The sequence below is a fragment of the Sorangium sp. So ce281 genome, assembly GCF_051527395.1.
Classification (GTDB): Bacteria; Myxococcota_A; Polyangia; order Polyangiales; family Polyangiaceae; genus Sorangium; species Sorangium cellulosum_B.
Genome location: NZ_CP150322.1, coordinates 10,818,219 through 10,933,561, shown reverse-complemented (window position 1 = coordinate 10,933,561; position 115,343 = coordinate 10,818,219). Strand labels below are relative to the sequence as shown.

Sequence of the window (115,343 nt, the reverse complement as noted above, 5' to 3'; positions counted from 1 at the left end):
TCCCTGAACATCGCCCACGCCGCCTCGGCGTCCCGGCGCAGGATGCCCGGCGGCGCCACGTCGAGGATCACCTTCGGCACCCGCAGCATGTCCACCCCGTGCCCCGTCGCGGGCGCGTCGAGCAGGACCACGTCGAAGCGGTTCGAGCCGTCCGGGAGCAGCTCCGTCGTGTGGAACCACGCCTTGCCGAGCATCGCCCACTCGAACAGCCCGGGCACCGCGCGGAAGAAGGTGCGCGTGTACTTGTTGTCGAAGACGAGATCGGCCGCGGCGCGCATCTTCAGGACCATCTCGCCGTACTCCCGGAGGGCCCTGTCCGGCGAGATGTTCACCGCCGACACGCGCTCGGCGACCTGGATGACCTCCGGGCCGATCGGCTTCGAGCCGAGGATGGCGGAGAGCCGCTCCTTCGTGTGGCACATCGCGACGAGGACGCGCTTGCCGCGGGCGGCGAAGGCGAGGGCGAGGGCCCCGGAGATCGTCGTCTTCCCGACGCCTCCCTTGCCGGTCACGAACAGGAAGCGCCGGCGCTCGAGCTCCGGCAGGTCATGGTCGAGCCCGCCCGCTTCTGAGGCTTGATGGACGCTGATCATTCCTCGCCAGCGGAGTTACGCGCAAGCTCAGGCGAAGGCAACCCGGATCAAGGAAACGGGCTCTGCTATGCATCGCTCATGCGCATCACCGAGCGACACCTTGAACCGCTGAACCGACGCTTCCAGGGCGCGTCACCCGTCGAGCTGCTTCGCTTCGTCCGCGAGTCCTTCGGCCCGCGCGCGGCCATCATGAGCAGCATGCAGCGCGCCGGGACCGCGCTGTGCCACATGGCCGACCGCGCCGGGCTCTCCTTCGACGTGGTCTTCGTCGACACCGGCGTGCTCCACGCCGAGACGCTCGCCACGCGCGACGAGCTCGCGCGGACCCACCCGAACCTGCGCGTCGTCACGCTCTCGCCCGAGCGCAGCTTCATGCAGCAGACGCGCGACGAAGGGCTGCTCTACCTCTCGAAGGAGGGCCAGGAGCGCTGCTGCGACCTCCGCAAATCGGCCCCGCTCAGCGCCATCCGGGGCCGCTACGACGCGCTCGTCGCGGCGCTGCGGCGGGGCGAGGGCGGCGCCCGCGCCAAGGTCGCGCCGTTCGGCCTCGACCCCGCGAACAACACGCTCCGCGTCCACCCCTTCGCGTCGCTGACCGGCGAGGAGCTCGACGCGTACTTCGCCGCGCACGAGGACGCGCTCGAGAACCCGCTGCACGCGATGGGCTTCCGCACCATCGGCTGCTTCCCCTGCACGACCCCGGTCCTGCCCGACGAGCCCGACCGCGCCGGGCGCTGGCGCCACCTGGCGAGCGTCGAGTACTGCGGGATCAACCCCGTGGACCGGGGAGACACCGACGGCGGCGTCGATCTCGACGACCGGTACGAGCGCCTGTTCGCCGCGTGACCGCCCGACGACCTGCGCGAGCACGCCGACGCGGCGTGGCACCTCGACGCGGCGTGACGATCGCCTGCGAACACCGGTTCGCGGCAGCTCGATCTTGACTCAAACGGCATGCAGGGAGATTTGCCCCGCATGCCGGCGAGCTACTTCGACGTAGACGGCACCCTGGTCACGACGAACCTCGTGCACCCGACGGTGTTCTACATGCTGAACCAGCCGACGCCGATGCACAGCCTGGCGAAGCTCGGCCGCGCGATCGTGAAGGCGCCGTGGATGGCGATGGCGGAGCTGCAGGATCGGCGCCTCTTCAACGAGCTGCTCTTCAGCTCGTTCGAGGGCGTCTCCGAGGATCGCCTCGTGGCGCTCGCGGAGGAGGCGTTCGCGAAGGTGCTCAAGCCGGCGATCTACGCGAAGGCGCGGGACCTCGTGAAGTGCAGCCTCGACAAGGGGCACGACGTCGTCCTCGTCTCCGGCGCGCTGGATTTCCTGATGCAGCTGCTCGCCGATCACCTCGGCGCGACGGGCATCATCGCGAACCGCCTCGAGGTGAAGGATCGGTTCGCGACGGGCAAGCTCCTGCGCCCGGTGGTGGCCGGGCCCGAGAAGGCGCGGCTCATCCGCGAGCACGCCCACGCCCACGGGCACGACCTCGACGAGTGCTTCGCGTACTCGGACAGCTACTCGGACGTCCCGATGCTCTCGGTCGTCGGCTACCCGGCGGCGGTGAACCCGGACCGCAAGCTCAAGATGCTGGCGCAGGCGTACCACTGGCCGATCCTCCACCTCGCCGCATGACCCCTGCCTCCCCGCCGGCGGCGGGAGGCCACCACCAGCCCAACACGTCGCACCCCCTGCTCTGAAGGTCCCATGAGCCATCCTTGCGTCGTCACGCTAGACAGCCGCAGCGCCCCCCGGGTGCTCTTCTCAGGCGACCAGCTGGTCGAGGTCGACCTGCCCACCGGCACCCGGGTGCTCTACGCGAAGCCGCCCATCGAGCCGCTGAAGGACGTCGACGCCGCGATCCGCTACGCGATCAACCACCCGTACAACTCGGAGCCGCTCTACGCGAAGCTCCGCCCGGGGATGAAGGTCACGATCGCGGTGGACGACATCTCGCTGCCGCTGCCGCAGATGAAGCGCCCCGACATCCGCGAGCGGGTGCTCACGATCGTGCTCGACCTGCTCGCCGACTACGGCGTCGACGACGTGGAGATCATCATCGCCACGAGCGTCCACCGGCGGATGAAGGACTGGGAGGTCCGCCACATCGTCGGCGACCGGATCTTCAACGCCTACTGGCCGAAGCGGCTCTACAACCACGACGCCGAGAACGCCGCCAACATGAAGTACGTCGGCACGACCGACGTCGGCGAGGAGGTCGAGCTCAACAAGCGCGCGGTCGACAGCGACCTCGTGATCTACGTGAACCTCAACCTCGTGCCGATGGACGGCGGGCACAAGTCGGTCGCCGTCGGGCTGTGCGGGTACCGGAGCCTGCGCGCGCACCACAACCCGCGGGTGATGCGCGACTGCTACTCGTACATGGATCCGAAGAGCTCCGCGCTGCACACGAGCGTCGAGCGCATGGGCCGGCTGGCCAACAAGAAGCTCAACGTCTTCACGATCGAGACGACGATCAACAACCGCATGTTCGATCGCCCGCTCGAGTTCCTCGCGAAGAACGAGGACGACCTGAGCGCGGGCGAGAAGAGCGCGCTGCGCGCCCTCCGCTTCACGCTGTCCAAGGTGCCGCAGCCCGCGCGCCAGGCGATCTTCCAGCGCGTCCCCTCGCCGTTCGGGGTGACCGGGGTGTTCGCCGGCGAGACCGAGGCCGTCCACGAGCACACGCTGAAGCGCAGCTTCGACCAGTACCTCGTCCCGGTGACGGGCCAGGCCGACATCCTGATCACGGGCATCCCGTACATCAGCCCGTACAACGTGAACTCGTTCCTGAACCCGCTGCTCGTGCAGGTGATGGCGAACGGCTACCTGTTCAACCTCTACCGCGGCGCGCCGATGCTCAAGAAGGGGGGGACGATGATCATCCTCCACCCCTGCACCGACCTGTTCGACAACGAGCACCACGCCCCGTACATCGAGTTCGTGCACCGGCTCCTGCCGGAGACGCGGGACGCGATGGAGCTGCACAAGCGGTACGAGAAGAAGTTCTCCGAGAACCCCGCGTACATCGAGATGTACCGCTTCGGGCACGCGTACCACCCGACCCACCCGTTCTTCATGTGGTACTGGGGCGAGGCGGGGCGGCAGCACATCGGCCGGATGATCGTGGTCGGCGCCGACAACGAGTACATCCCGCAGCTGCTCGGCTGGGAGACGGCGCGCACGATGGACGAGGCGCTGCGGATGGCGAAGCAGTCGGCCCCGCCCGCGCCGGAGATCCTGGCCCTGCACACCCCGCCGATCTTCATGGCCGACGTGACGGCCTAGCGCGCCCGCGGGGCGTGCCGCGCGACCGCTTCGAGGCGTGGTGCGACGCGATGGACGTGCGCACGCTCAAGACGCGGCCGACGCGCTGGGCTCCCTAGAACAAGGCCTTTATAAGGGCTGCTTCCTCATCGGCGCCCTGAGCTCGGCGAGCACGCGCTCGCGGACGAGCGGCAGCGGCGGCGAGCCGTGCGAGAGGAGCGCGTCGTGGAAGCGGCGCAGCGAGAACGCCGGGCCGAGGGCCGCCTTCGCCTCCTCGCGGAGCTTCAGGATCTGGAGCTTGCCGAGCGTGTAGGCGAAGTAGCCGGGGTCGAACGTCGCGCGCACCGCCTGCTCCCGCGCCGTCGCGCGGTCCTGGAAGCAGTCGTCGACGAAGCGGCGCTCGGCCTCGTCGAGGCTCATGCCCTCCGCGTGCACCCCGAGCGAGACGACCACCCGGCAGTTGCGCAGCAGCGCGTCCGCGAGCTGGCCGAGGCGATTCTGCAGGTCCTCCTTGCCGAACCCCTGCTCGATCATCATCTGCTCGACGTAGTGGGCCCAGCCCTCCACGAACGAGTAGCTCCCGAACATCTTCTGCGCCTCCGTCGGCGCCCGGCTCTCCCACAGGCCCTGGACGAAGTGCCCCGGGTAGACCTCGTGCACGGTCGTCGAGAGCAGCGTGCCCCGCGGCATCACGTACTCCTCCTGCTCCTTCCGGGGCCACGAGGGGTCCGGCTTCGTGATGTAGTAGAACGCCTCGAGCCCCTTGCGCTCGAACGGCCCCGGCGCGTCGAGGAAGGCGGCGTTCCAGCGCATGTAGGGCGGCGTCTCCTTCACGATCGCCCGCTCGTCGGACGGCAGGCTCACGATCTCCCTGTCGACGATGAACCTGCGCGCCGACTCCATCATCCGCGTCGCCTCGGCGAGGAGCTGCTCCGCCTTCGGCCGGGAGGTCCTCACCTTCCTGGCGAGCTCCTGGTACGCCGCCTTGTTCGCCGCGAGGTCGTCCTCGCCCATCTTCTTGAACTCGGCGAGCGGCATCGAGAGCCCCTCCTGCGCGAGGAGGAGCTTCCGGTACCGCGCCTCCCCGAGCACATGGCTCGCGTCGCCCTTCGGCAGCTCGACCTTCGCGAGGTGCTCGGCGAGCGCCTCCGCCGCGCCGGCGAGCGCGGCGTTCGTCTTCTCGAAATCGGCCTGGAACGCGGGGTCGCCCACGCCCTTGAGCAGCTTGACGACGTCGCCGCGCAGGTACTCCGCGTAGCCGCGGAAGATCTTCACGGCGACCTCGAGCACCGGCTTCGGCATCGGGCTCACGAGGTTCTCGAGGACGCGCGGCGCCTGGGCCAGCGCCGCCTTCTCGTGCTCGAGGAGGCGCCGCGCGCGCTCGGGCAGCGGCGCGTACGCGCGATCGAGGTAGTGGTTCACGCCGAACAGATCGCCGTAGAACTGCGGCCGCCGGCGCCACTCCTCGAGGTCCCTCCCGCTGAAGATCTTGAGGTCGATCTGCTGGAGGAGCAGCGCGCGGTCGAGCGCCTCGTCCGGGGAGAGCGCCGCGGCGTCGACGGCGGCGAGCGCAGCGCGGTCGCGCTCGAGGCGCGCGAGCCGCCGCTCCATCGCCGCGGCACCGTAATCGGCGACCTTGCCGTCCTGCTCGTGCAGCCCGCGCGAGCGCGCGAAGGCGGGCTCGTCCGCGACCCATTCGCGCAGGATCCGATCGCGCAGCGCGGTGAACGGCTCGCGCGGCGCCTCCGCCGGCCGCGCGGGCTCGGCGCTCGCCACGACCTGAGGGGGCGCCGCGGCCCGAGGGGGCGCCGCGCCGAGAGAAGGAGTCGGCGCCGAGGCGCTCCCGCCGCAGGCGGCGAGCGGCGCGAGCGCCGCGAGCGCCGCGAGCCGGCGCCAGCGCGAGCGGACAGGTGCGGGTGCGGCCATGACGGGGCGAGCCTGTCAAACCGGCCCGCGCAGGTCAACGCCGCAGGTCAGTCGCGGAGCGCGCGATCGATGATCGTGTCCACGTGCGAGAGCGCGTGGTCGAGGTCGAAGCAGCGCGCGATTTCGTCCGGGGCGAGCAGCGCCGCGACGTCGACGTCGGCGGCGAGGTTGTCGCGGAAGCGACCCTCGCCCGCGATCGCGCGCATCGCGCAGCGCTGCACCAGCTCGTAGGCCGCCTGCCGCGGCCTGCCCTTCTGGACGAGCGCCAGGAGCACCGCTTCGCTGAAGAAGAGCTCGCCCGTGCTGTCGAGGTTCTGGCGCAGCCTCTCGGGGTAGACGACGAGCCCCTCGACGAGCCCGGCGGCGCGGTCGAGCATGAACCCGAGCGTCGAGGTCGCGTCGGGCGCGATCATCCGCTCGACCGACGAGTGCGAGATGTCGCGCTCGTGCCACAGCGGCACGTTCTCGAGCGCCGGGATCACGGCCGCGCGCACGACGCGCGCGAGGCCGCACAGGTTCTCGCTGAGGATGGGGTTGCGCTTGTGGGGCATCGCGCTCGATCCCTTCTGGCCCACGGTGAAGCGCTCCTCCGCCTCGCGGACCTCGGTGCGCTGCCAGTGCCGCACGTTGGTCGCGAGCCGCTCGATGCCCGCCGCGATGAGCGAGAGCGCGGTGAAGAGCTCGGCGTGGCGGTCGCGCGCGACGACCTGCGTCGAGACCGTCTCGGGGCGCAGGCCCAGGGCGGCGAGCGCCCGCTCCTCGATGCGCGGCGACAGGTGCGCGTACGTCCCGACCGCGCCGGCGATCTTCCCGACCGCGATCGCCTGGCGCGCCGCGAGCAGGCGCACTCTGCCGCGCTTCATCTCCGCGAGGTGGCCGGCGAGCGCCAGGCCGAACGTGATCGGCTCGGCGGCGATGCCGTGGCTCCTGCCGATCATCGGGGTGCGCCGGTGCTCGTCCGCGCGCCGCGCGAGCGCGCTGCAGAGCTTGTCGAGCCGCGCCGAGAGCAGGTCCGTCGCGCGGACGAGCAGCAGCGCGAGGCTCGTGTCGAGCACGTCGCTCGAGGTCATCCCCCGGTGCAGCCACCGCGCGCCCTCGCCCGCGAGCTCCTCGACGTGCGTCAGGAAGGCGATGACGTCGTGCTTGACCGTGCGCTCGATCGCCTCGATCCGCGCGGGATCGAGCGTCAGCTGCTTCGCGCGGATCCCCTTCGCGATGCCGGCGGGCACGAGCCCTTCGGCCTCCATCGCCTCGCAAGCGGCGAGCTCCACCTCGAGCCAGGTCGAGAATCGGGTGGCGGGCGACCAGAGCTCTTCGAATTCAGCGGGAGTGTAGCGGGGGATCATGGGCGGGACGCTGCGAAGGTCTGGAGGGTGCGTCAAGGATGGAGTGGTCCAGGGAGGTCCAGGCGCGCGGGGGCCGGCTCGCGCTGCTCGCCTGCGCGCGCCACGCCGCGCCGCGCGCCCCGCGCCGTCGGGCGGGGCGCTTGCGGACGCGCGGCGCGCGGCAAACGTTGGCGCGATGTCAACCCAAGCGCCGGCGCCTGCGCGCGCCGATCAGGGCAGGTCGTCCGCCCGCACGCCCCACGCGGCGGGCGACGCGCCGCCAGAGACGCTGCCCGCGGGGGCGAGCGAGGCGAGCGCCGTCAGTCAGGCGCCGCTCCCCCCGCGGGCCGAGCCTGGGCGCCGCGAGCCAGCGGGGCGCGCCGGCGGCGCGGCCGCCGCTGCCAGCGCGCCGGCTGTCGTGAACGAGCCGGCGCCCGCGAGCGAGGCCCGCGCGAGCGTGCGCGGGGCTCGCCGGGTGCAGCCGTACATCGTGGTGGTCGCGATGGACCTGTCCGAGCCGGGCGGGCGGGCGTGGCGCTTCGCCTTCGATCTGGCGGCGCTCCGCGGCGAGACGGAGATCCACGCGGTGGTCATCGGCCCGCGGCAGGTCGCCCCGGCAGTGCGCGACGTGACGACGCCGGGCGCGTCGTCGCCGCCGTCGCTCCGCGTGCTCCAGCACCGGTTCGCGGACGGCCAGGCCCGGCTGATGGCGATGCACTTCCGCACGGGCCGGCCGGACCGGGCCATCGTCGCGCTCGCCCGGGAGCTGAGCGCCGATCTCATCGTCGTGGCCACGCACCCGCAGTCGCCCCTGCAGCGGCTCTTCGGCGGCTCGACGGCCGATCGGATCGCGCGGAACGCGCCGTGCCCGGTCGTCGTCGTGCGCCCCAAGGAGGACGATGACGCCGACGCGGCCAACTACGACCCCAGGCTGCGCTGACGCGGAGGCGCGCGGCGGACCACCGCCCGCTCGATCTTCGCGCTCGGTGCCGCTCGGGCGCGGGCCGCCGCGCGCTCGATGCCGCGCGGGCTACCGCGCGCTCGATGGCCGCGCGTCGGCCTTCGCCGCCGGGTCGAGCCTGTCCGGCGCGCTGACGCCCTCGGCCTTGCCCCCTTCCCGCGTGTCCGCGTAGCCCCACGCGACGCCGGCCGCGTCGACGAGGAGGTTGTTCGCGTCGCCGATCGGCATCGGGTCCATCGCGAGGACGTGCCCTCGCCGCGCGAGGTCGTCGAGGGCGGCCTGCGGCGGAGGTGTCAGCCGCTCGACGCGCACGCGATCCGGCATCCACTGGTGGTGGACGCGCGCGTGGCGGACCGCCTCGTCGATGGTCATCCCGTGATCGATCAGGTTGCGGAGGACCTGCGCGACGGTGTTCGGGATCGTGTCGCCCCCGGGAGATCCGAGGACGAGCGCGACCTTGTCGTCGCGGCTCACGAGGGTGGGCGTCATCGAGCTCGCCATGCGTTTGCCCGGCGCCACCGCGTTGATCCCCGTCTCGGAGAACGCGCCCATCGCGTTGGCGAGCAGGATGCCCGTGCCGGGGATCACGATCCTCGCGCCGAAGCTCGCCGACAGGGTGGTCGTGCACGAGACCGCGTTGCCCTGCGCGTCGATCACCGAGAAGTGCGTCGTCTGCGGGGACTCCTGCGCGACGGCGCCCAGAGGCGCCGCGATGTCGCCCGCCGGCGTGGCCCGCTCCGGATCGACGGGCGGCCTGCGGCGCATCAGGTAGGCCCCGTCGAGCAGCTGCGCGAGCAGCTGCGCCGTCTCGGGCGCGACGAAATCGGGGTCGGCGCTCACCTTGCGCCGATCGGCGTACGCCCGCTTCGCCGCCTCGACGAACAGGTGCAGCGACAGCCCCGAGTCGACGGGCGCCTCGTGCGCCTTGAGCCGCTCGAGCGTGAGCATCATCTCCGCGAGCGCGACGCCGCCCATCGAGGGGGGCGGCATCGTGTCGACGGTGAAGCCGCGGTACGAGAACCGGAGGGGCGCGCGCCACTTCGCCTGGTAGGCGCGCAGGTCGCTCTCGCTGATGTGGCCGCCGCGCTCGCGCATCGCGCCGGCGATCTGCCGGGCGATGGCGCCCTCGTAGAACGCGCGCGGCCCCTCCGCGGCGAGCGTCTCGAGGGTGCGGGCGAGATCGAGCTGCCGCACCAGCTCGCCCTGGGCGACCGGCGCCTTGCCCCGCCCCCAGATGGCGCTCGCGGCCCGATCGGCCTTCAGCCGCGGCCACGCCCAGCGCAGCGTCAGCGCCTGCCGCGCGCCGAGGCGGTGCCCCTTGCGCGCGAGGGAGATCGCCGGGGCCAGGAGCTCGGCGAACGGGCGGGTGCCGAACCGCTCGTGGGCCAGGGCGAGGCCGGCGACCGAGCCCGGGACGCCGGCGGACGCATAGCCGTGCGCCCCGGCGCGCACCATCGCCATGTTCGACGCGGTGGTCACCGACGCGGGCGCGGCCTCGCGGAAGTCGAGCGCCTGCGTCTCGCCGTTCGCGAGGCGGACCAGCATGAAGCCGCCGCCGCCGATGTTGCCCGCGCTCGGGTGGGTCACCGCCAGCGCGAACGCCACGGCGACCGCGGCGTCGACCGCGTTGCCGCCGCGCCGCAGCACGTCCGCGCCCGCGCGCGTCGCGTGCTCCTCGACCGAGGTCACGAGCCCGGCGTCGCCGCGCACCGCCCGCGGGCCGCCCGAGGCGAGCGCGATCGGCGGCACCGGCGGCGTCGGCTCCGGCGCCGCGGCGTCGGCCGTGGGCGCCGCCGCGGCGCTCGCGGCCTGCGGCGCGGCGCTCGCGCTGGCGACGGCCGGCGCGGCGTCGGCCGCGAGCGCCGCGGGCGCCGCCGGGTGCGGCGCGGGCGGCGTGCGGGCCTCGCAGCCTGCGAGCAGCGCGAGGGCGAGCGCCCAGCGCGGCATCGAACGACGGAGCAGGGTCATCAGGGTGCGCGCGAATCTACTACGGTGCCGGAGGGAGCCGGGCCGGGCCGCGCGGGGCGACCCGGCCTGGGGGATTCGTTCAGGACGCGAGAACGCGCTGCGGCGCGCGCCGGAGCCGCCTCCGGCGCGCGCCGTCAGGAACGCCGGGCCGCGCTCAGGACCGCTTGCGGCGGCGCGCGGCGGCCACGCCCACGCCGGCGACGAGCGCCGCGAGCCCCGTGCCCGCGAACGGCGCGGAGGAGGACCCCGGCGCGGCGGCGCAGGAGACGCTGGCCTCGGCCTCCGCCTCGGCGTGGAATTCGACCTCGACGCCCTGCGAGAGCAGCCAGTTCTTGCACTCCTCCATGCTGCCGACAATGTCGACATACTGCCCGTTGCAGAACAGCGCGCCATCCGGCGTGGTGCACTGCACCTCGCACCCACCCCGGAGGTCGGACGTGCATTTGAAGTTGCAGTCGAAGTTCGCGTCGACCTTGCACTCCCCCTCGCAGCTCGCCTCGCACTTCGCCTCGCACGAGGCGCTCGGCGGCGTCGCCTCGCAGCTCACGCTGCACTCGCCCTCGCAGCTCGACGAGCACGACGCCTCGCAGTCCGCCCGCGCGCCGGCATCGCTGCCCGCTTTCGCCTCGCACCTCGCCTCGCAATTCCCCGTGCAGCTCGCCTTGCAGCTCCCCTTGCAGTCCAGGCTCCCCGGGTCGGCGGTGCACTCCCCTTCGCATGCCGCCTGGCACTGGCCCGTACACGACGCCTGCACGCCGCCAGTGCACCGCCCGGAGCACTCCGCCTCGAAACGGACGGGCTCGCAATAGCCTTCACAGCCGCCCTCCGTTCGAATCTCACACTCGCCGGCCGCCGCGAGCTGGAGGTTTCCACATGGATTGGGCTGGGCTGATGCGGAGGAAGCGATCAGCACAGGAACCGCAAAAGTAAACGCACTCACAAAAAGCTGAGCAATGGTCCGTCGCATGCCAATTCTCCTGGGTTCAGAGCGCGGGATCCGCGTGTGGTCTCCGCAGGTGTTGCAATCGGACGACCAGCGCCACCCTTTGAAGCATTTCCCAAGACAAAAGTCTCGCTGGTCGTGACCGCTCGGCCACAGCGTATCTCCGAGTTCACGGTCCCATGATGCACCACGCCACACGAAGGGCATGTCCGAGCAGGTGAGGATACCTGCGACGTGGTGATCAGCGGCTCACAGTGTCGGCGATTTGCCCTGTTCCGTAGCGCGCCACCACGCCCTTGCGGGCTCTGCCGGGCGTCGGCTGGCTAAGGAAGTCCCCGCCGACCGCCCAGAAGGCCCCTTGCCCGTCGGCCCAGACGGCGTGGAGATCGGCGTAGGGCTCCTCGGTGAACTCGTCGATCCAGGCCCCGTCGACGAGGCGCTGCTTGAGCCCTCCATACCCGACGATCGCGACCTCCCCCGGGCGGCCGCAGGCGACGCCGTTCACGTCGTTCGTGAGCGCTATCTCGAGCCTGTGCCACGACGCGCCGTCCGAGCGGAGCACGTCTCTCCCGCCGACCGCGTATACCTCTTCACGGCTGCAGCCGGCGGCCGTGAACAGGGTGCCCTGCGCGATCGGCGGATCGGACTGCACTTCCCAGGTCGAGCCCGAGCGGTGCCAGATCACGCCGAACTCGCCCACGGCGTAGAGATCCTCGGAAGATTCGCCCCACACCTTGTAGAGCGCCCGGCCGGTCGCCGCCGGCAGCGGCTCTCGCGACCATGTGCTGCCGTCCCAGCGGAGGACGATGTCCTTCTCCGCGTCCGCGCCGCTGCCGGGCATGCCGCCGACCGCCCAGGCATCGTCGGGTGAGAACGCGATCACGCCCCACAGCGTCGCCTCCGTCCCCGTCGCGTGCTCGGTGAACGCCGCGCCGTCCCACCGCGCGGCGCGACCGCGCTCGCCGACCATCCAGACGTCCTGCGGACCGGAGCCGGCCACCCACCAGAAGGTCGTCTCCCCGCCCGCCGGGAGCTCGCGCCACCTCGCCCCGTCGTAGTGCAGCGCGAGCGCCTCCCGGCCCGTGTTGCCGAGCGGCCCCCCGACGGCGAACACGTCGTCGGGCGCCGTCCCCCAGATCGAGAGGACCGCGCGGTCGAGATCGCCCTCGTCGAGCAGCACGCGCCACGCCGGCGGCTCCTGCTCGGGCGGCCTCGAAGGATCGCCGGGGCATCCGGCGAGGGCGGCCGCGCCGAGCGCCGCCAGAGCCATGGAGTGAGAGCAGGTGCGCATGGGATGAAAGACCCGCCTGGAGAGGTCCTGCCGGCGCGCCGCCATGGAGGGGCTCAGTTGCAGAACACGTCGGTCTGCTTCGGATAGTAATAGACGAAGATGTTGCAGTGCTCGTTCTTCTCGACGATCGGCCCGAACGTGTAGCAGCAATCGAGCGACTCTTCGGCGGTCCCGTTCTTGGACAGGTCGTACTCGTCGAGGCCCTTGCACCCGACGGACGGGTCCGGCTGCTGCCACTCGAAGGTGCATCCGTACCAGACGCCGCCGTTCGTCGGGAGCTCCCTGTCGAGCTCCGGCGAGATGAGCATCGGCGGGTCGTCCCACGCGTTCGATGTGTAGAAGCGATCCGAGGCCGGAGGCGTGCCGATGGTCTTGCCGTCCCATGCATACATATCGAATTGCGTGCCTCGGCTGTGGAAATGGCCGTTGGCGCCGATGATCCTCACGGGAGAGGGGCTGTTGATCTGGCACGAGCCCTCGAACGTGGGCGTCGGGTTCGACTGACAGACACGGATGGACTGCTTGCTCGCGAAGACGGTGCCCATCTCGGCCTTGACCTCGGCGTCGGGCAGCGCCCAGAAGTTCACCCGGACGCGGCCGACCGCCTCGGGGGTCTTCTGCGACGTCGCGTTCACGTAATGCGTCTGCAGCATCAGCCACTCGTCGGGCGCGAGGACGTTCGCGACGCCCTCGGGGAACTCCCAGTCGACCTGGCCGTCCTGCTGCGAGTTCGCGATGAGCGGCCAGTCGGCCCAGTTGGGGCTCTTGAAGCACTCCCCGACCCCGTTCTGGTTCTTCTGGATGCGCCCGCCCTCCGGCCCCAGCCCCTTCACGGTCTTCACGCGGAAGATGTTCATGTGGTGCGAGCCGTCGCGCTGCGCGATCTGCACGCGGTGGAGGTTCACGGGCGCGGTCGGGTCCATCTCGTTCGACGCGGCGAGCTCGCTGACCTTGAAGAAGTAGCAGTCCTGCTGCTCGACCCCCGCCGGCACCTCGGTCTCCTCGGTCTGCATCTGGAAGCCCTGGCCGACCGGCGGCACGTCGAGCAGCGACTCGTCGACCGGCGGGGGCGTCACGCCCCCTCCCCCGCCCCCGTCAACGCAGGCCACGATCCCCACCACGACAGGAAGCAAACCAAGCGTCAGGCGTCGAACAGCCATAGTCCCTCCAGGCAATCGCGTAGCGATGAGAAGAGATATACACGGCTGCGCAATTTCAGGGCGTTCGTGTCACGCGGCGGGCAGGGTTCCGTCGGGCGCCGGGGCGCCGTGGCCGAGCGCTGGCCGGTGCTGCTAGGATGTGGGAGAGGTTCAACCATGGCGGCGCCCAAGAAATGCGGTCCACACACCGAGCTCGCCTCGAACGAGGCGACACGCATCACCCGGTGCGGGTGTGGCACCGTCCACGTGACACTCATCGGCCCTGGCGTGACGTTTCGCATGCCAGCGGACGCGTTCCGGGGCGTCGCCTCCGGGCTCAAGGCAGCGGCCGAGCGGCTTGACGACGACCCCCGTTTCGGCGCGACCTCCATCAATTAGCTTGCGCGCTCGCAGCGGAGCGGCCTACCAGTGGCGTCGCCGCTGAGATCTCTCTCCTCGGATGGCCGATGGTCGAAAGAGGGCGCCTCTCGTGTACGACGACGACGCGGAGCACTGGGTCGGCAAGACGTTCGCCGGGACGTGGTGGATCGAGCGCGTGCTCGGCACCGGCGGCATGGGGAGCGTGCTGCTCGGGCGCGCGGCGGACGGCTCTCAGGTCGCGCTCAAGGTGCTGCACCCGGAGCTCAACGCGATCGCGGAGGTGCGGAAGCGCTTCCTGCGCGAGGGGTTCATCGGCAACACGCTCGGCGGGGCGGACGCGGTGCCCGGCGTGGTGCGCGTGCTCGGCTCCGGCGAGACGCAGGAGGGCCTCGCCTACCTGACGATGGAGGCGCTCCAGGGCGAGACGCTCTTCGATCGGATGGCGCGCACCGGGACGATGCCGGCCGGCGAGGTGCTCGCGCTCGCCGACCAGGTGCTCGAGACGCTCTCGATCGCGCACGCGCGCGGCGTCGTGCACCGCGATCTCAAGCCCGAGAACATCCACCTCGGCAACGACGGGCGCGTGCGCATGCTCGACTTCGGCATCGCGCGCGTCGTCGACGGGCTCACCGGCCTGCCCGAGAAGACCGCGACCAAGACGGGCATGATCATGGGCACGGCGACGTACATGGCGCCGGAGCAAGCGACGGGGCTCATCCACGACATCGACGGGCGCACCGACCTCTTCGGGCTCGGGGCGACGATGTTCCGGCTGCTCTCGGGCCGATCGGTGCACGGCGAGGTGACGGAGGCCATGGAGGTCATCGCCGCCGCGACCGAGGCCGCGCCGCCGCTCGCCTCGGTCGCGCCCGGGATCTCGCCCTCCGTCGCCGCCGTGGTCGATCGCTCGCTCGCGTTCATCAAGTTCCATCGCTACCCGAACGCCGAGACCATGCGCGCGGACGTCCGCGCTGTACGCGCAGGCGCGCTGCCTCCCTATGCGCAGGCCGTCATCGAGGGGCGGATCCGCGCCGGCCAGCCGAGCTCTCAGCCGGCGCCTCCGCTGCATGCCGGCGGCTCGCCGAGCGCGCGCCCGCAGCCGACCGTGGTGGAGCCGGCCGCGGCCCCTCGCCATTCGCACTCGATGAGCCGGCCGGAGCGAACGCTCGACGACAACCCGTCAGCGCCGTCGCGCGCTGGCGCGTCGCTCTCGCAGCTGTCGACGGGGAAGCTGCTCCTGCTCGTCGGCGGCGCCTCGCTCGTCACGGGCGTCATCGTGGCCGTGATCGTCGTCCTGCTGGTGTTCAGCCGCTGACGGGCCGCGAGCGCGCCGCCAGGGGCGCGCTCGTCATGTGTGAGGGGATCGTCGGTGGAAGGCGCCGGCGGGGCCGCTGGGCCCCGCCGCGGTCACTCGCGCTCGTCGAGCGGCGTGTAGTCGACGGCGTTCTCGCCGGTGTAGATCTGCCGCGGACGGCCGATCTTGCCGGTCGGGTCGTCGTTCATCTCCTTCCAGTGGGCGATCCAGCCGGGGAGGCGCCCGAGCGCGAACATGACGGTGAACATGTTCGTGGGGAAGCCGAGCGCGCGGTAGATGATGCCGCTGTAGAAGTCGACGTTCGGATAGAGCCTCCGCTCGACGAAGTACGGATCCTTCAGCGCGGTCTCCTCGAGGCGCTGCGCGATGTCGAGCAGCGGATCCTTGATGCCGAGCTTCGCCAGGATCTTGTCGGCGGCCGCCTTGATGAGGACGGCGCGCGGATCGTAGTTCTTGTACACGCGGTGGCCGAAGCCCATCAGGCGGAAGTTCGAGGTCTTGTCCTTCGCGAGCTTGACGAACTTCGAGACGTCGCCGCCGTCCGCGCGGATCGCCTCGAGCATCGTCACGACCTCCTGGTTCGCGCCGCCGTGGAGCGGGCCCCAGAGCGCGCAGATGCCAGCGGCGACCGAGGCGAAGAGGTTCGCCTTCGAGCTCCCGACGAGGCGCACCGTCGACGTCGAGCAGTTCTGCTCGTGATCGGCGTGCAGGATCAGGAGCAGGTTCAGCACCTTCACGATGTCCTCGTCGATCTCGTACGGCTCCGCCGGGACCGAGAACATCATGTTCAGGAAGTTCGCACAGTACGAGAGCGAGTTGTGCGGGTAGACGAACGGCTGGCCGATCGACTTCTTGTACGAGAACGCCGCGATCGTGCGCACCTTGGAGAGCAGCCTCGCGATGGTGATGTCGAGGTGCTCGGTGTTCTTCACGTCGATCGCTTCCGGGTAGTAGCTCGACAGGGAGAGCACCATCGCAGACAGGATCGCCATGGGGTGCGCCGTCGACGGGTAGCCGTCGAAGAAGCGCTTCATGTCCTCGTGGATCAGCGAGTGCCGGGTGAGCAGCGTGGAGAACCGGGACAGCTCGCTCTTGCTCGGCAGCTTGCCGTAGATCAGGAGGTACGAGGTCTCCACGAAGGTCGACTTCTCGCCGAGCTGCTCGATCGGGATGCCGCGGTAGCGGAGGACGCCCTTCTCCCCATCGAGGAACGTGATGGAGCTCGTGGTCGAGGCCGTATTGACGAAGGCCGGGTCGATGCAAACGTACCCGGTCTTCGAACGAAGGGACGCGACGTCGATCGCCTTCTCCCCTTCGGTGCCCGTGATCACAGGCAACTCGATCGTCTGCTCCCCACCGTTCTTCTTCAGCGTTAACTTCGCGGTCTCCTGCACGCCTCCTCCTTCCGCCGCAGCGCGGCGTAAGCTATCACGGGCCGAGGGAAGAATGCTTCCCCGAGAAAATGAGGTGATGCACTTGAGCGAGCCGGTCGTGCGGGGGGAGCTGGCCCACCACCCGGAGGCGCCTCGGTTTGCGGCCGAGGTGCGGCGAGTCCACGGGCGTTACGCCGACGAGGTTGTCGCTCGCTACCGGCTCTGCCCGTTCATGCGCGACGCCGCAACCGGATTCGGACGCTTTTACGTCCTGCTCGATCGCGAGCCCGCCCTGGAGACGGCGCTGGCGGTCATGGAGGAGGCCGACTCCGCGGTGGTGCACCTGGTTTTCCCGTGCATCCATACCCCGTCGCCCCAGTTCGAGCGCTTCGCGTCGCGCCTGGGTGAACAGCTGCGGCGGCGCTTGAGCCCCGCGCCGGTGCTGGCCGCGTTCCACCCCGAGATGGCAGGGGATGAGACGAACTCGCACCGGCTCGTCGGTCTCCTCCGACACGCGCCAGATCCGTTTGTACAAACGATTCCAGAGGGGCTGAACCATACTGGGACCGTCCTCGCGGGGGCAGGCGTCGAGCCTGCGGTCGACCCCGCCGAGGACAATTACCGGCGCCTTGAAGGGGCAGGGATCGCCGCAGTCAAGATGAGGCTCGCGGAGATCATGGCTGATCGGGACTCGAGTTATGCGCCCTTCCTCGCGCAGCTCGGGCTCACCCGCCCCGGCCCGCGCTTCAGCCCGCTCCCAACACGGTAACGCACGGGCGAAGAGCGCAAATGAAACACCTGCGAAACGCGCGCGAAACACGTGTTGCGCGTGGTGCGCGTGGTGCGCGTGGTGACGGCCCTTCGGCTCAATCCGCAGGCGAGCGGCGCGGCGCCGGGTCCGACCCGCCGGAGCCGGCGCCGGCCTTGGCCTCGCGCTGCGCCATCAACGGCATCAGGTACGGGAAGCCGGCCGCCATCGTATCGAGGTGAGGATCGATCTGGGCGGCCAGCCAGAAGAGGAGCACGCAGGCGCGCTCGACATAGAACCAGTCCTCCGGGTACTCGAACGACCGCATCAGCTCCTGGAGCTCACCGCGCTCCAGCTCGGGGTCCGCGAGCCGCTCCAGCTGCTCGGGGCGGGCGCGCATCAGCGCCGCCGGCGTGCGATCCCGGATCTTGAGCAGCTTCGCGAAGTAGGTCTTCACCGTCCTCTCGAGGAGCGCGTCGTTGCCGCCGGGCGCGACGAAGCCCATCTTCCGGAAGCCGCGCACGACCGCCGCGTCGTCCTGCGCGAAGATGCCCTTCAGGATGTCGAGCAGCCCGTCGATGAGCTCGTCCCGCGCCTCGCAGCTCGCGCCGAAGTCGAGGACGACGAGCCGAAAGCCGCCGCCCTCCTCCGCGCGCCGCGCGGCGACAAGGAAGTTCCCCGGGTGCGGATCGGCGTGGAAGAAGCGATCCGCGAAGAGCATCTTGTAGAAGGCCTGCACGAGCCTGAGCGCCACGTCCGAGGGCTCGATGCCCGCGCTCCGGAGCGCGTCGAGGCGGGTGATCTTGATTCCTTCCATGAAGGTCATCGTGAGCACGTCGCGCGTCGTGAGCTCGTGGATGACCTCCGGGAACGCGATGCCCGCGTCCCCCTCGAAGTTCTGCGCCATCCGCTCCATGCACGCGGCCTCGTGCAGGTAGTCGGTCTCCCGGCGGAGCAGATCGACCAGCGACTCGTGCACCCGCTCGATGTGCCCCACCGGGACGAACCGCTTGTAGACGAGGATCGCGAGGCGCAGGACGCGCAGGTCGACGGCGATGATCCCGCGGATGCCGGGATAGAGGAACTTGACCGCGACCTTGCGGCCGTCGCGGAGGCGCGCGACGTGGACCTGCCCCAGCGACGCGGCCGCGAGCGGCGCGCGCTCGATCGACGCGAACAGCTCGCCCGCGGAGCGGCCGAAGCTCGCGCGCAGCGCGGCCTCGAGAGCGCTGAACGGGTGCGGCGGCACCTGGTCCTGGAGCTGCTCGAGCTCCTTGCCGTAAGCACGAGGCAAGAAGCCGCCCATGATGGACAGCACCTGGCCGAGCTTGATGAAGACGCCCCGCAGCTGGAGCATGGCGCGCAGCAGGCGCCGGGCGTTGTTCTGATCGACGCGGGCGCGGCGCGCGACGAGCCAGCGAGGCGGCTCACCCGCGGGCGAGCCGCGCCCGAGGCGCCTCGTGAACACCCGCGCGAGCCCCAGCTGAATGAGGTAGCTCGTCAGGATGACCGAGAACGCGAGCAGCGCGCGGAAGAGTCGGACAGCGAGCGTCATGTGCGGCAAAGCGGCCGCACCATGCTACCGCAGGGGCCGCGCGGGGCCAGCGGTGCGCGCCCTCGCCCTCCGGCGATGGGTGAATCCGGGCGAGGGGGCCGCCGCGGGCCTCCGCCGCGCAGCGCAGCCCTCCGGCGAGCCGGGCAGGCTCAGGAGAGCGAGTCCTTGATCGCCTTGATGGGGCGGGCGCGGACCGACTTGCTGGCCGGCTTGGCCGCGAACGTCATCGGCTGCTTCGTGAAGGGGTTGATCCCCTCGCGCGCCTTGGTCGCGGGCTTCTTGACGACGCGGAACTTCGCGAAGCCGGGCATCGTGAAGATGCCGTTCTTCTTGAGCTCCTTGTACGCGATGTCGGTCAGCGACTCGAGGATCGCCTTGACCTGCTTGCGGGAGATCTCGTTCTCGTTGGCCTCGACCACCGCGTTGATCAGCGCGCTCTTGCTGAGCGACGTGCTCTTCTTCCCATCCGCCTTCTTGGCCGCCATGTTCATTCCTCCTGAGGTTTGTGCCCTCTTGCGGGCCAAAGGAACCACAACGGCCGCCGCAGATCCAGTGTCGAATCGTCGATCGGAGCTACAAAAGAAGGGGTTTCATGCCCCGGGGGGCGCGCCGCTCCGCCGGAGGGACGGCCGGGGGGCCCTGGGGCGGGCCGTCAAATCCGCGGGAAAACAGCTCAAATCGACCCGTCTTCGGGCCTCGCGCGCCCGCCGCGAGGGAGGTCGCATGCCGGGCGCTCGACGTAGGAGATCACCCGAACCCCTTCCGTTGAAGGCGATCCCGGTCGCCTGGGCGGCCCTAGCGGCGGCTCGCCGCCGAGCCCGCGCCCCACTTCCTCTTGGCGGAGAGGCCGAGGATCGTCAGCGACTGGGGCGCCTGCGCGAACTCGATGACGTCGCCGAAGCCGACGCTGACCGAGTGGATCGGGCCGTCGAAGAAGAGCTTCGCGTCGTGCGTCTTGCTGCGCACGACGAGCGAGGCGCCCGGCTGGATCAGGGCGTGACGGAGGCGGTACTCCTCGCCGTGGGGGGTGTAGGGCTCGCGGACGACGAGCTGGAGCCGCTTCGACGTGAGCGGCAGGACGCGCCCGCCCGCGGAGCGCTGCGCGGCCGTTGACCCGGCCGCAGGACCGATCCAGAAGCCGCTCGACTTCTGCTCCTCCTCGGCCCGGCCGAGCCGGAGCACGTAACGCGACGTGGCCGCGGGGGAGACGTGGCAGAAGAGCGCGTCGTTCAGGACGCGCGCCGTGGCGAGCTTGTCGTTCACCGTGACCTGCATGCGGGTGAGCACGGTGCTGCGGAGCGAGCCGCTCAGCGCCCCCGCGATCGCGTCCGCCGCGTCGCGGCTCGTCGCGCCGCAGAAGAAGCCGACGGAGTGCCCCGGCGCGCTGTTGATGCCGAGGATCGGCACGTCGCCGACGTTGTGGGACGCGCTGAGGAGCGTCCCGTCGCCGCCGACCGTGATCACGAGGTCGAGCTCGCTCGCGTCGAAGGACTGCGCCGCGCTGGCGACGACATCGATCTGGACCCCGAGGTCGTCGAGCGCCGCCTCGACCTCGCGCACGGTCTGCTCGTGCGCCTCGTGCGACGCCTTGAGGCGCGCGACGGCGGAGTCGCCGGCCTCGATGAGCCGCGTGATGCGCGGGTCCTTCCGCTCCTCGCGGTAAATCTTCCAGGCGGAGCGCTTCACGACGAGCGCGACGCGGGGCGGACGCCGTGGCGCGGGCGCGGGGGATCGTTCCGCCATCAGAGCTCCGCGAGGCGCCGGAGCGCCACCTCCGTCTTCGCGTCCTCGATCACGCCGCGCCGGGTGAGCTCGAGCGCCTCGTCGAGCGGGACCGCCGCGATGGCCGCGAACCGCTCGAGGGGAGAGCCGTCCTCGAGCGGCGTCCCCTGGCGAGCCGGGTCGACCTCGACATGAAAGAAGAAATGCCGCTCGCCCACCATGCCCGGCGCCGGGAACGTCGACGGGCCGAGCGGGCGGAGGTCCGACGGAGGCACGTCGAAGCCGACCTCCTCGAGCAGCTCGCGCGCGGCGGAGCGCTGCAGGCCCTCCGGGCTGCGCTCGTCGAGCTCGACGAGCCCGGCAGGCAGCTCCCAGATCGCGCCGAGCGTCGGCGCCTCCGGGATGGGCCACGCCTCGGGCGGGCGGGTCGCGGCCGGAGGCCGCAGCGCCGAGCGGAGGAAGACGCGACGGCGCCCGTCCGCGCCGCGGTAGTGCGGGGCGATCACCACCGCGTCGAGGCGCGCGCGATCGACGCTGTCGTAGGTGAACGGGTCGCTCAGCGACCCGTCCGGGAACTCGACGCGGAACACCTGGCGTCGCACGTTGAGGAAACCAGGGCCGTCCAGCGAGGGGATCGTCCGGACCAGCTTGAGCGCGAGCTTCGGGAAGGGAGGTAGCCGCATGCGTCGAGGCGCAAAGCATAGCGCCAAACGGCCGCGGATCGCGATGTGCCTCGTCCACGCGCTCGCCGCGCGCTCGGGGCGGCCTCGGGCTCAGCGGAGCACGAGGACCCAGACGTCGTAGAGCGCGTGGGTCCAGACGGCCGGCGCGAAGCCGCGGAAGACGTAGATCGCCGTGAGAACGAGCCCGCACACCATGCGGAACACGAAGGAGGGGAGGTTCCAGGGGTCGCCGAGCGACCCGACATAGTGCCAGCCGGAGAAGACGGCGGCGGCCACGACCGCCCAGCCGGCCATCAGCACCACCCCCTGGACCCCCCTGCCGAAGAAGAACTTGATCCCGAGCGCGCCCAGCCCGTAGAGGCCGGCGCGGAAGGCGATCTCCTCGTAGAAGCCCGCGCCGAGCGACATCACGACCCCGGTGAAGATGTCGTTCGACGCGGCGGGCGGGCCGAGCCGGAGGGAGCCGACCACATAGGCGCCGGCGAAGCGCATCAGGATGGCGTAGAGCGCGCCCTCGACGGCGAGCAGCGCGAAGCGCCTCGTCTGGAGGGCGTGGCCGCGGCCGAGGATGGAAAGGACGAGGACGAACGCGGCGCCGACGGCGACGGTGAGGCCCGCGTAGAGCGGGAGGCTGTGCTTGGCCAGCGCGCGGAGCTCGGCGGTGACCGGATCCGCCGCGTTGCGGATGGGGAGGAAGGCGACGCCGAGGTGATACAGGACGAAGATCGGCATCGTCAGCGCGAGATCGGTCAGCGCATCGCTCTTCGCGGTGGGCTTGCCGCCGGCAGGGGCCGCCCCCGGCCGGGCGAGCTCCGGTCCGGCGCCGAGCATCAGGACGGCCTCAGGCGGTACACGATCACCAGCACCTCCGCCGACCACATGACGACGTTCAGCACGAAGGGCGTGTCCCGGAGGATCTCCTGGGTGGGGCTCTCCGACCTCGCGCTGCCGGCCACGAGCTGGAGAAACCGGATCCCGCCGAAGAGCGGGTGGATCGCCGTGAGCCAGAGGTACGGGTTCTGGAAGAACCGCTGCGTGTCGTGGTCGAGCGTGTACGCCAGGTAGGTGGCGAAGGTGGCGAGGCCCGTCACGGCGAGCGCCGCGGTCAGGGCGGAAGCCGAGTAGCCGTCGAGCGCCGCGCGCTGCTTCGAGGCGTTGACCGAGGCGAGCTCGTGGCGGCGCTTGCCGAAGCCGAGGAAGAGCGCGAGCAGCGCGGTGCAGGCGATCATGAAGCCGGAGAGCGGCGTCCTCGTCGCGAAGCCGCCCGCGAGCACGCGCAGCACGAAGAAGATCGCGATGCAGCCGACGTCGAGGTAGGCGATCTTCTTGAGCCGGAACGAGTAGGCGACGTTGAGGACGTAGTAGCTGGCGGCGACGACCGCGAAGAGCGGCGGGCCGAGCAGGCTCGCGCCGAGCGCGATGACCGCGAGGCCGACCGCCATGGCCTTGGCGACCGGGATCGGCACGCGGCCCGAGGCGATCGGCCGGAAGCGCTTGACCGGGTGGACCCGATCGGCCTCGACGTCGACGATGTCGTTCAGGATGTAGACGGCGCCGGCGAGCAGGCAGAAGATCGCGAAGGCCCCGATCGCGCTCATGATGATCGAGGGGTGGGTCAGGTGCTTGGCGAACACCACGGGGGCGAGGACGAAGAGGTTCTTCACCCACTGGTGGGGCCGCATCGCGCGGATCATCCCGCGCACACGCCAGAGCAGCGTCCCCCTTGGCGAGTCGGGCAACAGGGGCGGCTGCGCTATCAAGCCGCCCGAGGGGGGCCCGCTCTCCGGCGGGCGGGAGCTCGGCACGGCGGCGCTCCGCGGCGGCGACGACGGAGGCTTGCCGGCGGGGACGGAGCTCGCCGACGCGGGCGAGCCGCCCTGCTCGGCAGGCGCCGGCGCGCCCGCATCGGGGCGAGCCTCGGCGCCGGGCGCCTCCTGATCAGGGAAGCCTGCGGCACTGTTGCGAAAAAAGGGCCCCGAGGCGGTCACGGCGCGCGGAGCATACTCGGGCGCCCTGGTCCCGGCCATTCCGCGGCAAGTTAAAAGCACAGCGGGCGCTGGCGCCCGAAGCCGACGAAACCGACGAAACCGACGACACCGAGCGCCAGCGGCATCGCCGAAGCCCCTCAGACCACGAACCGGGAAGAACGTGGCGCAGCGCACCCGGTCCGGCGGCCTCGCGGTGAGGTCGCGAATCTGGCTTCGCACCCGTCAGCCCGGCTCGTGGAACGCAAAATGCGCATCCCCGCAGGCGCGCCGTGACCTCGTGCTACCATCGCCCCCGATGACATCAGCGCTCTCGGTCGCGCGTGAAGCTTCGCCTCTTCTCCTGAAGCTTCGCTCTGCCGTGGAGCAGGCCCTCGAAGGGAAGCCAGAGGCGGTCGAGCTGGCGCTCATCGCGCTGCTCGCCCGGGGCCATGTCCTCATCGAGGACGTCCCCGGCGTCGGCAAGACGACGCTGGCCCGAGCGCTGGCCAAGGCCGTGGGGGGCGAGCTCCGTCGCGTTCAGTTCACCAGCGATCTCCTGCCGAGCGACGTCCTCGGGGTCAGCGTCTTCGACCAGCGGCTCGGGCAGTTCGTCTTCCGGCAGGGGCCGATCTTCGCGAACGTGCTGCTCGCCGACGAGATCAACCGGGCGAGCCCCCGGACCCAGTCGGCGCTGCTCGAGGCGATGAACGAGGGGCAGGTGTCCATCGAGGGGACGGCGACGCCGCTGCCGTACCCCTTCTTCGTGCTCGCGACCCAGAACCCGCAGGATTTCGCCGGCACGTTCCCGCTGCCGGAGTCGCAGCTCGACCGGTTCATGGTGCGGATCCGGATCGGGTACCCGCCGCCGCAGGTGGAGATGCGGCTGCTCCTCCAGGGCGGCGAGCCCGACCGGGCGCGGAACGTGCCGCAGATCATCGATCCGGCCCAGCTCGTCGCCCTGCAGCGCGAGGTCGATCGCGTCGAGCTCGACTCGTCGCTCGCGACCTACCTGCAGGCGGTGCTCACGGCCACGCGGTCGAGCCCGACCCTCTCGCTGGGCGCATCGCCGCGCGCCGGCATGAACCTGGCGCGCGCGGCCCGGGGGCGCGCGGTCCTCCACGGGCGCTCGTACTGTATCGCGGACGACATCCACAACCTTGCGGTGGCCGTGCTGGCGCACCGGGTCCGGCTCTCGGCCCACGCGGAGGGCTACATGCCGACCCGCGACGAGTGCGAGGCGGCGGTGCGCGACCTCGTGGCGCGGGTGCCGGTCCCCCTCTGAGGGGTGGGCGATGGGCGCAGAGGACAGGGAGCGGGGATCTCTCAGCGGCAGCTCCCGCGGCGCCGAGCGCGCCGGCGCAGCGGCGCGGAGCGCCGCCCGGCCGAGCAAGCCGAGGCGCGACAGGCCGCTGGTCGAGCAGCGCCCGCTGCTGCCCCCGCGCGGGGACAGGGCGTCGTTGTGGACGAAAGTCCTGCTCTTCCTGAGGCCGCCCCGGAAGCTCAAGTTCACCCGGGAAGGAAAGTACTACCTCGGGATCACGCTGGGCGTCGGCTTCGCGGCGATCAACACGGGCAACAACCTCCTCTACCTGCTGCTCGGGATGCTGCTGTCGCTGATCGTCGTCTCCGGCGTGATGAGCGACCTGTCGCTGCAGCACCTCACGGTGACCCGGCGGCTCCCGGCCCGCGCCCAGGTGGGCCGGGCTCACCTCGTCGAGATCGAGGTCTACAACCACAAGAAGCGCGTGCCGTCGTACGCGATCGAGGTCGAGGACCTGCGCGCCGGCCAGCCGGCCGACAAGCGCTGCTTCTTCCTGAAGATCAGCCCCTCCAGCGCGCAGGTGGCCGCGTACCGGCGGACGCCGGCGAGGCGCGGCCGCGACCGGCACACCGGGTTCCGCATCGCGACCCGCTTTCCCTTCGGGCTGTTCGAGAAATCGAGGGAGGTCGAGGCCGAGGGCGACCTCATCATCTACCCCGCGGTCGATCCGGTCCGGCTCCCCGTCGAGGACGCGGGCCGGCGCGAGGGCGGCGCGAGCCTCAGCGGGCGCGGGGGCGGCGACGAGACCTTCGGCCTCCGGCCGATGCGCGAGGGGGACGATCCGCGCGACATCTACTGGAAGAAGAGCACGATGCGCGATCAGCTGGTGCTGCGCGAGCGCACCCGCGAGACGCGGCCGGACGTGCAGATCGTCGTCGACACGGTGCGCCCCGCCGGGGAGGGCGACGCGTTCGCGCCGACCTTCGAGCGCAGGATCCGCGAGGCGGCGTCGCGCGCCGTCGCCCACATCAAGCGCGGTGACGCCGTGGTCGTCGCGACGACGCTGGGCGAGCGGGTGCGCGGCGATCGCAACATCGGCTCCGACGCGATCCTCCGCTTCCTGGCGCTGCTCGATGCGGTCGACGACGGCCGTGCGCCCGAGCGCGGCGCCCGCGCGCCGCTGCGCCAGGGATCGAGCCCGAGCCCGAGCAGCGGTGAGCGCCGCGCCGGCGCGGCGAGGAGCGCGTCGTGAGGTTCGGGATGGTGCACCGGGTCATGACCGACGCGCTCGCGGCGCTCGGCGTGATCGCCCTCGTCGCGAGCGGGCAGTTCAACCGCTACGTGAGCTGGGCGATCCTCATCTGCCTCGGGCTCGCGCTCGTCGTGCGCGAGTCGTGGCAGCGGCACCCGGCGCTGCGCCACCTCGACACGGGCATCCTGCTGGCCGTCATCGCCGTCCAGGTGGTCCGCATCGTCGCCACCGACGCGAGCGTGCTCGACGTGCTCGTGGAGTTCGCCGCCGCGCTGCAGATCATCCGGCTCGCGACGCGAAAAGGGGCGGCGCACGACCAGCAGGTCATCGTGCTCGCGCTGCTGCACCTCATCGCCGGGACCGTCCTCGGCGGCGGCATCGGCTACGGGCTGTGCTTCCTGGGGGTGCTCGTCGTCGCGCCGGGCGCGCTCGTGCTCAGCCACCTGCGGCGCGAGGTCGAGGGCAACTACCGGCAGGGGGCGCGCGACCGGACGGGGCTGCCCGTGGACGTGCCGCGCATCCTGCGCTCGAGGCGGGTCGTCGGGCGCTCGTTCCTGGCCGTCACCTGCCTGCTCTCGGTCCCGATCTTCGCCTTCACGGCGCTCCTGTTCGTGATCTTCCCGCGCGTCGGGCTCTCGCTGCTCCTGCTCAACCGCGGCCACACCGGGCGGATGATCGGCTTCTCCGGCAAGGTCGACCTCGGCGCGGTCGGCGTGCTGCGCAGCGACCCCAAGCTGGCGATGCGGGTCGAGATCCCCGAGCTCCCGGAGCCGCCGCCCCCGCGCCTCACCATGCACCTGCGCGGCACCGCGCTCGACGCGTACGACGGCCGCACCTGGACCCAGAGCGAGACGTTCAAGCGCCCCTCGGAGAGCGACGGGGGGCTCGTGCCGCTCGAGCGGTACCCGGACCCGGCGGTCGACCCGGTGATGCGCATCGATCTCGAGCCGATCGATCCGCCGGTGATCTTCCTCCCGCCGAACGCGACGGGGCTCCGGCTCAAGCACCGCGGGCAGCTCGGGATCGACGCAGGCACGATGGCCCACCGCGGGCCGGAGGGGGAGCTCAGGTACCAGCCCACGGACGATCGCGGGCTGGTCTACGACGTCTTCCTGTCGCGGAAGCGGGCGCCGACCTTCCAGCGCCTCCCGGGCGCCGAGCGGCGGCGCTACCTGGCGCTCCCGAGGGATCTGCCGTCGCGCGTCGTCGATCTCGCGCACCGGTGGACGCAAGGCGTGGATCGCCCGGCCGATCGGGCGCGGACGATCCAGGAGCACCTGCGCACGGAGTACCGGTACGACCTTGCGTCGCCGTCGGGCGCGGACCCGCAGCCGCTCGATCATTTCCTGTTCGAGTCGAAGCGCGGGCACTGCGAGTTCTACTCGACCGCGATGGCCATCCTGCTGCGCGCGGTGGACGTCCCGACGCGCAACGTGACCGGCTTCGTCGGCGGCACCTACAACCGCTTCGGCCGGTTCTATGCGGTGCGCCAGGGCGACGCCCACTCGTGGGTCGAGGTGTACCTCGACGGCGAGGGGTGGATGACGTTCGACCCGACGCCGCCGGCCGACGCGGCGCCGAAGAGCGAGCTGGTCGGGGCCTGGGCGTACCTCCGCGATTTCATCGAGGCGTCGAGCCAGCGCTGGGACAGGCACGTCGTCGGCTACGACCTGAACCAGCAGGTGGGCCTGCTCCAGACGCTGACGTCGCGCTACCGGAGGAGGTCCGGATCGAGCGGCGACCTCGCGCTGGCGCGCCCGCCGATCCTCGCCGTCGCCGCCGTCGCGCTCGCGCTGGGCGGCGGCGTGCTCTACTGGCGCTTCCGCCGCACGCGCCGCGGGCGCGAGGAGCGCCGCGCGGACGCCGGGCGCACGCCGAGCGCGATCCTGGCGACGGCGCTCTACGAGAGCCTGGAGGCCGCCATGCTCGTCCAGGGCGTGCCGCGCCCGCCCAGCCTGCCGCCGCTGCGCCACGCCGAGGCGCTGGAGCTCGCGGAGCACCCGCTGGCGCGCGAGATCCTGACGCTCACGCAGGTCTACCTGCGCGCCCGCTTCGGCGGGGAGACGCTCACGGAGGACGACAGCCGCGACTTCGAGCGGCGGGTCAAGGCGCTGCGCGGGGCGGACCGGCGGGCGCACGCCGCGGGCGAGAGCGGGCTCGCCGCGTCGACCTGATCGCGGCCGGGGAGCCGCGTCGGGTAGTGGTCAAATTTGAACATGAAGGCGGGAAGGCGGGAAGAAAACCTTAATATCTTCCCGCCTTCCCGCCTTCATGTGGACTCTCTGGCAAAGTTGACCACTACCCCGCGCGGACCGCATCAACGGCGGCGCAAAGGTCGCTTCGCGATGAACGCCTGACGGATGCCGGCGACGGCGCGGCGGCTCGGGCCGCCGGAGATGAACGGATCCTGGGGCGCGAGCTCGCCCAGCCGGTCGAGGAACGACTGCGCCACGACGCGCTCGCCGAGCAGGCTGACGACGTCCGACTGGCTTCGCATCGTGGACGCGAGGACGGCCGCCGTCGACGTGTCCGGCACCGCGGCGATCGAGAGCGACTCCAGCACGCGCCGGAGCGGCACGATCGACTGCGCCGTCGCCAGCTTGCGATCCGAGGCGCCGAGCGGCTGCGGGGCGTACTCGAGCCAGATGCCGGCGACGTTCAGGTGGCTGAGCAGCTTCTTCGACCAGCGCGGATCGAGCTCCACGTGGAGCGGCCGGACGTCGGCCAGCGTGGAGAGGGCGAACTCGCCGGGCTCGCCCGCGAGCGCGAAGTCGCGCAGGAGCGGCGCGAGCTTGCGCTCGTCGGCGAGCAGGCTCGCGGCGACGTGGCCGCGATCGAGCAGCGGGATCGGGACCACGAGGACGTCCGGCCGCTCGCCGCGCGTGATGCGCGCCGCCCACACCCGCCACGTGATCGCCGGGGATCGCACGAGGATCGCGGACCCGGGATCGAGGCGCCCGTACGCCTCGTCCGTCCAGACCTCGGCGGCGGTCTGCTCGCTCCGATCGGCGGCGAAGCCTGCCTCCTCGCTCGTCAGCGCGACCAGCGTCAGCTGGAAGACGACGAGCAGCGCCGCCCCGCTCCGCGAGAACGGCACGCGCGTGTGGAGCAGCGCCCGCACCGCGGCGTGCGCCCCGAGCGCCGAGCCGACGGCGATCGCCGCGACAGCGAGCGAGCGCAGGGGGGTGAGCGGATCCGCGGAGAGCACGCCGGCGGCCCGCGCGGGCAGGAGGGTGTCGAGCGCGAGCAGGACGAGGAAGGGCGCGACGAGCCACCGCGCGCGCGGGCGCAGGAGCGAGAGCGAGAGCCCGGCCGCGGCGATGAGCAGGGAGACGACGCCGATCTCGCGGCTCCACGCGGCGAGCGCCGTGGTGCGGGCGCTCGCGACGTCGAGGGCGGCGAGGCTGCCGGCCGTGAGCGCGCGGCCGATGTCGGCCCAGGCGCGCGGCGCGATCGGCCTGAGCACGAGCGGCGCGAGCAGGAGCGCGGCCGTGAGCGCCCCCGCGCCGGCGGCGGCGCCCAGCAAGCGCCGGGGCGGGCCGCCGGCCGAGGCCTCGGCGGGGCGATCGCCCGCGCGCTGGGCGCCGCCGCGCGCGAGGAACATCGCGTACGACGCCGCGAGAGCGGCGAGGCCGGCGGGGGGGCTCTCGGCGAACGTGGCCCCGAGGAGCGCGCCGAGCGCGATCCATGCGCGCCCGGCGTGCCGCGCCTGCTCGGCGCACGTCGACGCGAGCGCGAGCGTCACGAGCGCGCAGCAGGTGGCGATCATGGCGCCGCCGCCGACCGTCGCCTCGCGCTGCCAGGTCGGCGACAGGGCCGCCGTGAGGACGGCGATCGCGGAGAGCGCCGAGGCGAGCCGCGGGCTCACGGCGCCGCCGGGCGCGTCCGGCGCGGCGGGCGCGGATCCCGCGCCGGCGGGGGTCGGCTCGGCTGCGCCGCCGCGGAGCTTTCGCCAGAGCGAGAGCCCCGGGAGGGGCGCAGGCCGCGCGGACTCCAGGAGGAGGCGGCGGACCATCCCGTAGAGCAGGCGCGACGCGAGCGCGAGCGCGAGCGCCGATCCGAGGGCGGTGCGGAAGGTGCGGGAGCCCAGCGGGAGCAGGCTCAGCGCCTGCGAGAGCGCCGTCGACAGGCCGCCGCCCACGCCGACCGCGACGAGGCCGAGATCCCGGACGGCCGTGAGATCTTCCCGCCATTGCCCGGAAGAGGCGGCGCGGGAAAGCGACAGCCCGAAGGGCAGCGCGGCCGACAGCAAGGCGAGCGACCGATCGAGCCAGCAGCGTTTCTCTCCGGAGCCCACCGAGCGGCCATGCCAGATCGGCCGCGGCCGGGCCAAGTTCCGGCGCACCCCGGCGCCGTCGCCTCGCAGGCGGCGCGCGCGCGGCGCCGCTCCTCGGGCGCAGGGCGCGGAGGATACGGAGAGGCGGTGAGCGGCGACCTGGGCTAGAGTCGCCCCTCCCACGGAAAATCGGAGGTCGGCTCGTGTCCCGTTTCATCGATGAGCTCAAGAGGACGCACCGCTGCGGCGATCTGCGCGAGGCGGACATCGGCAAGGAGGTCGTGCTGTTCGGCTGGGTCGCGCGGCGCCGCGATCACGGCGGCTGCATCTTCATCGACCTCCGCGACCGCACCGGCGTGACGCAGATCGTCTTCGATCGCAGCTACCTCGGAGCGATCAGGAAGCACGGCCTGAACGCGGAGGAGAAGGACCTCGTCGACGCGCACGCCGCCGCCGAGAAGGCCCGGCCCGAGTGGGTCATCGGCGTCCGGGGCGTCGTGGTCAGCCGAGAAGGCAACGTGAACGACAAGATCGACACGGGGGCCATCGAGGTCTGGGTCGCCGAGGCGACGATCTTCAACCGGGCGGAGACGCCGCCGTTCGAGATCGCGGACGAGATCGAGACGCGCGAGGAGATCCGCCTACAGCACCGCTACCTCGACCTCCGCCGGGCCCCGCTCCAGCGGGCGCTGCGGATGCGCCACGAGATCAACCGGGCGACGCGGAATTACCTGTCGGACAAGGGCTGCCTCGAGCTCGAGACGCCCTTCCTCGTGAAGTACACGCCGGGCGGGGCGCGCAACTTCCTCGTCCCGTCGCGGACCTCGGCCGGCAAGTTCTACGCGCTCGCCGAGAGCCCGCAGCTCTACAAGCAGCTCTTCATGGTCGCGGGCTTCGACCGCTACTTCCAGATCGTGAAGTGCTTCCGGGACGAGGACCTGCGCATCGACCGGCAGCCGGAGTTCACCCAGATCGACGTCGAGCTGTCGTTCGTGAACCAGGACGACGTCTTCGGGCTGATGGAGGGGCTCGTCTTCGCGGTGTTCAAGGCCGCCCTCGGCAAGGACCTCGCCGAGCTCTACCCGACGGGCCGCTTCCCGCGCATGCCGTACGCCGAGTCGATGCGCCGCTTCGGCAACGACAAGCCCGACCTCCGCTTCGGGATCGAGCACACCGACCTCACGGACCTCATCATCGAGCACAACGGCGGCGGGGTGCCGTTCTGGGTCGAGCTCGCCGAGAAGTTCAAGTCGGGCAAGCTGCGGCGCGACCTGCCGGCCGAGATCGTGAAGGGGCTCGTGATCCCGGCGAGCGCCAACCTGTCCCGGCAGCAGACCGAGGACCTCGAGAAGGGGCTCCGCGACGTGAAGGGCTTCCGCGGCCTCGCGCGCGCCAAGCTCGCCGAGGACGGCTCGTGGACGCAGTCGCCGCTCACGAAGTCGATCACGCCGGAGCTCCGGCAGAAGCTGAACGAGGCGCTCGGCGCCAAGCCGGGCGACGTCCTCTGCTTCCAGTTCGGCAAGGAAGCCGTGGTGCACACCGTGATGGCGAAGCTCCGCATCGACGTCGCGAAGAAGATGGGGCTCATCCCGGAGTACGGGCATGGCGACCAGTGGAGGTTCCTCTGGGTGACCAACCCACCTCTGTTCGAGTTCGACGAGGACACGGGGCGCTGGGCCGCCGCGCACCACGCGTTCACGCGGCCGATCGACGAGCACGTCCCGCTCCTCGAGAGCGATCCGGCGCGCGTGGAGTGTTACCGTTACGATCTCGTGCTGAACGGGTTCGAGATCGGCGGCGGCTCGATCCGGCTGCACGATCCCGAGGTGCAGGCGCGCGTCTTCAAGACGCTGGGCATCGACGAGAGCGACGCGCGCGACAAGTTCGGGTTCCTCCTGGACGCGCTCCGCAGCGGGGCGCCCCCGCACGGCGGCATCGCGCTCGGCATGGACCGGCTCGCGATGCTGCTCAGCGGCGCGCCGACGCTCAGGGACGTCATCCCGTTCCCGAAGACCAACCAGGGCACGGATCAGATGACGGGCGCGCCCGTGCTCGTCGACGCCGCGCAGCTCGCCGAGCTTCACGTGAAGACGGCGGTCGCGGCCGCGGACACCCGGCAGGGCGGGACGGGCACCGGCAGCGCCGGCGCCTGACGCCAGCCCCCGGAGGACACGCGCGCGATCGGATGCGCCTCCGGCGGCGGCGGTGATGGTGGTGCGGCGGCGCGGCGGGCCTCTCGCCGCGCGCGCGGCGGAGACCGCGACCGCGCTCGCTGTGCCCTGCCTCGCCGCGCGTGGCCTTTCGCGTTGGCCTTTATGTTTGCAGGCCGCGCACTTCTGGTAGGGTAGGGCCTGTATCCTTCGCCATGGCCTCCCCGGCGCGCGTCCTCGTAGTCGATGACAGCCCGACCATCCTGAAGGTCGTCAGCGCCATCCTCGCTCGTAACGGGTTCGACCCGACCGTGGCGCGCGACGGGCTCGCGGGGATCGAGCTGGTCAAGAAGGGGCCGAAGTACGACCTCGTCCTCCTCGATTTCGTGATGCCGAGGATGAACGGCTACGCCTTCTGCCGGGAGCTCCGCTCGAACCCGTCGCACCGCAACGTGCCCGTGGTCCTGATGAGCGCCAAGGGCGACAAGCTCAGGGGGCAGTTCGTCCAGCAGACCGGCGCCGTCGACGCGATCACGAAGCCGTTCGACGCGCGCGCGCTGGTCGCGGTGATCGAGGGCGCGCTCTCGAAGGCGGCGGAGGGGCGCGCGCGGCCCGTGCCCGAGGGCGCGAAGATGCCCGACGAGGACACGATCGCCGAGAGCGTGCGGCCGAGCCTCCTCGCCAGGAACATGCGCCAGCGCGCCGGCGCGGAGTTCGCGCAGCAGCTGTCGACGGTGATGACGCCGGCGATCATGAGCCTCTCGCCCGAGGCGCGGACCAACGAGGCCGCGGTGATGCAGGCGGTCGCCCGCGTGATGACGAGCGAGGTCGTCTCCAAGCTGACCCTGACGCTCCGCGACCTCGACGATACGCCCGCGGACGCGAAGGAGGTGATGAGCGGCGACGTCTCCGCGATCCCGCTCGCCGAGATCCTCCAGCTGCTCCAGATGCAGCGGCAGACGGGCGTGCTCCGGGTGACCATGAACCGCGCGTCGGTCACGATCTCGCTCCGCCAGGGGCTCATCGATCTGGTGCAGGCGCGCAACTCGTCGGACGAGTTCAAGCTGGGGCGCTACTTCATCGAGCGCGGGCTCCTGACGCGGGAGCGGCTCGAGGCGCTGCTCCGCGCGAAGCGGCCGCAGACCCTGCTCGGCCAGGTGCTCGTGGAGGCCGGCGTCGCGACGAACGACGACCTCATCGCCGTGCTGGAGCGGCAGTCGAGCGAGCTCATCTACGAGGTGCTGCGCTGGCCCTACGGGCGCTTCTCGTTCACGCGCGAGCCGTTCCGCCCCGAGGTCGAGCAGGCGCACCTCGGCCTCCCGGTGTCCGCGCTCGTGCTCGAGGGGTTCCGGCGCGTCGACGAGTGGCGGCTCATGGAGGGGACGATCAACTTCGACCAGGTGGTGGTCGTCGACCAGGTCGCGCTCGACGGCGTGGGCTCCGGCAAGCTGACGCGCATCGAGCAGCTCGTGCTCGGCGCGGTCAACGGCTCGCGCACGGTGAACGAGGTGATCAAGGAGAGCGCGGTCGGCTCGTTCGACGCGATCAAGACGATCTACCAGTTCCTCCAGTCGCGGGTGCTGAGGACCAGGGCGGCCTGAGCGCCGCGGCCGCGAGGGGCGCGCGGTCCCGCGTGAGGCCGCGCGAGCTCGCGGCGGCGCGACGACCCCCCACGCGCGGCTCGTCGCAGCGCCGCGCTCGAGCGCGGCCCGCGTCGCCCGCGGGTCGTCTGTTTGTATTCGCGTGTTCGCGTGTTCGCGGTGCTCAGGCCGCCGCATGGGCGTAGCGCTGAGCGTTCTCGCGGCGGAGAGGGCGGGATTCGAACCCGCGGATCAGTTTCCCGATCGCACGCTTAGCAAGCGTGTGCCTTCAGCCACTCGGCCACCTCTCCTGGTACCCAGGATGGTCCGCCCGCCCCGTGCTCAGCGCAGGAGCAGCGCGGACCTCGATGCATGAAGATAGAAAGAACGCTGGCTCGTCCGACGCGCGGCGCGGCGGCGAGGGAGCGGCAACATACCAAAGAGGTTGCCGCCGTGCACAAAAGATCGTGCAGGGGGATGCCGGTAGCGACGGATCCCGAGGGGGCGAGACGGAAGGCCGGGGAAGCTGGCTGCCAGGCTCGTCCTTGGGCGCTCGGATCCGCCGATCACCGTCGAACGGACGAGGAGCGCGGAAGGCGCCGGGCCAGCTCCCGCCGCCAGGGGCGCGCGCCCGTCATGACGGCACCACGTAGGCCAGGGCGAGCAACACGGCGCCGAGCGCCGCGCAGATCCCCCACGCGCGGGCCGCGCTGCGGGCCAGGAAGGCGAAGCACATCGCCGCGAGCCAGAGCGGAACCACGAGCGAGAAGCCGAGCGCGGACCGCGTGCTCTCGGCGAGCGGCGCGAATCGCGCGAGACACACGCTCGCCAGGACGGCGAGCGGCAGGGTCCCGACGAGCGCCGCGAGCACGCGCAGCGCGGCGTCGAGCCGGGCGAGGCGGCGGCTAGCCATGGCGCGCTCCGAGGAGCGAGAGCGCGGCGATGGCCGGCGGGCACAGCAGGGCGAGGCCCCAGACGGCGCGCGGCCAGACCGGCGCGAGCAGGACGAACGCGCTCGCGGCGCAGAGGAGCGCCGCGAAGGGGACGAGGAGCGCCGCCGCGCCGGCCTCGGCTCGGCCCCAGAGCCACACCGACAGCGAGAAGATGACGATGGCGAGGACCATCGCGAGTCACCCTGTCCCGTCGCGCGGAGCGCCGCGCGAATCTATCGCACCTTCGCCACGCCGTGCAGGTACCCCGGCGTCGTCAGGCCGAGCTTCGGGCCCCCCTCGGCCGTGAGCTCGATCAGCGTGCTCGCGGTGGAGTCGTCCTTCTCATCGATGGCGAAGACCCGGCCGTCGACCTCGAAGAAGGAGACGTTCGCGGGCGAGGGGACCAGCTCCCCGACCGGCGCCGCCTCGTTCGCCGCGGTATCCCACCGCCACCAGTGCCACGCCGGCTGACCCGTGATCTCAAACGTCTTGGTCTCCTCGCCGATGGTGGCGAGGCCCTCCTCGAACACCCGGAGAAAGAGGCTGTCGCCGCCCGCGGGGATGGAATCGCCCGCGATCGCGCCGCCCGTCAGCTCGCTCAGGCGCAAGGCGAAGTCCGGGTCGAAGGCGTCCGCGTCCTTCAGGATGCGCAGCGCGCAGGGCTCGGTCTCCAGCCGGTCGAGGTGATGAGCCGCCCCCGCGAGGGCCGAGCCCACGAGGGGAGGCATCGCCGGGATCCAGCTCGATCGACCGCGGCAGCAGGACGGTCGACGCGCGGGCGAGCGGGCGCTCGAAGCGCGAGAGGCCCACGTGGCGCCGAGCCCACCCGTGGCCGAGCCTGGGGGTCGGAGCGCTGAGGTCGGGGAACCGAGCTGACGGCCATGCCCGACAGCTTCGGTAACTCAAATGAAAAAATAGAAATCAATTTCATTTATGCGCAGAATAGTGCACCGATTGAGTATTTCAGTCGCGCTTTAGGTTTGAAGGGCCGGCGGGCCGCGGATCTCGGTGGTCGCGTGCCACAAGCGATTCGACACCTGGGCGCGAGTGCCTGCGGCGGGAATGATCGTGGAGCTCGGCGGCCGCCACGGCAGCGTGGTGTGGTTCCTGCCGCCGCTCGTCACCACACCAGCTCGGATCGACGAGGTGGCGAGGAGCTTCGGTCAGGCGCTGGCGGCGGCTTCTCTGTAGTTGCCGTGCGGAGGGAGGGAGCTCGGGGGCACGGAGGTGCCGTGTTCAGGAGCCGGTCGTGACGAGCAGCTCCCTGGCGCCGCTGACGACGACGGCGCGTCGGATCCAGCGGTCCAGCTCGTCGAGATCGGTGCTCGCGAAGACGCGCTCTCGCACCTCGGCGGGGACCTCCAACCCGCGGGCCTCGAGCACGGCGAGCACGTCGTGCGCCTTGGTCCTCAGAGTGCCCTCCGCATCCCTTCTCCTCGCCCCTTCGCCACGTAGCTGCGCGCGAATTCGCTCTGAAACTGGTATCCGCTCTTCATCATCGCCTCCAACTTCCGCCTCGCCGCTGCGTTCAGCGAGAGCGGCTGTATTCGTACGGATCGAGCGGCGCCTGGACCTGGGCCGCGCTCCCTTCGCGATACTCGACGCAGAGCGTCCGCGGCGTGACCCATGGCTCCGACAGCTCGCGGTGAAGCCGGCGGAAGCCGAGGGACACGCGCGCAGGCGGCTCGTTGCGGAGCGATACCATCACGCGCATCGGAGCCGGCCGTCAGGTGGGTCCGGAATACGCAGCCACGAACACCGACTCGACCCGATGGGAACGCCCGAGCTCGTCCGGCACCCCTCTGACGCGTCGCGGCGAACGCCTGGAAGCGGGATCTGCCGGAGGTTGCTCGTGCGTGCTCGCGGGGTGGCAGCTGGTTCGACCGGCGGGCGCACTCAGGGGAGCCAACGCTCCAGCGTCGCGGCCGGCTTGACGCACGCCTCGATGGCAAAAATGGGTTATCAAGCGGCCGGGTGTACCTGTAACGTCGAGGACCTCAAGGGACGAGATGAGGCAGGGCATGGGCAGACCCACGGACGACGAACGATTTCTCTCGTTGGTCCCGGTAGACGGCTCGACGATCAGCAACAGGAGTCTCCGCGAGCACCTCGGCTGGCCCGATGAGAAATATGAGCGCGTCCGCGACCAGCTCGTCGAAAGAGGCCTCGTCATTCGGGGACCGGGGCCCGGGGGCACCGTCCGGCGCGCGGACACTCAGCAGGCCAGCGAGGACGACGAGCAGGACGACGCAGAAACTCACGCCGCCCTGTCGCGCCAAGAGAAGAAATTTCTCTCGCTGATTCCCGAGGACGGCTCGACGATCAACAACAGGGTCTTGCGGGAGCAGCTCGGCTGGAACGATGAAAAGTACGCGCAGGTCCGCGACCAGCTCGTCGAAAGAGGCCTCGTCATTCGGGGCCCCGGGCCCGGAGGCACCGTCCGGCGCGCGGACACCGAGCAGGCCGGCGAGGACGACGAGCAGGACGACGCAGAAATTCACGCCGCCCTGTCGCGCCAAGAGAAGAAGTTTCTCTCGCTGATTCCTGAGGACGGCTCGACGATCAACAACAGGGTCTTGCGGGAGCAGCTCGGCTGGAACGATGAAAAGTACGCGCAGGTCCGCGACCAGCTCGTCGAAAGAGGCCTCGTCATTCGGGGCCCCGGGCCCGGAGGCACCGTCCGGCGCGCGGATACCGAGCAGGCCGGCGAGGACGACGAGCAGGACGACGCAGAAATTCACGCCGCCCTGTCGCGCCAAGAGAAGAAGTTTCTCTCGCTGATTCCTGAGGACGGCTCGACGATCAACAACAGGGTCTTGCGGGAGCAGCTCGGCTGGAACGATGAAAGGTACGCGCAGGTCCGCGACCAGCTCGTCGAAAGAGGCCTCGTCGTTCGGGGACCGGGCCAGGGAGGCACGGTCCGGCGCGCGGACATCGAGCAGGGCGCGGAGGACGACGAGCAGGACGCAGAAAGCAACGCTGCCCTGTCGCGGCAAGAGAACGTGCCTTCAGGGAGGGGTAGAGGTACGGGCATCTGCCGAGCGGAAGGCGCGAAGTCACCGCCCATCTCCGCTGCGACGCCGAAGCCACCCCCCGTCTCCGCTGCGACGCCGAAGCCCCGTGTCGAGCACGACACCAGGCACCGACCCGATGAGCGCGCCGCCCCGAAGAGACCGATCAAGATTTTCATCGCTTACGTGCAGAGCGACGAGCTACTGAAAAAGGATCTTCTCGAGCACCTGCGTCCGCTGGAAAAGAGCAAGCTCATCGAGATCTGGCATGATCACATGATCACCCCGGGAGAGGACTGGAAGGGCGTCCTCCATCAGAGACTTCAAGAGGCGGACATTATCATCTTCCTCATTAGTCCTATTTTCATCAATTCGGACTACTGCAATGGCGACGAGATGGAGACGGCGCTCGCGCGGCACAAGAGCGGAGAGGCCGTGGTTGTCCCGGTTATTCTGCGCCCATGCCTTTGGCAGCTGGACAGGGTGCTGGGCAGGCTCCGCGCGCTGCCCAAAGATGACATGCCGGTCACGAAATGGTCCGATCGAGACGATGCGTTCGCGAACATCGCCCACGGCATATATGACACCGTGCAAAAGCTCCTGCTGAAACTTTGATATCTTAGGAGCAGCCAACAAATCCAATCGGCGTGTAGTCGAGGCAGCTCAGGCATACCGCGAGCTGAAGGGACGCGCGGTGAATATCGGCATGTCGCTCGTAGCGCACAGCCGAGCGCTCGAAGCGTGCATGTCGCGGCGTGTCCTGGCCACGAGCCGTGGCTAGCGAGATGGCGCGCAGGGCTCGGTCAATGTAGAAGTCATCATCGTTTGGGGACGCTTTACTCGCCGCCGCTCCGCCGCACGAGCGCGCCGCGCACCGCGCGCAGCCCCTCGGTCAAGCTCGCGTAGCGCGGGATCGCGTACCGCTCGCACACGACATCCACGTTGCCCTTGCGCCAGAACCCCTCCGGACAGACGACATGCATCTTCCCGGAGCGCCCGAACAGGCCGAGCTCCAGCAAGCTGATTGGCGCCTTCGAGCCCGGCGCGAAGTACATCAAGACGACGTCCGCCTCCTCGAGCCCGCGGAGCTCCCATAACACCTGCTCCACGAAGCTCGGGTTCTCGAGGCTCTGCGCCCAGCCCGGCTCCCACCGCTCCCGTCTCGGGTTGAGGATCACCACCTCGAGATCCGCGAGCTCCTCGGCGACGCGCGCCTGCCACAGCTCGGCCTGGCCGTTGTCGATGGATCCGGCGAGGAACAGCTTCGGACCCGCCAATCCATCGAACGGCCGCGGCGCCAGCACCTCGATCATGGGGAACACCTCGCTGATGAGCACACGTGAACGACGATCGCCATGCGGGCCGCTCCCCTCCCCCGCCCCGTAACCCGTAACCCGTAACCCGTAACCCGTAACCCGTAGACGATCAGCCCGCGCCGCCGTGCCCGTGCCCGCAGCCTCGCTTCGGCTCGGCCTCGCCCTTCGCCTGCGGCGCAGGCACCGGGCCGCACGTGCAGTCGAGGCACCCGTGCTCCGCGCAGCTTCCGCACATCGCGGTCACCTGCTTGCGGAGGGCCTCGCGGGCGCGGAAGAGGCGCACCGCCGCGTTGTTCGCGGTGATCGACGCCTCCTCGGCGAACGCCTGCACCGAGAGGCCGTCGACCTCCACGCGCTGGATCGCGGCGGCGTACTCGGGCTTCAGCGTGCCGGCCAGCGCGCGAACGCACTGGCAGACCGCGCGGTGCTCCACCTCGGGCTGGGCCGCCTCGTCGAGCTCGGCGGCCAGCGCGGCCATCGCCCGCTCCGACGCGCCCTTCCGCCGGAAATGGTCGACCACGGCGTTGCGGAGGGTCCGATAGAACCACGCCGTGGCCGACTCCTCGTCGCGCAAGCTGTCGATGCGCCCTATGCCCCGCACGAAGGCGTCCTGCAGGATGTCCTCGGCGATGGCGCGATTGCCCACCTTCCGTTCCAGGAAGCGCAGAAACTCGCGGTGGCTCTCGACGAGAGCCGCGACCGCCCCCGCCGCCCGCGCGTCCTCGGGGCCTCCCCTCGCCTGCTCCGCGCCCTCCGGGCGTCGCTCTGGCTCGCGCTCGCTCATGACGCACGAGGCTACCCACGAGGTCCGCCCTCCGCCACCGCGCCACGGCACAAAGCGATGGCCGGCGTGACCGGTCGGGTCAGAATGTCCTCCTCTTCACCGTATTCACCGGGAGGCTTGAATGACGCTTCAGAGGGTGCTCGTCCTGGCCAGCGTGGGGCTCCTGCCGGCCTGCTCAGGGGCAGACGCCGATGCCCCGCTGTCGTCCGCGCCGCGCTGTAGTGCATCGCCGGAGTGCGCCGCCACGCCCGACACGCCGCTGTGCGACCAGGCGCTCGGCGCGTGCGTCGAGCTGCCGCCGGGATCTCCCATCGGCGTGAAGGACGGCAGTCCGTCCTCGGTCGCGCTCGTGTCCGTCTTCGAGCCGAACCGGCAGCGCGAGCCGACCGACCTCGCCTTCAACCCGGAGCGGCCCGAGGAGCTCTGGGTCGTCAACCGCAAGGACGACAGCATCATCATCATCACGAAGCCCGGCGCGCCGGACGGCTCGTGGGTCCGCCTCCGCGACCCCGCCGCGGCGCACTTCATGGACCAGCCGCCCGCGATCGCCTTCGGCCACCCAGGCACGTTCGGGGTCTGCGGCGACAACGACAACGGCGGCAACTACTTCATGGGCCCGTCGCTCTTCTCCTCGGATCTCTCGATCTTCGCCACGGAGACGCCCGACGGCCTCGGGTCGCACCTCGACATGCTCCACTCGAGCTCCTTCTGCAAGGGCATCGCGCACGAGCAGGCCAACGTCTACTGGGTCTTCAACGGCAACGACAAGGCGCTCGACCGGTACGACTTCGCCCACGATCACGGCCCCGGCCACGACGACCACTCCGACGGCGAGATCTACCGCTATGCGGCCGGCGAGGTGCTCGGGGTCGACGCCACGTCGAGCCATCTCTTCTACAGCGCCAGGGAAGAGCGCCTCTACGTCGCCGACACCGGCCACAAGCGGCTGCTCAAGCTGGATCCGACGAGCGGCGTGCCCGGCGCGAGCTTCGACGGGCAAGAGCCGGTCAAGGTGCGCAAGTACATGGACGGCGCCACCCTCATCGAGTTCGTCCCCCCGGGGACGCTCGAGGCCCCGAGCGGCCTCGAGGTCCACGAGGGCCTCGTCTACGTCACGGATCACGCGACCAGCCGGATCTATGCGTTCGACACGGCGGGGCAGGTGGTCCGCACCCTGGACACGGGCCTGCCCGCGGGCTCGCTCGCAGGGATCGCCTTCGGGCCGGACGGCAAGCTCTACCTCGTCGACACGCTGACGAGCCGGGTCTACCGCGTCGATCCGATCCTCTGAGGCGGCTGCGCGGCTCCCCCTACGCCCCTCTTCAACTACTCTCCGCCCGCCGGCGCGCTCGCCTCCGGCCCGCCGAGCAGCGCGTCCAGCTCGGCCTCGCCCCTGTCCTCCGCCGCCCTGCGCCGGCGGCGGCGGATCCACTCGGCCGCGTCGTCGAAGAGCGAGTAGGCCACCGGCACCGCGAGCAGCGTGAGGACCAGGGAGAGCGACTGGCCGCCGAGCACGATGGCGCCCGTCGTCCGGTTCTGGCCCGAGCCGACCCCGTGCGAGAGCACGAGCGGGATCATGCCGGCCACGAAGGCGATCGTCGTCATGAGGATCGGGCGGAGCCGGTCCTTGTTCGCCTGCAGGATCGCCTGGAGCCGCGGCATCCCCTCGGCGCGCAGGTGGTTCGTGTGATCGATCTGGAGGATCGCGTTCTTCTTCACCACGCCGAAGAGGACGAGCAGCCCGAGCCCCGAGAAGAGGTTCAGCGACTGGCCGAAGAGCTTGAGCGAGAGCAGCGCGAACGGCACCGTGAGCGGCAGCGAGAGCAGGATCGTGATCGGGTGGAGCCACGACTCGAACTGCGCCGCGAGGATGAGGTACATGAACACGAACGCGAGCCCGATGACGACGACGAAGCTCGCCGCCGTGCTCGCCGTGTTCTTGGAGCTGCCCACCGGCTGCGCGGAGTAGCCCGCCGGCATCCGCTGCTCGGCGATGATCCTGTCGAGCGCCGCCTGCACCGCCGTGTCGCCGACGCCGGGGGCGGCGTTCGCGCTGATCGTGATCTGCCGGCGCCGGCCGAGGCGGCCGATCGACGAGGGGCCGCTGTCGGGCTCCATCGTGACCACGCTGTGGAGCGGGACGGCGCCGTGCTTGGACGACGGCACCGTGAGGAACGCGAGGCTCTCGGCGTCGGCGCGGTGCTTCGCGTCGGCGCGCACGCGGACGTCGTACTGCTCGCCGGCCTCCGAGTACGTCGACACCTTGAGCCCGCCGACGAAGAGCTGGAGCGCGCCGGCCACGTCGGCCACCTGGACGCCGAGATCCGCGGCGCGATCGCGATCGATGGTCGCGCGGAGCTCGGGCTTGCCCACGACGAGGCTGTTGTCGACGTCCACGGCGCCGGGGACCTTCCGCAGCTCCTCGGTGATGCGCGCCGCGTACTCGCCCAGCCGGTCGAGATCCGGCCCCTGGATCGCCACCTGGATCCTCGCCGACGACTGGCCGCCGGACGAGATCGCCTGCACCTCGCCGGCCGTGACGCGCAGCTCCTTCGGCAGCTTCGCGAGGATCTCCTCGCGCACCCGCTGCATGACGGCGAGCTGCCCGAGCGCGCGCTGCTCCGGGTCGACGAGCATCACGTAGACCTTGGCGACGTTCGCGGCCTGCTGCTCGCCCTCCCCCACGGTCAGGAGCGTCCGGGTGACGCCCGGGAGCCGGCGCACGTCGCCCGCGATCCGCTCGGCGATGAGGCGGGTCGACGTGAGGCTCGTCCCCTCGGGCGCGCGCAGGTTGATCTCGAACTGCGCCTGGTCGTCCTCCGGGAGGAAGCCGGCGGGCAGCGTCTTCGCGATGGGCGCGCACGAGCCGAGCGCGACCGCCGAGGCGACGACGATCACCCAGCGGCGCTTCATCACCCACGAGAGCGCGGCCATGTAGGCGCGCTCGATCGGCCGGTAGAAGACGTCGACGGCGCGCTCGAGGACCGACGGCTTCGCGGGGGCGCCGTCGTGCGCGTCACGCGCGTCACGCGCGTCACGCCCGCCGCGCGCGTGCCCCGAGAGCCACCGCGCGGCGAGCGAGGGCGTGAGCGAGAAGCTGACGATCAGCGAGACCCCGATCGCGAACGCCATCGTGAGGCCGAAGCTCTTGAGGAAGCGCCCCACGATCCCGGGCATGAACGCGACCGGGATGAAGACCGCCATGAGCGACAGCGTGGTCGCGAGCACCGCGAGCCCGATCTCCTTCGTCGCGAGCACGGCGGCCGGGAACGGCTTCATGCCCTTCTCGTCGATGTAGCGGACGATGTTCTCGAGCACGACGATGGCGTCGTCGATGACGATGCCCACGGCGAGCGCGAGCGCGAGCAGCGTGAGGAAATTCAGCGTGAACCCGGCGATCCACATCACCGCGAACGTGCCGACGACCGAGATCGGGATCGCGAGCGCCGCGATGAGCGTGCTGCGGGCGTTGCCGAGGAAGAGGAGCACCACCGCCGCGGCGAGGAGGGCGCCGAGGACGAGGTGCTCCTTCACGGCGGCGATGCCCGTGCGGATCACGCGCGAGCCGTCGCGCACGACCTCGATCTTCGTCCCCTCGGGCAGCGAGCGCTGCACCTCGTCGAGGCGCGCCTTCACGGCGTCGACGACGGCGACGGTGTTCTGGCCCGACTGCTTGACCACCGACAGGAGGACGGTGCGCCGCTCGTCGAGCTGGGCCCAGGTCTTCTCCTCCGCGCGGCCGTCCTCGACGCGGGCGACGTCCGCGAGGCGCACGGCGTGGCCGTCCTGCTCCCGGAGGACGATGCGGCCGAGGGCCTCGGGCGACTCGACGCGCCCCATCACGCGGAGCGTGAGGTCCTCGGGGCCGGTCTCGACGCTGCCCCCCGGCGTCATCAGGTTCTGCGCCGCGATCGCCCGCTGCACGTCGGCCGCGGTGATCCCCTGCGCCCGCAGGGCGATCGGGTCGAGCCAGACGTTGATCTGCCGGCTCTGCGCGCCGATCAGGCTGACCTGGCCGACGCCGGAGATGCCCTCGATCTGCCGGCGCACCCGCTTGTCGGCGATCTCGCTGAGCTCGCGGATCGGCTGATCGGACGCGACGGAGACGAGCATCACCGGGGCCGCGCCAAGGTCGATCCTGCTCACGATCGGCGGATCGATGCCCTTGGGCAGGCTGGGCAGGACGACGCTGATCTTGTCGCGCACCTCCTGGGCCGCGACGTCGGCGTCCTTCTCCAGCACGAAGCCGACGACGACCTGGCTCACGCCCTGGGTCGACGTCGAGCGCAGGTCCTCGATGCCGCTGATGGTGTTCACCGCGCCCTCGATCCGGTCGGAGATCTCGGCCTCGACCTCCTCGGGCGCCGCGCCGTCGAGGCGCGTCGTGACGACGACGTACGGGACGTCGATGTCGGGGAACTGGTCGAGGCCGAGCCGGGTGTAGCCGGCGACGCCGAGGACCACGATGACGAGCATGAGGACCGACGCGAAGACGGGCCTCTTGACGCAGACGCGAGCGAGCCACTGCATGACGACCTCACTCCACGGCTTGGCCGTTCTGGAGGGCCTCGGACGGGTTGATGACGATCGCTTCCCCTGCGCGGACGCCGCGGAGGACGGCCACGGCGTCGCCCTTCTCCACGCCGGTCTGCACGACGCGCTCCTCGAGCCTGTGGTCGACGACGGCGAACAGGTGGGCGCGCCCCTCCCGCGGGACGATGGCGGATCTCGGCACCACCGGGCTGGGCGCCTCGGCCGTGGCGAGCGCGACGGACGCGAACATGCCCGGCCGCAGCGCGCCGTCGGGGTCCTGCACCTCGGCCTCGGCGACGAGGTCGCGCGTGGCCTCGCGGACCGCGGCGCCTACCCAGCGCACCGTGCCCGCGAACGACCGCCCCGGGTACGCCGGCACGGTGAACGTCAGCGCGCCGCCGGTCTTGACGGCCGCGAGGCTCGCCTCCGGCACGGTGAACCGGAGGCGCGGCGCGCCCTTCGAGACGAGCGCGACGACGCGGGAGTCCTGGCGGACGTACTCGCCGACGTCGACGAAGCGCTCGGCGACCACCCCGTCGAACGGCGCGCGGATCTGGCCGTCGCCGACGCTCTGCGCGGCGGCGCGGGCGCGGGCGGAGGCGGCCGCGACCGAGAGCGGGGCGCTCCGGCACTGGTCGGCGATCCGGTCGTGCTCGACGCCGGAGATCGCGCCGCTCTCGAGCAGCGCCCTGTAGCGGTCGCACTCGCGCTTCGCCGTCTCTTCCTGGGCGCGGGTCAGCGCGGCGTTCGCCTGCGCCTCCGCGGCGGAGAGCGCCGCGGCGCGGACGTCGAGGCGCGCGAGCAGGTCGCCCTTCTTCACCTCGGCGCCGCGCTCGACGAACGTCTCCACCACGCGGCCGACCGCGTTGGCGGCGAGATCGGTCTCCCGATCGCCGCGCAGCGTGCCGGTGAGCGCGATGCTGCGCGGCATGGGCTGCTCGCGCACCTCCGCGGTCTCGACGCGGGCCCTGGGCCCGTTCGTCTCGGCGGCGGTGGAGGCGCTGGCCCTGGTCCCGCAGCCCGCCGCTGCGGCGGCGAGCGCGAGGAGCAGGAGGAGGCTTCGGGCGCGGCCTTTCGTCGTTGTGTGGCTCAAGGATCCCTCGGGGCAGCGTCGGTCGCGGCGCGGCCTGGTGCGGGCGGAGCGCGGCCTCGGCGGAGCACGTCGGCGCACGGCGGCGCACGCGCCGGTGCGCTGCGCCGTCCGCTCGTTCCCCCGTCGCCCAGCCTCCGGCCCCACCGCTCGGGCGCGCCGGCGCCCAGGCGACCGCAACCGACAGTTGCGATGGGTATAACACGGCCGGAGCCGACCGCAACCACCGGTTGCGATGATCGCAACGAAGGGGTGCGATAGCCGGCCACGCCGTGAAATTGGGCTGGCGTGTGCGGCGCGGCGGAACTTCAATGGCGGCTGATGCAGGCGACGACGGCGAAGCGCACGGCGAGGCGAGGCTCCGCGAAGACGCGCGCGCTCGTGCGCGGCGAGCCTGTCGTGCGCGGCATCCTCGCCGCCACGCTGGAGGAGCTCGCCAGCGCGGGGTACCGCGCGCTCCGGATCGAGGACGTGGCGACGCGCGCGGGGGTCAACAAGACCACCGTCTACCGGCGCTGGCCGACGAAGGAGGATCTCGTGCGGGCCGCGCTCCTGTCGGTCACGGACGAGAAGATCATCCCGCCGAACACGGGCTCGCTCCGCGGGGACCTCATCGCGCTCGGGCGCGCGATCATCGAGATCCAGACGTCGCCGATAGGGCAGAGCCTCTTCCACGTGTGCCTGTCGGAGGGGCTCGACTCGGAGCTCATGACCATCGCCCGCTCGCTGCGCGCGGTCCAGGAGGCGGGGCTGCGGGCCATCATCGAGGCCGCGGTCGCGCGCGGCGAGCTCGCGCCGAGCGCGGATCCGCTGCTGCCGTGCGAGCTGCTCGCGGCCTATCTCCGGCACCGGATACTCGCGGACCGCACGGTCGTGGACGAGGCCCAGCTCGCGCACGTCGTCGATGTGATCCTCCTCGGCGTGCTGCGTTCGGACAGGCGGAAGCAGGCCTGAGCCGTTCGTCTGCGCCGCCGAGCGCGATCCCTCCTGCCGACGCACCGCCCTCGACGCGGCCGTTCGACGCGCGCGATGATGCCGCCGTCGTGTCGGAGGTCGCCAGAATCATGCTCCGGGGTTGAGCGCGCAGGCATCCATGCTCGACCTTCCAGCATGGAATGATGGCCTGCCCATCATTCCGCGCTGGCCGAGCGAGCATCGACCTTGAACCAGCCAGGAGGACTCCATGGCGCCCCGAACGACGACCAAGAAGCAGAGCGCGGACGACACCAAGAAGCCGAACAGCAACAAGCCGCCGAGGCCGCCGAGCACGCGCGAGCTCGCCGACATCCTGGGCGTGAAGCTCTCGCCCGCCCTCAAGCCGGAGCAGATCGCCCGCCTGCGCAAGGCGCTGCCCGGCTACGCCGGCATCCTGGACGACGTGGCGGCGCTGCTCGAGGAGGACGCGGACGCGCTCAACCTGCCCGACGTCACCCCCGAGGCGCTGCTCGAGGCGCAGGCCGAGCAGAAGTACCTCGCCGCGCGTGAGGCCGTCGCGCACGGCGTCTACCGCAGCCTGTTCGAGCAGCGGCTCCAGGTCGACGATCGCGCGATGAAGATGCTCGAGAAGATCGCCCGGAGGATCAACGCCCTGAAGGAGGACGACCGGGATCTGCCGGGGCGCTGGAAGCTCCTGCTCGACTTCCTCGGCACGTTCCGCCAGGGCGGCGCCAAGAGGAAGGCGGCGCCCGCGGAGCCGGCCGCCGCCGTCGAGTAGCGCCGCCGAGGCGAGCCGCGCCAGCGGCGCTGGGCAGCGGCCGCCGCGGCGCGCCCCGCTGCCGCCGCCCCGCCCGTTCCTCTCCCGGCCCCCCTCTCGGGGGCTGCCCTCCATTCGATCGCCGCCCACCGATTTCCTGAGCACCTCCGGCCCCAGCGCCCGACCTCCCTGCAGGGGCTCCCCGAGCCGCGGCGCCTCCGCCAAGGGCCCCGTGCCCACAGCGCTGACGCCGTCCCAGACCCGTGCCGCGCGGGCCCCCGCGCCGCGGGCGCCATTGACCCGCCGGGAGCGCGCTGCGTAGAAGGCGGCTCGCCATGAGCCTACCGGAGGGCACCCGCTCGGACGCGCCGCCGCCGGCCGAGGACCGGACCTACGCCACCGGCGATCGCTGCGAGAAATACCGCATCGTGCGGCTCCTCGGCGAGGGCGGCATGGGGCAGGTCTACGTCGCGGAGGACGAGTACCTGGGGAGGCGCGTCGCGCTCAAGGTCGTGCGGCGCAAGTACATGCAGGGCGGCGGCTTCGCCCAGGGCCAGCGCAAGGAGGCGCGCGTCCTGGCGGAGCTCGACCACCCCGCCATCGTCAAAGTCTACGACGCGGGCATCACGCGCGGCGGGGTGATGTACATCGTCATGGAGCTCATCGAGGGCATCTCGCTCCGGGAGCTGATCTTCCGCGTCGGCGCGCTGGACCTCCCGAGCGCGCTCTCGATCGCCGCGCAGATATGCGATCGGGATGATCCTCTACGAGATGATCGCCGGCCGGCACACGTTCGCGGCGACGTCGCACGAGGTGCCGACCGCGGGCGAGGTGATGCTCCACCAGGTCCACGCCGTGCCGACGCCGCTCGTGGAGGCGGTGCCGGGGTTCGACGCCCGGGAGATCAGCGATCTCGTCGACCGGATGCTGTCGAAGCTCCCGCGCGAGCGGCCCCGGGCGGCCGAGGTCCAGCGCGCGCTGGCGCGGGCGGTCCGCCGTTACCGGGAGGAGCACCCCCGCGACGAAGGACGCATCCCGCTCGCGGCGGAGCACCGGCGCGACCCGCCGGTCGCGCCCCAGCCCCGGAACCGCCAGGCGAGCTGGGCGGAGCTCGACGCCGGCGCGGCGCGGGGCGCGGGCGGCGGTCCGGAGAGCACCGACGAGCACGCCGCGTGGCCGGGGCCGGACGGAGCGCCTCACGTGCCGCAGTTCGGGACGGCGCCGCTCGCCGCCGCGTTCCGGGCGCCGGAGGCGGCGCTGCCGTTCCGGCCGGCGAGCGCCGCGCCGCCCGAGCTGCGGGGCCGCGGCTGGACGGCCCGGATGCCCGGCGCGGCGGGGCCGGCGGGGGCGGCCGTGGTGGGGCCGGCGGGGGCCATGGCGGGGCCGGCGGCGGCCGTGGCGGCGCTCCCGCCCGAGCGCCCGGCGGCGGGCGCGGCGGCGGGCGCAGGGGTGCCCGCGGCCGGCGTCGCGCCGGCGCCTCACGGCACCCTGCCGTGGGAGCAGCCGGCGACCGTGGCCCCACAACCGCGCCTCTCCTCGACGCTCGCGGGATGCCCACGGGCGCTCCGGGGCCGGGCGCGTACGCGCCGGAGGCGACGGGGCGGGCGGGGTTTTCGACCGCCCCGCTGGGAGGGAGCGCCGGCGCGCGAGCGAGCGCGCCGCACGCGGCCACCGCCGTGGCCGATCCGAACGCACGGGCGCGCTCATTCGAGGGCCCCGCGCCCTCGACCGCGCCGCTGCGGCCCGCCGAGCTCGGCGCCGCACCGAGCGGAGCACCGCCGTGGGCCGGGGCCGGCCTGCCGGGGAGCATGCCGCCCCAGTCGAGCATGCCGGCCCAGTCGGTCGAGCTCGGCCCGGCGTCGAGCGGAGGATCGCCGTGGGCAGGGACCGCCCTGACGCGGGGCATCCCACCCGAATCGGTCGGGCTGGGTCCACCGCCCATCGACCGGCGCCGGAGGGCGCGGCCCGGGTGGGCCGCCGCCGTCGCGTGCTCGCTGGCGCTGGGGCTCTCGGCCGGGCTCGCGGTCGTCTGGCGCTCACCTCGCGACGTCGCGGCCCCGGCGCCCGTCGCGACCGAGCCTGCAGAGAGGCAGATCGTGACGGTGGATCCGCCGGAGGGGGCGTCGAGCACCGGCGCCCCCGCGCCGCCGCCCTCGAGCGTCGAGCCGCTGGAGGAGCCCGTGCCGCCGCCGACCGTCGAGCCCGCGGCTGGCGGGGCGGCGTCGCCCGCGGCAGCCGGCAGCGCGCGGCCGGCGGCCTCGGCGCAGGAGGCGGCGACGCCCCCTCCCCCTGCCACGCCGGACGCCCCCCACGTCGCGGCCGCGCCCCCGACGTCGCCTGCGCCCGCGCAACCGCGACCCGCCCTCGCGGTGCCGCAACCGCGCCCAGCCGCCGCGGCGCCGCAGCCGCGGGCGACGCCTGGCGCGCAGGGCGCCCGGCCGCCCGTCACGGTGCTGCACGAGGACGACGACATCTATGGCATGCCGGCACCCGACCGCCGGCGCGCCGCCCCGCCGCCATCCGCGCGCAAGGCGCCCGCGCGGCCGTTCTGATCGAGGTGCCGCATGAGCCACGACGTCAAGAATTACCTGCCGAACGATGAGACCCTGCGCCGGGTCGCGGATCAGGACGCCTCGGACGAGGACATGCGCCGCGCCATCGAGAACCCGCGCCTCCAGGACGTGCTGACGCAGCAGGAGGCGGCGCAGCAGCAGGCGAAGCGCGGCGCGCGAGGGGCGGCGAAGGCCACGCCCGCGGCGGTGCCGGCGACGGCCACGCCCGGCGCCGCGGGGGGCGCGGCGACGGCGCGGCCTCCGGCGCGACGGTGGCTCCGGTACGCGCTGATCGCGGTGGTCGCGGCGCTCTGCGTCCTCGTTCCGACGGCGCTCGCCTTCCTGGCCGGGAAGAAGAGCGCCCAGGAGGACGATCGCGGCGGCGCCATCGCCCCGCCGGCGCCGCCGGGCGCGGCGAGCTCGGCGCCGGCCCCGAGCGCGCCCGCCTCGACGGCTTCCCCGAGCGCGTCCGCCTCGGCACCGGTCGCCCCAAGCGCGCCCGCCTCGGCGTCTGCTCCGAGCACGCCGGCCTCGGCCCCGGTCGCTCCGAGCGCGCTGACCGCCCCGAGCACGCCGGCCTCGGTGCCCGCGGCACCGACGGCACCGGCGACGACGCCGCGGGGCGGCTCGCCTCGGGCGCCGCCGAACACCCAGCGTCCCCCGGCGCCGCGCTCCTCCGCCGCGTCCCGGTCCGCCCCGGCAACGAACGTCCCCGTGCAACCTCCTCCGCCCTTCGGAGACAAGCCCGAGTTCTAGAGCCTATGAAGATCCATCGACCGATCGCCCCCCTGCTCGTCGCCGCGCTGCTGCTCCCGCCCGCGACAGGGAGCGCCGCACCGCCCACGGCGGGGAGCCCCGCGCCGACCACGCCGCCGAGGGCCGCTCCGCCCGCGCCGCCGAAGGAAGACGCCGTGTCGGCCACGGCACGCGACCTGTTCGCGAAGGGCGTGGAGGCGTGGAACCAGCGACGGTACGAAGAGTGCCGCGCGTCGCTCCTCGCAGCGTGGAGCATCAAACCGTACCGGCAGATCGCGGGCAACCTGGGAGCCTGCGAGATCAAGCTCGGACTCTACCGCGACGCCGCCGAACACCTGTGGCACCTGACCCAGCCGACCCCCGACGGGAAGCGCTCCGAGCTGAGCCAAGAACACCGCCGCCTCTTCGACGAGGCGCTCGCCAAAGTCGCCGCGGTCAACATCGACGTCGAGCACGGCGCGACCGTGCTGATCGACGGCAAGACCGTCGGACAGGCGCCCCTCTCCGCACCCGTGTACCTGGAACCCGGCGAGCACTCGCTGGAAGCGCGGACAGGAGCAGGCGCCACCACGCAGATCTCCGTGCGGTTCGACGCGGGGACGCAACGCAACCTCACCCTGCACCCGCGGATGCCGAAGGCCGCGGAGGCTCCCTCCACGCCGCACGACACCCGGCCGGCAGCGCCACCGCCCGTCGCGGCGGCCCCGCCGCTCGCGCCGCCGCCGCCACCGCCGGACACGCGGGTGCGCGACGGCGTCGTAATCGGCGGACTCGCCCTCGGCGGCGTGGCGCTGGCAGCAGGCGTGGTGCTGGCGGTCGTGTCGAACGGCAAGAGCGAGGAAGTGAACGATGCAACCCGGTCCATCGCAATGAACGGCGATGCGAACGCATGCAACGACCCTGCGTTCAGGGCGCGCTGCGATGCGCTCGACGACGCCTACATCGCCGAGGGGACGACGCGGAACCTCTCAATCGCTGCGTTGGTGACCGCGGGCGCCGCGATAGGCGGCGCGGCGCTCACGTACGCGTTGTGGCCGGACGAAGCGCCGCGGGTAGCGGCCTCACGCGGCGTGCGTATCGCCCCGGCAGTCACGGCGCAGAGCGCCGGGCTCTCGATCGGAGGTGCGTTTTGAGTGAGCACCCGGCGGAGCGAGCGACGACTTGGCAGGACCACAGGAAGAGGATGATGCAACGCATGCGCTTGAACGGTGTCGTTGTCGTGCTGGCCGGCCTCGCGGTCGCCGCCAGCATAGGGTGCGGCACACTGCCGTCGGACTGCCCGCACCGATTCCGGTGCGCCCCAGCGGATGGAGGAGGCGGCGGTGGCGGCGAGGGGGGCGGCACGCCGGAGAGGTGCGTGCCGAGCAGGAGCGGCGAGGCGGTGGACGACCCGTGTGGGGTGTTCGTAGCGGCAAGCGGAGACGACGCTGCGCCGGGGACGAAGGACGCGCCCGTCAAGACCATCCAGCAGGCCGTGGCGCTGGCGCAGCAAGAGGGCGCCGCGCGAAGAGTCTACGCGTGCGCCGAAGCGTTCGAGGGAGCGATCGAGTTGTCCGGCGGCGTCGCCCTCTTCGGAGGGCTCGACTGCTCGAGCGGCTGGGGTTGGATCGGCGAGACGGACAAGACGATCCTCACCGCCCCCGACGGCGAGATCCCGCTCGTGATGCGCGGCGGCGACGGCGCGGTGCGTGTCGAAGACATCCACGTCACCGCGCGCGCCATCGACACGAGCAACGAGGCGGCACGGGGCCTGTCGTCCATCGCCGCGCTCGCCGAAAGCGTCACCGTCGAGATGGCGCGCTGCACGCTCGAGGCGGGCGATGCAGCGGACGGCACCGACGGCGAAGCCTATGCAGAGGCCGCGCTTGCCGGCGAGCAGGGCAACCCGGGCAGGGAGGCGTGCTCCGCCGAAGCAACACTGGGAGGCCTCGTCAAGCGGAATGAGTGCGGCACGCCGGACGACCAAAGCGACGATTCCACGGGCGGCACCGGCGGCATCGGGCAGTTCGACAGCGGCGGTGGTGGAGACACCGGCAAGCCGGCGGGGGCAGTCAACGGCGGCATGGGAGAAGACACAGACGTCTGCACCGCCGGTACCGCCGGCGCCGAGGGCACCAGCGGCGAGCCCGGCCCGAGCGCCACCGGCCTCGGGGCGCTCTCCTCCTCCGGCTACGCCGGCCTCTCCGGCACCCCCGGCGCGCCGGGTACGACCGCCCAGGGCGGCGGCGGCGGCGGCGGCGCCAAGGGCGGCACCGCCGCCAACCAGTGCGCCCCCGACTCCGCCGGCGGCGCCAGCGGCGGCTCCGGCGGCCCCGGCGGTTGCGGCGGCAAGGGCGGCCTCCCCGGCGGCCCCGGCGGCGCCAGCATCGCCCTCGTCAGCCTCGACGCCGAGCTCACCTTCACCGACGTCTCCCTCAAGACCGGCCGCGGCGGTCGCGGCGGCAACGGCGCCCCGGGTCAACAGGGCGGCGCCGGCGGCCTCGGTGGCCCAGGCGGCACCGTGCCGGATGGCATCCAAAACCTCAACGCCGGGTGCGCCGGCGGGCCGGGTGGCAAGGGCGGTAACGGCGGCATCGGCGGCGGCGGCCTCGGCGGCCACTCCCTCGGCATCGCCTTCCGCGGCACCCCGCCCCCCGCCGGCGGCCTCACCATTGCCACCGGCGAGCCCGGCAACGGCGGCAACGGCGACGGCGACAGCGCCGCCTCCGGGCTCAAGGCCGATACGCAGGAGTTCGCGCAGTAACGGTGCACCGACGGGCGTGCCGGAGAGAAAAAACGCACTGTTCTCAACAAAATCTGGCAACAAACGGCGCTTATCGGCAATGACTCGTGGCGAGGAGGGTTCTCCCTTGGGCACGCGCATTGGGCCTTCACGCACCTCGCTCGGTGCGGTAACAGCCCAATCGCACCTTGCGTGCCGCAGGTCGCACCCTGCGGGGTGCGACTCGGCGGGTCAGCCGGCAACTGCCGGTTGGTGGCCGATGGGCAGCCGGAACAATTCTCCACCCACGAAAGTGGCCCGAGACCGGTTCAGCCCCGCTTTGTCGATGGGCGCCGCGCGCATGCGCGGGTGCCGCCCGCGCGCCGATGGTGCCGCCCGCGCGCCGATGACGCCGGACGCTGCCAGAAATCGTCAGAGACCGTTGCACTTTCCTGAGCCGATCGGCGCGCTCGATCGGATCTCTCTGTAGAGCCGACGCGCACCGCTGCGGTGCCCGCGAGTGCTGCCTCGCGTCCCAGACCGGCCCAGGAGATGTCTCGTGCGCAAACCCGCCTTGGGGGGCCCCACACGACGACGCACCCCTCCCGTCCGGCGCGCAGCGCCGGACCTGGGAGGGGCCGGCGGCGCGCAGGCGCGAAGCGCCGAGCACCGACGGGGGGTGGGCAGCCTTCTTCTCTGCATCTCCTTCTCTGCATCTTTTATGAACAAGCCGGAGCTCATGCGCCCATGAAGCTCCATCGTTCGATCGCCTCCCTGCTCGTCGCCGCGCTGCTGCTCCCGCCCGCGGCAGCGAGCGCCGCACCGCCCACGGCGGGGAGCGCGGCGAGGGTGGCCACGGCGAGCGGCGTCCTCGTGTCGCCGACGCCCTGCAGCGCCGCCGCCGCGGCGGCCTCGACGAACACGAGCGGGAGCGCCGGAAGCACGATCCCGAGGTACGCGGCCGCCTGCTCGATGACCGCCCCGCCGGCGCGCGGGAAATGCGCGTGATCGCGGGCCAGGCGAGCCGCCAGACCTGCCCCGCCAGCGCCGCCCATTCCCGCGCAGCGGGGGCGGCGCGCTGGGCCGCCAGGGAGCGTGTCGCGGCCACGCGGCTACCGTAGCGCCGAGCCGGCGCCCGTCGAGGCGAGCGACCAGGCGGCACGGCGACCTGCGCCGGGCGCGGCGATCGGGTCGGTCTCGGCGTACGGGTCCGCGGCGCGCCGGCCCGCGCGCGAGGTGTCCGGCGTGCGCCCCGGCGACAGAGGCTATTTCATTGCAAGTGCATCTTGATTGCATTACATCGAGCCCACGCCAGGCCGGGGCCCGGCCGATGGCGCCGCGGTCGCGGGCACACCTCGTTCACCCGACGCCCCACGCGCGACGGGCGCGCCCGCCCGCGCCGGAGCGCCCGGCGCTGGCGAGAGAGGATCTCGACGTGACGCAAAAGCTCCCTGTGACCGTGCTGTCCGGCTTCCTGGGCGCCGGCAAGACCACGCTGCTCAACCACGTCCTCGCGAATCGCGATTCGATGCGCGTCGCGGTGATCGTCAACGACATGAGCGAGGTCAACGTCGACGCCGCGCTCGTGCGGGGCGGCGCTGCCGCGCTGCGCCGCGTGGAGGAGCGGCTCGTCGAGATGTCGAACGGCTGCATCTGCTGCACGCTGCGGGAGGATCTCCTGGTCGAGGTGGCCCGCCTGGCGGCGGAGGGGCGCTTCGACTACCTGCTGATCGAGTCGACAGGCATCTCGGAGCCGCTCCCGGTCGCCGAGACGTTCACCTTCGACGATCCGGCGACGGGCAAGCGCCTCTCGGAGGTCGCCCGGCTCGACACGCTCGTCACCGTCGTCGACGCGCAGCGGTTCCTCGCCGACTGGACGAGCGCCGACGACCTGCGCGCGCGCGAGGCCGCGCTGGACGGCGACGACGAGCGCACGGTCGCGGATCTGCTCGTCGAGCAGGTCGAGTTCGCGAACGTGCTCGTGCTCAACAAGACGGATCTCGTGAGTGATGACGAGGTCGAGCGGCTCACGGCGATGCTGCTGCACCTGAACCCCGGCGCCCGGATCGTCAGGGCCTGCCGCGGCCGTGTCGATCCTCGCGAGATCCTCGGCACCGGGCGCTTCGATTTCGAGGAGGCGGCGCGCTCGCCCGGCTGGATGCGGGAGCTGCGCGGGGAGCACGTCCCCGAGACCGAGGCGTACGGGATCGAGAGCTTCGTCTACCGCGCGGAGCGCCCGATGCACCCGGAGCGACTCTGGGCCTTCCTCCACGGGGCGGCCGCCTGGGATGGAGTGCTCCGCTCGAAGGGGTTCTTCTGGCTGGCGACGCGCATGGACATCACAGGCGCCTGGTCGCAGGCGGGCGGCGCCGCCTCGTTCGAGGCGGCCGGGCTCTGGTACGCCGCCTTGCCGGAGGAGGAGCGGCTGGACGACGACGGGCCGGGCGCCGTGTGGCATCCGGTCTGGGGGGACCGGCGGCAGGAGATCGCCTTCATCGGCGTCGACATGGCCCGAGAGGAGCTCACGCGCGGGCTCGACGCCTGCTTGCTCACGCCGGACGAGATGGCCGCGGGGCCGTCCGCGTGGAGGCGGTTCGAGGATCCCTTCCCGGCGTGGGAGGACGCGAGTGAATCGAGTGAACAGGAGAGCGAGGCCGGGCAGGTGTAGTAGCAATAACCCGTCCCTGCAGACGAGACGAGCTTGATGGTATCTCGCACGAGGTGCCCTCCTTGTCGCCGATCGGCGTCAGGTCGCGCTCCGCGGCGGCGGCGGATCGCCTGACGTGCTGGATGCAACACCATTACTTCGACCCTGCCGATGATTCAAATAGATTGCATCAGCAGCGAAGACTCATGACATCTCGTCCCATGAGTCTTCGTCGCGGCAGCGCTTCGGTTGCACCGGGCTCCCCGGAGCGAGGCGCCCCTGCGAACAGGGTCACCCGTCCTCACGTCGAGTCGGCATTCCCTCCAGAGATCGCCGCTGCGCGGCGTTCAGCCGGATCCCCGGCCGTCGGAGCCGGAGCTGGGCCTCCGCCTCGCTCACGCTCGCGGCGAGCCCCCGGTTCAACAGCAGGGCTGCCGCGATCGTCGCCGAGCGACCATGGCCGGACGCGCAATGCACGTAGATCGCTTCCTTGCCGTGCAGTCGATGGATGAGCTCACGCAGCGCGCCCGCTTCGGGGCCTGTGCCGTCGAGCACCGGCACGCACAGGTAACCTGGATGGCGGCGCATCGCGGCGGCAGCGGGAAACTCCGCCGTCATGTCCACGATCACCCGTACGCCCTCCGGGAGCTCCTGGCCGCAGGGGCGCCGACCGACCCAGAGCCCCGGCACGACCTCGTTCGCGCAGTCCTCGCGCCCGAGCAGGCGCTCGCCGTGCCATATCGACCACGTGAGCAAGAAGTACGGCGCGAACAGCAGCCAGGCCCACCACGCGAGCGTGCCGTCGACCCGCTTTCCTAGCAGGGCGGGCTTGCGCGCCAGGTAGGCAGCGCCGACGAGGGCGAAGCTCAGCGCCGGCCAGAGGAGGGCGAGCCCGGCGCCGCCGGCCACGACGGCGAGCCACAGGAGCGACGCGCTCAGCGCGATGAACAAGGAGCCGTAGCGCATCGAGCGGCCCGATCGTACGGCCCGGGCTCAGCCGGCGCGAGCCTGCCGCATCACGGTCGCGAGGACGCGCTGCGCCACGCGGCGCATCATGGAGCGGAGTGTGGCTTTACAGAGCGCGCGAAGGGTGAATCATGCGGTCGACGCTGCGCGACTGCGGGATGGCCTTCGACACGGCACTCACGGTGCCCCGGGGCGTTCCCGCGGAGGCAGCGACGAGAGAAGTGTTGACGCGATTCCAGGATTGCATCGAGAGTGCGTGGGCGGACGCGCAAGGCGGCGCGGCCCTGGCATCGCGATCGACAGGACGACCCTGTAGGGAGGAGCGGACATGAAGCTGTTTCGGTTTGCGAGCGGTGGCGGTCCTCGGCTCGGGCTCGAGGACGAGCGGGGAGCGCGCCACGACCTCACGGCGGCATCCCCGGAGGCGTTCGCCTCCGTCGCCTCGTGGCTCGCCTTGCCGGATCCCCTCGGCGCGGTGCGCGAGGCGCGCGCGCGCGCCGCGGCCCACCCCCTCCCGCCCGACGTCCCGCTGCTCGCCCCGATCGACGGGCAGGAAGTCTGGGCGGCAGGCGTGACCTACGAGCGCTCGCGCGCCGCGCGCAAAGAGGAGAGCGCCGGCGGCGGCGACTTCTACGACCGCGTGTACGAGGCCGATCGCCCCGAGCTGTTCTTCAAGGCGACGCCCCGCCTGGTCGTCGGCCCGGGCGCGCCGGTCCGCATCCGGCGCGACTCGAGCTGGAACGTGCCCGAGCCGGAGCTCTCGCTCGTCGTTTCCACGGCGGGCCGCATCGTCGGCTACACGGCCGGCAACGACGTCTCGTCGCGGTCCATCGAGGGCGACAATCCCCTCTACCTGCCGCAAGCGAAGGTCTACGATGGCTGCTGCGCGCTCGGCCCCGCCATCGCGCTCGCGGACGAGCCCGGGCTGGACCTGCGCGCGCTCTCCATCGATCTCGCGATCCGGCGCAGGGGCGAGGCGGTGTTCACGGGGAAGACCTCGACCGCGAGCATGCGGCGCTCGCCCGAGGAGCTCGTCGGCTACCTCACGCGCGAGCTGAGCTTCCCCGCGGGCGTCGTCCTCATGACCGGGACCGGCATCGTGCCGCCCGACTCGTTCACCCTTGAGCCCGACGACCTCGTGGAGATCACGATCCACGGCGTCGGCACGCTGGCGAACCCCGTATCTCCACGTTGACAAGGCACCCCATGGAATTTCTCGCCCACAACGCCGCGACCGGGGAAAAACTCGGCGCCTACCGTGACGCCACCGCCGACGAGATCGACGCCGCCGCCCGCGCCGCCGTCGCCGCGGCGCCGGCCCTCGCCGGCCTCGCGCCGGAGCTGCGCGCCCGGCTCCTGGAGACCGCCGCCGACGAGCTCATGGCGCTCGGCGACCCCCTGATCCAGACCGCGCACAGGGAAACCGGGCTGCCCGTCGCCCGCCTCGAAGGCGAACGCGGCCGCACCACCGGCCAGCTGCGCCTCTTCGCCGCCGTCGTGCGCGAGGGCTCCTGGGTCGATGCCCGGATCGATCCCGCGCTGCCCGACCGCAAGCCGCTCCCGCGCCCCGACCTGCGCCGCATGCTGCGACCGCTCGGTCCGGTCGCCGTCTTCGGGGCGAGCAATTTCCCCCTCGCGTTCTCCGTTGCCGGCGGCGACACCGCCTCCGCCCTCGCCGCGGGCAACCCGGTCGTGGTCAAGGCCCACCCGGCGCACCCCGGTACCTCCGAGCTCGCGGCCTCGGCCCTGCGCTCCGCCGTGCAGAAGGCGGGCCTGCCCGCGGGCGTGTTCGGCATGGTGCACGGCGCCTCGCCCGAGGTCTCGCTCGCGCTGGTGCGTCACGAGGCCATCCAGGCGGTCGGCTTCACCGGGTCCACCCGCGCCGGCCGCGCCCTCTGTGACGCCGCCGCGGCCCGCCCGCGGCCCATCCCCGTCTTTGCCGAGATGAGCAGCATCAACCCGCTCGTCGTGCTGCCCGGCGCGCTGCGCGAGCGCCGCGACGCGATCGCCGAAGGGCTGATCAACTCGTGCACGCTCGGCGTCGGCCAGTTCTGCACCAAGCCCGGCCTTGTCCTCGGGCTGGCCTCCCCCGAATGGGACGCGTTCGCGCGGTCGGTCGCCGACCGAGCCCGCGCCATCACGCCGGGTGTGATGCTGCACGCCGGTATCCAGGCGTCGTTCGATCGCTCCGTGCGGGAGCTGAGCGGCGTGGAGTGGCTGACCGACACCGGCGCGCGCGTCGCTCGCGTGTCCGCCGCCGACTTCGCGCGGGAGCCGCACCTCGCGCACGAGATCTTCGGGCCGTACACGCTGCTCGTCACCGCTTCGGACCGCGGAGAGCTGCTTCGGCTCCTCGACGGGCTCGAAGGCCAGCTCACCGCCACGCTTCACGGGACCGCCGACGATCTCGCCGCCGCCCAGGACCTCGTCGATGTCCTCGGCCGCGTCGCGGGCCGCCTCCTCTTCGATGGCTACCCGACGGGCGTGGAGGTGTCGCCCGCCATGCACCACGGCGGGCCGTATCCAGCGAGCAGCGACGTGCGCTTCACGTCGGTTGGAACCGCGGCCATCCTCCGCTTCGCGCGCCCCGTTTGCTACCAGTCGTGTCCGCCCGCGCTGCTCCCGCTGGAGCTGCGCGACGAGAACCCGCTCGGGATATCGCGTCTCGTCGACGGCCGCGCCACCCGCGACCCCATCGCACCACGCGCATGAGCCACGATCCGGTTTTCGAGTCCGGCAGCGAGGCGATCTACACCCTGCGCACGACCGCGCCCGGACCGTCGGGGCGCCTCCCGCTCGGGGCCGAGCAGCTGCGCGCCATGTCCAGCGGCGAGCTGTTCGGCTGGACGCAGAATGCCGGGATGGGGTGGGATCCTGCGCGCCTGAACGGGAAGCAGTTCCTCGTGCTCAGCACGCAGGGGGGGATCCGCGCGCCCGACGGCACGCCGATCGCGCTCGGGTACCACACCGGGCACTGGGAGGTGGGCCTGCTCATGGAGGAGGCCGCACGCACGTTCACGGCCGGCGGGGCCGTCCCGTTCGCCGGTTATGTCAGCGATCCGTGCGACGGGCGGACCAATGGCACCGTCGGCATGCTCGACAGCCTCGCTTACCGCAACGACGCCGCCATCGTCTTTCGACGACTGATACGCTCGCTGCCCACCCGCCGAGGCGTGCTCGGCGTCGCCACCTGCGACAAGGGCCTGCCGGCCATGTTGATGGCGCTCGCCGGCACCCTCGACCTCCCTGCGGTGCTCGTGCCGGGAGGCGTCACGCTCCTCGCGGAGGAGGCCGAGGACACCGCCAAGGTCCAGACCCTCGCGGCGCGCTATGCGCGCGGGGAGGTGAGCCTCGATTACGCCGCCGAGATGGGCTGCCGCGCCTGCGGTTCCCCCGGCGGCGGCTGCCAGTTCATGGGCACGGCCGCGACGAGCCAGGTGGTGGCGGAGGCGCTCGGCCTCTCCCTCCCGCACGGCGCGCTCAGCCCGTCGGGCGCCGAGATCTGGCGCGACCTCGCCCGCCGCTCCGCGCACGCGCTCATGGCCCTCGAGCGACGTGGCGTGACGACGCGGGACATCGTCACCGACGACTCGGTCCACAACGCCATGGTGCTGCACGCCGCCGTCGGCGGGTCGACCAACCTGGTGCTGCATGTGCCGGCGATCGCCCACGCGGCCGGGCTCCGGCGCCCCACGGTGGACGACTGGGCGCGCGTCAACGCCCTCGTTCCGCGGCTCGTGGACGTGCTGCCCAACGGGCCGAAACACCACGCCACGGTTCAGGTCTTCCTCGCGGGAGGCGTCCCGGAGGTCATGCTCCACCTGCGCGAGCTCGGCCTGCTGCGGCTCGGCGCGCGCACCGTCAGCGGCCTTCCCCTGGGCGAGAACCTCGAGTGGTGGGAGCGCAGCGAGCGGCGCCGGCGGCTGCGCGACAAGCTACGGCAGCTGGACGGCATCGACCCGGACGACGTGATCATGTCCGCCGGGAAGGCGCGCGAGCGCGGCCTCACCAGCACGGTGACCTTCCTGCGCGGCAACCTCGCGCCCGAGGGAGCGCTCGTGAAGAGCACCGCGATCGCCCCCCAGGTGATCGGACCGGACGGTGTTTATCTGCACGAAGGGCCTGCGCGCGTGTTCGGCAGCGAGGACGCGGCGATCGAGGCGATCAAGACGGGCGCCGTGCGACCGGGCGACGTGATGGTGCTGATCGGCATCGGTCCCGGTATCGGGATGCCGGAGACGTACCAGATCACCTCTGCCCTCAAGCACGTGAAGGAGGGGCACCGTATCGCCCTGGTCACGGACGGTCGTTTCTCCGGCGTCTCCACCGGGGCGTGCGTCGGCCACGTCAGCCCGGAGGCGTGGGCGGGCGGCCCCATCGGCCGCGTGCGCGACGGCGACCGCGTGAGGCTGCGGATCGACACGCGCAGGCTGGAGGGGACGGTCGACGTCGTGGGCGTGGAGGACGGCGGTCTTGCCGCCCGTCCGCCCAATCCAGCCCTTCAACCGGACGGCCGAGTGAACCCGGATACGCGGTTGTGGGCTGCGCTTCAGGATGCCAGCGGCGGCAGCTGGGGTGGTTGCGTCTATGATGCGGAGCGCATCATCGGGCTCCTCGGTCGCGCCATCGCCGCGGAGCGGAGCTCCTCTGGCACATAGGCTTTTGATGTAGTGTTATTTTTCCAGGAGGAAGGCGTATCGTGCGAGGTTTCATCATCCAGCCAACGTGTGCAGCGTGGCTGTACGATGTGAACGGTCACAACGAGGAGCTTGACTTCCGGATCGCGTTTCGATTTCCTAAGCCTCGAAACCAGAAGATCTCTCGTGGTAGGCCCCACGAGCGTCGCCGATCGCGTCATTGAATTTTGAGGGCGCTCGCGGAATCCGCGTGGTGCCCCGGGAATGACGCGCGACACCGTCGCTCGCCAAACGCGAATCGTTTGTACCCCAGTGCTTTTGCCGCGAGCGACGCGGCGGCACGCAGACATTGCCCTCGTGGTCCGTGAGGGCGAGAACGTGACGACGTGGGATGGGCCGTAGAGCTCTCGATTCGACCACGTCTCTTTGCTCGAAAGGTAGCGGCACGATGTCGATTGGCCAGTTGAAGTCACGTGGATCGGCGCGGCGCGCAATGGCGGTGTTGAGCTGCGCGCTCGGGCTCTTGGGTCTGTCTGGTCTGCCTGCTTGCAAAGACAAGCCCGACAGCGCTCCGGCCGCAGCAGGCTCCGCCAGCGCCGCGGCCGCGCAGGCGCAGGCGCCGAGCGGGCAAGGGCCCAAGGTCGTGCCAGGGCCCGGCTATAACCCCGAGTGCTTCGCGCCGTGGAAGCAGGACACCAAGTATCTGCAGTGGACGGCGCGAAAGCCGCCGTTCCGCCTCGCGCTCGTCAACGGCTACGTCGGTAACGCCTGGCGCATCCAGATGGTCAAGACGGCCAAGGCCTTCGCCAAGGATCCGGCCATCGCGCCGCTGATCAAGGAGTTCAAGATCGTGTCGACCGGCACCGACGTCGCGGCCCAGCTCGGCGCGATCGAGGACTTCATCAACCAGGGCTTCGACGGCATCGTCACGCTCGCCGTCAGCCCCGACGGCTTCGATCGCGTGATCCGGCTCGCCGACAAGAAGGACGTCATCCTGGTCCCGTTCGACAACGTGCTCGACACGGACAAGGTGATGCAGGTCAACGAGGACCAGCTGGCGATGGGGCGCCAGTGGGGCGAGTTCCTCGACAAGCAGCTCGGCGGGAAGGGCAAGGTGCTCGAGGTCCGCGGCCTGCAGGGCAACTCCGTCGATCGCGACCGCCACGTCGGCTTCCGCCAGGTCATGGAAGCGCCGGGGAAGAGCTACACCATCGTGGAGGTGGTGGGCAGCTGGGACGACGGCAAGGCGCAGAAGGCGGTGGCCGACGCGCTGGCCGTGCACCGCCAGTTCGACGCGCTCTTCGCGCAGGGCGGCTCGACGGGCGCCGTCCGCGCGCTGCTCGACGCCGGACACAAGCCGATCCCGGTCGCCACGGAGGCCGAGAACGGCGTGCGCAAGCTGATCGCGAAGCACCACGAAAAGGGCATGAAGGGCCTGTCGCTCGGCCAGTCGCCGGGGCTCGCGGCCATCGCGATGAAGGCGGCGCTCGAGGGCCTGCAGGGCAAGGTGATGCCGCAGATGATCTCCGTGCCGATCCCCGCCGCCGATCACACGACGCTGAAGGACGGCGAGAGCTTCTTCTCCCAGCTCTCCGACAACTTCTTCACGCCCAACGAGTTCCCGCCCTGCGGGGTCAACATCTCGGGCGTGAAGATCATGAACGAGTCGGAATCCGACGTGAAGTAGACGTGAAGTAGACGTCAAGTACACGTCAAGTACACGTCAAATAGACATGAAGTCGCGCCCCGCGGGCGCCCCAGCATCATGATCGAACCGGTGAGCCCTCCGCTTCTCGAGCTCCGGGCCGTCTCCAAGCACTACGGCGGGGTCACCGCCCTGAGCGGCGTCGACTTCGCCTGCGAGCCGGGGAAGGTGCACGCGATCCTCGGCGAGAACGGCGCGGGCAAGAGCACCCTCATCAAGATCATCGGCGGCGTGGTCAAGCCGAGCGCCGGGGAGCTCTTGCTCCGCGGCAAGCCGGTCCGGTTCGACCACCCGATCGAGGCGAACGCCGCCGGGATCGTCTGCGTCTTTCAGGAGCTGTCCCTGATGCCGACGCTGACGGTGGCCGAGAACATCGGCATCACCATGCCGACGAGCCGCCTGGGGCTCTTCGATCGCAAGGCGCAGGTCCGCAGGGCCGAGGAGCTCCTGGCGCGCGTCGGCTGCGAGGGCGTGAACCCGAACGCCTGGGTGAGCGACCTGCCGCTCTCGCGCCGCCAGATGGTCGAGATCGCGAAGGCGCTCGGCAAGGACCCGCGGCTGCTGATCCTGGACGAGGCCACCTCCGCGCTGACCCACAGCGACGTCAAGAAGGTCTACGAGCTCCTGGCCGAGCTCAAGGCGCAGGGCGTCGGCATGCTCTACATCTCGCACCGCATGCACGAGATCAAGGAGCTCGCGGACGTGATGTCGGTCTTCCGCAACGGTCGGCACATCGAGACCTTCGCCAAGGGCCAGCGCAGCGACGACCAGATCGTGGAGCTCATGATCGGCCGTGACATGGGTCACGTCTTCCCGCCGAAGCCGGCGGCGCGCAGCTTCCCGGCGACGCTGCTCGAGGTGAGCGGCCTGAGCTGGGAGCGGCAGCTCGAGGACGTGTCGTTCAAGCTCGGCAAGGGCGAGATCCTCGGCATCGGCGGGCTCGACGGCCAGGGCCAGCGCGAGCTGTTGCTCGGCTTGTTCGGTGTGCTCAGGGATGTGCGCGGCGAGATCAAGATCGACGGCAAGCCGGTCAAGCTGACGAGCCCGCGCCAGGCCAAGGACCGCGCGCACGGCATCGCCCTCGTGCCCGAGGACAGGAAGACCGAAGGCCTGATGTTGCCGATGGCCATCGCCGCGAACCTGTCGCTGGCGTCGCTCGACAAGTTCACGCGCGGCGTGGTGATCGACCGCCGGCGCGAGGCCGAGCGCGTCGACGAGGTGGTGCGCCGCATCCAGATCAAGATCGGCTCGCTCGACCACCCGGTGTCGTCGCTGTCCGGGGGCAACCAGCAGAAGGTCGTGCTGGCCAAGTGGCTGATGACGGAGCCGCGGCTGCTGATGCTCAACGATCCCACCCGCGGCATCGACGTCGGCACGAAGCAGGAGATCTACCAGCTGCTCCGCGAGCTGGCGGACGCCGGCACGTCCATCCTCTTCTACACCACGGACTACGACGAGCTGATCGGCTGCTGTGACCGCGTGCTCGTCCTTTACCAGAACCGCGTCCAGGGCGAGCTCGTGGGGCCCGATATCACCGAAAAGAACATCCTGGACCTGGCCCTCGGTCTGCGCGGCGGGCCTGAGCGCGCGAGGCGCGAAGACGAGCGCGCGCAACCGGAGGCACGATGAAGGACTGGAAGCTCCGCCTGCGCCAGAACCAGGGCCTGCTCGTGGCCGTCGGTCTGTGCGCCGTGTTCTACGGGCTCTACTCGCTGTCCCATCCCAAGGGCTTCAGCGCGTCGCTGGTGGGGCAGAACGCCAACGAGTCGTTCGTGCTGGTGGCGGCGGCCATGGCGCAGACGATCCCCGTGCTGACCGGCGGCCTGGATCTGTCCGTGGGCGCGGTGATCACGCTCGTCAACTGCGTGGCCTCGCACGTCCTCGCCGGCAGCGCGCTCACGATGTTCCTGGGCATCCTGCTGTGCCTGGCCGTGGGCATGGCGGCGGGCCTGCTCAACGGTTGCCTCGTGGTCTATGGCCGCCTGCAACCGATCATCGCCACGCTGGCCTCGGGCACGATCTTCCTCGGCGTCGCGCTGTTCCTGAGACCGACGCCCGGCGGCCAGGTCGACGGCGATCTGGCGTTCGCGGCCACCTTCGATCTCAACGAGCTGCTGCAGGTCGCGGGCGCCGCCCCCCTCGACGGCGCGCTGGGCTTCGTCGGCAAGATCCCGTCGCCCGCGGTCTGGATGGCGCTGCTCGCGCTGCTCTGGACCTACTACCGCCGCACCCGCTACGGCCTCGGCGCTTACGCCGTCGGCGCGTCGCAGGAGGCGGCGTACATGTCGGGCGTCCGCATCAAGCGCGTCAAGCTGGCCGCGTACACGCTGTCGGGGTTCTTCGCCAGCGTCGGCGGCCTCTACCTCGCGCTGCAGACGACGTCGGGCAACGCCGACATCCCGCAAGCCGGCTCGTACACGCTGAACTCCATCGCCAGCGTCGTGATCGGGGGCACCTCGCTGTACGGAGGGATCGGCGGCGCCATAGGATCGCTCTTCGGCGCGCTGGTGCTCCGCTCCGTCGCCTTCAACTTCCGCGTCTTCGACGAGGGCTCGGCGCTTGGCCTCCTCGCCAACCCGCTCTACCAGCCGCTGTTCGAGGGCCTCATCCTGCTCGCGGCCGTCTGCCTCGGCGCGCTCTGGGTCATCCGCGTCAAGAACCGGCTGCAGGTCTTCAGGTGAGCTCGATGCAACAGCCCCTCTCCCTCAAGAGCCGTCTCGGCGAGATCGACAAGCCGACCTGGTACGCGCTGCTGTCGATCGGCGTCGTCCTCGTGAGCGGCTCGATCGGCACGCTGGTCACCCAGGGCACGCTGAGCTTCCTGAGCCCGTACTACATCCTGCAACAGCTGCAGATCGCGGCCTTCCTGGGCGTGGCCGCCACGGGCATGATGTTCGTGATCCTGCTCGGTCACATCGATCTCTCGCTGCCGTGGGTGCTCACCTCGAGCGCCATGCTGGCCGCAGGGCTCGGCGGCTGGGCCGCGTTGCCCTACGGCCTGGCCGTCGGCGCCGCCGCGGGTCTGGTGAACGGGCTCGGCGTCGCCTATCTGCGCGTGCCCTCGATGATCTTCACGCTGGGCACGAACACGGTGCTTCAGGGGCTGATGGTGCTCTACACCGGCGGCTTCGCGCCGCGCAGCGAGGCGCCGGCGTGGATGGAGGTCCTGGCCGTGGGCAGGACGCTCTCCATCCCGAACTCGCTGTTCGTCTGGATCCTGGTCGGCGGCGTCGCCACCTTCGTGCTGAAGAAGACCGCGCTCGGTCGCTACATCTATGCCGTGGGCAACCAGGAGCAGGCCGTCTACCTCTCCGGCGTCAGAACGCACCTGGTGCTGATCGGCGCCTTCGTGATGTGCGGCGTGTGCTCCGCCATGACCGGTATGCTGCTGGCAGGCTTCTCGCACAAGGCCTACCAGGCCATGGGCAACGATTACCTCATGCCGGCCATCGCCGCGGTGGTGATCGGCGGAACCAACATCATGGGCGGGCGCGGGACGTACCTCGGTACCGTCCTCGGCACCATCCTGATCGTGCTGCTCCAGAGCATGCTCAGCGTGCTGCAGATGCCCGAGGCCGGCCGCCAGATCATCTACGGCGCCGTGATCATCGCCATGCTGCTCGTCTACGGCCGACAACATCAGGAGGGACGATGACCCGTTCCAGGACGCCTTGGGGCGCCCCGCTCTAACAGCGGTTTCCGCCCCCCTCTGCACCCTGCCGAGCAGAGCGACGGTCTCCCGCACAGGAGACGGGCCCAGATCGGCGTTTTCGGCGCGGAAGCGAACGAAGGTGCGCTGAGCACCGAAAACGTCGAGGTGGGCCCGTATCCGAAGCGGGTGACCGTCGCTCTAGCCGCGGGTGTTCAGGTAGACGGCGTAGAGCGAGGTCGTGCCGCAGATGAACAGGCGGTTGCGCTTGGCGCCGCCGAAGCAGACGTTGGACACCGTCTCGGGGATCAGCACCTTTCCGAGGAGCGCGCCGTCGCTCGCGTGGCAGTGCACGCCGTCGCCGGCCGACAGCCACAGGTTGCCGTGCACGTCGACGCGGAAGCCGTCGTACAGGCCGACCGGGCAGGTCGCGAACACCTCGCCGCCGGTCAGCGTGCCCTTCGCGTCGACGCGGAACTTGCGCACGTGGTGCGGGCCGCCCTTCACGTGCGTCACGCCGGTGTCGGCGATGTACAGCAGCGACTCGTCCGGCGAGAAGGCGAGGCCGTTGGGCTGCACGAAGTCGTCCGCGACGACCGTGAGCGCACCGGAGCCCGGGTCGAGGCGATAGACGCGCTGCGCGCCCTGCTCGCTCGGCGACGCGTCGCCTTCGTAGTCGCTGTCGATGCCGTAGCTCGGGTCGCTGAACCAGACGCTGCCGTCGGACTTCACGACCACGTCGTTCGGCGAGTTCAGCCGCTTGCCCTCGAAGTGCGACGCGAGCACCGTGCGCGAGCCGTCGTGCTCGGTGCGCGAGACGCAGCGGCCGCGGTGCTCGCAGGACACGAGGCGGCCCTGCAGGTCGACCGTGTGGCCGTTGGTGTTCATCGCGGGCTGCCGGAACACCGAGACCGAGCCGTCGGTCTCGTCCCAGCGCATCATGCGGTCGTTCGGGATGTCCGACCAGACGAGGTAGCGCCCCGCCGGGAACCACGCCGGCCCCTCCGCCCAGCGGCAGCCCGTGTACAGCTTCTCGACGTGCACGTGCGGGAGCGCGAGCTTGCGGAAGCGCGCGTCGACCACCTCGAAGCTCGGGGTCAGCTCGATGACCATCGGGATCTCCTACTAGAGCGACAAACGGGTTGAAACCACGAGAAAAAGCAGGAATTTTTACAGGGAGGCGGGGAGGCGGGGAGCGAGAGACGGCAAGAGGGAGAAATTTATTTCTTCTTCCTCCCCATCTCCCCGCCTCCCTGTGAAAATTCTCCGGGTTTCAACGTGATAGATGGGATGAGGCAGCCCAAGCGGCGCCTGGATCCACGATGCCGACCGCACCGACCCGTGCGTCTGCTCGACGCGTTCGCGCGGCGGGGCCTGCGAAGACAGCCCGCATCACCGTGGAGGTCGGCCCATCGGCAGCAGCAGAGCGTGCTGGAGTGCTCGGGGGGGTCAAGGGTTCGCGAGCGGAGCTCGCCGGCTCCGCCGCCCTTGACTCCCCCTGCGCGCTCCAGCCGGACAAAGCTGCGGGCGATGGGCGGACGGAGGCCTCCGGCGGGGGCTCCAAGCTCCGGAGAGCAGCGCGCAAGAAGGAGCCACTCGGAGCAGCAAGCAAGATGGCCGACCTCTCGCCTGCAGGGTTGCCTGCGGGCACCCCCACGCGTTCGAAGACGCAGTCGACGGGGGCCCAGGAGAGGTCAGCCATGCGAAGTGTAGCGCTGGATCTGGGGGTCAACGAGATTTCGTTCTGCGAGGTAGTGGGCGGGCAGGTGGCGCTGCGACGCACGGTCCGCTCGCTTGATTCGCTCCAAGATGTCCTCGGTCCGTCGTCCTCGCCGGCCCGGGTGGCGATCGAGGCGTGCCGGGAGGCCTGGGTGGCTCACGACAAGCTCCGCGACTGGGGCCACGACGTCCTGGTCGTCGACACCACGCGAGCACGTCAGGTCGGCGTTGGCCAGCACGGCCGCAAGAATGACCGCCTCGATGCCGAGGCGCTGGCGCGCGCCGTCGAGCGCGGGGGCATTCCGCTCGCTCACGTGCTTTCGCCTCACCGGCGGGCCATTCGCCACCAGCTGGCCGTCCGGCGCGCGCTGGTCGAGACGCGAGCCCAGTACGTCACCACCGTGCGCGGCATTCTGCGCGCCTGCGGACACAAGCTCGCGACATGTATGACCGAGGATTTTCTCGCGCGGCTGCGCGAGGCCTCTTTGCCAGCCGAGAGCCGTCAGCTGGTCGGGCCCTTGGTGATCACGCTGGAGGTGCTCAACCCCCAGATCGCGCTGGTCGATGCCGCGCTCGAGCAGCTGTGCGCCCACGAGCCGGTGATCGCGCGGTTGACCACGGCGCCCGGCGTGGGGCTGGTCGTCGCTGCCGCGTTCGTCTCGGTCGTGGACGAAGCCAAGCGCTTTCGCCACGCCCACCAGCTCGCCTCCTACCTGGGTCTGGTTCCCTTGGAGGACACCTCCGGCGGGCGCGACAAGCGGCGGCTGGGTTCGATCACCAAGCAAGGCAACGCGTACGTGCGCGTGCTGCTGACACAGGCCGCGCACACGATCCTGCGGCACAAGAACAAGAGCGGCGACGACCCACTGCGTCGATGGGCAGACGCCATTGCCGAACGCCGGGGTCGCCACATCGCCGTCGTGGCGCTGGCGCGGCGGCTGTCGGGGGTGCTGTGGGCCATGTGGCGCGACGGCACGCTCTACGACGCGCAGAGCGCAGCGGCTGCCTCGGCCAAGGGCCTGCGCCTGCAGGCGCAGTCGGTCGAGCAGCAGGCGCACGCCTTGCAGCGAGCCACGGTCAAGGCGCGCCGCCGGCAACGGTCCGTCGACAAGGGACTCAACGCCGCCACGGCAGCGGCTCCATCGAGGCCGAGCTCGACCTCAAGGAGGGCCTCGATGCACTGACTTCCCCCACACGGGGGACATGCGCCACGAGCGCGCCACGCCAGGAGCGTGAACGAGGGCTACGTGGATGAGCGCGGGAACACCGAGGGTGATCCGCCTCTGGGTGGAACACACCGTTTGATAGATTGCGCCTCCACGATCCCGTTTCGGACCCCAGCCTGCATCCAGGTCACCAGGGCGACCGCCGGCCTGTGAATGCGGATCGTCGATTGAGCCACAGCTCGCTCCTGCGCACGCGACGCGGCGCTCCAGCCCAACCGTAACGACGCCCGCCAGGGCGAAGGGAGACGCCCATGCCGAAACGACCTGCACTGACGACACCGAGCGCTACCGCTGCCGAGCCGAAGCCGGCCAGCCGCGGAAAGAGAGCGCTAAAGCCCTTGACCTCGGGGCTGCCTCATCGTCGATGTTCTAGCCGTTCCGGACTTGCCGCATCACCGTCGCGAGGACGAGCTGCGTCACGCGGCGCATGAAGCCGTAGTCGAGCGTCTCGGGGGTGTCCGTCGGGCGGTGGTAGTTCGGGTTGCGGAACTCGGCCGTGTCGGTCCAGAGCATGGCGGGGATCTTCGCCTTCCAGAACGGCGAGTGATCGCTCCGGTGGAGCACGGGGAGCCAGTCTTCGAGGCCGAGGTAGACCTTGAGGCCCACGACCGGCAGCTCGGGCACCATCACCTCTGCCTGCTTCGCGGCGAGCTCCACGAGGTGGTTCGAGCGCTGGTTCGTGAGCAGCCCGATGAAGTCGCCGACGTCCGGCGCGCCGGGGACCGGGACCGGCATCCGCTGGGATCCCGGCGCGTGGCTCGCGTAGCCGACCATCTCGAGCACGTGCACGGCGGCGATCGGCCCTCCGCCCTGCGAGCGATGGCGCGCCACGAACTCGACGCTGCCGAGCAGCCCGTCCTCCTCGCCGTTCCAGGCCACGAAGCCCACCGGCGGGGCCGGCTCGAAGCGCGAGAGCGCCCTGGCGCAGGCGAGCATCGCGGCGATCCCGCTCGCGTTGTCGTCGGCGCCGGGCGTGTCGGGCACGCTGTCGTAGTGCGCCCCGACGAGGATCATCGGGCGATCGACCGCGGCCCGAGGCGTCGCGACCACGTTCCCGAGCTCGCCCTCGATCTCGACGGCGTAGCCCCGCTCCTCCAGCGCGGCGGCGACGTACTGCGCCGCGCGGCGGTTCTCCGCGCGCTGGCGGAACATGTGCCGCGGCCTCGCGAGCGCGACGATCGCGTCGAGCAGCTCCGCCTCGCTGACCGACGCGAGCGCGTCGATCAGGCTGCCGTGACCGCCCATGGCCTTCGTGCGTCTCAGCTCCATCGCGGGGACTCCTCCTGCTACCGGCGGAGTGTAGCCGAGCCCCACCCCTCCCCTCACCCCGAGGCTCGGCCGCGGCAAAACGACCGCATCGGTCACCCGAGCGGGTGCACTTCGTACCTCGGAACGCTGATGATCCCCTCGTCGCTCACGAGGCCGCACAGCGCCGGGTCGAGCAGGACGTCGGCCACGCAGCGCTGCTCCGACCCGAGGGCCATCAGGCCGCCGATCAGCCGCACCCCGTGGCTGTAGTCGGCGTAGGTGTCCTCGTGCGGCAGCCGCCGCCGGAGCGACGTGTCCAGCGGCTGCCACGGCTTGCCGTCCGCCTTGTAGAAGCCGAAGATCGCCAGCCGGCGCGCGTGGTGGTGCAGCCGGTTGGTCACCACGACGTCCTTCTTGTGTCCCGCGAGCAGCTCGCCGAGCTCGCCGACCCGGTGCTGCTCGATGGCCAGGTGGTGGTCACGAAAGCGCTCCACCTTGGTGCCGTCCCGGGGATCGAACGGGATGGCCGTCTGCTTTCGCGAGGCGGCATAGATGTCCTTCACGAGCTTCTTCGTCGGCAGCACGCAGCCGCACGCATCCGCGACGCGCTGGGCGGTGACGCCGGTGAGCGGCATGCGCAGGAAATCGGTGTCCGGGCCGATCGCCAGGTAGTCGGCGCACACGTACACGACGCCCCGCTTTCCGTCGGGCGCCTCGACCGTCACGCGATGGAAGCGGCGCAGGAAGCTGGGCACGTTCCCCCGCAGCACCTCCTGGAGGAAGAGCTCCTCCCGCGCCGCGAGCGACAGGCCCCGGACCTGCTCGTAGAACCTCGTGCCGGTGAGCGCGCCCGGATCGCGCGGCGGCAGCCAGTCGAGGCCCGTCCCGTCGAACACGGGCGCCAGCCGCGCGGACCCGGGCTGCGCCTGGCTCGACGCGAAGAACGCCACGGCGCCCCCGGCGTCGTTCGCCCGAGCCGGCGCGACCGGCTCGGGGGTGGCGGTCACCGTGAACCGGAAGCCGCTCTCCGCGAACGTGTAGCTGCGGGCGCCGGCCGCGTCGTGGCCCGGCGTCGCCATCGCCGCCGGCCCGCCCGCAGCTCCCTGGAGCTCTGCCTGCGGCGCCGCGGCGCGCCCCGCGCCTCCCGCGGCCGTCCCCTGGCCGACGACGCCCAGGAGCGCGCGGCCCAGCGCGCGCGGCAGCTCGAGCGCGCAGGGCGGGCGCGGCAGCGCGCGCTGCATGGCGTCGCGCGTCTCGGGCCCGACCGCGCCGGTCACGGGCAACCCCATCTCCTGCTGGAAGATCCGCGTGGCCGCCTCGGTCTCCGCGCCGAACTCGCCGTCCGCGCCGAACCGCGGCAGGAGCCCGGCGCGCCACATCGACAGGTGCTGTTGCCAGGCCTTCACCTCGGGCCCCTTGGCGCCGCGCGCGAGCCCGCCGCCGGGCGGCGCGGCGCCGTAGTCGAGGCCCGGGATCCGGCCCGCGTGCGTCCAGCCGCGGTCCAGCGCCGGGAACACGCCGACGCCATGCGCGGTGTCGCGCGCCTCGATGGTGCGGCCGTCGCCCAGGCTCATGGCCACGTGGGCGTGCTCGGGGCGCCCGCCCGTGAACGGGTCCGCCGAGAAGCGGAACAGGAGGGCGCCGCGGGTCGCGATCGCCGTGTCCACCGGCATGAGCAGCCGCGCCGCCTTCACGTGGCGCGCCTGCATCCAGGAGCCGTCAGGCATCGTGGGCTCGACGGCGAGCTGGGCGCAGCCCCACTCGATGAGCTCGGAGCAATCGAACGCGGAGGGGTTGGGATCGGTCAGGCGCACCTCGTGCCCGAAGATGTATCTGTCGTCCGCCTGCGAGAGCAGCTTCTGGCAGAGCGCGTCGGCCGTGGGCAGCGGCTCGGACGTCACGGACCCGGCCTCGAGCCGGGCGAGGCGCCGCAGATCGCTCACCGTTCCATTGAACAGGTTGGCGTCCACCGTGTTGGTCCGGATGCCCGGCATCACGGCCTTGGCGGTGATCTGCCAGAACGACCACGCAGACCAGGGGTCCCAGGACCTGAGCGGCTTCCTGTGCGCCCAGTCCGCCCATTCCTTCGGGTTGGCCGGCGGCCTCGCCCGCACCGAGTCGAGGCCGTAGGTATAGTTCGCGATCCAGAGCGGGCAGTCGACGAACTCGGAGCTGCCGCCGAGGTGATCGTGCCAGAAGTTGTGGCGGGTATAGAGGATGACGGAGCGGCCCGGGTAGCGCGACTTCACCTCCTGGACGAAGCGACGGGTCCACACCTGAAGAGCCAGGGTGTCCTGCGACGTCCAGACATGGCCGCTATTGCCCGCATGCTGCGTCTCCTCGAGGTCGAGCACGATGTCGAGCTCCCCGGGCTCGAGATCGCCGACCGCGCTGCATAGCTTCTGCGCCTGCGCGGCGGCGTCGAGGCGCGGCAACGCATAGTGGTAGTACCCCCGGAGGAGCCCGCAGCGCGCGGCCTCGGCCCGGTTGATTGCGAACTTCCTGTCGACCCCCTCCGTCCCGTACGTCGCCCGGATGAAGACGAAATCGAGCCGTGAGGCGAACGCGTCCCACTGGATATTTCCCTGGTGCACCGAGACATCAGCACCGCTCAACATAGGCTCCCATCTCCCCCGCACGCGGGGAGCGCGGCCTCGTGTCCGAGAGCCGTGCTCCGCGTGCGCGCCCTTACGCTCATGTCGCGCTGCCCGGGCGACGTGATCCCCGGGGTAGCTCAATTGCTATCGCAGGGCAGCGCGTCCGTCGAGCCAGGTCGACGCCGCGGAACATCCGTCCGTGCGGTCATGGTGGCTGTGGCGACGGTGAAGGCGGCACGATGGCCGAATCCGCTGGTCACATGTCGTTGGTGTGCACGAGCTACCGGCGCGGCGAAGGCGGGCAACGCGATAGCGCGCTTCAAAGGAAGGAGTCCTGCAATACCTGCTGCGGAAAGGTCATGCATTGCGGACCGGGCATTGCGATCGGCACGGGTCCCAACGAGCTGTCAGGGAATGCGACGAGCCGCTGCGAGCCCGCCCTCCACGGCGTCACCCCTCGCCCGCCGTGTCGACCGCCGCCGCGAGCACGAGCGCGGCTCTGCAGCTGCCGCCCCTCCTGCGCTGGCAGCGCCCTGGCCTGCTGGCGAAGCCGCCGAGCAGCGCGGCCCGATCCAGGCCCGCGCCCGGCCCTCAGGGCCCCTGCTCGCCGTCGCTCCCCCCGCCGAACCAGCGCTGGAGCGTCCGCCGATCGACGCCGAGCAGGGCCGCCGCCCGCTGCTTCTTGCCGCCCACGCGCCGCAGGACGACCTGCGCGTACTCGCGCTGGAGCTCGTCGAGCGTCATCAGCCGATCCGCCGCGGTGTCGAGGAAATCCGGCGCGCCTCGCCGCGCGCGCACGCCCTCGGGGAGGTCGTCCGGGGAGATCCGCGCGCCGTCGCAGAGCGCCACCGCCCGCTCGATCGCGTTCTCCAGCTCGCGGACGTTGCCGGGCCAGTCGTACGCGAGCAGGCGCTTCACCGCCGCGCCCGAGAACCCGGCGATCGGCTTGCCCGCGTGCGCGGCCGCCCGGGCCAGGAAGTGCTCGGCCAGCGGCAGGATGTCGTCCGTGCGGTGCTTGAGCGACGGGATCGCGATCTCGATCACCGCGAGCCGGTAGAAGAGGTCCTCGCGGAACGCGCGCTCGGCGACCGCCGCGCGCAGGTCGCGGTTCGTCGCCGCGATGACGCGCACGTCGACGGGCTCCGACGACACCGCGCCGACCGGGCGGACCTCCCGCTCCTGGAGCGCCCGCAGGAGCTTCGCCTGGAGCGGGAGCGCGAGCTCGCCCACCTCGTCGAGGAACAACGTCCCTCCGTCGGCCTCCTGGAACATCCCGGGCCGGTCGCTGCGCGCGTCCGTGTAGGCGCCCTTGCGCACCCCGAAGAGCTCCGCCTCGATGAGCGACTCCGGGATCGCCGCGCAGTTGACCGCCACGAACTTCCTCCCGCGACGCCGGCTCTCGCCGTGGAGCGCGCGCGCCACGAGCTCCTTGCCGCTCCCGCTCGGGCCGCTCACGAGGACCGTCGCGCGGCTGTCGGCCACGCGCCGCACGAGCGCGATCACCTCCTCGATCGCCCGGCTGCGCCCGACCATCCCCGCGATCGAGAACCGCTGCGCGACCTCCGAGCGGAGGTCGGTCAGCTCGACCGTCATCGCCCGCTGCCCGAGCGCCCGCTCCATGCGGAGCGCCATGTCCGCGGGCTGGAACGGCTTCGGCAGGTAGTCGAACGCGCCGGCGCGCATGGCGCGGACCGCGGTGTCGATCGAGCCGAACGCGGTCATGGCGATGATCGCCGTCCGGGGATCGAAGCGCGCGATCCGCTCGATGAGCTCGATCCCGTCCATCTCGGGCATGCGCACGTCGGTCACGACGAGGTCGAACTCCCGCTCTTCGAGCAGCGGGAGCGCGAGCAGCGGCGCGGTCAGCGTCGCCGGCTCATGGCCCATGTCGCGGGCGATGTCGGCCACGAGCTTCACCATCTCGAGCTCATCGTCGACGATGAGCACCTTCGCGCGGGCGCTCACGCTCGAGCCTCCGCGCGCGCGGGCAGCGGCGCGGACACGGCGCGCGGCAGGGTGACGCGGAAGCAGGCGCCGCCGTGGTCCGTCGGGGCGAGCTCGACCGAGCCGCCCGCCTCGCGCACGATCCCCTCGACGATCGCCAGGCCGAGGCCGGTGCCACCGCGATCGCCCTTCGACGTGAAGAACGCCTCGAAGACGTGCTCGGCGACCTCGCGAGGGACCCCGGGCCCGCGGTCCTCGACCTCGAGGGCCGCCTTGCGGGCGTCGACGGTCTGGAGCCGCACCGTGATCTCGCCCCCGCGAGGCTGCGCCTGCGCCGCATTCAGGCACAGGTTGAACGCCACCTGGAACAGGTGGTCCGCGTCGAGCACCACGTGCAGCGGCGCCCCGTCGTGCTCGATCCGGGTCGCGACGCCGCGCTGCCGGCACTCCGGCCCGAGGAACGCGAGCACCTCGCGCGCGACCTGGGCCACGTCGCTCCCGCGACCGAGGAGCCTCGGCGGCCGGGCGACCGAGAGCAGCCGCGCCACCACGCGGGAGATGCGCTCGGATTGCGTCGCGATCGTCTCCAGCTCGCCGCGGGCCGGCTCGGGCCACCCGGGCTGATCGGCGAGGCGGCGGGCGCGCGCCAGGATGACGCTGAGCGGGGAGCCGATCTCGTGGCCGATCGAGGCGACCACCTGCCCGACGGCCGACAGCGCGTGCGCCTGCTGCAGCTTCCGCTCGACGGCGGCGCGGGCGGCCTGCTCCTGCTCCAGGCGGGCGCGCGCCTCGGTGAGCGAGGCCGTCATCGCGTTGAACGCCCGCGCGAGCCGCCGGAGCTCCTCGGCGCCCGCCTCGGGCACCGTCACCTCGAGCTCCCCGCGCGCCACCCGCTCGACGCCCGCCACGATCGCGCCCGCCGGGCGCCCGACCGTGGCCCGGCTCGCGAACGCGGCGATCAACGCCACGGCGCCGAGCAGCGCGGCGCCGGCGAGCGCCAGGCCCCGGTTCGAGCTCCGCGCGAAGGCGTCCAGGTAGCGGAGCTCCCGGACGACGACGGCGACGACCGACAGACCCCGCTGCGAGAACGTGACCGTGCGGACGAGCGCCCGCCCTCCGCCGAGCATCCGCTCCTCCTCGATCTCCTCGCCCGTCGCGAGCGCCCTGCGCGCGAGCGCCGCGAGCTCGGCCGACTCGCCGGCGATGGGATCCGTCACGAGGATCGGGCCCCCGCGCTCGTCGAACGCCGCGATCCCGAGGATGCGCTCGGCCTGCGCGAGCCGCTCGATGCGCTGCTTGAGCAGCTCGACCTGGCCGCGCTCGACGGCCCCACCGATCGCCGCCTCGACCAGGCTCGCGTGGTGGCGCAGCTCGGCCGATGCCTGCCGGCGGAGGAACTGGTGCCGCGTCGTGTGGATCACCGCCCCGTAGAGCGCTACGGCCAGGACGATCGGCACGAGGAGCATGAGCCAGAGCTGGAGCGTCAGCCCCATCGCGCTCCGTCTCTCGTGGCTTTGCGCGTTCATGCGATCCATTGTCCCAGAGGCGACACGATGTCGCATCTCAGCGGGCCTCGCAGGCGCCCTCGCGGCAGAGCTGGTCGGACCGGCAGTCGCGCGTGTCCCGGCACCGGGGCACGCACCGACCCTCGATGCACCGGTCCCCCGGGCTGCATAACGAGCTCGAGACGCACTCGACGCCGCGGGAGTTGATGCAGTACGCGAGCCCCTCGACGGGGCGCTGACACTCGCTGTCGTCGGCGCAGGGCGCGCCGCGTGGCTCCGGAGCGCAGCCCGCCGCCGCAGAACCGGCCATGGCGGCGAGCGCGGCGAGCAGGGGGAGCGGGGCGGCGTCCGTCCTTTTCTTCATGCATGGGCGGGCAGCAACTCCCGAGCCAGCTGGGCACGGATGCTGCTCCAGCACGGGCACGCGGCTCTCGGGCGCGAGAGCCCCGGCGCGCGACGGCCGCCCGAAGGGGCTCCGCGCTCCGTCAACGCGTGCTGGCGACGATTGCCGGCGGGCTGCGGGGCGCACCGACGCTCGCGTGCACGCCCGCTCTGGAAGGCGACGGTGATTCCGGAACTCCTCATCAAGCGAACTCTCCCGGTAATCCTCGGCGGGATGATCATGACGGCTGCGTACCAGCAGGCCTCCGGGATCTCGTACCTCGTGGAAGAAGCGTGGCTGTCCGGACTTCCGCGGCCGCAACCGCGGCCGCAGCCGCAGCCGCAGCCTCGGCCTCTCCTGGACGACGGCGATCATACGACCAGCGCGACAGCCATCCTGGCGCGGAACCCGTTCGACTCGGTGACAGGGCCCCTCACGCCGAAGCCCGCCAGCCAGGAGGAGGACGAGGCCTCCGCCGTGGGCGCCGATCCTCTGTTGGATCCGATCTGTGAGGGCGCGCGCGTCCTCTTGATCGCCGCCTCGGAGGATCCCTCCTGGTCCTTCGCCACGATCGCGGCCGGGCGAGGGGAGCCGCTCCTGCGCCGGGAGGGCGACGCCGTCGAGGGCCGCTCCGTCGTCGCGATCGGCTGGGATCGCGTCTGGCTCGCCGAGCCGGGGGCGCGGTGTCAGGTCCGCATCGGCGACAACCGGGGCGCGCCGCGCGCTTCGGCTGCGCCGCCGCCCGCGGCGCCGCGGCCGAAGCGCGGCGCGCTCCCGCCGGAGATCGCGTCGAAGATCCGGAAGGTGAGCGACCGCGAGTTCGTGGTCGACCGGACGGCGATCGAGCTGGTCCTGGAGAAGCAGGGGGAGCTCATGCGCTCCGCGCGGATCGTGCCAGCGCGGGAGGGGGAACGCGTGATCGGCGTCCGCCTCACCCGCGTCGCGCCCAACTCGCTGCTGACCGCGGTCGGCCTGCGCAAGGGGGACACGATCCGCTCGATCAACGGCTTCGACATGACCGACCCCCAGAGCGCGCTTCAAGCCTACGCCCGGCTGCGCTCGGCGAACAACCTCGCGATTTCCCTCCAGCGGGGGGGAAAGGACATGACGATCGATCTCCGGATCCAGTGAGCGCGCCCTTGCAGGTCCATGACCTCGACCTGGTCCGACGCGGACGACCCCTCCATGCCGGCGCCGCCTGCTCGCGATCGAGCGGTTTCTCGAGCGCGAGCCGAAGGTGCGGGACGAGGTCCGCTCCCTCCAGCTCGCCGTGCCCACGCGGGAGATGGCCGGCGCGTACACGGACTTTCGGCGGCTCGTGCACGAGAGGGTCGGACGCGGCGTCGTCCGAAGGCGCCCGCGCTTTCCAAGAAGAGCGCGGCGGAGCGGCGCGTGATAAGCCCGGCCATGGATCAGCACCCCAGCCGTGAGCCGCCGCTCGAGGAGCCGCCCGGGGGGGCCATCCCGGTGGCCCTGCAGGACCGCATCGCAGCCGCGTTCGGCATCGAACCTGAGGGTCGCGAGGCCATCGTCCGGAGCATGCTGGAGCGGAGCGCCAGGGGGGCAGCGGGCTACTGGCTCCAGCTCTTCCTCGCCATGGGCATCGCCTCGCTCGGGCTCGTCCTCGGCAGCGGGGCGGTCGTCATCGGCGCGATGCTGATCTCGCCGCTCATGGGGCCCATCGTCGAGCTCGGGATGGGCCTCGCGATCGGCTCGCCTTTCCTGGCGCTGCGCTCCTTCGCCCGCGTCGCCTCCAGCGTCATCGCCGTGGTGACCAGCGCCGCGCTCCTGACCTTGGTGCTGCCGTTCTACGAGGTGACGGCGGAGATCGCGGCGCGCACCTCGCCGACCGTGCTCGACCTGCTCATCGCGATCTTCTGCGCGATCGCGGCCGCCTACACCACGGTGAGACCCGGCTCGGACACGACCTCGACGGCCGCAGGGACCGCCATCGGCATCGCGCTGGTGCCCCCGTTGTGCGTGATCGGGTACGGGATCGGCACGCGGATGAAGAACATCGCGAGCGGCGCCGCGCTGCTCTTCACGGCGAACCTCTGCGCGATCCTCCTGTTCGCCATCCTCTGCTTCCTGCTCCTCGGCTACGGCGCTGTCAGCACCGCGAAGCTCGAGCACGCGGAGCTCGCGAAGCAGAAGCCGGGGGCCATCCGCCGTGCGGCGCGCGCGTTCCAGGTCTTCTTCGAGCTCCGCCACGGGTGGATCTTCCGCGTCCTGATGCCGCTCGCGCTCCTCGGCGCCGTGTACTTCCCGCTCCGGGAGGCGCTCGCGCGGGTGTCGTGGCAGGTGCGTGTCCGCACGGCGATCCAGCGCATGCTGGACGCGCTGCCGCAGAGCACGGTGCGGTCGAGCGTCACCGTCGACCATGGCAGCGTCGCGGTGCGCCTGGTGACGCTCGGGCGAGCGGGCGATGCGGAGAAGCTCGAGCACGACCTGCGCGACAGGATCACCGCCGTCGCGGGCATGACGCCCAAGGTCGACGTGATCGCCGTCCCCGACGCCAGCGCGCTGGAGGAGGTGGCGGCGTCGGTCAGGGCGCCGCCCGCCCCCATCGACATGGTGCGCAGGGGGCCCGATCTCGTGCAACTGCGAGAGGAGCTCACCGCGTCGCTCGCGGGATCGTGGCCCCACGCGGCCGGGCCGCTCGTCACGTGGCGGCTCCGGTTCCCGGAGAACGAGCCGGTCCTGCTGGAAGCCGTCCATGTCGGGCCAGAGCTCGGCGCCGCGGCGGCTGACCTGCTCGGGCGCGCGATCTCGCGGGATCTCGGCGCGGAGGTCGCGGTGCACGATCGCGCCATCTCGCCCGAGCTCATCGCGGCCGAGCCGGCAGGCGGACGCTCCTGGATCGAGGAAGCGCGGGCCGCGCTCGCCTGGGTGGAGGACATCGAAGAGCTGTACGGATGCGTCGAGGTGCCCCAGAAGGTCCCCCAGAGTCCGAGGGAAAAGCCGAACGAGGAGAACGAGGAGATCGAAGCGACGCTCGAGGCGCTCCGGTCCCTGCCGGCGCTCCGCACCGATCGGGTGCACGTCCGTGAGGGCGCGCGGTGGCGGGCGGTCGTCTCGACGTCTCCGTGCGCACCGCCGGAGCCCGCGCCGGCCGATGCCGGCGCCCCGATGGACCCCCGAGCTCCAGCGGAGGCCGCCGCGGTCGCTCGCTGAGGCCAGTCGCGCGAGGGATCCGCTCACGGCGATCATCGCGGATTGGGCCGGTGCCGGTGCCCTGCCGCGGACTGGCCGGGCGCCCTGCTGCAGCTTGGCCGGGGGCCCTGTTGCGGCTGGGTCTCTGATCCTGCTCTGGATCGGTGGAGCGCAATTCGAGGTGCAGTGTGGATTGTGAGCTGGCCGCGGCGCACTGTCGGGTCCGGGGGGTGACGGATGACGCGGGATGCTCTCGAACGCGCTGCAGTGACTGCCTATCTCGCCGCGCGGTACGGCGCTGCGCTCTGCGACTCGGACGTCGAGCTCCGCCCGCTCGAAGGCGGGCTCTGCTCGGACGTCGCGCTGGTTACCGCGCGGCTGCGCGACGGCGGGCGGCGGCGCCGTATCGCGCTCGTGGCGAAGCTCGTGCAGGGCGTGACTGCGCGTGAGGCGGCTGTTTACCGGCGCCTCGCGACCTCCGTCGCGCGGAGCTTCTCGCCCGAGCTGCTCGGAGCGCAGCGTCTCGGGCGTCGGCGCTGGCTCCTCTACCTCGAACAGATCGTGCCGGCGCACCGCTGGCCCTGGACCGACAGCGCGCCCACCGCCCAGGTGCTCGAGCGGCTGGCGAGACTCCACGGGGAGGCGACGCAGGGCGCTTCCCTGCCGGCGTGGGATCATGACGCCGAGAGGCTGGCGGCGGCGCGAGGCACCCTGATCCTCGCCGAACGCCTGCGCCCTGGCGAGGTCCCCGCGCTCGCGCGGGCGCTGCCCGCCCTGAGGCGAGTCGTCGTGGCGCTGCCCGCGATGCGCCGCCAGCTCCTCGCGTTCCAGCCTCTCGGCAGCGCCACGATCCACGGCGACGTGCACCCGGGCAACGTGATGATCCGCCGTCGCGGTGGCATCACGGAGCCCGTCCTGCTCGACTGGGCGCGCGCGCGGGTCGGCTCGCCGCTCGAAGACGTGAGCTCGTGGCTCCAGGCGCTCGGCTACTGGGAGCCCGAGGCGAGGCGCCGCCACGACACGCTGCTCGCCGGCTACCTCGTCGCGCGCGGCCTCGCCCCCGTGCTCACCCGGCCCCTGCGCGATGCCTACTGGTTCGCGGCGGCCTCCAACGTGCTCGCGGGCGCGCTCGGGCACCAGCTCTCGATGGCGAGCCGGCCCGGGGCCTCCCCCAAGGCCCGCGCTGCCGCGACCCGGAACGCGACGGACTGGCTGCGCGTCATCCGCCGGGCGGACGCCTGCTGGCGCTGACATGCGCGCGGTCGTCAAAGAGCAGCGAGACGCCGCGGTCCGCGCGAGCGCGCACGGCGGGCAACCGTGCAGACGTCGTTCGGTGAACTGGTGGCTCCTCCGGAGAGGCATCAAAGAGAAGATGTAAGGATGGATTGCGCGGCGCGCTGTGAAAAGCGGGAGACGCGGGACATCGCTCCCTCATCCCCGCGCCCGGACGAGCGGCGTGAGCCACTTCTCGACAGCCGAGCGGGCGTTAAGCTTCCTTCATGAAGCTCGGCGCACGGCTCACCACCCACGCATTCTCGGCCGGCGCCGCCGGGATCAGCTTCGTCGTCCAGCCGCTCCCGGGTTCGGACCAGCTGTTCGTCATTCCGATCCAGTACCTGCTCGCGGCGTCGCTCGCGAAGGAGCGAGGCACGTCCCTCTCGAAGCCGGCGTGGTCCCAGGTCCACCAGCTCATCTGGGGCGGCGGCGCCCTTCGTCTCATGATCGGCTTGACCCTGGGGCTGATCCCGCTCGCCGGCGCGGTGACGAACGCGATCACGGCGCTCGTTACGACCGAGTACCTCGGGCACTACGTGGACAGGGCCCTCGACAACCCGGACAAGCCGCCTCCTGACCTGTCGATCCAGGATATCCTGGACTCCATCACGTCCCTCTTCACCACGCGAGCGCGGTAGGCAAGCGGTCCCTGGGTCGAGCTCACCTGCGGCTCTTGAAGCCGAAAGGCGAGCTCCCCCAGACGGCCCTGCGCAGGTGTTCGGTCGATGAGCCAGCCCGGCCGCATCAAGGCCCGCGCGAAGACGGGATACGCGCCCGCCGCGCGAGCTCGCCCGGGAGCGCGACGAGCAGCACGCCGACGGTGATCGTCGCGACGTCGGACCAGTCCGCCCTGAACCCGCCGAGCGTGACGAGCATCGTGGTCGCCGCGGCCGGCGCGTGCTGGGCCTTGAGCAGCTCCTGCGAGAGCAACGTCAGGGCCACGGCGAGGACGGACGCCCACGCGCGGCGCCACAGCAGGTGTCCGGAGCCCATCACGGACGGCTCGGCCGCGGCGCCGAGCACGGCCACGGCCGCAGCGGCAGCCACGATACCGAGCAGGTGGCCGACGAGCGTGTTGTAGAGCCGCGCGCCCGGGCTCCGCGGCGTGGTCACATGAACGAACACGGTCGGCCCGAGGCTCGGGAATAGCCACGGCTTGCCCATCACGAGGCCGACGGCCGCAGGGAGCGCCATGAGCGCCGCCCCGGCGAGCGGAGCCCAGACGGCCTCCGGTAACCTGGCGAGGCGAGCGCGCGCGGCGTGGAGCCTGGGTCTGGGTGCGGTGCGGTTCATCATCGGCCAGCGCTCGCCCGCGCCTTGGTCCGGGATCATCCCTCCTGCCGTCAGAGCGGGACGCCCAGGGTCTGCGGCGCATGCGCGCCCACCTGCGTCAGGAGCCACGCCTGCTGACGATGGGTGTTCTCCTCGATCCTGTCGCAGCTCGCCATGAGCGCGCGATCGAGCAGCATCATGGCCGTCTTCTTCACGGCGACGAGCGTGATGTGCAGGTCGGCCGCGAGCACGTACAGCTCGTGCAGCCCCCGGAGCTGCCCGAGGTGGCCTTCCCTGGCCCGGTTCAGGCGGATCTTCTCCGGCAAGGAGCCGAGCTCGTTCGCGTCGCCGGCCGGCGGGGCCGGGTTGTACGGCCGCGCCGCCGGCTCCAGCCACGAAAGCGACTGCCGCGAGATCTCCTGGAGCCGCGAGAGCCCCATCGACAGCTCGCCTTCGTTCAGCGCGTGCTCGGACGCGGCGTCGCACGCCACGATGAACCGCTCGTGGGCCAGCCGGAGCAGGCCGAGGTAGTCGGCCAGGCGCTGTCGCTCGGGCGCGTCGCCGGAAGGGCGCGTGATCGCCGACGCGATCGCCGAGGCCGCGGCGCCGGCCCGCTCGACGACCCGCTCCGCCGCGCCGGCGACCTTCGCGACCGCGGTGCGGGCGGCGCTCACCTTCTGCAGCCTGGCTGCCGCGAACTTCACGGCCGGCTGCTTGCTCACCGGGTCCCAGGTCGTCATCGTCAGCTCGTTCGCGGCCCGCGGCCGCCCGTCCGGCTCCGCCCCGTCGGTCCCCTCCTCGTCCCAGTACCCGTAGTGAAACGGGATGAACACGTGTCTTGGGAGGATATCCCCGAGCCTCGCCGCACCGCGCACCCGGCCACGGCGGGTGATGACGTCGACCATGTCGCCCTCGCTCACGTCGATGCGCGCGGCGTCCTCGGCGCTCATCTGCACGAACACGTCCGGGGCCGCCGCCTGCAGCGCCGGGGACCGGCCGGTCTTCGTCCTCGTGTGGAAATGGTAGATGAGCCGCCCGGTCGTCAACCAGAACGGATACTCGTCGTCCGGCGACTCCGGCGGAGCAAACCAGTCAGCAGCCTTGAGGATCGCGCGGCCCGCCGGGTCGTTGGAGGCGTACTGCTCGCGCGTGACCGCCGCGCCGGTCTCGATGTCGTGCCCATAGCTCCCGCACTCGTCGATGCCGGTCGGGAAGCGCAGATCCGTGTACTGCCGCTCGGTCCCGTCCGGGTGCTCGTCGTTCACCGGCCACTGGATGCCGGAGCCGCCAGTGAGCTTGGCATACGTCAGGCCGGTGTAGTCGCAGTTCTGACCCTTGGTGCACGCGCGCCACGCGTCGAACGCGCCCTCGGGCGTGTCCCACTTGATGAGCGGTTGACCGTCCCTGTCCGTGAAGCCCATGCGCCGGGCGAAATCGATGAAGATATCCATGTCCGGCCGCGCTTCGCCCGGCGGGTCGACGGCCTTGTACGAGATGTGCACCGTCCGATCGGTGTTCGTGAACGTGCCGGTCTTCTCCCCCCACATCGCGCTCGGCAGCACCAGGTCCGCGAACCGCGTTGTCTCGGTCGGAAAGACGTCCTGAACGACGACGAAGAGATCCTCCTTCGCCAGCGTCTTGCGGATGCGGGGCAGGTTGGGCATCGAGACCGCCGGGTTCGTGGCGATGATCCAGAGCATCCGGATCGACCCCTGCTCGGCCAGCCGGAACAGCTGGGTGCAATGGGTGTGGGGCGCGAAGGTGGGGATCACGTCCGGCTCGACGTTCCACACGCGCGCGAGGTCGGCCACGTGCGCCGGGTTCTCCATGTTGCGGAACGCGGTGAACTCGCCGTCTGCGCCGGTCTCGCGGGTGTTCTGGGCGGTCGGCTGGCCGTTCGACTGGATCACGCCGCAGCCGGGTTTGCCGATCATGCCGCGGATCAGGACGAGGTTGTTGACCTGGCACGCCGCGGCCGTGGCCTCGTGCGCCTGGTAGATGCCCTGGAGCGCGGTGGCCAAGAGCCGCTCGCTCGTCCCGAGCAGGTGCGCCGCGGCGTTCAGCTGATCCACGGGGACGCCGGTGATCTCGGCCACGCGCCGGGGCGGGTACGCCGCGACCTTCTCCCGCAGCGCCGCGAACCCGACCGTGTGCGCGTCGACGAACGCCTGGTCCACATGCCCGTGCTGGATGATCAGGTGCATGAGCCCGTTCAGCAGCGCCACGTTCGTGCCGACGCGCAGGGCCAAGTGGACGTCGGCCTCCCGGGCGGTGTCGGTCGTCCGCGGGTCGATGACGACGAGCCTCGGCGGGTTCGGGCCCCGGCGGCGGTCGAGGATGTGCATCCACGACACCGCCTGCGTCGCCGCGATGTTGTGGCCGACGTGCAGGATGCAATCGGCGACGTCGAAGTCCCGGTAGCTCGACGGCTGCCCATCGCGGCCGAACGTCTCGCGGAGGGAGCTGCCAGCCGTGGCGGTGCACAGCCGCGTGTTCCCATCGATGTGGTTCGTGCGGAGCCCGGCTTGGGCGATGACGCTGAGCGTGTAGTAGTCCTCGAGGAACAGCTGTCCGCTGTTGTAGATGGCGACCGCGCCGGGCGTGTACCGGGCGACCACGTCCTTGCACCGGCGGGTCAGGAGCTCCATCGCCTCGTCCCACGTGGCCTCGCGGAACGTGTTGCCCGGCTTCTTGCCGGTGCGGATCAGCGGCCGGGTCAGCCGGTCGGGGCTGTTGTTGGCGACCCAGCCGTTCAATCCCTTCGGGCCCAGCCGGCCGCGGTTGACGACGTCCTCTGCCCGGCCGCGGACGCCGACGATCCTGTTCCCCTTGACGCCGATATCGAGCCCGCATCCGTTCGTGCACAGCACGCAGCAGGACTGGACCCACCGCTCCGGCTCCTCGTCCGTCTGCTCGTCGACCCGTGCTGGCCACTGGTGCTCACCGAAGTACGGCGTCCGCTCGCCCCACGGGCTCGTCACGCTGTTGCGTGTCTGGTGCATGCTTCGACTCCTTCCGCGTCGTCCTGCGTTACGCAGCGATCATCAGACCCATTCCCCTGCGAACAGCGGCGTTGCCCGGCGATTGCCGCAATCCATCCGGAGGCCCTTGCTCCGGCGGGCCCTGCCTTGCGGAGCATGGATGTCCGGGAGCTGCTTCTGCCCGATCACGATCAGCCGGTAGAGGTCCTTGTCGTCCGGCCGCAGCACGGCAAAGAGCCGCTGGACGTCGTCCATTCCCTCGACGTCACCGAGCTCCCGTTCGACCTCCGGCCGATAGAGGAAGTAGATATCGCCGCGCTCGAGCGCCTCCGTCACCTCCCCACCTCCTTCGGCTCGGTCCCGGCGGAGCAAGCACTGAGCGTGCCGCCTGCGGCCGGGGGACCCAGCTCAAGGGTCACCGCCGCCCGACGAGGTAGGCGGCGAGCGGTGAGGTGCCTTGAAGGCGAGCGCCGCCCGGCTCAGCGCCGGAGCGCCGCCGCCGCCCGCCCCGAGACGGCGGTTCCGCTCACGACGACGGCCGCCCCCAGCTCGAGGAGGGCGACGAACGTGAGCACCATGGGATAGATGCCGACCAGCGCGAGGATGCCGAGCACGACCGCGGCGGCGCCGACGAGCGACTGCAGGCCGGCGGCGGCCATCGACGCCTGACGAGCGACGTAGGCGAGGTGCTGGTGCGCGCCGTGAGTGTCGAGCGCGCCGAGGTCCGCCGTCGCGCCGCCGCCGAGCAGCAGCGCGCCGCCGAAGACGATCACCGCGATCGAGGTCAGCGTCATGGGGGCGAGGCCGAGGAGCGCGAGGATGCCGAGCACGACGCCGGCCGCGCCGCAGACGAGCTCCGCGCCCAGACCGCCTCCGAGCTCGCCGCGCGTGTCCCACTCGACGGGCGGCGTGGCGCGGGTCAGCGCGCCGAAGCGCGAGGCGATCGCGCCGCCGTGCGCGATCAGCGCGGCGCCGAAGACGATCGTGGCGATCGAGGCGAGCTCTCCTGGGATGATCCCCGTCAGCCCGATGATGGCGAGGACGATCGTCGCCGCGCCGCACAGCACCTCGGCGAGCGAGCCGCCGAGCACGACCTTTGACGCCGCCTTCTCCTCCTCTGGTATGCGCCGCGCGCCTGACAGCGGCGGTACCTGGCGCTCCGGCTGTGCAAACCGTTCACGTTCCTCGGGTCCTGGTGTCGGCATCTGCATGATTCTCCCGTCCTGTGGTGAGGCTTCGTCGCGCTCACGCGCGCTCGGACCTGCACGTGCTGCGCCGGCCTCACGTGAGGAGGCGCCGCCAGGGGGCGCTGCGCTGGGCCGCTGCGCGCCGCGCGGAGGCCCCGGCGATGGCCGCCGCGCACAGCGCTACGGCGCCGAGCGACCAGCGATGGATGTCGAACCAGAGCTCCGGGCGAGGCCTTGGCGCGCCGGTCGAACGGGCCGCGTGCTCCGAAGTCCCACGGCGCGGGTGCCCACAGGTTGTCGAGGCGATTCGGGTCCACGGGCTCATCGGTCTGCTGTCGCGTGTACCCGACCTTCGCGAGCCAATGATCGAGCAGCTCCGGGATCGCCCCCAGCGTCTGGGCGGGCGCGGCGGCTCCTGCACCGGAGGCTCAGCCGAGCAGGATCGGTGTTTCGTCTGCGCGCGTGGGCCTCGTGGTCGCCTCCAGATAGGCCTTTCCAATGTCGGCCTCGTCCACGAACCCGACGATCGCGCCCTCGCCGTCGACGACCGGGAGCTCGCGGACGCCGTGCGCCACCATCGCCTCGATCGCCGTCCGCAGATCGTCGGCGACCGTCACGGCCACCGGCGGTTGCATCGCGTCGGCCGCCACGGTCATCCGCTCGAGGTCGTGCTCCACCGCGACGATGCGGAGCGATTCGCCGGTGATCATGCCGACCATCTTGCGCGACGTATCGAGCACCGGGAAGACCTCCTGCCAGCTCGCGTCGGCGGCTTGCCGGAGCATCTCGCGGGCAGGCGTCCCCGGCGCGAACGTCACCAGCGTGCGCTCCTCGATCATGATCTGCCGCACACGGATGGTCTTGAGCACGTCGAGCGTCGGCACCGGGTGCGCGGGAGACTCGCGCTGGGTCGGGAGCTGCGCGTGGTAGAGCGAGTGCTTCCGCAGCGCGACGAAGGCGACGCCCTCGGCGAGCATCAGGGGGACCAGGAGGTCGTAGCTGCCGGCGAGCTCGCAGACCATCACGAGGGAGCTCACCGGCACGTGCGCGACGCCGCCGTAGAAGGTGCCCATGCCCACGAGCGCGAAGGCGCCCGGATCGATGCGCGGATCGTTGAAGAGCAGCGCCGCCGCGCGCCCGAACGCGCCGCCGAAGAGCCCGCCGATGACGAGCGATGGCGCGAAGTCGCCGGCGCATCCGCCGCTGCCGAGCGTGAGCGACGAGGCGACGACCTTGGCGGCGCAGAGCAGGAGCATGAGCTCCACGCCGCGCCAGCCCGGGTGGAGCCACGGCGCGCCGGTGATCGCGACCTGGACCGCGCCGTAGCCGCCGCCGAGCAGCCCGAGCCCTTGCCCGGGGCTCTCGATCCTGTGGCCGACGAACCAGAGGACGGGCACGCAGAAGAGGCCCAGCGCGAGCCCGCCGAGCCCTGGGCGCGCCCAGGGGGGGACCGGCAAGCGCGCCGCGAGCGCCTTCACGCCGCCGAGGCACTTCAGGAAGCCGATCGCGACGAAGGCCAAGAGCAGCGCGAGCAGCGCGTAGAGCGGGAGGTGCGACGGGATGAACGCATACTTGGGCGCGTGCGCGAAGAGCGTCGATTCGCCGAAGAACGAGATGAAGACCGAGTAGGAGACGACGCTGGCGAGCAGCGCCGGGATCAGCGCCTCCGCCTCGAAGTCGTCGCGGTAGAGCACCTCGACGGCGAGCAGCGCGGCGCCGAGCGGCGTGCGGAAGATGGCGGACATCCCGGCCGCGACCCCTGCCAGCATCAGGATGCGATGCTCGCGCCGGCCGACCGCGAGCCCACGCCCCACGAGCGAGCCGAGCGCTCCTCCGATCTGCATCGTCGGCCCCTCGCGACCGCCGGCGCCGCCCGAGCCGAGCGTGAGGATCGACGCGATCGCCTTGACCCACGCGACCCGCTTGCGCATCCGGCCGCCGTGGTGGTGGAAGGCCTCGATCATCGCGTCTCCGCCGCCGCCCGCGGCCTCGGGGGCGAGGCGCCAGGTGAGGATGCCCCCGGCCAGCGCTCCGAGCGCCGGGATCACCAGCAGCACCCAGAGCCGGACGCTCCGGTGCTCGGAGCCGTCGCCGCTGAAGATCGCCTCGCCGTGGGCTCGAAGCCGCGCGTAGCCGGCGAGGCGGCCGAGGAGCAGCTCCTCGACGAGCTCGAGGGCGCCGAAGAAGAGCACGGCGACCAGGCCCGCGATGGCCCCGACGAGCACGGCATGCAGGATCGTGCGCCCGACGAGCCGGAGATCGAGCGGCGCGATTTCCGAGATGAGCGCGGAGAACGGGCGCAACCGTCGCATCACGCCGGTGCGATTTCCTGGGACTGGTTCCGGCATGGCGATGGTCATGGTCGCGTCCGGGCGCGGGCGCAACGAGGCTGAGACAGTCCGGTGCACGCTGAGCACACCGCCCTGACGGACGCGTCACATCGCCCTGTCCGGGCCCGGAACGCGCGCGTCCCCGGTGGCGTCCAGTACATCCGAGAGATTGACGGGCTCGGCGGCCGATAGGGCGCCGAGAGGCGGCCGCGCCGCTGACGAGGACGCCCGGGTCCGGTCGCTCGGCCGTCTGTCCCTGCGCCCCGCGAGTACGGTGTGCAATTCGAGGTGCAGATCAACAGGAACGAGAGGCTAAAAGGAGAACGGCGGAGCCTCCCGCCGTCCTCCAGCTCCCACGCCTGGAATGCGGTCACGCTCCGGCTTGATCGGAACTGCATTTCCGATCTTTCGATCCAGCACCAAGCGCCCTGCCTTGTGCTCTCAGGCGGCAAGCTCCTCGCCGTTCTCCATCAGTCGCGCGCTGGCGGACCTCCATGACCACGACCAAGTTGTAGGTTCCTGGAGCCTGGCTTCGTAGCGCGCCCCCCGAACACGGTGAACTGCCCGAGCTCCAACGTGACATTCACGATCGTCTTGAAGCCCTGGATTCGGATTTGCTGCAGCATGATCTTTCGTCGGTTGCTGATGGGAAAGCGCGGCCTGCGCCGCGCGGCCGGATCGGCAACCAAGGAGAGATCATGCTCCCGAAAGTTAGAATCTGAGGCTTCAAGACGATCGGTCTGGATGGCTGGCGCACCGCCCTCGCTTCCCCTTCTGCTCGGCGATGCGTGACCCGCACCACGAGCCCGAGCGGAGCCGGTGCGTCGCCTATCTCGCTGCGCTGGCGAGGGCGAAGCCGTAGGCCCATGAGACCGAGGTCGCCCATGACTACGCCCCGTGGATCGCCAAGAGGCCTGTCCGCAGGAACGACGATGGCCACGCGTGCCCATCGTGGGAGCCGGCGCACTCGGCATCTAAGAGCTCGCCCGATGGCTTGCACGGCGCGGAGGTCTTCCGCAGCGACGTGCCCCCGATCGAGCCAACGTGCCCCCGGGCAGAGGGAGGCCGAATGGCCGCGCCGATCGCATGGCGGCGCAACCCGAGCATCGTCCTCGCATGCGCGACGCAGAACCACGCACATCCGTCGCGCGGCAACCGTGCTCCTTGCAGGCGACCTTGCGACTCCTGTTACATTGCGCCCGTGATCAGCGATCCCTTCGAGCTCCACGCCGGCGCGTTCACGCCCGCGGACCTGCGCGTTGTCTCGTTCCGCGGGCGTGAGGCGCTCTCCGAGCTGTTCTCGTTCCAGCTCGTCGTGCAGGCCACCCCCGAGCTCGAGGGCCGCGACGCCGAGCTGCTCGGCAGCCTCGCCGCCTTCGTCCTGCGCGATGGGCGCGGGGCCGAACGCCGCATCGAAGGCCTCGTCGACCAGGTGCGCGCGGACGCCGCATTCATCGCGCGGACCGGCCCGACCTGGCACCTGCGCCTCGTCCCCCCGCTCGCGCTGCTCCGGCGCCGGACCACGAGGCCTCCGAACCCAGAGCTCACCAGCTGCCGCCGGCTCCAACGAACTCAGCTTCGACGATACCGCCGGCGACGAGCAGATCTACATGCATGCGCAGCGCGACCTCGACGAGCGGATCGAGCGGCGCCGAACGACGTTCATCGGCGAGGACGAACAGACCGACGTGCGCGGCAGCCAACACAATCACGTCGCCGGTGAGCGACGCGAGCGTATCGGAGGAAGCCGGCGGGGCAACGTCGGCGGCGATCACGAGGAACGGGTTTAAGGCCACCAGACCGTGCGCGTGGACCGCGACCAGACGAACGAGATCGGATGGAGTCTCGAGCTGGAGCTACCGGAAGCCGCCAGAAGCGCGGTGCTCGTCGTCTGGATCGAGAGCTACCCGGAGGGGCCACGCCAGCCGCCAGCAGTGGACCCTCAGCCTGCGCGAAAGCGCGCCGGCGGACTCGGTGCCAGGCGCATCGCTCAGGCTGCGCAACCTGGGCTACTACGAGGGGTCGCTCCGGGATGACATGGCCGACCTACCCGAGGCAGCAGTGCACGCGCTCGTGGAGTTCCAGCGGGACCATGGCGTGGAAGAGACCGGCAAGCTCGACGCCGCGACCGTCGCCAAGCTGAGAGAGGCATATGGCCACTGAGGTCGCGAGGCGGGCGCGAAGGACGCAAACCAGGTCTTCTCGAGGTGTGTCATGAACTGGTCGGAAGGCGGAGGGGGCGCCGGCGGAGCGGGCGGGGGGAGCGATCCCCGGTTCGACGGTGCCGAGTGCGGACCGCAGGCGTTCAGTTATCAAGATCCTGACCCCCACGAGCCCGAGGCGCCGCAGCCCGAACAGCCGCCGGCCCCTCCTCCCCCGCCTCCGCCCCCGAGCACGTTACCCAAGGACCCGCCGCCGCCCGTCGCCGCGGAGGTCAGCCCCGGACCGGACAACCACATCTCGCAGGCGGCCGGCACGCCCTTCACCGATGCGCTGCCGAAGTGGGTTCTCGAGATCACCAAGACTGAAGACGTGGGAATCGAGGTCGAGTATCCCAAGGTTGGTAAAGAGCAAGGACCGAAAACCCAGCGGACCATTCGCTACTGGTTCCGGTTCCTCGGCGTTGGCTTCCAGGACATCAGGGACGTCAAGGGCGTCAATCGGGAGTTGCTGAAGAAGCTCCTACGCGCGCAGGAAGATCTGTACCGGCAGTACCGCCAAGAGATGGGGGCTCCGGCGGACGACGCTGACGATCAGAAGAAACTCAGAACCTGGTGCGGCACGAAGGAGCTCATCGGTGGCCAGGGAAAACGTGGAGGAGGGAATCACCGCGATGGAAGCGCCATCGATATCGAGTATACCGCCTCGCCCTGGGTACCGATCTTTGGGGGCAAAGGTTCAACTGGGGAGAGACACAACGGCAGTGATGAGTGGAGCAGGATCAACGTCTGGGAGCCGTGCCTCGATGTGTACAGGCGCGCCAGACTGTTCTGCTACGGCCACGAACTGAAACCGCGCAAGGCGAACGACCCCTCGCGGTCCTACGACAGCTTCAAGGAGACCCACGACGCGCTGGTACGTACCTCGCATATCGCTATCCCAGAGGCGCGCAGGGCGATCTGACGGAGGCATCCGAGGACGAGTTTCTCGGCCGCGTGAAGGCGGAGAAAGACACCGTACTCAGGTCTTGCAAGCTCCTGCTGCGGAGCGACAGCGGTGAGCTCGTCGAGCAGAGCCCCTACGACGGGCAGGGAGGCCTGAACGAAGCGCTTCTTCGCAAGGCCTACGCGGAGATTGAGGCAGATCGCAAGACCATGCGGTACGGCATGGTCATCGGGAAGCTCAATGTCGTGAATGGCAAGATCGACGAGACCGCCACCAACTACATCACGGTCTGCCCTGCGGCCTCGCCGGCGTTGATCCCGATGTTGTAGCCGTCCGGGTGGAGCTCTGCGTCGAGGTGCCGCTTGACCGTGTCGACCAGCTCGAAGATCGCGGCGCGCTCCTCGGAAGTGGCCTCGAACCACGTCGCGACGAGCCGGCGCGGGACGACGAGCGTGTGGCCGGGGCTGACCGGGAAGCGGTCGCGTAGCGCGAAGGCGAGCGCGTTGCTCGCCACCCAGGCGGACTCGGGGGCCTCGAGGAACGGGGAAGTCACCGGCGGCGGATGGTACTTCGGAGCGGGCGCGAGGTGTCGTCTGGTCGTCGCCGCGTGCTACTTCCCGAGGAGCTCGTTCATGGCCACCCCATCAGCGGTGACTTCGCGGCGAAAGCACAGCATAAGCACGACGTGACCTTCCGAAAGGGAGCATGGCTGGGGATCGACGTTGGCTCATCACGGAGCAAGGTCGTGAACATGTGCCTCATCGCATCCGACGGCACAGGAACCGTCACGGTAACGTTCGAGCGCGGTCAGGTTCGTGAGGCACCTGGGGATGCGCGATGGCCAGCGAACAACGCGGCAGGCTTCTTGGATCTCGCTCGCAGCACCTGGCTCACCCAAGCGGTCGAGTTGGGCGTGCGTAACATTCTCGACCGCTCAGCCCTGGTGCGGCAATGGTCGGCCCGCCTGTGCGACAAGGCGGGGTGTACGGTGAACGCCGGCAATCACGTGGCCGCGACCTTCGCCGACCCGACGCGGGACGCGATGATCACCGACACATGCGCGTCGGCAACTCGTCAATCCGTGTCGTTGTGCGTACGTGTGGCGGGGCGACCCTGGGCAACCGCTCGGAGGAGATCGCCCGCGAGCAGTCGGGCTGCTCGCACCGAAAGCGCCGGACAAGCGCATGCCCGCGTACCGGTACATCCTGGCAGGGACGCTCGCCCAGGGTGCACCGGTAGCGGCTCTGAACAGGAGACGCCGCACGTCCGCAGGTTGTGGCAGAGAGCTTCAAAACCCGTGGAGTGCAACTCCACGACCTGTGTTCCCGCCTGGCTGTGCACACGCTCGAGCTTCAGATCTATGGCAGGAAGAGAAAACGGGAGCTCGGACACTTCGATAACTCAGGCGCCCGCCCGACATCGCCAGTCTGCTCGGTCGCCTGCCACCTTCGGTGAATCAGCAAGCCCGGAAGGTGCGCCTCCCTGCGGCTCACGCAACTCCAAGCGGGCTCAGCAGAGTACCTTCAGCAAGAGTGCCGGAGAGCCAAAGTGCTTGTCGCTAGATAGCGGCTAATAGGCAAGAAAACCTCGCACCTGTCCATCCGCACATGTACTAACTGGTCACATCTCGACTCACTGGACTGGCTGGATTTCTCCTTTTTGGACTGAAAGAAGTCTGATATGCGTTTCGATGCCCCGTCGCCTCCGAGGCGACGAACGCCATCACTAGGCGGCCAACTTGGAGGCACCGAACTCAAGTTAGAGGTTACGTGCGAGCGGGGCCATAGCTGGGCAGGGGAATGGGCGTCTTTCGACGGATACTGCGGATGGAACCTATCCGCGCCAACGTGTCCTATCCCGGGGTTGGCCCCTCTGCGGGCGTGCGAGGCGCGCGTGTCGCGTTCGGACCGCGCGGCACCTATGTAACGCTGTCCCCGGGCGGCTTTCAATACCGGCAGAAAGCCAGCGATAGTTCGAGCGCGCCCGCACAACTACCACCCCAGACTCCGATCCCGAGTAGCTACTCGCCGTCCGGGTTTATCACGACAGCATCCGTAGCCTCGCTCCAGCAGCTATCTCCGGACGAGGTAGCTCGTGAGATTGAAGCCCGGCCGACGGCCATCGACTGGTTCAAGGCGTACTGGGTCAGCGGGCTCGTCCTCGTCCTCCTCGTTATGACCTCCGCAGGCGTCGGAGGAGCCTTCGGGATCGCGCTCGTCTTCCTCGTTGCCGGCTTCCCCGTACGTAGGTGGAGCGAGGAGCAGCGGATTGCGCGACTGATCTACGACGTCGACGACCCTGCCGCGATGGAGCGCTTTGCTCTCGCTTCGGCGGCCGGCGAGGCGCTCGCCCACAGTGCAGGAGTGTGGCACGTGTACCACGCCGCACCGACCGGCGATGCGCGCCGGAACGCTGGTGCGACGACGCTGCTCCGCCGAACACCAACGAGCTGTGTGCGCGGGACCCACGCTGGGGTGGAGACGAACCTCGAGTCTTGGACCATTCCGGCGGGCCCACAACAACTCCTCTTCCTTCCAGACCGATTGCTTCTCTGGGAGAACGGGCGGGTAGCAGCGTTGCCGTATGAGCAACTCACGGCGATGGCAGCAGAGACCCGATTCATCGAGGATGGACCTACGCCATGCGATGGCGAGGTCGTCGCGATGACGTGGCGCTTCGTCTGCAAGGACGGAACACCGGATCTCCGCTTCAAGGACAACCATCAGCTCCCCGTCCTGCGTTACGGTGAGCTGACGATCTCGTCGCCGACTGGGCTCCGCCTTGTCTTCCAGCTCAGCCGGCCGGAGTCGGCATTCCGCGCCGCGCAGGCGCTGAACACGCTGTCCGGCACGGCGCGGCGCTCGTTGGGTGTCGGAAGACCCGCACCTCAACCCGCGCTGGGCGACCTACCCGCCACTCGGGTGAGCACCCCCCCGACATACTCACCTTCCCGGTTCTCCTCACCGTCGCCGAGGCAATCCTGGCCAGGGCCCGTCGCTCCGCCTCCGTCGGCTCCGTTTGTACCATCGCCGCCGCCCGTACCGTCGGCTCCGTTTGTACCATCGCCGCCGCCCGTACCGTCGGCGCCGTTCGCACCATCGCCGCCGCCGGTACCGTCGGCTCCGTTTGCACCATCACCGCCGCCGGTACCGCCGGCTCCGCTTGCACCACCCGATCTATCAATTCCGAAGGGCGGAACGGTGATCATGAGCGCCATCCCAGAGCCATCCCAGCGAGCGCCAGGGTCGCGTCCCGCCGTGAGCTTGGTGGCGCGCGTCGCTCTGGTCGCGGCACCAGCGCAGCTGCCGGAACGCCCCGCTCCGGTCGAGCCGCCACGGTCCGTAGCGATCGAGCGACCACCCGTCGGCCGAGGTCCATGGATTGCTCCGGGAGCGTCAACCGTGGTTGCGGGCTACGAGCTCAACGGTGGAATGATCTATGTAGGTGAGAGCCTACCTCCGGTCGGTGCGCTGCTGAACGTCGAGCCGGCGTTGATCAACCCGCGCCTGCTGGTCGACCGCGCGAACGCGAATCGCTCCGGTGCCGGCATGCAGTACTGGCCCTCGTACAGCAATATCGGGCCCGCGGAGCGGGCGGCTTACCTCGAGTGGCTGGCTGGCGGCAGGCGCGATCCCGACGCCTACATCGGGTACGTATTCCTGTTCTTTTACGGCCTGGAGCGCCGCGCTCTCGCGGACGCACAGCGCGGCGGTCTCGCCGACGGCGAGCGAGAAGCGATCTACGCCGAGGTCGAGCGACTCCTTACCATCTACTCACGAAGCAACTCCTTCCGAAACTATGCGACCGAGTTCCTCGCGGCGATGTGGGTGGACGCCAGAGCCCGCGTCTACGAACGCTGCGCTCCGCCGACCGCATCCGCGGGTGGAGACTTTCCGCTGCTCCTCAAGCTCGGGCTCGGGCAGCTGGCTCGTGACGGACGCCCGATTCCTGCGGACTGGGCTCTGGCATGGGTGTTCTGTGACCCGGAGGCACGCCTCACCACACCCGTTCGGCGGTGCCCAGAAGAGCTCCGGGGGCTCTTCCGAATCCGCTATCACCAGGCGTTCGGGGAGGGCATGACCCAGAAGCCCGGAAACAAGGACCTCGTCGTCCACTACAGGCCTGCAAGCGCCTCCTTTGGTGGAGCGCTCCGTCTCACGGCGCCAGGTGTGTCCGATGTGACGGGTCGCAGGAAGGCCGCCGAGAAGCTACGACAGCTCGTTGAGCAGTGCGCGAGCGATCTCGACCCCTTCAGCCGCTGGATCGGGCGCAACCCTGACCAGCGGGGGAGCGTCACGGCTGCAGGGCTACTGCCCCCGGAGCTGCTCGCGACGCACCAAGGACAGGAGGTCATCGCGCTGGTCGAGATGATCGAGGGCCACCTCGAGGGAAAGCACACAGCGGTCGTGCCGGCGGCCGAGCTACTGCGTGAGCGGCGCATTAAGGCGGAGATCGTTGCGCTACTGCAGCTACTGCAGAAGAAAGGGTATGGCGTCGAGCCGGACGTGCGCTTTGGCGGCGAGATGCCAAGCGCGGAGGGAAGGATCGTGGTGTTCCGAATCGGTGAAGGCGCGCCGACCGCCGCATCCACTCACTACCGAGCTGTAACGCTGCTCATGCACCTGGCGGTGGCGCTGGCGGCGGCCGATGGGGAGATCAGCGAGGCCGAAGAGAAGCAACTCGAGGCACGGCTCGACGCTATGGCAGATCTCTCGCCTCCGGAGCGCTTGCGCCTGTCGGCCCACGTGCGCTGGCTTGTGCACGAGCGGCCTGGGATCGCCGGCGTGAAGAAGCGCATCGCAGCGCTCAGCGCCGAGCAGCGAGGCGCCGTCGCCGACTTCCTGGTGGCTATGGCCGGTGCCGATGGGCGCATCGATCCAGGTGAGGTCAAGCTGCTGACCAAGCTCTTCCCCACCCTCGGCCTCGAGGCATCGGAGGTGTATCGCCGTATCCATGCCCTGGCCGGCACCAAGGCCTCCCCCGCGATGGACGCGGTGACCGTGCAGGCCGGGGAAACCTCAAAGGGCTACCCCGTTCCGCCGCCCCCCAGATCGTCCGGCGGTAGCATCGCGCTCGACATGGCAAGCGTCCAAGCCAAACTCGCGGAGACGTCGGCGGTCGCCGCGCTGCTCGGTTCGATCTTCGTTGAAGAAGAGCAGGCCCAGCCGAGCACAACCGTGAGCACGAACGGCGATCATGCCGCCGGTGATGCGCAGGCGAAGACCTCGGCGCCTCCTGTGCGCAACCTGAACGCGGCGCACTCGGCCTTCGTTCGCAAGCTCGCGGAGCGCGCCGAGTGGACGCGTGCCGAGGTCGAGGCGCTCGCGGCAGGCTTCGGGTTGCTCACGGACGGCGCGCTCGAGGTAGTGAACGACGCGGCCTTCGAGGTCTGCGGCAGCGCGGTGTGGTCCGGAGACGATCTCATTGAAGTGGATGCCGACGTGATGAAGGAGCTCTGCGCATGAACAACGTGGTCCGGATCCGACCCAAGGAGCGCGATGCCATCCTCCAGTCGCTGCGCGCCGGGGTCGTGCCCCGCAGCGGCCAGCAGCACATCCAGGTGGGACGCGCCGCCGAGGTCAAAGCGCTCGTCTCCGACATCGAGCGCATCGGCGACAACGGCTCGTCGGTCCGCTTCGTCATCGGCGAGTACGGCTCCGGAAAGACATTCTTCCTGCACCTGGTCCGATCCATCGCGCTGGAGAAGCGCCTCGTGACGATCCACGCGGACCTCGGTCCGGACCGGAGACTCCAGGGCACGGGGGGCCAGGCGCGCTCGCTCTATACGGAGCTGATGCGGAACGCGGCGACGCGTTCCAAGCCGGACGGAGGTGCGCTTGCCAGTGTCGTGGAACGCTTCATCACCTCGGCGCTGGAAAAGGCACGAGAGCGTGGACTCAGCCCGGAGCTGGTCATCCGTGAGCGGCTCCAGACCCTGTCAGAGCTCGTGGGAGGCTACGATTTCGCCGAGGTGATATCGGCCTACTGGCGCGGCCATGACACGGGCAACGAGACGCTCAAGTCCGACGCCGTGCGATGGCTCCGAGGAGAGTTCTCCACGAAGACCGACGCCAAGGCGGCGCTCGGCGTCCGCACCATCGTGGAGGACGCCAACTGGTATGACATGCTGAGGCTCCTCGCCCGCTTCATACGCCAGGCGGGGTACGCGGGCCTGTTCGTGTGTCTGGACGAGCTCGTGAACCTCTACAAGCTCGCCAACACGAAGTCGCGCAGCGCCAACTACGAGCAGATACTCCGCCTCCTGAACGACTGCCTGCAGGGAACGGCCGAGGGCCTCGGCTTCGTGCTGGGCGGGACTCCGGAGTTCCTGCTCGACACGCGACGGGGTCTGTACAGCTATCAGGCGCTCCAGTCGCGGCTGGCCGAGAACATGTTCACGAAGAGCGGACTGGTCGACTTTACCGGCCCCGTCCTGCGCCTCGCGAACCTCACGCCCGAAGACCTCTACATCCTGCTCGGCAAGCTGCGCCTCGTCTATGCGTCGGGGGATCCCGCCCAGTATGTGCTGCCGGACGATGGTCTCGCGGCCTTCATGAACCACTGCTCCAAACGGATCGGAGACGCGTACTTCCGCACGCCTCGAAACACGATCACCGCCTTCGTGAATTTACTCGCGGTCCTCGATCAAAATCGCGGGGCGTCCTGGACCGAGCTCGTGGGTGCGGTGGACATCACGCCAGACTCAAACCCCGATCTGGCGCCTCTACCCGGCGAAGAACGGACGAGCTTAACCAATGAGGCGACGGGGCCGAGGAGCGAGGAGGATGACGATCTTGCCATCTTCAAGCTCTGAGCATGAGCCAGGCGCGCCCGTCCCGGCGTTTGGTCGATTGCACGAGAAGATCCAGCGCTGGATCTGGGATGAGCAGTGGAAGGAGCTCCGGGACCTCCAGGAGCTCGCGGTCGAGCCCATCCTTTCCGGCGAGCGCGACGTGATTCTCTCGGCGGCGACGGCAAGCGGCAAGACGGAAGCGGCGTTCTTTCCGATTTGCACCCGGATCCTCGAGCGGGAAGGCACGGGGGTGCGGGCGCTTTACGTGAGCCCGCTCAAAGCCCTCATCAATGATCAATTCCGGCGCCTCGAGCGGCTCTGCGAGCGCCTCGACATCCCGGTGCATCGCTGGCATGGCGACGTCTCCTCGGAGCGGAAGAGGCGATTTCTCCAGCATCCGGGCGGGATCCTCCTCATCACGCCCGAGTCGTTGGAAGCGCTCTTCGTCGTCCACGGGTCGCAGATCGCACGCCTGTTCCAGCCGATCTCGTACGCGGTGATTGACGAGCTGCACTCCTTCATAGGGTCGGAGCGGGGCCGACAGCTTCAATCCCTGCTCCACCGGATGGAGGTCGCCGTGAAGCGCCGCATTCCTCGCGTGGCCCTCAGCGCCACCCTGGGAGATATGAAGATCGCCGCGGAGTTCCTCCGTCCATGGCATGCAGACGAGGTGCAGATGATCACCTCCGCCGCGGGCGGCGGCGAGTTGCGGCTGATCGTGCGCGGCTTTCTCACGCGGCGCCCGGAGGGCACGCCGGAGGACGAGGTGACGGAGGATGTCCACGCGATCGCTGACCAGCTCTTCCGGACGCTGCGCGGTTCGGACAATCTAATCTTCGCGAACCGGCGCGGAGAGGTCGAGCTGTATGCCGATTTGCTCGACCGCAAGTCCGAGCGTGAGCGCGTGCCGAACGAATTCTTCGCACATCACGGCAGTCTGGCGAAGGAGTTGCGCGAGGACGTCGAGGCCCGTCTCAAGAAGGAGATCCCGGGGCCGGTGAACGTGGTCTGTACCAGCACGCTGGAGATGGGCATCGACATCGGCAGTGTGAGGAGCGTGGCGCAGCTCGGCGCGCCGTTCTCGGTGGCCAGCCTGCGGCAGCGGCTGGGTCGATCGGGCAGGAGGGAGGGCGAGCCGGCCATCCTGCGAGCCTACGTACGGGAGGAAGAGGTCACGGACACGACGGCGCCACCGCAGCAGATCCGGGCGCAGCTGGTCCAGACGATCGCGATCGTCTCCCTGCTCCTCGAGAAGTGGTGCGAGCCCCCCGTTCGGGGGAAGCTGCACCTGTCGACGCTGGTCCAACAGCTTCTCTCCACAATCGCCCAGCACGGCGGCGTCAAGCCGCTGGATGCGTACCGGGTGCTCTGCGAGACCGGACCGTTCGCCGACATTTCCAGGGCGATGTTTGCGAGCCTCCTGCGGTGCCTAGGATATGCCGAGGTGGTCACCCAGAGCAGCGACGGGACGCTGCTGCTCGACCGCACAGGCGAGCGGGTGGTGAACCACTACTCCTTCTTCACCGCGTTCCAGACGCCGGAAGAGTTCCGGCTGGTGAACGAAGGGCGCACGCTCGGCACCTTGCCGGTCAAGAACCCGCTCGTCGAGGGTGCGTACCTGATCTTCGGCGGGCGTCGCTGGCGTATCCTCAGCGTCGACCTTGAGCACAAGGTAGCCGACCTGGCGGCCGCGGCGGGCGGTCGCGTCCCGAGCTTCGGTGACGGGGCCGGGTTCGTCCACGATCGGGTGCGAGAACGCATGCGGGAACTGTACGAGTCCTTCGAGATCCCAAGCTTCGTGGACCCGAGGGCGAGTGAACTACTCGTGGAGGGACGGACCAACTTCGACCGGCTCGGCCTGCGCGAACGGCGAGTGATCGCCTGGGGTCGTGACGCCGTATTGTTTCCGTGGGCGGGAGACCGCGTCATGAACACTACGGCCGTCATGATGGCGAAGCGTGGATTCGAGGTGGCCGGGCTCGGCGTAGCGCTGCTCATCTCCCGGGCGACGCCCGAGCGCATCTTGGCGATGCTGAGCGATATTGTTGATGAAGGCCCGGGTGACTCAGTTGCGCTGGCAAGAACGGTGAGGAATAAAGCTGTAGAGAAGTACGACGAGTACCTTTCGGAGGAGCTTCTGAGCGCTACGTACGCGAGCGGCATGCTTGACGTCCAGGGGATGCATCGCTGCCTTGAGGCAAGCCGTCGAAGCATGATCTGAGCGACTCTAACATGTGGTTATTGAAGGGCGCGCGGTTTCAAATTCGGGGGCGCGGGGCAACGCGATCGCTGCGGAGTGGATCGGGCTGCGTCATGGCGCCGTGACGTTCACCGCCGCCTTCGCCACGAGATCATCGAGGTCATGCCGGCAGAGCGTGCTCGCCGGCAACGTCGCCTCGGCCAGCTCGACGAGCCGCGCGTGATGGGTAAAGAAGAGGATCTGCGTCCGCTGCGACAGCTCCCCGAGGACCTCGAGCGCGGCCCGTGCGCGCGCGTCGTCGAAATGGATGAGCACATCGTCGAGCACCAGCGGCAATGGCTCGCTCTTCGTGAAATACTGCTCCAGGCTCGCCACCCGGAGCGCCAGGAAAAGCTGATCGCGCGTCCCATCGGACAGCGCTCTGACCTCCACCGGATCCCCGGCCCTCGGCACGCAGCGGAGCATGGGCCGATCCTGATCGTCGCGATCCCCCCGCAGCCCCGAGAAGGTACCCAGCGATAGCCTCGCAAACAGCTCGCTCGCCCGCCGTACCAGCGGACCCTGGTTCTTCTCGCGGTATTGCTCCATCGCTCGCCGTAGCAGATCCGCCGCGAGCTTCGCCCGCGCATAGTCGTCGACCAGCGCGCTGATCGACGCCAGGTGCTGCTCCGCCCGCGTCAACTCCTCCGCCGCCAGGTCGCTCCCGTCCATCGTGAGCAGCCGCTGCCGGAGCTGCCCCACCTCCTCGTTCACCCGCGTCCGCTCCCGATCCACGTCCGCGATCTGCCGCTCCACCTCCGCCAGACGCTGCGCAAGCGTATCCGCGTTCGTCCCGCGGCACTCCTCCAGGAGCGCCTCCACGCTGAGCCCCCCGCCGATCGTCGAGAGCCGCATCTCGACGATCTCCCGATCCTGCCGGAGCTTCCGCGCTACGGCCGATCGATCCTCAGCGGCCACGAGCTCGGACACATCCTGGGCCCGGGCTTCCTCCATGAGCTGTTTGAGCGCACGCTCCGCCCCTCGCCGTTTCTCCCGCGTGGCGAGCAGGTCCTGCTGCTTCTCCTTGAGGTCCTTCTCGAGCGCCTGCTTGAGCTGCCGGTTCGTCTCGCCATCCTTGGACCGCTCCAGCAGCGCCGCCGCCGCCTGCTCCAGCGGAATGCCCGCAAGATCCGGCGCCGTGAGCCGCGCCAGCCCCTCGACCTGCACCTTGAAATCGGCCGCATCGCGCTCGATCCCCGCGATGCGCCGCCGCAGCTCCCGGGCTCCCTTCCCTTGTTGGGCGAGATCCGCGCGCAACGTCAGCACCTCCTCGGCTTCCTCGATCCCGGTCGCCGCCGACCCCCCGAGCGCCAGCATCACCGCCGACCACTGCTCGGCCCACGCCATTTGCTCCCGCTGCCGCCCCGCGAGTGCCCCGGAGAGCCCCTCGACTTCGATCTCCCCCCGGCGCACCTCTTTCGCGACCGCTTCCCGCTCCCGCTGCGCTTTCCCCTCCCGCTCGGCCACCTCACGCGCATGCGCAACCAGCGCGAGCAACCCGTGCCGCGGCCCGGCTGCCACGCCGAGCGCCTCTAGCGCCGCAGCGAGTGCCTCCCGATGCCCCTCGATGCGCTCCCTCTGGGCCTGCTCCCGCCGCCGCACCTCCTCGAGCCTCGCCTTCTCCTCCACGAGCTTCTGGTAGCGCCCCAGGAAGGCCAGCATCTCGCCCGGCGAGCGCGGCGCGATCCCCGCCGCTGTCCAGGCGGCTTGCCATCGCCCCTGCTCTGCTTCCTCCGCCGTCCGCGCCTGCTCCGCCGCGGTCACGGACTCCTCTATGCCACGCGCCGCCTGATCGCGATCGGCTGAGAGCGTCGCGAACTTCGCCACCCGATCTGCCTCTCTCCTGAGCCGGTCCGACAGCTCATCCGCCCGCCGCCCGCTCGTCTCGTGATGATCCGCGATCTCGCGCGCCGAGAGCCCCGCCCCTGCCGCCCCCTCCTCCGCCGGCTCCCCGAGCCACGCCTGCCGCACCTGCTTCCAGTGCCCGTCGCGCTCGCGCCGCGCCGTCGCCAGGTCCCCCTCCGTGGGCACCTCCTCGCCGCGCCGCAACGCCTCGATCTCGCGCTCCAGTTCCCCGAAGCGCTTCTTGCGCTCCGCCAGCGAGTTAGCGAGCGACTTCCGCTCGGTGTCCCGAGCGGCGAAGTCGCGGGCAAACATCTCCACCGTCTCTGGCAGCGGCACCGGCAGCGCGCCCACCTTCTCGAGCGAGAGGTGCGTCACGCCGAGCGCCGAGAGCCCAGCCTCAAGCCGCGCCGCCATCGTCTTCGCCTCGCCGCGCAGCTCACCGAGGACCTTCTCCAGATCCCCGTCCCGCTGCACGATCTCGTGCGTGCGCACGAGCGCCGTCACATCCACCGGAGCGGGCTGGGCCGCGCTCTTGATTCGCTCGCCCCCGAGCTTGTTCTCAGCCTCGGTGAGCGCCTTCGTCGCCCCGGCGAGGTCGCGCTCGAGCCCGATGCGCTGCTTGAGCAGCGCCCGGACACGCGCCTCCACGCCCGGCGCGACGGCGAGGCTTCCCACCTCCTCCACGGGCACGCGCCGCCCGAGCCGCCCCAGGAGCGACTCGATCGTGTCTTCGATCTGGCGCAGCTCGCCGCGGAGCCGCGGCAAATCCACCCCCGCCGCCTTCTTGTGGTTGCCGAGCCCGTCCTGGATCGCCGTGATCGAGGCCCCCTGCGCGAGCAGCGCCTCCGGCACCGGCAACCGCTCCATCTGCGCGGTCAGATCCGCGATCTCGCGGCCGAGCCGCTCCTCGCGCGGCTCCGTCTCCGCGAGCGTGCTCTCGGCCTTCCGCCGCGCCTCGGGCGCCGTCTCGGGCAAGAACACCGCGCCCTCATGCTCCTTCAGCACCCCGAGGATCCTGTCCCGCTCGGCGATGGGCACCAGCGCCTGCTCCATGCGCGACAGACGCCGTTGCTTCGCCTGGAGATCGGAGAGCTCCCTGGCCAGGGTCGCGGCGTGCGCCTGCCCACCAGCGAGATCCTTCTGGAGCTGCTCCCACTCCTTCGCCGGCTGAGATCGATCTGCGGCTCCCTTCTTCGCGCTCTTGTAGCTCTCGAGCGCGGCGTTGAGCTTCTTCTTGTGCTTCCCGAGGGGCGTGAAGATCTCCTCCGCCTGCGCGTCGAGCTTCTCCAGCACCGCATGCACGCGCGTGCCCCCGAGCCCGGCCGCGAACAAGCTCTCTCCGAGATCGCCGCCTCCCTTGAGCAGCGCCTCGCCACCGTCCACGAGCGCCTTGTGAGAGAGGCCGAACATCACCTTGTACTGCTCCTCGGTCACCCCGCCGAGCAATGCCTGCAGCTGCCCCTCGTCCACCGGCTGCTCGGCGGGATCCAGCAACGTCTGCTTGAGCTTCTTGCGTCGGACGAGCTGCAAGGTCCGCCCGTCCTCGGCCGCGAGGAGCGCGCCCACCCGGAGCTTCTTGTAGTCTCGATCGTGCGCGTCCTGGGTGTCCTTGGGCATTTCGAAGAGAAACCCCAGCACCGCCCGCAGCGTCGTGCTCTTGCCGACCGCGTTCGACCCGAAGATCACGTGCAACGCGCGCGGCTTCGCCGAGAAATCCAGCGACAGCCCGGTGAAAGGCCCGTACCTCAGGAGATCGAGCGAAAGGATCTTCACGACGCGTCCTCACCTGCAAAGAGCAGAGGCAGCAGGGTATCGGGCAGTTCCCGGACGAGCTGCCGGAGCGCCGTCCGAGCAAGCTTCGCTCCGCCTTCGAGATGATCGAGCTCCGCCGGCAGCTTCTTGCGCAAGGGTTCGAGCCCGCTCAGCAGCCTATCGATCTCGGCGTCGTCCTCGCAGATGGTGCGGAGCTGCCGGTAAAGCCCGCCTACGACCTCGTCCCCGAGGCTCGCTTCCGCATCGACCGGGTTCCGGGTGCGAAAGCTGATCTTCTCGACCCAGATTTCGCCCGCGTCGCTCGCCGCGCTACGCACCTCGCTCCGGTACTTCTCGGGCTCGCGCGAAAGCGCGCCGTGCGCCCGCGTCGCCCCCGTCACCTCGATCCGCGCGGCCACGATCCTCGCCTCCGCCGCGTCCGCCTCGCGCGCCAGGGCTTGGCGGCACAGCTCGATCACATCATCGATCGACGACGCCATGCGCGCATCCACCTCGCACCGCACCCAGCGCAGCGCGTCCAGGGTCCTGGGCTCGACCCCCACGATCCGCCCCTCGTCCACGGTCACCAGCGTCGCCCCCTTCTTCCCCGTCTCGCGCGCATGCCTGCCCTGCAGATTCCCGGGGAATACAATCCACGGCGACTCGTGGAGCACCTCGCGCGCGTGCACATGCCCGAGGGCCCAGTAATCGTATCTCCTCGCCACGAGGTCACTCACCGAGCACGGGGCATACGATTGATGTCCTTCGCGACCGCTCGCGCACGTATGCAGCAAGCCCACATTGAAATACCCCTCCCGCGGCGCGGGATAAGCGACGGAGAGGTCTTCCGTGGTATCGGCTTTCTCGTAGCTCCGGCCGTGCACGGCCACGCCGAGGTCATCCAGCATGATCGTCTCCGGCTGCTTCGCCGACAGCTCGCGCACGCCCTCCGGCAATCGCAGGATCTTGCTCCGCGCATCGTGATTGCCACGCACGATGAACACCCGGATGCCCGCTTCGCGCAGGCGTGACATCTGCTTCGCGAAGAAAAGCCCCGTGTTGTAATCCGTCCAGTCGCCGTCGTAGAGATCGCCGGCGATGAGCAGGAACGCCACCTTTTCCTCGATGCACTGCGCCACAAGGTTCTCGAGTGCGCGCCGTGTCGCCCCGCGAAGTTTGTCCACCGGCGCCCCGTCGTACCGATCGAGGCCCCGCAGAGGGCTATCGAGGTGGATGTCCGCTGCGTGAAAGAACTTCATGCGGCCCCCGGTCCGCGCTGCTCGTTGCCGCGCGATGGTGCGACGGTAGCAGTCTTCCCTATGAACGTGAAGCCCCGTCGTGGCGCCTAACGCTGCCATCGTCTGCACGGGCTAGCGCTGGCGCTGCATGTGCCGCCATGAGGGGAGCCAGGACTTCGTCAGCATGTCGAGGCTCCGTGCTCAGTTTTGCTTCGGAGCGTTCGAACGCGATCGGCTCGGTGCGCATCAGCTTCTCGTCGATCTCGACCATCGCGGCCTGGAGGTCGGTGACATCGATGAGGCATGCAAGGATCTCCTCCCGACCGCGGGCACGGAACGCCTCGAGGCGGTGGAGACCGGAGATGAGCTCCATCGTATCGTGGCGCGCCGGACAATGCGGTGCCGAGGATGCTGACCTTCAGGGCAAATGCCGAGGTCAAATCGAGGGGCGTCGAGGCTTGCCGCGACCGCCGCGAGGTCACGCTCGCGCTGGGCTGCATGAGGCGGCGAGGCACCCGTGCTCGGGTCCATGGTGGAGAGAGATCTCGCGACGGGCGCTTGCGCAACCAGCTCCGTGTGTGTATCTCGAAGGCGATGGTTCACCAGAATGGCCCACGGTGACCAGGTGTGTAGCCAAGGTAGGTGCGCGCGGGCCGCAGCGGACAGGAGGAGACGGGAATGCTCCCTGACGAGGTTCTTCCAGCCGCACCGCTTCGCGCTCGCGTTAACGACGAGCTGACGCTCGATGCTGGCCTGGTTGGTCCGGATAGGATCATCCGGTCACCGACGCAACCCATGTTCCGGCAGGTGCTCGACTACCTCATGACCAAGCCGGATCCGATCAAGCTACCTTCCGGCACCGGGATAGGCAGGGAAGGCGTCGCGGCAGCGGCGGTCTGTGTTCGGTGGGGCTCGTACTTCTCCGTACTCACCGACCGCAACAAGCCATTATGGAGCGAAGTCACTTCTCCTAAGATGAGCCGAATATCGGATGACGAGATGGCTCGGATCAATATCGATTCCTCCGCTGCTCTCGCTCATTGGGTGAATCTATTCAATGCCGATCGAGCGCTCTATGGTCAGCTTGTCAATCGCGCGGTCTGCTACCTGCCCATGCCGACGAAGACGTCCAAATCGGAGCGGAAACTGGCCTTCGGGCTTCGGCGCTCACCAGAAATGACCCACCCGTGCTCGTCAGAAGTGGTCCGGGCGTGGATCAGCGATCGCTGCGCGGACTGCGAGCGCGGACTTGGAGCAGCCGAGGCGTAGCGCGCCGACGCGGGTATCCGACGGTGCTACGCTCGCGTCCACGATGCCCTCCGAGCTCATCCCGGCCGAGTACGCCGGCTGGTGGCGGATCACCGAGACCGGCACGTGGGTCAACAAGTACCTGGACGACCTCGGCCCGGCCGTGCTCTCGTTCACGGGTCACGGCGATCGGCTCCGCATGCACTGCCTCCTCGCCTACGTCACCGCAAGGTTCACGCGGGGCGGGATCTCGTTCACGTGGGAGGGAGCCTGGGAGTACGACCCGATGTCTGGGACCGGCCGAGCACGGCTCGGAAAGGACGGGCGGCTCACGGGGACGATCAAGATCAAAGACGGCGACGAGTCCACGTTCGCCGCCGAGCGGACCGAAGAGCCCGCCGAGCCGATCCCCCAGCCGCCGTCCTACCGTGACAAGTGGCGTCGGAGGTGGTGATGGGCTCGGTTCGGAAGCGCGTGCAGCGCGCAGGCGAGGGTGAGCTCGAGCTCGGACGCGAGCTGGGGAGCCGCGCAGGACTGCGCTAAAACGGGATCTCGTCCGGCTCGACGGGGCGCGCGGGGCGGCGATCGCCGTCTGCCCCGGCGAGCAGCTCGCGATAAGCGTCGATGGCGCGGTGCAGCTCGCGGATCCCGTCGAGCAGACGGCGGGCGGCGCGCAGGCCGGGCGGCGGATGGAGCACGGTCACCTCGGGCGGCAAGAGCAGCTCCGGGTGCCGCGCGACGAGGATCTGCACCGTGAAGAGGAGCGTCGCGTCGATGAGCGTGAGCGGCTCGGGGACGTGCAGCGAGATGGAGTCGGAGCGGAGCCTGAAAGAAGAGCATGCGCGAGTAGCACAGCGCCATCGAGGCTGTCTGGGCGCGCCGCTTCTTGCCCCCGATGACCGGCTCGTGCGGCGACGTGTCGTGCTGCGACTCCTCGCCCGGCCCGAAGTGGTATTGCCCGACCGGCGCGGGCGGCTCATGCCCGATGCCGTGTCGCCGGCAGTACGCCGTCAGCGCCGGATACGAGAGCTTCGCGCCGGCGGCGACGAGCTCCTCGTGCACGCGGACGAGGTTGTTCTTGCACCGCGGCGCGAGCTCCAGGATCTGCTCGCGGTGCACCTCGGCCTTCTCGGCGCGCGCGAGCTCGGGCACGTCCGCGCTGCCCGTCGCGAGCACCTCCTTGACCGCGCCGCGCGAGATCCCGAGCGCTCGCGCGATCGGCCGCGTGCCGTGGCCCTCTTCATGCAGTCGCAGGATCGCGATTCGTGTGCTCCGGTCGAGCATCGTCGAGCTCCTTTCCGAGCCGCTTGAGCAGCCGCTCCAGCTCCCGACGCACCTGCGAGAAGGCGTGTCGGATCTCGTCCTGCTCGGACGCGAGCAATCCACGCAGCTCGCCTCGCCGCGTCCGCTGGTGGACCCAGGCCGCGATGCCGCTCAGCGCGCCGAGGTCGGAGAGCATCTGCTCGGCCGGCGTCGCCGGGCGTGCTTTCGCTCGCCGTGCCTCCTCGTGCGCCCGCACGACCAGCGCCGGGTCCTTCACGATCAGCGCGCGTCCCTCGGCATTCGCCCCGAGCCACGCCGCGTGCACGATCGCCATCTGCCGCGTCGTCAGCCGCAGCGGCGCCACCGCGTCTGCGAGCCGCTCGCCGTCAGCGCGGTTGGCGCGCGCCAAAGGCACAAGGTATTTCATGGCCGCGTGCGCGCCGATCGCGCCTGCGCGCACGTGCGCGTGCACCGACTCCGGCAGCTCCGCGACCAGCGCTAGCCGCCGGCTCACCCAGCTCGGCGTCCGGCCGAATCGCTTGCTCAGCTCCTCGCCGCTGAGGCCGAATCGCTCCCGCAGCTCGCGCAGAAACCAGCCCTGCTCCAGCGCGTTGTCCGCGTCGCCCGCGCGCAGCATCCGCTCGAGCAACAGCGCCTCCGCCTCGCCCAGGTCCCACGCCGTCGCCCGCACCGTGTCCTGCCCGAGGCGACGAAGCAGCCGCACCCGCTTGTACCCGTCGATCACCACGTGCCGCGCGCACGAGACCGGGCTCACCACGACGATCGGCGCTTGCTGTCCGACCTCCGCGAGCGACGACAGCAGACGCCGCTCGCGCGCCGGGCTGCGGCCGCGAAGCTCGTCGTAACGAAGATCGAGCTGGTGGAACTCCAGATCCATCGGGCACCGGAGCGCCGCGGTTCGGCGGCGCGCGGCCGACCCTCGCACACCCCGGCTCGGGTCTTTCCGGTGACCCCCGGGGTGTCCGCCCGTTTCTCATGAAGTATCCAGGACTTGCGCCTGCCTCTGGTCTTGCGCGGCGCCCACCAGGACTCTGCCGAATACCCCAAGGAAATCCGCACCTTGGACCCCGAACTGGTCTTGCGCGATGTCCCAGGGAAGTCGGTCGAGCGGCGGCGGCACCCGCAGCGGCGCAGGCGGCGGCGGCACGATCGCCGTCCGCTGCTTCAGCCGTCGCGCTACGAAGTAGTCCGGGTTGCGCTCCCGCCACGACGCCTGCGTCTTCTTCCGCCTCGCGGCCTGGCAAGACGGCGACGAGCAGACCTGCTGCCGATCCCCAACGCGAGGATCAGGCTGGAACCACCGACGGCAGACCCGGCACGGTCGTGCACGACGCATCCCCCGAGCGTCGCACCTTGCCCCCGGTCACGGTCCGCGCGCTCACCACCGCCTCGATCGCGAACGCGCCCGCCGCGCGCTCGACGGGACCACCGTCAGCCGGGGGTGGACCATTTTTCGCGAGCAGAGGTGGGTCAATTCTCGCGAGCGCTGAAGCCTTCGGGCCGCTTGCACTGCCGGAGATTGCGAAGCGAGTTGTCGAGGTTACGGACGCCGAGCGTCTCGCCCTGGCTCGCGCGGTCGTAAGCGAGCACCCGAGTCGCGTGTTCGCGAACGCTCTCGTGAACGTAGCCTGGCGCAACGGCCCAATCCAGGACATCCATGCGGGGCATCTGGCCACATGCCCAATCGACCGCTGCCGGGTGACAGTCGCCGAAGAGCGCGAGCTGATGAAGTTTACGGCCAATCGGATGGCCGTCGGCATGGATGTGTGTGTTTTTGCTGCGCAATGAACGCGAACGCCACGAACGCTCCTGGCCGGAGCAGGTGCTTCGTTATCAACTCGCCAGCTTTCTGCTCGTTACACCAGCGGAGTGGACGCTCACCCAGACTTCGCGCGACGTTCGCCTGACGCGCTGAAGGCCTGCTCGGTTCCGCGATGCGCCCACCCGAGCGTATCGCCTTCCAGCGCCCAAGCTTGAAGGAGATCTGCTTCGCCTTGGCCCCGTTCAGGTGGAGGCACAGCCCGCGCCCGCAGCAGTTCTCGAGCAGGCTGCCGCACCTCCGCATGCCATCCAGCCCGCGGTGGCTCCGCTCGCTCAGCTTCCACCGACGTGCCGGCCGCCTCGGCGACTGCTCCCGTAAGCGCAGGGTCGAACCTTGGCCTGGGTGCGTTCCTCGCCGGAGTGATGACGGTCGGGCTTTTCTGCGTTGCTCACCAAGTTGGCGTCAAACGACGCGAGCGGAAGGAGAGCCTCTCGCTAACACCAAGGCTCGGATGGCCGGTTCGAGCAAGGGGAAAAGTGACCTCGGCGAGAACGTCCACGCCACCTGATTTCCCGGTGTAGAACGCGGCCGAACATGGTGGGAAGCTGAGCGCCGATCTCATCCCAAGAACGCTCGGGCGCGGGTTGCCGGAGCGTGATGCGAGGGAACCGACAGGCAGGGAGCAGCGCCTACGTTCCGCCGTCGAGCTCGCGGAGGTCCGGTCGGAGCACCTCGGGCACCGGTACCGTCCCTGAACCAGTGCGGGACACGAGCCGCCGCGCCAAAAATTTGCCAAATCTCGGGGTCCCTCGTGTCCTCGGCTGTCCGCTCTCGACCTCGCGAAGACCTCGCCAAGTACCGATAAGCCTTCAAGAATTCAGCGGAGGAGAAGGGATTCGAACCCCTGGTTGAGTTGCCCCAACGGCGGTTTTCAAAACCCGAAGGGGGCCTTGGCGGCGTCGCGGGAGGCCTCCGCCCGAACCCTGCGGGATCAGGCAAAAAACCTAGCCTGATCGCGTGCTTGGGACAGCCCTGCGGGGTTCGGGTGGGGGGCTGGAACGCGACGGAACGCGACCGGGGGCGACCCCTCGCGACGGTGGGCGTGTGAATGGCGTGTGAATGGCGGGAGGGCGATCGGCGGCGAGAGAACACGGGAAAACGGGCCGGGCGGCGCCGCGTCGCCCGGTCGGGTTCTCGGTTGCCCGGGGGCCGGCGACGACAGCATCTCCGCGCTGTCCCTCGGGACCGAGCAGCTTGCTGGCGCCCACGCGCCGGCCCCGTTGCGCTTGCCGGCGGTGGATGCGCTCTCGTCCTCCGGGCAAACTTGGCGTGCCTGAACGACTCCGTTCGGTTGAGGAGACCATGATGATCCCGAAAGTGAGCAGCCGCAGTCCGAAGCCGAAGCGGACCACGAGGTCACGCCCCGATGCCACACCGTCCATGCTGAACGCGACCAAAGCCGTGCACAGGGAGGTGCACATGGTCGCCATCAAGGACATCGCCATCCCGCCGCACCGTGAGCCCGACCCCGCGACCGTCCGTCAGCTCGCCGCGTCCATCGCCGAGGTGGATCTGTTGAACCCGATCATCCTCACGCCGGAGGGTGAGCTGGTGACGGGCCGCAACCGGATCGCCGCCTTCGTCGAGCTTGGCCGAACGCACATCCCGGCGCGCACGGCCACGTGGGGGATGCTCGAGCGCGAGCTCGCGGAGATCGACGAGAACATCGTTCGGCGCCGCTTCTCGGTGCTCGAGCGAGGCCGGCTGCTCGCCCGTAAGAAGGAGCTGTACGAGGCCGTCCATCCCGAGGCGCGCCAGCATGCACGAGGGGGTCACGCAAAGGCGGCAGCCGAGGCGGCAACGGAAATTATTTCCGTTGCACCGGCCTTCGCGTCGGATGCGGCCGACAAGCTCGGTACGTCGGAGCGGTCCGTGCGGGAAGAGATCCGCATCGCCACGGAGCTGGCTCCCAGGGCGGCCAAGCTCCTCTGCGGCACCCCGCTCGAGGACGAGAAGGTCCTCCTGATGCAGCTCACCCGGCTGCCTCGAGAGCAACAGGTGTCCGTCACGCAGCTGCTCGTCGACGGCCGCACGAAGAGCGTCAAGTCAGCGGTCGCGATGCTTGAGGGAGATGCGAGAGCGACCGAGAGGAAGAACCTACGGAGCAGGAAAGGCGGCGAGAGCACCGCACGCATGCGCGAGGTCACGGACTCGCTTCACGAGGTGGGGAAGCGATGGGGGCGTCTCGTCCACGACTTGGATCCGGCACTCGCACAAGAGGCGCAGGAGATCGGCATCGCGCTCGAGAAGATCGAGGAGAGGATCCGCGCGCTCGTGCGTTCGGTCGCGGAGCCTGCTGCCGAGCCGTCGGGACACGGCGAAGCCCAGAGCTGCCGCGATAAGCATGCGCCGACGACGCCGCTTCACGACATGTTCCGTCGGATTCTCGCTGCGAAGAATCGGTTCTCAGAACGTCATGGAGGGCTCCTCGACGGCTCATCTACTTTCGCCGACTACATGGCGGCGCGCCAAGGCGATCCCGAGAGCGGCCGCGCAACGATGGCGCTTCTGGCGAGCGATCTGGTCAAATTGGTCCGTGAGGTCAACTCATTCAGCATTGAGGTACCCGGCACGAGGCCCGGGCCCACGCTGGGCCATGTGAACGGGTCAGGAAGCGCGGCCCCAGCTCCCGCGGGACCGAGCCGTACGCTTCCGCCCTTGGGATCTACTCTCACGCCGCTGCCGCCTGCGAACGCGACGAGCGCGCCGGCTCCGCCGAAGGTGGTGCTGCACAACCCGACGGAGGAGGAGATCGAAGCGGTGGTCGTGCAGATCATCGAGGGATACAGGAGCGGCGCGCTAAGTTTGCCGTTCCAAGGTCGGGCTGAAATCTGGCGGAAGAACTGGCCCGCGCACGTGAGGGAAGCAGCGTCCGAGAAGTTCTTCGCGATGCTCGACGCGTTGCATGCGTCCGTACGTGCGGCGCCACGATCGGCATCGAATGCAACAGTACTTTCTGCAGCGCCAGCTGAAGCAGAGCTTTTGCCGCTCAGCGCCCAGACGGCGCAGCCGCAGAAGGCCATCTTCGTGCGTCCCGATGCATCGACTTCGCTGGATCCGACCACGCCCCGCATGGGCGATCTCGCGAGGGCCGCGGCACTGGTCCTGGCCGCGCCTGGGTCATCGCATGCGTTGACAATTGCCGCAAGACTGGTACGGGCCGACACGGACCCACGGGAAGAACGCCGCAGCGCGCGACCGAATCTGTCCCAGCCGAGGACGCAGCTCACGACTAGGGCGGCCAGCGCTTGAGGCAGAAGTCGACGGGTTCCTGTGTGCGAGCCTCCACCTCGTCGCGACCGAACTTGTTGTTCGTCTGGCTCGCCACACCGATTTGTCGTATCGCGACGAACTTGCTGTCCTTATAAACGTCATCGGCGGATGCTTTCTGTTCGGGTGTCTTCTTCTGCGCGGCGCTGTTGATGCGCTCCTCGACGACGGTCAGGTTCCCGAGCCGATGGATCTGCTCCTCGTACTCGTCGCGGTCGGCAAAGCCGCGCCCCTTCAGCGCGAAGGTGCGCTCCTCAGGAAGCACGTAATCGATGGTGATCCCGGCCGCGCGGAGCCCCCTGAGCTCAGCGAGCAACATCGGGGCGCTGCCCGCGCCCAATCGCGCGACATCCTCGTGCTCCACCAAGATGTGGCGTGTGCCATCGTTCGACTCCACGACGAAGGACACGCCCGACGTGCTGATCTACATCGTCAGGCTTCGGCGAGCGCTGATCGCGATCGAGGCCAAAATGTACGACCGGCCCGCGACGGCTGCGTTGAACGGGCAGCTCGCCGCAGGCGGCGCTCTTCCGCTACCTCGCGGGGCGGTTCAACGTCGAGGCAGCGAGCCTAGCGCACGTCGCGCTGCCGCCGGCGGCGCTCGCTTCGGAGGTCGGCACGGTCTTCATGACGACGGTGACGTGGGAGCGGCTGCTCGGCGACCGCAGTGAGCAAGGCGGCCGAATGGCGGCAAACACAGCCGTATCGAAGGGCGTGCGCTTCCTGGAAGCGTCGCGCCGGGAACGGCTGGTCCGCATGGGCGTCGGCAGCGTACCATCGGCAGCGCATCCGAAGGGGGACCTCGAGACATGTTCCACCTCACCGCTCGCGTCGCCTGGCACGACTCGCGTTGGAACGGGCGCGTCTGCCGCGTCCCGTCCTGCAATTCCTTCTGCACCGCGCTCGACCGGATCCGCGAGGAGCGCGACGACGCGCGAGAAGACGCCCTGGCTGGGAGACCGTGGAGCGGCCTCGAGCTCGACGATGTGCCGCCGTGCCAGGCCGAGTCCGGCGCGTTCATGAGCCCGGAAGCGTGGACGCGGCGCTTCACCCATCCTTACGCCGGCATCAAGAAGGCCGAGGAGACGCACGGGCACCTCGTGCCCACGCTCGTCAAGGCGCCGCCGTACTCCACCTTCGTCGTGCCCTTCGCCTGGATGCTCAGCAACGAGCAGGAAGGCATCGACGCGAAGCTCCCCGAGCCGCTGCCGCCCGATGAAGAAGCGCCGTTCTCGAGCCCCTGGGTCTTCGGGAGGTCGCGCCAAGAAGCGCTGCTC

General features: G+C 70.6%; 91 protein-coding genes, 2 tRNA genes and 3 pseudogenes (2 of these 96 cut by a window edge). 50 read left to right on the top strand and 46 right to left on the bottom strand.

Features of this window, described 5'->3' with window-relative positions:
* On the bottom strand, positions 1-593 hold the 5' portion of the coding sequence (locus WMF27_RS41935) for an ArsA family ATPase (RefSeq protein ID WP_437763291.1). It extends 394 nt beyond the left edge of the window; the window shows 593 of its 987 coding nt (coding positions 1-593); it begins with the start codon at positions 591-593; its stop codon lies off the left edge, out of view.
* 78 nt (positions 594-671) lie between these two features.
* Here WMF27_RS41935 and WMF27_RS41930 point away from each other — a divergent pair, with 78 nt between their 5' ends.
* The 3 genes from WMF27_RS41930 to WMF27_RS41920 all read left to right on the top strand — a co-directional run bounded on the left by WMF27_RS41930 (position 672) and on the right by WMF27_RS41920 (position 3,884).
* Positions 672-1,439 (top strand): phosphoadenylyl-sulfate reductase, encoded by a 768-nt coding sequence (locus WMF27_RS41930; RefSeq protein WP_437763292.1) that lies wholly within the window; start codon positions 672-674, stop codon positions 1,437-1,439.
* A gap of 129 nt (positions 1,440-1,568) precedes the next feature.
* Positions 1,569-2,231, top strand: a complete 663-nt coding sequence (locus WMF27_RS41925) for an HAD family hydrolase (RefSeq protein WP_012240903.1) — start codon at positions 1,569-1,571, stop codon at positions 2,229-2,231.
* 72 nt (positions 2,232-2,303) lie between these two features.
* Positions 2,304-3,884 carry a lactate racemase domain-containing protein gene (locus WMF27_RS41920; protein WP_437528366.1) on the top strand — a complete coding sequence of 527 codons (1,581 nt, stop codon included), beginning with the start codon at positions 2,304-2,306 and terminating at the stop codon, positions 3,882-3,884.
* A 108-nt stretch (positions 3,885-3,992) separates the two neighbouring features.
* Here the strand turns inward: WMF27_RS41920 and WMF27_RS41915 are convergent, their stop codons facing one another.
* Entirely contained in the window at positions 3,993-5,789 is a 1,797-nt protein-coding gene (locus WMF27_RS41915) for a DUF885 domain-containing protein (protein ID WP_437763294.1), read from the bottom strand.
* Between the two features lie 47 nt (positions 5,790-5,836).
* Positions 5,837-7,135 (bottom strand): adenylosuccinate lyase, encoded by a 1,299-nt coding sequence (purB, locus tag WMF27_RS41910; protein WP_437763295.1) that lies wholly within the window; start codon positions 7,133-7,135, stop codon positions 5,837-5,839.
* A 175-nt stretch (positions 7,136-7,310) separates the two neighbouring features.
* Here purB and WMF27_RS41905 point away from each other — a divergent pair, with 175 nt between their 5' ends.
* Positions 7,311-8,054, top strand: a complete 744-nt coding sequence (locus WMF27_RS41905; protein WP_437763296.1) for a universal stress protein — start codon at positions 7,311-7,313, stop codon at positions 8,052-8,054.
* Positions 8,055-8,144: 90 nt separating this feature from the next.
* Here the strand turns inward: WMF27_RS41905 and ggt are convergent, their stop codons facing one another.
* The 4 genes from ggt to WMF27_RS41885 all read right to left on the bottom strand — a co-directional run bounded on the left by ggt (position 8,145) and on the right by WMF27_RS41885 (position 13,437).
* Entirely contained in the window at positions 8,145-10,043 is a 1,899-nt protein-coding gene (gene ggt / locus WMF27_RS41900) for a gamma-glutamyltransferase (protein WP_437763297.1), read from the bottom strand.
* A 154-nt stretch (positions 10,044-10,197) separates the two neighbouring features.
* Positions 10,198-10,797 (bottom strand): hypothetical protein, encoded by a 600-nt coding sequence (locus WMF27_RS41895; RefSeq protein ID WP_437763298.1) that lies wholly within the window; start codon positions 10,795-10,797, stop codon positions 10,198-10,200.
* Positions 10,798-11,227: 430 nt separating this feature from the next.
* Positions 11,228-12,256, bottom strand: a complete 1,029-nt coding sequence (locus WMF27_RS41890; protein WP_437763299.1) for a WD40/YVTN/BNR-like repeat-containing protein — start codon at positions 12,254-12,256, stop codon at positions 11,228-11,230.
* Positions 12,257-12,330: 74 nt separating this feature from the next.
* Positions 12,331-13,437 carry a hypothetical protein gene (locus WMF27_RS41885; RefSeq protein ID WP_437763300.1) on the bottom strand — a complete coding sequence of 369 codons (1,107 nt, stop codon included), beginning with the start codon at positions 13,435-13,437 and terminating at the stop codon, positions 12,331-12,333.
* 156 nt (positions 13,438-13,593) lie between these two features.
* Here WMF27_RS41885 and WMF27_RS41880 point away from each other — a divergent pair, with 156 nt between their 5' ends.
* Positions 13,594-13,815, top strand: coding sequence for a hypothetical protein (locus tag WMF27_RS41880; RefSeq protein WP_437763301.1), 222 nt, complete (start codon positions 13,594-13,596; stop codon positions 13,813-13,815).
* Between the two features lie 91 nt (positions 13,816-13,906).
* Entirely contained in the window at positions 13,907-15,112 is a 1,206-nt protein-coding gene (locus tag WMF27_RS41875; protein ID WP_437763302.1) for a protein kinase domain-containing protein, read from the top strand.
* Between the two features lie 92 nt (positions 15,113-15,204).
* Here the strand turns inward: WMF27_RS41875 and WMF27_RS41870 are convergent, their stop codons facing one another.
* Positions 15,205-16,506: a citrate synthase gene (locus WMF27_RS41870; RefSeq protein WP_437763303.1), complete on the bottom strand. Its 1,302-nt coding sequence runs from the start codon at positions 16,504-16,506 to the stop codon at positions 15,205-15,207.
* A gap of 76 nt (positions 16,507-16,582) precedes the next feature.
* Here WMF27_RS41870 and WMF27_RS41865 point away from each other — a divergent pair, with 76 nt between their 5' ends.
* Complete coding sequence (locus tag WMF27_RS41865) at positions 16,583-17,254, top strand: hypothetical protein (RefSeq protein WP_437769945.1); 672 nt, start codon at positions 16,583-16,585, stop codon at positions 17,252-17,254.
* A 97-nt stretch (positions 17,255-17,351) separates the two neighbouring features.
* On the opposite strand, the gene WMF27_RS41860 is transcribed toward WMF27_RS41865, so the two are convergent.
* From WMF27_RS41860 to WMF27_RS41835, 6 genes are all read right to left on the bottom strand, one after another.
* Complete coding sequence (locus WMF27_RS41860; RefSeq protein WP_437763304.1) at positions 17,352-18,788, bottom strand: ABC1 kinase family protein; 1,437 nt, start codon at positions 18,786-18,788, stop codon at positions 17,352-17,354.
* Positions 18,789-18,937: 149 nt separating this feature from the next.
* Positions 18,938-19,273, bottom strand: a complete 336-nt coding sequence (locus WMF27_RS41855) for an HU family DNA-binding protein (RefSeq protein WP_012240887.1) — start codon at positions 19,271-19,273, stop codon at positions 18,938-18,940.
* A 310-nt stretch (positions 19,274-19,583) separates the two neighbouring features.
* Complete coding sequence (locus WMF27_RS41850; protein WP_437763305.1) at positions 19,584-20,531, bottom strand: NAD(+)/NADH kinase; 948 nt, start codon at positions 20,529-20,531, stop codon at positions 19,584-19,586.
* Positions 20,531-21,193 (bottom strand): NUDIX hydrolase, encoded by a 663-nt coding sequence (locus WMF27_RS41845; RefSeq protein ID WP_437763306.1) that lies wholly within the window; start codon positions 21,191-21,193, stop codon positions 20,531-20,533. The genes WMF27_RS41850 and WMF27_RS41845 overlap by 1 nt, the downstream gene beginning before the upstream one ends.
* A gap of 90 nt (positions 21,194-21,283) precedes the next feature.
* Complete coding sequence (locus WMF27_RS41840) at positions 21,284-22,024, bottom strand: CPBP family glutamic-type intramembrane protease (protein WP_437763307.1); 741 nt, start codon at positions 22,022-22,024, stop codon at positions 21,284-21,286.
* Entirely contained in the window at positions 22,024-23,181 is a 1,158-nt protein-coding gene (locus WMF27_RS41835; RefSeq protein WP_437763308.1) for a decaprenyl-phosphate phosphoribosyltransferase, read from the bottom strand. The genes WMF27_RS41840 and WMF27_RS41835 overlap by 1 nt, the downstream gene beginning before the upstream one ends.
* A 295-nt stretch (positions 23,182-23,476) precedes the next feature.
* On the opposite strand from WMF27_RS41835, the gene WMF27_RS41830 reads away from it, so the two are divergent.
* From WMF27_RS41830 to WMF27_RS41820, 3 genes are read left to right on the top strand one after another with little or no spacing between them, the layout of a single operon-like run.
* On the top strand, positions 23,477-24,442 hold the full coding sequence (locus WMF27_RS41830; RefSeq protein ID WP_437763309.1) for an AAA family ATPase: 966 nt from the start codon (positions 23,477-23,479) through the stop codon (positions 24,440-24,442).
* 10 nt (positions 24,443-24,452) lie between these two features.
* Positions 24,453-25,673, top strand: coding sequence for a DUF58 domain-containing protein (locus WMF27_RS41825; RefSeq protein ID WP_437763310.1), 1,221 nt, complete (start codon positions 24,453-24,455; stop codon positions 25,671-25,673).
* Entirely contained in the window at positions 25,670-27,847 is a 2,178-nt protein-coding gene (locus WMF27_RS41820) for a transglutaminaseTgpA domain-containing protein (RefSeq protein WP_437763311.1), read from the top strand. Before WMF27_RS41825 ends, WMF27_RS41820 begins: the two co-directional genes overlap by 4 nt.
* A gap of 143 nt (positions 27,848-27,990) precedes the next feature.
* On the opposite strand, the gene WMF27_RS41815 is transcribed toward WMF27_RS41820, so the two are convergent.
* On the bottom strand, positions 27,991-29,970 hold the full coding sequence (locus WMF27_RS41815) for a hypothetical protein (RefSeq protein ID WP_437763312.1): 1,980 nt from the start codon (positions 29,968-29,970) through the stop codon (positions 27,991-27,993).
* A gap of 182 nt (positions 29,971-30,152) precedes the next feature.
* Here WMF27_RS41815 and aspS point away from each other — a divergent pair, with 182 nt between their 5' ends.
* The gene (aspS, locus tag WMF27_RS41810; RefSeq protein WP_437763313.1) at positions 30,153-32,102 is read left to right on the top strand and encodes an aspartate--tRNA ligase; all 1,950 of its coding nucleotides are present in this window, start codon (positions 30,153-30,155) and stop codon (positions 32,100-32,102) included.
* Positions 32,103-32,314: 212 nt separating this feature from the next.
* Positions 32,315-33,700: a DUF4388 domain-containing protein gene (locus tag WMF27_RS41805; protein WP_437763314.1), complete on the top strand. Its 1,386-nt coding sequence runs from the start codon at positions 32,315-32,317 to the stop codon at positions 33,698-33,700.
* A gap of 203 nt (positions 33,701-33,903) precedes the next feature.
* Here the strand turns inward: WMF27_RS41805 and WMF27_RS41800 are convergent.
* From WMF27_RS41800 to WMF27_RS41785, 4 genes are all read right to left on the bottom strand, one after another.
* Positions 33,904-33,990, bottom strand: a tRNA-Ser gene (locus WMF27_RS41800).
* A gap of 323 nt (positions 33,991-34,313) precedes the next feature.
* A complete protein-coding gene (locus WMF27_RS41795; protein ID WP_437763315.1) occupies positions 34,314-34,592 on the bottom strand; it encodes a hypothetical protein in 279 nt (92 codons plus the stop codon).
* The gene (locus WMF27_RS41790) at positions 34,585-34,803 is read right to left on the bottom strand and encodes a hypothetical protein (RefSeq protein WP_437763316.1); all 219 of its coding nucleotides are present in this window, start codon (positions 34,801-34,803) and stop codon (positions 34,585-34,587) included. Before WMF27_RS41790 ends, WMF27_RS41795 begins: the two co-directional genes overlap by 8 nt.
* 41 nt (positions 34,804-34,844) lie before the next feature.
* A complete protein-coding gene (locus WMF27_RS41785) occupies positions 34,845-35,339 on the bottom strand; it encodes a hypothetical protein (RefSeq protein WP_437763317.1) in 495 nt (164 codons plus the stop codon).
* 334 nt (positions 35,340-35,673) lie between these two features.
* Here WMF27_RS41785 and WMF27_RS41780 point away from each other — a divergent pair, with 334 nt between their 5' ends.
* Positions 35,674-35,802, top strand: a complete 129-nt coding sequence (locus WMF27_RS41780; RefSeq protein WP_437763318.1) for a hypothetical protein — start codon at positions 35,674-35,676, stop codon at positions 35,800-35,802.
* Between the two features lie 45 nt (positions 35,803-35,847).
* Here WMF27_RS41780 and WMF27_RS41775 read toward each other — a convergent pair whose 3' ends face one another.
* On the bottom strand, positions 35,848-36,003 hold the full coding sequence (locus tag WMF27_RS41775; protein ID WP_437763319.1) for a hypothetical protein: 156 nt from the start codon (positions 36,001-36,003) through the stop codon (positions 35,848-35,850).
* Positions 36,004-36,139: 136 nt separating this feature from the next.
* On the bottom strand, positions 36,140-36,316 hold the full coding sequence (locus WMF27_RS41770) for a hypothetical protein (RefSeq protein WP_437763320.1): 177 nt from the start codon (positions 36,314-36,316) through the stop codon (positions 36,140-36,142).
* A gap of 316 nt (positions 36,317-36,632) precedes the next feature.
* On the opposite strand from WMF27_RS41770, the gene WMF27_RS41765 reads away from it, so the two are divergent.
* The gene (locus tag WMF27_RS41765) at positions 36,633-38,237 is read left to right on the top strand and encodes a toll/interleukin-1 receptor domain-containing protein (protein ID WP_437763321.1); all 1,605 of its coding nucleotides are present in this window, start codon (positions 36,633-36,635) and stop codon (positions 38,235-38,237) included.
* Between the two features lie 221 nt (positions 38,238-38,458).
* On the opposite strand, the gene WMF27_RS41760 is transcribed toward WMF27_RS41765, so the two are convergent.
* Both WMF27_RS41760 and WMF27_RS41755 read right to left on the bottom strand, forming a co-directional pair.
* On the bottom strand, positions 38,459-38,935 hold the full coding sequence (locus WMF27_RS41760; protein ID WP_437763322.1) for a nucleoside 2-deoxyribosyltransferase domain-containing protein: 477 nt from the start codon (positions 38,933-38,935) through the stop codon (positions 38,459-38,461).
* A 112-nt stretch (positions 38,936-39,047) separates the two neighbouring features.
* Positions 39,048-39,722, bottom strand: a complete 675-nt coding sequence (locus WMF27_RS41755) for an RNA polymerase sigma factor (protein WP_437763323.1) — start codon at positions 39,720-39,722, stop codon at positions 39,048-39,050.
* 121 nt (positions 39,723-39,843) lie between these two features.
* Between WMF27_RS41755 and WMF27_RS41750 the strand changes: the two genes are divergently transcribed.
* Complete coding sequence (locus WMF27_RS41750; protein ID WP_437763324.1) at positions 39,844-41,013, top strand: hypothetical protein; 1,170 nt, start codon at positions 39,844-39,846, stop codon at positions 41,011-41,013.
* A gap of 35 nt (positions 41,014-41,048) precedes the next feature.
* Here the strand turns inward: WMF27_RS41750 and WMF27_RS41745 are convergent, their stop codons facing one another.
* A complete protein-coding gene (locus WMF27_RS41745) occupies positions 41,049-44,252 on the bottom strand; it encodes an efflux RND transporter permease subunit (protein WP_437763325.1) in 3,204 nt (1,067 codons plus the stop codon).
* Between the two features lie 7 nt (positions 44,253-44,259).
* Positions 44,260-45,348, bottom strand: a complete 1,089-nt coding sequence (locus WMF27_RS41740) for an efflux RND transporter periplasmic adaptor subunit (protein WP_437763326.1) — start codon at positions 45,346-45,348, stop codon at positions 44,260-44,262.
* Between the two features lie 318 nt (positions 45,349-45,666).
* On the opposite strand from WMF27_RS41740, the gene WMF27_RS41735 reads away from it, so the two are divergent.
* From WMF27_RS41735 to WMF27_RS41700, 8 genes and pseudogenes are all read left to right on the top strand, one after another.
* Positions 45,667-46,299 carry a TetR/AcrR family transcriptional regulator gene (locus tag WMF27_RS41735; RefSeq protein WP_437763327.1) on the top strand — a complete coding sequence of 211 codons (633 nt, stop codon included), beginning with the start codon at positions 45,667-45,669 and terminating at the stop codon, positions 46,297-46,299.
* A 229-nt stretch (positions 46,300-46,528) separates the two neighbouring features.
* A complete protein-coding gene (locus tag WMF27_RS41730) occupies positions 46,529-47,059 on the top strand; it encodes a hypothetical protein (protein WP_437763328.1) in 531 nt (176 codons plus the stop codon).
* Between the two features lie 314 nt (positions 47,060-47,373).
* A pseudogene (locus tag WMF27_RS41725) lies at positions 47,374-47,778 on the top strand (protein kinase domain-containing protein); the annotation flags it as partial.
* 16 nt (positions 47,779-47,794) lie between these two features.
* A complete protein-coding gene (locus WMF27_RS41720; RefSeq protein ID WP_437769995.1) occupies positions 47,795-48,934 on the top strand; it encodes a hypothetical protein in 1,140 nt (379 codons plus the stop codon).
* On the top strand, positions 48,865-49,590 hold the full coding sequence (locus tag WMF27_RS41715) for a hypothetical protein (protein WP_437769996.1): 726 nt from the start codon (positions 48,865-48,867) through the stop codon (positions 49,588-49,590). Before WMF27_RS41720 ends, WMF27_RS41715 begins: the two co-directional genes overlap by 70 nt.
* Before the next feature lie 12 nt (positions 49,591-49,602).
* Positions 49,603-50,346, top strand: coding sequence for a hypothetical protein (locus WMF27_RS41710; protein ID WP_437763329.1), 744 nt, complete (start codon positions 49,603-49,605; stop codon positions 50,344-50,346).
* A gap of 191 nt (positions 50,347-50,537) precedes the next feature.
* Positions 50,538-51,479, top strand: a complete 942-nt coding sequence (locus WMF27_RS41705; protein ID WP_437763330.1) for a PEGA domain-containing protein — start codon at positions 50,538-50,540, stop codon at positions 51,477-51,479.
* 62 nt (positions 51,480-51,541) lie between these two features.
* Positions 51,542-53,089 carry a PGRS family protein gene (locus tag WMF27_RS41700; protein ID WP_437763331.1) on the top strand — a complete coding sequence of 516 codons (1,548 nt, stop codon included), beginning with the start codon at positions 51,542-51,544 and terminating at the stop codon, positions 53,087-53,089.
* Between the two features lie 695 nt (positions 53,090-53,784).
* Here the strand turns inward: WMF27_RS41700 and WMF27_RS41695 are convergent.
* Positions 53,785-54,102, bottom strand: coding sequence for an MATE family efflux transporter (locus WMF27_RS41695; protein WP_437763332.1), 318 nt, complete (start codon positions 54,100-54,102; stop codon positions 53,785-53,787).
* Positions 54,103-54,482: 380 nt separating this feature from the next.
* Between WMF27_RS41695 and WMF27_RS41690 the strand changes: the two genes are divergently transcribed.
* Positions 54,483-55,715, top strand: coding sequence for a GTP-binding protein (locus WMF27_RS41690; RefSeq protein WP_437763333.1), 1,233 nt, complete (start codon positions 54,483-54,485; stop codon positions 55,713-55,715).
* 270 nt (positions 55,716-55,985) lie between these two features.
* Here WMF27_RS41690 and WMF27_RS41685 read toward each other — a convergent pair whose 3' ends face one another.
* Positions 55,986-56,660, bottom strand: coding sequence for a dual specificity protein phosphatase family protein (locus WMF27_RS41685; RefSeq protein ID WP_437763334.1), 675 nt, complete (start codon positions 56,658-56,660; stop codon positions 55,986-55,988).
* Between the two features lie 328 nt (positions 56,661-56,988).
* On the opposite strand from WMF27_RS41685, the gene WMF27_RS41680 reads away from it, so the two are divergent.
* From WMF27_RS41680 to WMF27_RS41650, 7 genes are all read left to right on the top strand, one after another.
* A complete protein-coding gene (locus WMF27_RS41680) occupies positions 56,989-57,855 on the top strand; it encodes a fumarylacetoacetate hydrolase family protein (protein ID WP_437763335.1) in 867 nt (288 codons plus the stop codon).
* Positions 57,856-57,866: 11 nt separating this feature from the next.
* Positions 57,867-59,372 (top strand): aldehyde dehydrogenase (NADP(+)), encoded by a 1,506-nt coding sequence (locus WMF27_RS41675; RefSeq protein ID WP_437763336.1) that lies wholly within the window; start codon positions 57,867-57,869, stop codon positions 59,370-59,372.
* Positions 59,369-61,318 carry a YjhG/YagF family D-xylonate dehydratase gene (locus WMF27_RS41670; protein WP_437763337.1) on the top strand — a complete coding sequence of 650 codons (1,950 nt, stop codon included), beginning with the start codon at positions 59,369-59,371 and terminating at the stop codon, positions 61,316-61,318. The genes WMF27_RS41675 and WMF27_RS41670 overlap by 4 nt, the downstream gene beginning before the upstream one ends.
* Positions 61,319-61,790: 472 nt before the next feature.
* The gene (locus WMF27_RS41665) at positions 61,791-62,984 is read left to right on the top strand and encodes a sugar ABC transporter substrate-binding protein (RefSeq protein WP_437943491.1); all 1,194 of its coding nucleotides are present in this window, start codon (positions 61,791-61,793) and stop codon (positions 62,982-62,984) included.
* Positions 62,985-63,062: 78 nt separating this feature from the next.
* Positions 63,063-64,631, top strand: a complete 1,569-nt coding sequence (locus tag WMF27_RS41660; protein ID WP_437763339.1) for a sugar ABC transporter ATP-binding protein — start codon at positions 63,063-63,065, stop codon at positions 64,629-64,631.
* Positions 64,628-65,683: an ABC transporter permease gene (locus tag WMF27_RS41655; RefSeq protein WP_437763340.1), complete on the top strand. Its 1,056-nt coding sequence runs from the start codon at positions 64,628-64,630 to the stop codon at positions 65,681-65,683. The genes WMF27_RS41660 and WMF27_RS41655 overlap by 4 nt, the downstream gene beginning before the upstream one ends.
* Before the next feature lie 5 nt (positions 65,684-65,688).
* Positions 65,689-66,657: an ABC transporter permease gene (locus WMF27_RS41650; protein ID WP_437763341.1), complete on the top strand. Its 969-nt coding sequence runs from the start codon at positions 65,689-65,691 to the stop codon at positions 66,655-66,657.
* Between the two features lie 195 nt (positions 66,658-66,852).
* Here WMF27_RS41650 and WMF27_RS41645 read toward each other — a convergent pair whose 3' ends face one another.
* The gene (locus WMF27_RS41645) at positions 66,853-67,764 is read right to left on the bottom strand and encodes an SMP-30/gluconolactonase/LRE family protein (RefSeq protein ID WP_437763342.1); all 912 of its coding nucleotides are present in this window, start codon (positions 67,762-67,764) and stop codon (positions 66,853-66,855) included.
* A gap of 587 nt (positions 67,765-68,351) precedes the next feature.
* On the opposite strand from WMF27_RS41645, the gene WMF27_RS41640 reads away from it, so the two are divergent.
* The gene (locus WMF27_RS41640; protein ID WP_437761397.1) at positions 68,352-69,554 is read left to right on the top strand and encodes an IS110 family transposase; all 1,203 of its coding nucleotides are present in this window, start codon (positions 68,352-68,354) and stop codon (positions 69,552-69,554) included.
* A gap of 411 nt (positions 69,555-69,965) precedes the next feature.
* On the opposite strand, the gene WMF27_RS41635 is transcribed toward WMF27_RS41640, so the two are convergent.
* The 5 genes from WMF27_RS41635 to WMF27_RS41615 form a co-directional block, all read right to left on the bottom strand.
* A complete protein-coding gene (locus WMF27_RS41635; protein ID WP_437763343.1) occupies positions 69,966-70,865 on the bottom strand; it encodes a M20/M25/M40 family metallo-hydrolase in 900 nt (299 codons plus the stop codon).
* Between the two features lie 92 nt (positions 70,866-70,957).
* Positions 70,958-73,462: a GH25 family lysozyme gene (locus WMF27_RS41630; RefSeq protein ID WP_437763344.1), complete on the bottom strand. Its 2,505-nt coding sequence runs from the start codon at positions 73,460-73,462 to the stop codon at positions 70,958-70,960.
* Positions 73,463-74,032: 570 nt separating this feature from the next.
* Positions 74,033-75,406 (bottom strand): sigma-54-dependent transcriptional regulator, encoded by a 1,374-nt coding sequence (locus tag WMF27_RS41625; protein ID WP_437943490.1) that lies wholly within the window; start codon positions 75,404-75,406, stop codon positions 74,033-74,035.
* Positions 75,403-76,911: an ATP-binding protein gene (locus WMF27_RS41620; protein WP_437943489.1), complete on the bottom strand. Its 1,509-nt coding sequence runs from the start codon at positions 76,909-76,911 to the stop codon at positions 75,403-75,405. Before WMF27_RS41620 ends, WMF27_RS41625 begins: the two co-directional genes overlap by 4 nt.
* Positions 76,912-76,948: 37 nt before the next feature.
* Positions 76,949-77,254, bottom strand: coding sequence for a hypothetical protein (locus tag WMF27_RS41615; protein ID WP_437943488.1), 306 nt, complete (start codon positions 77,252-77,254; stop codon positions 76,949-76,951).
* A 201-nt stretch (positions 77,255-77,455) separates the two neighbouring features.
* Between WMF27_RS41615 and gspC the strand changes: the two genes are divergently transcribed.
* The 4 genes from gspC to WMF27_RS41595 all read left to right on the top strand — a co-directional run bounded on the left by gspC (position 77,456) and on the right by WMF27_RS41595 (position 82,338).
* Positions 77,456-78,403: a type II secretion system protein GspC gene (gene gspC, locus WMF27_RS41610; protein ID WP_437943487.1), complete on the top strand. Its 948-nt coding sequence runs from the start codon at positions 77,456-77,458 to the stop codon at positions 78,401-78,403.
* Between the two features lie 276 nt (positions 78,404-78,679).
* Positions 78,680-80,446, top strand: a complete 1,767-nt coding sequence (locus tag WMF27_RS41605; RefSeq protein WP_437943486.1) for a DUF389 domain-containing protein — start codon at positions 78,680-78,682, stop codon at positions 80,444-80,446.
* A gap of 246 nt (positions 80,447-80,692) precedes the next feature.
* Positions 80,693-81,676 carry a phosphotransferase family protein gene (locus WMF27_RS41600; protein WP_437943485.1) on the top strand — a complete coding sequence of 328 codons (984 nt, stop codon included), beginning with the start codon at positions 80,693-80,695 and terminating at the stop codon, positions 81,674-81,676.
* A gap of 248 nt (positions 81,677-81,924) precedes the next feature.
* Positions 81,925-82,338, top strand: a complete 414-nt coding sequence (locus WMF27_RS41595; RefSeq protein WP_437943484.1) for a hypothetical protein — start codon at positions 81,925-81,927, stop codon at positions 82,336-82,338.
* Between the two features lie 106 nt (positions 82,339-82,444).
* Here the strand turns inward: WMF27_RS41595 and WMF27_RS41590 are convergent, their stop codons facing one another.
* The 5 genes from WMF27_RS41590 to WMF27_RS41570 all read right to left on the bottom strand — a co-directional run bounded on the left by WMF27_RS41590 (position 82,445) and on the right by WMF27_RS41570 (position 89,452).
* Positions 82,445-83,032 (bottom strand): HPP family protein, encoded by a 588-nt coding sequence (locus WMF27_RS41590; RefSeq protein WP_437943483.1) that lies wholly within the window; start codon positions 83,030-83,032, stop codon positions 82,445-82,447.
* An 11-nt stretch (positions 83,033-83,043) separates the two neighbouring features.
* Complete coding sequence (locus WMF27_RS41585; protein WP_437943482.1) at positions 83,044-85,974, bottom strand: molybdopterin oxidoreductase family protein; 2,931 nt, start codon at positions 85,972-85,974, stop codon at positions 83,044-83,046.
* Between the two features lie 42 nt (positions 85,975-86,016).
* Positions 86,017-86,289, bottom strand: coding sequence for a hypothetical protein (locus WMF27_RS41580; RefSeq protein WP_437943481.1), 273 nt, complete (start codon positions 86,287-86,289; stop codon positions 86,017-86,019).
* 143 nt (positions 86,290-86,432) lie between these two features.
* Positions 86,433-87,044, bottom strand: a complete 612-nt coding sequence (locus WMF27_RS41575) for a hypothetical protein (protein WP_437943480.1) — start codon at positions 87,042-87,044, stop codon at positions 86,433-86,435.
* A gap of 524 nt (positions 87,045-87,568) precedes the next feature.
* Positions 87,569-89,452 (bottom strand): chloride channel protein, encoded by a 1,884-nt coding sequence (locus WMF27_RS41570; RefSeq protein ID WP_437944557.1) that lies wholly within the window; start codon positions 89,450-89,452, stop codon positions 87,569-87,571.
* Between the two features lie 1,087 nt (positions 89,453-90,539).
* On the opposite strand from WMF27_RS41570, the pseudogene WMF27_RS41565 reads away from it, so the two are divergent.
* The 5 genes and pseudogenes from WMF27_RS41565 to WMF27_RS41545 form a co-directional block, all read left to right on the top strand.
* A pseudogene (locus tag WMF27_RS41565) lies at positions 90,540-90,980 on the top strand (contractile injection system protein, VgrG/Pvc8 family); the annotation flags it as partial.
* Positions 90,981-91,056: 76 nt separating this feature from the next.
* A pseudogene (locus WMF27_RS41560) lies at positions 91,057-91,260 on the top strand (bacteriophage T4 gp5 trimerisation domain-containing protein); the annotation flags it as partial.
* Positions 91,261-91,444: 184 nt separating this feature from the next.
* The gene (locus WMF27_RS41555; RefSeq protein WP_437763355.1) at positions 91,445-91,633 is read left to right on the top strand and encodes a peptidoglycan-binding domain-containing protein; all 189 of its coding nucleotides are present in this window, start codon (positions 91,445-91,447) and stop codon (positions 91,631-91,633) included.
* A 51-nt stretch (positions 91,634-91,684) separates the two neighbouring features.
* Complete coding sequence (locus tag WMF27_RS41550) at positions 91,685-92,593, top strand: hypothetical protein (RefSeq protein ID WP_437763356.1); 909 nt, start codon at positions 91,685-91,687, stop codon at positions 92,591-92,593.
* Positions 92,594-92,625: 32 nt separating this feature from the next.
* A complete protein-coding gene (locus WMF27_RS41545; protein WP_437763357.1) occupies positions 92,626-92,904 on the top strand; it encodes a hypothetical protein in 279 nt (92 codons plus the stop codon).
* Here WMF27_RS41545 and WMF27_RS41540 read toward each other — a convergent pair.
* Positions 92,853-93,128, bottom strand: a complete 276-nt coding sequence (locus WMF27_RS41540; protein WP_437763358.1) for an HIT family protein — start codon at positions 93,126-93,128, stop codon at positions 92,853-92,855. The genes WMF27_RS41545 and WMF27_RS41540 overlap by 52 nt on opposite strands.
* A 1,246-nt stretch (positions 93,129-94,374) precedes the next feature.
* Between WMF27_RS41540 and WMF27_RS41535 the strand changes: the two genes are divergently transcribed.
* From WMF27_RS41535 to WMF27_RS41525, 3 genes are read left to right on the top strand one after another with little or no spacing between them, the layout of a single operon-like run.
* The gene (locus tag WMF27_RS41535) at positions 94,375-98,040 is read left to right on the top strand and encodes a TerB N-terminal domain-containing protein (protein WP_437763359.1); all 3,666 of its coding nucleotides are present in this window, start codon (positions 94,375-94,377) and stop codon (positions 98,038-98,040) included.
* A complete protein-coding gene (locus WMF27_RS41530) occupies positions 98,037-99,389 on the top strand; it encodes an ATP-binding protein (protein ID WP_437763360.1) in 1,353 nt (450 codons plus the stop codon). Before WMF27_RS41535 ends, WMF27_RS41530 begins: the two co-directional genes overlap by 4 nt.
* Positions 99,361-101,589: a DEAD/DEAH box helicase gene (locus WMF27_RS41525; protein ID WP_437763361.1), complete on the top strand. Its 2,229-nt coding sequence runs from the start codon at positions 99,361-99,363 to the stop codon at positions 101,587-101,589. Before WMF27_RS41530 ends, WMF27_RS41525 begins: the two co-directional genes overlap by 29 nt.
* Before the next feature lie 90 nt (positions 101,590-101,679).
* On the opposite strand, the gene WMF27_RS41520 is transcribed toward WMF27_RS41525, so the two are convergent.
* From WMF27_RS41520 to WMF27_RS41510, 3 genes are read right to left on the bottom strand one after another with little or no spacing between them, the layout of a single operon-like run.
* Positions 101,680-105,225: an AAA family ATPase gene (locus tag WMF27_RS41520; RefSeq protein WP_437763362.1), complete on the bottom strand. Its 3,546-nt coding sequence runs from the start codon at positions 105,223-105,225 to the stop codon at positions 101,680-101,682.
* Complete coding sequence (locus WMF27_RS41515; RefSeq protein WP_437769947.1) at positions 105,222-106,562, bottom strand: metallophosphoesterase family protein; 1,341 nt, start codon at positions 106,560-106,562, stop codon at positions 105,222-105,224. The genes WMF27_RS41520 and WMF27_RS41515 overlap by 4 nt, the downstream gene beginning before the upstream one ends.
* Positions 106,522-106,815 carry a hypothetical protein gene (locus WMF27_RS41510; RefSeq protein WP_437763363.1) on the bottom strand — a complete coding sequence of 98 codons (294 nt, stop codon included), beginning with the start codon at positions 106,813-106,815 and terminating at the stop codon, positions 106,522-106,524. Before WMF27_RS41510 ends, WMF27_RS41515 begins: the two co-directional genes overlap by 41 nt.
* A gap of 305 nt (positions 106,816-107,120) precedes the next feature.
* Between WMF27_RS41510 and WMF27_RS41505 the strand changes: the two genes are divergently transcribed.
* Positions 107,121-107,711 carry a hypothetical protein gene (locus WMF27_RS41505; RefSeq protein ID WP_437763364.1) on the top strand — a complete coding sequence of 197 codons (591 nt, stop codon included), beginning with the start codon at positions 107,121-107,123 and terminating at the stop codon, positions 107,709-107,711.
* Positions 107,712-107,754: 43 nt separating this feature from the next.
* Positions 107,755-108,144 carry a hypothetical protein gene (locus WMF27_RS41500; RefSeq protein ID WP_437763365.1) on the top strand — a complete coding sequence of 130 codons (390 nt, stop codon included), beginning with the start codon at positions 107,755-107,757 and terminating at the stop codon, positions 108,142-108,144.
* An 85-nt stretch (positions 108,145-108,229) separates the two neighbouring features.
* Here WMF27_RS41500 and WMF27_RS41495 read toward each other — a convergent pair whose 3' ends face one another.
* Positions 108,230-108,442, bottom strand: coding sequence for a hypothetical protein (locus WMF27_RS41495; protein WP_437763366.1), 213 nt, complete (start codon positions 108,440-108,442; stop codon positions 108,230-108,232).
* A 22-nt stretch (positions 108,443-108,464) separates the two neighbouring features.
* Here WMF27_RS41495 and WMF27_RS41490 point away from each other — a divergent pair, with 22 nt between their 5' ends.
* Positions 108,465-109,001, top strand: a complete 537-nt coding sequence (locus WMF27_RS41490; RefSeq protein ID WP_437763367.1) for a hypothetical protein — start codon at positions 108,465-108,467, stop codon at positions 108,999-109,001.
* Here WMF27_RS41490 and WMF27_RS41485 read toward each other — a convergent pair.
* Positions 108,931-109,851: a ParB/RepB/Spo0J family partition protein gene (locus WMF27_RS41485; protein WP_437763368.1), complete on the bottom strand. Its 921-nt coding sequence runs from the start codon at positions 109,849-109,851 to the stop codon at positions 108,931-108,933. The two genes, WMF27_RS41490 and WMF27_RS41485, sit on opposite strands and share 71 nt — an antisense overlap.
* A gap of 446 nt (positions 109,852-110,297) precedes the next feature.
* On the opposite strand from WMF27_RS41485, the gene WMF27_RS41480 reads away from it, so the two are divergent.
* On the top strand, positions 110,298-110,762 hold the full coding sequence (locus WMF27_RS41480) for a hypothetical protein (protein WP_437763369.1): 465 nt from the start codon (positions 110,298-110,300) through the stop codon (positions 110,760-110,762).
* An 853-nt stretch (positions 110,763-111,615) separates the two neighbouring features.
* Here WMF27_RS41480 and WMF27_RS41475 read toward each other — a convergent pair.
* Positions 111,616-111,712: transfer RNA gene (locus WMF27_RS41475), tRNA-Ser, on the bottom strand.
* Positions 111,713-112,098: 386 nt separating this feature from the next.
* Between WMF27_RS41475 and WMF27_RS41470 the strand changes: the two genes are divergently transcribed.
* Positions 112,099-114,048 carry a ParB/RepB/Spo0J family partition protein gene (locus WMF27_RS41470; RefSeq protein WP_437763370.1) on the top strand — a complete coding sequence of 650 codons (1,950 nt, stop codon included), beginning with the start codon at positions 112,099-112,101 and terminating at the stop codon, positions 114,046-114,048.
* On the opposite strand, the gene WMF27_RS41465 is transcribed toward WMF27_RS41470, so the two are convergent.
* On the bottom strand, positions 114,029-114,475 hold the full coding sequence (locus WMF27_RS41465) for an HNH endonuclease family protein (RefSeq protein ID WP_437763371.1): 447 nt from the start codon (positions 114,473-114,475) through the stop codon (positions 114,029-114,031). The two genes, WMF27_RS41470 and WMF27_RS41465, sit on opposite strands and share 20 nt — an antisense overlap.
* A gap of 400 nt (positions 114,476-114,875) precedes the next feature.
* Here WMF27_RS41465 and WMF27_RS41460 point away from each other — a divergent pair, with 400 nt between their 5' ends.
* Positions 114,876-115,343, top strand: the 5' portion of a protein-coding gene (locus WMF27_RS41460; protein WP_437763372.1) for an AAA family ATPase. It continues 3,222 nt past the right edge of the window; the window shows 468 of its 3,690 coding nt (coding positions 1-468); it begins with the start codon at positions 114,876-114,878; its stop codon lies beyond the right edge, outside the window.

What these genes read in the sequence shown, in the direction of transcription:
- WMF27_RS41930 (WP_437763292.1), top strand. Translation starts at nt 672, where the DNA reads ATGCGCATCACCGAGCGACACCTTGAACCGCTGAACCGACGCTTCCAG.
- WMF27_RS41925 (WP_012240903.1), top strand. Translation starts at nt 1,569, where the DNA reads ATGCCGGCGAGCTACTTCGACGTAGACGGCACCCTGGTCACGACGAAC.
- WMF27_RS41920 (WP_437528366.1), top strand. Translation starts at nt 2,304, where the DNA reads ATGAGCCATCCTTGCGTCGTCACGCTAGACAGCCGCAGCGCCCCCCGG.
- WMF27_RS41915 (WP_437763294.1), bottom strand. Translation starts at nt 5,789, where the DNA reads ATGGCCGCACCCGCACCTGTCCGCTCGCGCTGGCGCCGGCTCGCGGCG.
- purB (WP_437763295.1), bottom strand. Translation starts at nt 7,135, where the DNA reads ATGATCCCCCGCTACACTCCCGCTGAATTCGAAGAGCTCTGGTCGCCC.
- WMF27_RS41905 (WP_437763296.1), top strand. Translation starts at nt 7,311, where the DNA reads ATGTCAACCCAAGCGCCGGCGCCTGCGCGCGCCGATCAGGGCAGGTCG.
- ggt (WP_437763297.1), bottom strand. Translation starts at nt 10,043, where the DNA reads ATGACCCTGCTCCGTCGTTCGATGCCGCGCTGGGCGCTCGCCCTCGCG.
- WMF27_RS41890 (WP_437763299.1), bottom strand. Translation starts at nt 12,256, where the DNA reads ATGGCTCTGGCGGCGCTCGGCGCGGCCGCCCTCGCCGGATGCCCCGGC.
- WMF27_RS41885 (WP_437763300.1), bottom strand. Translation starts at nt 13,437, where the DNA reads ATGGCTGTTCGACGCCTGACGCTTGGTTTGCTTCCTGTCGTGGTGGGG.
- WMF27_RS41880 (WP_437763301.1), top strand. Translation starts at nt 13,594, where the DNA reads ATGGCGGCGCCCAAGAAATGCGGTCCACACACCGAGCTCGCCTCGAAC.
- WMF27_RS41865 (WP_437769945.1), top strand. Translation starts at nt 16,583, where the DNA reads ATGCACTTGAGCGAGCCGGTCGTGCGGGGGGAGCTGGCCCACCACCCG.
- WMF27_RS41860 (WP_437763304.1), bottom strand. Translation starts at nt 18,788, where the DNA reads ATGACGCTCGCTGTCCGACTCTTCCGCGCGCTGCTCGCGTTCTCGGTC.
- WMF27_RS41855 (WP_012240887.1), bottom strand. Translation starts at nt 19,273, where the DNA reads ATGGCGGCCAAGAAGGCGGATGGGAAGAAGAGCACGTCGCTCAGCAAG.
- WMF27_RS41850 (WP_437763305.1), bottom strand. Translation starts at nt 20,531, where the DNA reads ATGGCGGAACGATCCCCCGCGCCCGCGCCACGGCGTCCGCCCCGCGTC.
- WMF27_RS41845 (WP_437763306.1), bottom strand. Translation starts at nt 21,193, where the DNA reads ATGCGGCTACCTCCCTTCCCGAAGCTCGCGCTCAAGCTGGTCCGGACG.
- WMF27_RS41840 (WP_437763307.1), bottom strand. Translation starts at nt 22,024, where the DNA reads ATGCTCGGCGCCGGACCGGAGCTCGCCCGGCCGGGGGCGGCCCCTGCC.
- WMF27_RS41830 (WP_437763309.1), top strand. Translation starts at nt 23,477, where the DNA reads ATGACATCAGCGCTCTCGGTCGCGCGTGAAGCTTCGCCTCTTCTCCTG.
- WMF27_RS41825 (WP_437763310.1), top strand. Translation starts at nt 24,453, where the DNA reads ATGGGCGCAGAGGACAGGGAGCGGGGATCTCTCAGCGGCAGCTCCCGC.
- WMF27_RS41805 (WP_437763314.1), top strand. Translation starts at nt 32,315, where the DNA reads ATGGCCTCCCCGGCGCGCGTCCTCGTAGTCGATGACAGCCCGACCATC.
- WMF27_RS41795 (WP_437763315.1), bottom strand. Translation starts at nt 34,592, where the DNA reads ATGGCTAGCCGCCGCCTCGCCCGGCTCGACGCCGCGCTGCGCGTGCTC.
- WMF27_RS41790 (WP_437763316.1), bottom strand. Translation starts at nt 34,803, where the DNA reads ATGGTCCTCGCCATCGTCATCTTCTCGCTGTCGGTGTGGCTCTGGGGC.
- WMF27_RS41785 (WP_437763317.1), bottom strand. Translation starts at nt 35,339, where the DNA reads ATGCCTCCCCTCGTGGGCTCGGCCCTCGCGGGGGCGGCTCATCACCTC.
- WMF27_RS41780 (WP_437763318.1), top strand. Translation starts at nt 35,674, where the DNA reads ATGATCGTGGAGCTCGGCGGCCGCCACGGCAGCGTGGTGTGGTTCCTG.
- WMF27_RS41770 (WP_437763320.1), bottom strand. Translation starts at nt 36,316, where the DNA reads ATGGTATCGCTCCGCAACGAGCCGCCTGCGCGCGTGTCCCTCGGCTTC.
- WMF27_RS41765 (WP_437763321.1), top strand. Translation starts at nt 36,633, where the DNA reads ATGGGCAGACCCACGGACGACGAACGATTTCTCTCGTTGGTCCCGGTA.
- WMF27_RS41760 (WP_437763322.1), bottom strand. Translation starts at nt 38,935, where the DNA reads ATGATCGAGGTGCTGGCGCCGCGGCCGTTCGATGGATTGGCGGGTCCG.
- WMF27_RS41755 (WP_437763323.1), bottom strand. Translation starts at nt 39,722, where the DNA reads ATGAGCGAGCGCGAGCCAGAGCGACGCCCGGAGGGCGCGGAGCAGGCG.
- WMF27_RS41750 (WP_437763324.1), top strand. Translation starts at nt 39,844, where the DNA reads ATGACGCTTCAGAGGGTGCTCGTCCTGGCCAGCGTGGGGCTCCTGCCG.
- WMF27_RS41745 (WP_437763325.1), bottom strand. Translation starts at nt 44,252, where the DNA reads ATGCAGTGGCTCGCTCGCGTCTGCGTCAAGAGGCCCGTCTTCGCGTCG.
- WMF27_RS41735 (WP_437763327.1), top strand. Translation starts at nt 45,667, where the DNA reads ATGCAGGCGACGACGGCGAAGCGCACGGCGAGGCGAGGCTCCGCGAAG.
- WMF27_RS41730 (WP_437763328.1), top strand. Translation starts at nt 46,529, where the DNA reads ATGGCGCCCCGAACGACGACCAAGAAGCAGAGCGCGGACGACACCAAG.
- WMF27_RS41720 (WP_437769995.1), top strand. Translation starts at nt 47,795, where the DNA reads ATGATCCTCTACGAGATGATCGCCGGCCGGCACACGTTCGCGGCGACG.
- WMF27_RS41715 (WP_437769996.1), top strand. Translation starts at nt 48,865, where the DNA reads ATGCCGGCCCAGTCGGTCGAGCTCGGCCCGGCGTCGAGCGGAGGATCG.
- WMF27_RS41710 (WP_437763329.1), top strand. Translation starts at nt 49,603, where the DNA reads ATGAGCCACGACGTCAAGAATTACCTGCCGAACGATGAGACCCTGCGC.
- WMF27_RS41700 (WP_437763331.1), top strand. Translation starts at nt 51,542, where the DNA reads ATGCGCTTGAACGGTGTCGTTGTCGTGCTGGCCGGCCTCGCGGTCGCC.
- WMF27_RS41695 (WP_437763332.1), bottom strand. Translation starts at nt 54,102, where the DNA reads ATGGGCGGCGCTGGCGGGGCAGGTCTGGCGGCTCGCCTGGCCCGCGAT.
- WMF27_RS41685 (WP_437763334.1), bottom strand. Translation starts at nt 56,660, where the DNA reads ATGCGCTACGGCTCCTTGTTCATCGCGCTGAGCGCGTCGCTCCTGTGG.
- WMF27_RS41680 (WP_437763335.1), top strand. Translation starts at nt 56,989, where the DNA reads ATGAAGCTGTTTCGGTTTGCGAGCGGTGGCGGTCCTCGGCTCGGGCTC.
- WMF27_RS41675 (WP_437763336.1), top strand. Translation starts at nt 57,867, where the DNA reads ATGGAATTTCTCGCCCACAACGCCGCGACCGGGGAAAAACTCGGCGCC.
- WMF27_RS41670 (WP_437763337.1), top strand. Translation starts at nt 59,369, where the DNA reads ATGAGCCACGATCCGGTTTTCGAGTCCGGCAGCGAGGCGATCTACACC.
- WMF27_RS41665 (WP_437943491.1), top strand. Translation starts at nt 61,791, where the DNA reads ATGGCGGTGTTGAGCTGCGCGCTCGGGCTCTTGGGTCTGTCTGGTCTG.
- WMF27_RS41660 (WP_437763339.1), top strand. Translation starts at nt 63,063, where the DNA reads ATGATCGAACCGGTGAGCCCTCCGCTTCTCGAGCTCCGGGCCGTCTCC.
- WMF27_RS41655 (WP_437763340.1), top strand. Translation starts at nt 64,628, where the DNA reads ATGAAGGACTGGAAGCTCCGCCTGCGCCAGAACCAGGGCCTGCTCGTG.
- WMF27_RS41650 (WP_437763341.1), top strand. Translation starts at nt 65,689, where the DNA reads ATGCAACAGCCCCTCTCCCTCAAGAGCCGTCTCGGCGAGATCGACAAG.
- WMF27_RS41645 (WP_437763342.1), bottom strand. Translation starts at nt 67,764, where the DNA reads ATGGTCATCGAGCTGACCCCGAGCTTCGAGGTGGTCGACGCGCGCTTC.
- WMF27_RS41640 (WP_437761397.1), top strand. Translation starts at nt 68,352, where the DNA reads ATGCGAAGTGTAGCGCTGGATCTGGGGGTCAACGAGATTTCGTTCTGC.
- WMF27_RS41635 (WP_437763343.1), bottom strand. Translation starts at nt 70,865, where the DNA reads ATGGAGCTGAGACGCACGAAGGCCATGGGCGGTCACGGCAGCCTGATC.
- WMF27_RS41630 (WP_437763344.1), bottom strand. Translation starts at nt 73,462, where the DNA reads ATGTTGAGCGGTGCTGATGTCTCGGTGCACCAGGGAAATATCCAGTGG.
- WMF27_RS41620 (WP_437943489.1), bottom strand. Translation starts at nt 76,911, where the DNA reads ATGAACGCGCAAAGCCACGAGAGACGGAGCGCGATGGGGCTGACGCTC.
- WMF27_RS41615 (WP_437943488.1), bottom strand. Translation starts at nt 77,254, where the DNA reads ATGAAGAAAAGGACGGACGCCGCCCCGCTCCCCCTGCTCGCCGCGCTC.
- WMF27_RS41605 (WP_437943486.1), top strand. Translation starts at nt 78,680, where the DNA reads ATGGATCAGCACCCCAGCCGTGAGCCGCCGCTCGAGGAGCCGCCCGGG.
- WMF27_RS41595 (WP_437943484.1), top strand. Translation starts at nt 81,925, where the DNA reads ATGAAGCTCGGCGCACGGCTCACCACCCACGCATTCTCGGCCGGCGCC.
- WMF27_RS41590 (WP_437943483.1), bottom strand. Translation starts at nt 83,032, where the DNA reads ATGATCCCGGACCAAGGCGCGGGCGAGCGCTGGCCGATGATGAACCGC.
- WMF27_RS41585 (WP_437943482.1), bottom strand. Translation starts at nt 85,974, where the DNA reads ATGCACCAGACACGCAACAGCGTGACGAGCCCGTGGGGCGAGCGGACG.
- WMF27_RS41570 (WP_437944557.1), bottom strand. Translation starts at nt 89,452, where the DNA reads ATGCGACGGTTGCGCCCGTTCTCCGCGCTCATCTCGGAAATCGCGCCG.
- WMF27_RS41550 (WP_437763356.1), top strand. Translation starts at nt 91,685, where the DNA reads ATGAACTGGTCGGAAGGCGGAGGGGGCGCCGGCGGAGCGGGCGGGGGG.
- WMF27_RS41535 (WP_437763359.1), top strand. Translation starts at nt 94,375, where the DNA reads ATGGGCGTCTTTCGACGGATACTGCGGATGGAACCTATCCGCGCCAAC.
- WMF27_RS41530 (WP_437763360.1), top strand. Translation starts at nt 98,037, where the DNA reads ATGAACAACGTGGTCCGGATCCGACCCAAGGAGCGCGATGCCATCCTC.
- WMF27_RS41525 (WP_437763361.1), top strand. Translation starts at nt 99,361, where the DNA reads ATGACGATCTTGCCATCTTCAAGCTCTGAGCATGAGCCAGGCGCGCCC.
- WMF27_RS41515 (WP_437769947.1), bottom strand. Translation starts at nt 106,562, where the DNA reads ATGGCAGCGTTAGGCGCCACGACGGGGCTTCACGTTCATAGGGAAGAC.
- WMF27_RS41510 (WP_437763363.1), bottom strand. Translation starts at nt 106,815, where the DNA reads ATGGAGCTCATCTCCGGTCTCCACCGCCTCGAGGCGTTCCGTGCCCGC.
- WMF27_RS41505 (WP_437763364.1), top strand. Translation starts at nt 107,121, where the DNA reads ATGCTCCCTGACGAGGTTCTTCCAGCCGCACCGCTTCGCGCTCGCGTT.
- WMF27_RS41500 (WP_437763365.1), top strand. Translation starts at nt 107,755, where the DNA reads ATGCCCTCCGAGCTCATCCCGGCCGAGTACGCCGGCTGGTGGCGGATC.
- WMF27_RS41490 (WP_437763367.1), top strand. Translation starts at nt 108,465, where the DNA reads ATGAGCGTGAGCGGCTCGGGGACGTGCAGCGAGATGGAGTCGGAGCGG.
- WMF27_RS41485 (WP_437763368.1), bottom strand. Translation starts at nt 109,851, where the DNA reads ATGGATCTGGAGTTCCACCAGCTCGATCTTCGTTACGACGAGCTTCGC.
- WMF27_RS41470 (WP_437763370.1), top strand. Translation starts at nt 112,099, where the DNA reads ATGATGATCCCGAAAGTGAGCAGCCGCAGTCCGAAGCCGAAGCGGACC.